The 115,343-nt window shown below is 38.2% G+C and carries 98 protein-coding genes, 1 tRNA gene and 3 pseudogenes (1 of these 102 running past the window's edge); 45 read left to right on the top strand and 57 right to left on the bottom strand.

The annotated features are described in order from the left end of the window. The 3 genes in view from trpD to F985_RS09070 are tightly spaced (at most 9 nt apart) and all read left to right on the top strand, a layout consistent with a single transcriptional unit that may run on beyond the window. Window positions 1–104: the end of an anthranilate phosphoribosyltransferase gene (trpD, locus tag F985_RS09080; RefSeq protein WP_077164829.1), read on the top strand. It extends 946 nt beyond the left edge of the window; 104 of the gene's 1,050 nt are visible here — the last part of the coding sequence; its start codon lies beyond the left edge, outside the window; it ends in the stop codon at window positions 102–104. A 9-nt stretch (window positions 105–113) separates the two neighbouring features. Beyond that, a complete protein-coding gene (trpC, locus tag F985_RS09075) occupies window positions 114–920 on the top strand; it encodes an indole-3-glycerol phosphate synthase TrpC (RefSeq protein ID WP_004700219.1) in 807 nt (268 codons plus the stop codon). A 9-nt stretch (window positions 921–929) separates the two neighbouring features. Continuing rightward, window positions 930–1,625: a Smr/MutS family protein gene (locus F985_RS09070; protein WP_004700216.1), complete on the top strand. Its 696-nt coding sequence runs from the start codon at window positions 930–932 to the stop codon at window positions 1,623–1,625. Between the two features lie 10 nt (window positions 1,626–1,635). Here F985_RS09070 and xdhC read toward each other — a convergent pair whose 3' ends face one another. The 5 genes and pseudogenes from xdhC to xdhA form a co-directional block, all read right to left on the bottom strand. Further along, window positions 1,636–2,619, bottom strand: coding sequence for a xanthine dehydrogenase accessory protein XdhC (gene xdhC / locus F985_RS09065; RefSeq protein ID WP_004700215.1), 984 nt, complete (start codon window positions 2,617–2,619; stop codon window positions 1,636–1,638). A gap of 6 nt (window positions 2,620–2,625) precedes the next feature. Continuing rightward, window positions 2,626–3,210, bottom strand: a pseudogene (locus F985_RS09060) (molybdopterin cofactor-binding domain-containing protein); the annotation flags it as partial. 54 nt (window positions 3,211–3,264) lie between these two features. Then, window positions 3,265–4,599 carry an ISNCY family transposase gene (locus F985_RS09055; protein WP_004699130.1) on the bottom strand — a complete coding sequence of 445 codons (1,335 nt, stop codon included), beginning with the start codon at window positions 4,597–4,599 and terminating at the stop codon, window positions 3,265–3,267. Window positions 4,600–4,690: 91 nt separating this feature from the next. Further along, window positions 4,691–6,487: pseudogene (locus F985_RS09050) on the bottom strand (xanthine dehydrogenase molybdopterin binding subunit); the annotation flags it as partial. 1 nt (window position 6,488) lies between these two features. Further along, window positions 6,489–7,988 (bottom strand): xanthine dehydrogenase small subunit, encoded by a 1,500-nt coding sequence (xdhA, locus tag F985_RS09045; protein ID WP_004700209.1) that lies wholly within the window; start codon window positions 7,986–7,988, stop codon window positions 6,489–6,491. Window positions 7,989–8,248: 260 nt separating this feature from the next. Between xdhA and folE the strand changes: the two genes are divergently transcribed. Together folE and F985_RS09035 are read left to right on the top strand one after the other, a co-directional pair. Then, entirely contained in the window at window positions 8,249–8,797 is a 549-nt protein-coding gene (folE, locus tag F985_RS09040) for a GTP cyclohydrolase I FolE (RefSeq protein ID WP_001187844.1), read from the top strand. A 147-nt stretch (window positions 8,798–8,944) separates the two neighbouring features. Further along, complete coding sequence (locus tag F985_RS09035) at window positions 8,945–10,096, top strand: extended-spectrum class C beta-lactamase ADC-133 (protein WP_004700205.1); 1,152 nt, start codon at window positions 8,945–8,947, stop codon at window positions 10,094–10,096. Between the two features lie 68 nt (window positions 10,097–10,164). On the opposite strand, the gene F985_RS09030 is transcribed toward F985_RS09035, so the two are convergent. The 4 genes from F985_RS09030 to hemE form a co-directional block, all read right to left on the bottom strand. Next, window positions 10,165–12,048, bottom strand: a complete 1,884-nt coding sequence (locus F985_RS09030; protein ID WP_004700204.1) for an Lnb N-terminal periplasmic domain-containing protein — start codon at window positions 12,046–12,048, stop codon at window positions 10,165–10,167. A gap of 70 nt (window positions 12,049–12,118) precedes the next feature. Beyond that, on the bottom strand, window positions 12,119–12,589 hold the full coding sequence (locus F985_RS09025; protein WP_004700201.1) for a DUF3015 family protein: 471 nt from the start codon (window positions 12,587–12,589) through the stop codon (window positions 12,119–12,121). A 145-nt stretch (window positions 12,590–12,734) separates the two neighbouring features. Next, a complete protein-coding gene (locus tag F985_RS09020) occupies window positions 12,735–13,529 on the bottom strand; it encodes a DUF817 family protein (RefSeq protein WP_004700200.1) in 795 nt (264 codons plus the stop codon). Between the two features lie 6 nt (window positions 13,530–13,535). Further along, entirely contained in the window at window positions 13,536–14,609 is a 1,074-nt protein-coding gene (hemE, locus tag F985_RS09015; protein ID WP_004700197.1) for a uroporphyrinogen decarboxylase, read from the bottom strand. 302 nt (window positions 14,610–14,911) lie between these two features. Between hemE and F985_RS09010 the strand changes: the two genes are divergently transcribed. From F985_RS09010 to F985_RS25750, 3 genes are all read left to right on the top strand, one after another. Next, entirely contained in the window at window positions 14,912–16,156 is a 1,245-nt protein-coding gene (locus F985_RS09010) for a L,D-transpeptidase family protein (protein ID WP_004700194.1), read from the top strand. A 186-nt stretch (window positions 16,157–16,342) separates the two neighbouring features. Next, window positions 16,343–17,029, top strand: a complete 687-nt coding sequence (locus tag F985_RS09005; RefSeq protein ID WP_004700191.1) for a pirin family protein — start codon at window positions 16,343–16,345, stop codon at window positions 17,027–17,029. Between the two features lie 77 nt (window positions 17,030–17,106). Beyond that, complete coding sequence (locus F985_RS25750) at window positions 17,107–17,268, top strand: hypothetical protein (RefSeq protein ID WP_157668061.1); 162 nt, start codon at window positions 17,107–17,109, stop codon at window positions 17,266–17,268. 244 nt (window positions 17,269–17,512) lie between these two features. On the opposite strand, the gene F985_RS09000 is transcribed toward F985_RS25750, so the two are convergent. Next, window positions 17,513–18,136: a helix-turn-helix transcriptional regulator gene (locus tag F985_RS09000; RefSeq protein ID WP_019457749.1), complete on the bottom strand. Its 624-nt coding sequence runs from the start codon at window positions 18,134–18,136 to the stop codon at window positions 17,513–17,515. A gap of 255 nt (window positions 18,137–18,391) precedes the next feature. Between F985_RS09000 and F985_RS08995 the strand changes: the two genes are divergently transcribed. Beyond that, window positions 18,392–19,360, top strand: a complete 969-nt coding sequence (locus tag F985_RS08995; protein WP_004700188.1) for a threo-3-hydroxy-L-aspartate ammonia-lyase — start codon at window positions 18,392–18,394, stop codon at window positions 19,358–19,360. Window positions 19,361–19,472: 112 nt separating this feature from the next. Next, entirely contained in the window at window positions 19,473–20,384 is a 912-nt protein-coding gene (locus F985_RS08990; RefSeq protein WP_004700186.1) for an ornithine cyclodeaminase family protein, read from the top strand. Window positions 20,385–20,476: 92 nt separating this feature from the next. Here the strand turns inward: F985_RS08990 and F985_RS08985 are convergent, their stop codons facing one another. From F985_RS08985 to F985_RS08970, 4 genes are all read right to left on the bottom strand, one after another. Beyond that, on the bottom strand, window positions 20,477–21,097 hold the full coding sequence (locus F985_RS08985) for a M17 family peptidase N-terminal domain-containing protein (RefSeq protein ID WP_004700183.1): 621 nt from the start codon (window positions 21,095–21,097) through the stop codon (window positions 20,477–20,479). Between the two features lie 18 nt (window positions 21,098–21,115). After that, window positions 21,116–22,576 (bottom strand): alginate export family protein, encoded by a 1,461-nt coding sequence (locus F985_RS08980; RefSeq protein WP_004700181.1) that lies wholly within the window; start codon window positions 22,574–22,576, stop codon window positions 21,116–21,118. 111 nt (window positions 22,577–22,687) lie between these two features. Next, window positions 22,688–23,602, bottom strand: coding sequence for a hypothetical protein (locus F985_RS08975; RefSeq protein WP_004700180.1), 915 nt, complete (start codon window positions 23,600–23,602; stop codon window positions 22,688–22,690). Between the two features lie 32 nt (window positions 23,603–23,634). Continuing rightward, a complete protein-coding gene (locus tag F985_RS08970; protein ID WP_004700177.1) occupies window positions 23,635–24,066 on the bottom strand; it encodes a DoxX family protein in 432 nt (143 codons plus the stop codon). A 319-nt stretch (window positions 24,067–24,385) separates the two neighbouring features. Between F985_RS08970 and F985_RS08965 the strand changes: the two genes are divergently transcribed. Next, the gene (locus F985_RS08965) at window positions 24,386–25,243 is read left to right on the top strand and encodes a LysR family transcriptional regulator (RefSeq protein ID WP_004700175.1); all 858 of its coding nucleotides are present in this window, start codon (window positions 24,386–24,388) and stop codon (window positions 25,241–25,243) included. Between the two features lie 134 nt (window positions 25,244–25,377). On the opposite strand, the gene F985_RS08960 is transcribed toward F985_RS08965, so the two are convergent. From F985_RS08960 to efp, 6 genes are all read right to left on the bottom strand, one after another. Further along, a complete protein-coding gene (locus F985_RS08960; protein ID WP_004700174.1) occupies window positions 25,378–25,941 on the bottom strand; it encodes a TetR/AcrR family transcriptional regulator in 564 nt (187 codons plus the stop codon). A 799-nt stretch (window positions 25,942–26,740) separates the two neighbouring features. After that, a complete protein-coding gene (locus tag F985_RS08955) occupies window positions 26,741–28,327 on the bottom strand; it encodes an SIR2 family protein (protein ID WP_004700173.1) in 1,587 nt (528 codons plus the stop codon). Window positions 28,328–28,671: 344 nt separating this feature from the next. Beyond that, window positions 28,672–28,748 (bottom strand) — tRNA-Val (locus F985_RS08950). 167 nt (window positions 28,749–28,915) lie between these two features. After that, window positions 28,916–29,218, bottom strand: a complete 303-nt coding sequence (locus F985_RS08945) for a YbdD/YjiX family protein (RefSeq protein WP_002052430.1) — start codon at window positions 29,216–29,218, stop codon at window positions 28,916–28,918. A 2-nt stretch (window positions 29,219–29,220) separates the two neighbouring features. Beyond that, the gene (locus F985_RS08940) at window positions 29,221–31,317 is read right to left on the bottom strand and encodes a carbon starvation CstA family protein (protein ID WP_004700172.1); all 2,097 of its coding nucleotides are present in this window, start codon (window positions 31,315–31,317) and stop codon (window positions 29,221–29,223) included. A 164-nt stretch (window positions 31,318–31,481) separates the two neighbouring features. After that, window positions 31,482–32,051, bottom strand: a complete 570-nt coding sequence (gene efp, locus F985_RS08935; RefSeq protein WP_004700171.1) for an elongation factor P — start codon at window positions 32,049–32,051, stop codon at window positions 31,482–31,484. 73 nt (window positions 32,052–32,124) lie between these two features. Between efp and epmB the strand changes: the two genes are divergently transcribed. Genes epmB through F985_RS08920 form a run of 3 tightly spaced genes read left to right on the top strand, consistent with a single transcriptional unit; the run spans window position 32,125 to window position 37,007 of the window. Further along, complete coding sequence (epmB, locus tag F985_RS08930; protein ID WP_004700170.1) at window positions 32,125–33,141, top strand: EF-P beta-lysylation protein EpmB; 1,017 nt, start codon at window positions 32,125–32,127, stop codon at window positions 33,139–33,141. Window positions 33,142–33,156: 15 nt separating this feature from the next. Continuing rightward, window positions 33,157–34,902, top strand: a complete 1,746-nt coding sequence (locus F985_RS08925; protein WP_004700169.1) for a hypothetical protein — start codon at window positions 33,157–33,159, stop codon at window positions 34,900–34,902. Beyond that, the gene (locus F985_RS08920; protein ID WP_077164827.1) at window positions 34,899–37,007 is read left to right on the top strand and encodes an EAL domain-containing protein; all 2,109 of its coding nucleotides are present in this window, start codon (window positions 34,899–34,901) and stop codon (window positions 37,005–37,007) included. Before F985_RS08925 ends, F985_RS08920 begins: the two co-directional genes overlap by 4 nt. 63 nt (window positions 37,008–37,070) lie before the next feature. On the opposite strand, the gene rpmE is transcribed toward F985_RS08920, so the two are convergent. From rpmE to F985_RS08900, 4 genes are all read right to left on the bottom strand, one after another. After that, on the bottom strand, window positions 37,071–37,295 hold the full coding sequence (gene rpmE / locus F985_RS08915; protein ID WP_004652835.1) for a 50S ribosomal protein L31: 225 nt from the start codon (window positions 37,293–37,295) through the stop codon (window positions 37,071–37,073). 193 nt (window positions 37,296–37,488) lie between these two features. After that, complete coding sequence (locus F985_RS08910; RefSeq protein WP_085945699.1) at window positions 37,489–38,460, bottom strand: bile acid:sodium symporter family protein; 972 nt, start codon at window positions 38,458–38,460, stop codon at window positions 37,489–37,491. 133 nt (window positions 38,461–38,593) lie between these two features. After that, window positions 38,594–38,995 carry a lactoylglutathione lyase gene (gene gloA, locus F985_RS08905; protein ID WP_004700166.1) on the bottom strand — a complete coding sequence of 134 codons (402 nt, stop codon included), beginning with the start codon at window positions 38,993–38,995 and terminating at the stop codon, window positions 38,594–38,596. Between the two features lie 21 nt (window positions 38,996–39,016). Next, window positions 39,017–41,188 carry an AmpG family muropeptide MFS transporter gene (locus tag F985_RS08900; protein WP_004700164.1) on the bottom strand — a complete coding sequence of 724 codons (2,172 nt, stop codon included), beginning with the start codon at window positions 41,186–41,188 and terminating at the stop codon, window positions 39,017–39,019. A 166-nt stretch (window positions 41,189–41,354) separates the two neighbouring features. Here F985_RS08900 and F985_RS08895 point away from each other — a divergent pair, with 166 nt between their 5' ends. Further along, the gene (locus tag F985_RS08895) at window positions 41,355–43,973 is read left to right on the top strand and encodes a Lon protease family protein (protein ID WP_004700162.1); all 2,619 of its coding nucleotides are present in this window, start codon (window positions 41,355–41,357) and stop codon (window positions 43,971–43,973) included. A gap of 55 nt (window positions 43,974–44,028) precedes the next feature. Here F985_RS08895 and F985_RS08890 read toward each other — a convergent pair whose 3' ends face one another. The 3 genes from F985_RS08890 to surE all read right to left on the bottom strand — a co-directional run bounded on the left by F985_RS08890 (window position 44,029) and on the right by surE (window position 46,772). Next, on the bottom strand, window positions 44,029–44,958 hold the full coding sequence (locus F985_RS08890; protein WP_004700160.1) for a LysR family transcriptional regulator: 930 nt from the start codon (window positions 44,956–44,958) through the stop codon (window positions 44,029–44,031). 101 nt (window positions 44,959–45,059) lie between these two features. Then, window positions 45,060–45,890 (bottom strand): peptidoglycan DD-metalloendopeptidase family protein, encoded by an 831-nt coding sequence (locus F985_RS08885; protein WP_004700158.1) that lies wholly within the window; start codon window positions 45,888–45,890, stop codon window positions 45,060–45,062. Between the two features lie 111 nt (window positions 45,891–46,001). After that, window positions 46,002–46,772, bottom strand: coding sequence for a 5'/3'-nucleotidase SurE (surE, locus tag F985_RS08880; protein WP_004700156.1), 771 nt, complete (start codon window positions 46,770–46,772; stop codon window positions 46,002–46,004). 102 nt (window positions 46,773–46,874) lie between these two features. Between surE and F985_RS08875 the strand changes: the two genes are divergently transcribed. The 9 genes from F985_RS08875 to F985_RS08835 all read left to right on the top strand — a co-directional run bounded on the left by F985_RS08875 (window position 46,875) and on the right by F985_RS08835 (window position 54,366). Then, window positions 46,875–47,246 (top strand): MCR_0457 family protein, encoded by a 372-nt coding sequence (locus F985_RS08875; protein ID WP_004700154.1) that lies wholly within the window; start codon window positions 46,875–46,877, stop codon window positions 47,244–47,246. Between the two features lie 147 nt (window positions 47,247–47,393). Beyond that, entirely contained in the window at window positions 47,394–47,804 is a 411-nt protein-coding gene (locus F985_RS08870) for an MCR_0457 family protein (RefSeq protein WP_004700152.1), read from the top strand. A gap of 126 nt (window positions 47,805–47,930) precedes the next feature. After that, on the top strand, window positions 47,931–49,079 hold the full coding sequence (dacC, locus tag F985_RS08865) for a D-alanyl-D-alanine carboxypeptidase PBP5/6 (RefSeq protein WP_004700150.1): 1,149 nt from the start codon (window positions 47,931–47,933) through the stop codon (window positions 49,077–49,079). An 89-nt stretch (window positions 49,080–49,168) separates the two neighbouring features. After that, a complete protein-coding gene (locus F985_RS08860; protein ID WP_004700148.1) occupies window positions 49,169–49,714 on the top strand; it encodes a gamma carbonic anhydrase family protein in 546 nt (181 codons plus the stop codon). Between the two features lie 118 nt (window positions 49,715–49,832). Beyond that, window positions 49,833–50,321 carry an NUDIX hydrolase gene (locus F985_RS08855; protein ID WP_004700146.1) on the top strand — a complete coding sequence of 163 codons (489 nt, stop codon included), beginning with the start codon at window positions 49,833–49,835 and terminating at the stop codon, window positions 50,319–50,321. A gap of 4 nt (window positions 50,322–50,325) precedes the next feature. Continuing rightward, on the top strand, window positions 50,326–51,459 hold the full coding sequence (gene mnmA / locus F985_RS08850) for a tRNA 2-thiouridine(34) synthase MnmA (protein WP_004700144.1): 1,134 nt from the start codon (window positions 50,326–50,328) through the stop codon (window positions 51,457–51,459). A gap of 13 nt (window positions 51,460–51,472) precedes the next feature. Then, complete coding sequence (gene hflD, locus F985_RS08845; RefSeq protein WP_004700142.1) at window positions 51,473–52,207, top strand: high frequency lysogenization protein HflD; 735 nt, start codon at window positions 51,473–51,475, stop codon at window positions 52,205–52,207. Window positions 52,208–52,261: 54 nt separating this feature from the next. Continuing rightward, window positions 52,262–53,650: an adenylosuccinate lyase gene (gene purB / locus F985_RS08840; RefSeq protein ID WP_004700140.1), complete on the top strand. Its 1,389-nt coding sequence runs from the start codon at window positions 52,262–52,264 to the stop codon at window positions 53,648–53,650. An 80-nt stretch (window positions 53,651–53,730) separates the two neighbouring features. After that, complete coding sequence (locus tag F985_RS08835; protein WP_004700138.1) at window positions 53,731–54,366, top strand: DUF2238 domain-containing protein; 636 nt, start codon at window positions 53,731–53,733, stop codon at window positions 54,364–54,366. A gap of 51 nt (window positions 54,367–54,417) precedes the next feature. Here the strand turns inward: F985_RS08835 and blp2 are convergent, their stop codons facing one another. The 10 genes from blp2 to F985_RS08785 form a co-directional block, all read right to left on the bottom strand. After that, window positions 54,418–56,601 carry an Ig-like repeat protein Blp2 gene (gene blp2 / locus F985_RS08830; protein ID WP_004700136.1) on the bottom strand — a complete coding sequence of 728 codons (2,184 nt, stop codon included), beginning with the start codon at window positions 56,599–56,601 and terminating at the stop codon, window positions 54,418–54,420. Window positions 56,602–56,791: 190 nt separating this feature from the next. After that, complete coding sequence (locus F985_RS08825; RefSeq protein WP_001223318.1) at window positions 56,792–57,493, bottom strand: IS1-like element ISPa14 family transposase; 702 nt, start codon at window positions 57,491–57,493, stop codon at window positions 56,792–56,794. Window positions 57,494–57,591: 98 nt separating this feature from the next. Next, a complete protein-coding gene (locus tag F985_RS08820) occupies window positions 57,592–58,209 on the bottom strand; it encodes a cytochrome b/b6 domain-containing protein (protein ID WP_004700134.1) in 618 nt (205 codons plus the stop codon). Between the two features lie 133 nt (window positions 58,210–58,342). Next, on the bottom strand, window positions 58,343–59,305 hold the full coding sequence (gene sohB, locus F985_RS08815) for a protease SohB (RefSeq protein ID WP_004700132.1): 963 nt from the start codon (window positions 59,303–59,305) through the stop codon (window positions 58,343–58,345). A 147-nt stretch (window positions 59,306–59,452) separates the two neighbouring features. Continuing rightward, window positions 59,453–60,355 carry a phosphate ABC transporter ATP-binding protein PstB gene (pstB, locus tag F985_RS08810; RefSeq protein ID WP_004700130.1) on the bottom strand — a complete coding sequence of 301 codons (903 nt, stop codon included), beginning with the start codon at window positions 60,353–60,355 and terminating at the stop codon, window positions 59,453–59,455. 13 nt (window positions 60,356–60,368) lie between these two features. Continuing rightward, a complete protein-coding gene (pstA, locus tag F985_RS08805) occupies window positions 60,369–61,766 on the bottom strand; it encodes a phosphate ABC transporter permease PstA (protein WP_004700128.1) in 1,398 nt (465 codons plus the stop codon). Next, the gene (pstC, locus tag F985_RS08800; RefSeq protein ID WP_004700126.1) at window positions 61,763–63,142 is read right to left on the bottom strand and encodes a phosphate ABC transporter permease subunit PstC; all 1,380 of its coding nucleotides are present in this window, start codon (window positions 63,140–63,142) and stop codon (window positions 61,763–61,765) included. The genes pstA and pstC overlap by 4 nt, the downstream gene beginning before the upstream one ends. 100 nt (window positions 63,143–63,242) lie before the next feature. Beyond that, a complete protein-coding gene (locus F985_RS08795; protein WP_004700123.1) occupies window positions 63,243–64,274 on the bottom strand; it encodes a substrate-binding domain-containing protein in 1,032 nt (343 codons plus the stop codon). Window positions 64,275–64,721: 447 nt separating this feature from the next. After that, window positions 64,722–66,101, bottom strand: coding sequence for an amino acid permease (locus F985_RS08790; RefSeq protein WP_004700121.1), 1,380 nt, complete (start codon window positions 66,099–66,101; stop codon window positions 64,722–64,724). A 139-nt stretch (window positions 66,102–66,240) separates the two neighbouring features. Further along, a complete protein-coding gene (locus F985_RS08785) occupies window positions 66,241–67,962 on the bottom strand; it encodes an alpha-keto acid decarboxylase family protein (RefSeq protein ID WP_004700119.1) in 1,722 nt (573 codons plus the stop codon). A gap of 134 nt (window positions 67,963–68,096) precedes the next feature. On the opposite strand from F985_RS08785, the gene F985_RS08780 reads away from it, so the two are divergent. Continuing rightward, window positions 68,097–68,582 (top strand): Lrp/AsnC family transcriptional regulator, encoded by a 486-nt coding sequence (locus F985_RS08780; RefSeq protein ID WP_004700117.1) that lies wholly within the window; start codon window positions 68,097–68,099, stop codon window positions 68,580–68,582. Between the two features lie 70 nt (window positions 68,583–68,652). On the opposite strand, the gene F985_RS08775 is transcribed toward F985_RS08780, so the two are convergent. The 3 genes from F985_RS08775 to F985_RS08765 all read right to left on the bottom strand — a co-directional run bounded on the left by F985_RS08775 (window position 68,653) and on the right by F985_RS08765 (window position 73,278). Further along, on the bottom strand, window positions 68,653–70,083 hold the full coding sequence (locus F985_RS08775) for an aldehyde dehydrogenase family protein (RefSeq protein ID WP_004700116.1): 1,431 nt from the start codon (window positions 70,081–70,083) through the stop codon (window positions 68,653–68,655). A 286-nt stretch (window positions 70,084–70,369) separates the two neighbouring features. Continuing rightward, window positions 70,370–71,902: a pyridoxal phosphate-dependent decarboxylase family protein gene (locus F985_RS08770; protein ID WP_004700113.1), complete on the bottom strand. Its 1,533-nt coding sequence runs from the start codon at window positions 71,900–71,902 to the stop codon at window positions 70,370–70,372. A gap of 2 nt (window positions 71,903–71,904) precedes the next feature. Then, a complete protein-coding gene (locus F985_RS08765; RefSeq protein WP_004700112.1) occupies window positions 71,905–73,278 on the bottom strand; it encodes a diaminobutyrate--2-oxoglutarate transaminase in 1,374 nt (457 codons plus the stop codon). A 466-nt stretch (window positions 73,279–73,744) separates the two neighbouring features. Between F985_RS08765 and F985_RS08760 the strand changes: the two genes are divergently transcribed. Then, window positions 73,745–74,446: an SIMPL domain-containing protein gene (locus F985_RS08760; RefSeq protein WP_004700109.1), complete on the top strand. Its 702-nt coding sequence runs from the start codon at window positions 73,745–73,747 to the stop codon at window positions 74,444–74,446. A 55-nt stretch (window positions 74,447–74,501) separates the two neighbouring features. Here F985_RS08760 and F985_RS08755 read toward each other — a convergent pair whose 3' ends face one another. After that, on the bottom strand, window positions 74,502–75,134 hold the full coding sequence (locus tag F985_RS08755; RefSeq protein ID WP_004700108.1) for a TetR/AcrR family transcriptional regulator: 633 nt from the start codon (window positions 75,132–75,134) through the stop codon (window positions 74,502–74,504). A 119-nt stretch (window positions 75,135–75,253) separates the two neighbouring features. On the opposite strand from F985_RS08755, the gene F985_RS08750 reads away from it, so the two are divergent. Next, entirely contained in the window at window positions 75,254–75,718 is a 465-nt protein-coding gene (locus F985_RS08750) for a hotdog fold domain-containing protein (RefSeq protein WP_004700105.1), read from the top strand. A 32-nt stretch (window positions 75,719–75,750) separates the two neighbouring features. Here F985_RS08750 and F985_RS08745 read toward each other — a convergent pair whose 3' ends face one another. Then, entirely contained in the window at window positions 75,751–76,845 is a 1,095-nt protein-coding gene (locus F985_RS08745) for a fatty acid desaturase family protein (RefSeq protein WP_004700103.1), read from the bottom strand. 12 nt (window positions 76,846–76,857) lie between these two features. Further along, on the bottom strand, window positions 76,858–77,928 hold the full coding sequence (locus tag F985_RS08740) for a ferredoxin reductase (protein ID WP_004700099.1): 1,071 nt from the start codon (window positions 77,926–77,928) through the stop codon (window positions 76,858–76,860). Between the two features lie 140 nt (window positions 77,929–78,068). Here F985_RS08740 and fabR point away from each other — a divergent pair, with 140 nt between their 5' ends. Together fabR and F985_RS08730 are read left to right on the top strand one after the other, a co-directional pair. Continuing rightward, window positions 78,069–78,764, top strand: a complete 696-nt coding sequence (fabR, locus tag F985_RS08735) for an HTH-type transcriptional repressor FabR (protein WP_004700096.1) — start codon at window positions 78,069–78,071, stop codon at window positions 78,762–78,764. A gap of 168 nt (window positions 78,765–78,932) precedes the next feature. Continuing rightward, on the top strand, window positions 78,933–79,949 hold the full coding sequence (locus F985_RS08730) for an AI-2E family transporter (RefSeq protein WP_004700095.1): 1,017 nt from the start codon (window positions 78,933–78,935) through the stop codon (window positions 79,947–79,949). Window positions 79,950–80,011: 62 nt separating this feature from the next. Here F985_RS08730 and rapA read toward each other — a convergent pair whose 3' ends face one another. The 6 genes from rapA to F985_RS08700 all read right to left on the bottom strand — a co-directional run bounded on the left by rapA (window position 80,012) and on the right by F985_RS08700 (window position 86,983). Then, window positions 80,012–82,849: an RNA polymerase-associated protein RapA gene (gene rapA / locus F985_RS08725; protein WP_004700092.1), complete on the bottom strand. Its 2,838-nt coding sequence runs from the start codon at window positions 82,847–82,849 to the stop codon at window positions 80,012–80,014. 144 nt (window positions 82,850–82,993) lie between these two features. Next, window positions 82,994–83,632, bottom strand: coding sequence for an RluA family pseudouridine synthase (locus F985_RS08720; RefSeq protein WP_004700090.1), 639 nt, complete (start codon window positions 83,630–83,632; stop codon window positions 82,994–82,996). 132 nt (window positions 83,633–83,764) lie between these two features. After that, on the bottom strand, window positions 83,765–84,469 hold the full coding sequence (locus F985_RS08715) for a hypothetical protein (RefSeq protein ID WP_004700088.1): 705 nt from the start codon (window positions 84,467–84,469) through the stop codon (window positions 83,765–83,767). Between the two features lie 62 nt (window positions 84,470–84,531). Beyond that, window positions 84,532–85,830: a glutamate-1-semialdehyde 2,1-aminomutase gene (hemL, locus tag F985_RS08710; RefSeq protein ID WP_004700086.1), complete on the bottom strand. Its 1,299-nt coding sequence runs from the start codon at window positions 85,828–85,830 to the stop codon at window positions 84,532–84,534. A 42-nt stretch (window positions 85,831–85,872) separates the two neighbouring features. Further along, the gene (thiE, locus tag F985_RS08705) at window positions 85,873–86,484 is read right to left on the bottom strand and encodes a thiamine phosphate synthase (protein WP_004700085.1); all 612 of its coding nucleotides are present in this window, start codon (window positions 86,482–86,484) and stop codon (window positions 85,873–85,875) included. Between the two features lie 115 nt (window positions 86,485–86,599). Further along, window positions 86,600–86,983, bottom strand: coding sequence for an Mpo1-like protein (locus F985_RS08700; protein WP_077164814.1), 384 nt, complete (start codon window positions 86,981–86,983; stop codon window positions 86,600–86,602). Between the two features lie 165 nt (window positions 86,984–87,148). Between F985_RS08700 and F985_RS08695 the strand changes: the two genes are divergently transcribed. Next, a complete protein-coding gene (locus F985_RS08695; protein ID WP_004700080.1) occupies window positions 87,149–88,612 on the top strand; it encodes a CYTH and CHAD domain-containing protein in 1,464 nt (487 codons plus the stop codon). Window positions 88,613–88,652: 40 nt separating this feature from the next. Here the strand turns inward: F985_RS08695 and F985_RS08690 are convergent, their stop codons facing one another. After that, the gene (locus F985_RS08690; RefSeq protein ID WP_004700077.1) at window positions 88,653–89,285 is read right to left on the bottom strand and encodes a hypothetical protein; all 633 of its coding nucleotides are present in this window, start codon (window positions 89,283–89,285) and stop codon (window positions 88,653–88,655) included. 104 nt (window positions 89,286–89,389) lie between these two features. Here F985_RS08690 and F985_RS08685 point away from each other — a divergent pair, with 104 nt between their 5' ends. After that, the gene (locus F985_RS08685) at window positions 89,390–89,779 is read left to right on the top strand and encodes a DUF3144 domain-containing protein (protein ID WP_004700075.1); all 390 of its coding nucleotides are present in this window, start codon (window positions 89,390–89,392) and stop codon (window positions 89,777–89,779) included. Window positions 89,780–89,838: 59 nt separating this feature from the next. Here the strand turns inward: F985_RS08685 and F985_RS08680 are convergent, their stop codons facing one another. The 4 genes from F985_RS08680 to F985_RS08665 all read right to left on the bottom strand — a co-directional run bounded on the left by F985_RS08680 (window position 89,839) and on the right by F985_RS08665 (window position 96,162). Further along, window positions 89,839–92,601, bottom strand: coding sequence for a M16 family metallopeptidase (locus tag F985_RS08680; RefSeq protein ID WP_025469085.1), 2,763 nt, complete (start codon window positions 92,599–92,601; stop codon window positions 89,839–89,841). 122 nt (window positions 92,602–92,723) lie between these two features. Then, window positions 92,724–93,539, bottom strand: coding sequence for a PhzF family phenazine biosynthesis protein (locus F985_RS08675; protein ID WP_004700072.1), 816 nt, complete (start codon window positions 93,537–93,539; stop codon window positions 92,724–92,726). Window positions 93,540–93,688: 149 nt separating this feature from the next. Further along, window positions 93,689–95,083 (bottom strand): L-cystine transporter, encoded by a 1,395-nt coding sequence (locus tag F985_RS08670; protein WP_004700069.1) that lies wholly within the window; start codon window positions 95,081–95,083, stop codon window positions 93,689–93,691. 197 nt (window positions 95,084–95,280) lie between these two features. Continuing rightward, window positions 95,281–96,162, bottom strand: coding sequence for a LysR family transcriptional regulator (locus F985_RS08665; RefSeq protein ID WP_004700067.1), 882 nt, complete (start codon window positions 96,160–96,162; stop codon window positions 95,281–95,283). A 96-nt stretch (window positions 96,163–96,258) separates the two neighbouring features. Here F985_RS08665 and F985_RS08660 point away from each other — a divergent pair, with 96 nt between their 5' ends. From F985_RS08660 to F985_RS08650, 5 genes are all read left to right on the top strand, one after another. After that, window positions 96,259–97,437, top strand: coding sequence for a YbfB/YjiJ family MFS transporter (locus F985_RS08660; RefSeq protein WP_004700065.1), 1,179 nt, complete (start codon window positions 96,259–96,261; stop codon window positions 97,435–97,437). Next, window positions 97,434–97,559: a hypothetical protein gene (locus tag F985_RS25095; RefSeq protein WP_077164811.1), complete on the top strand. Its 126-nt coding sequence runs from the start codon at window positions 97,434–97,436 to the stop codon at window positions 97,557–97,559. The genes F985_RS08660 and F985_RS25095 overlap by 4 nt, the downstream gene beginning before the upstream one ends. 213 nt (window positions 97,560–97,772) lie before the next feature. Continuing rightward, complete coding sequence (locus tag F985_RS08655; RefSeq protein WP_004700063.1) at window positions 97,773–98,168, top strand: hypothetical protein; 396 nt, start codon at window positions 97,773–97,775, stop codon at window positions 98,166–98,168. Window positions 98,169–98,544: 376 nt separating this feature from the next. Continuing rightward, window positions 98,545–98,673 carry a hypothetical protein gene (locus F985_RS26250; RefSeq protein WP_263440612.1) on the top strand — a complete coding sequence of 43 codons (129 nt, stop codon included), beginning with the start codon at window positions 98,545–98,547 and terminating at the stop codon, window positions 98,671–98,673. Between the two features lie 156 nt (window positions 98,674–98,829). Next, a complete protein-coding gene (locus F985_RS08650; RefSeq protein WP_000343018.1) occupies window positions 98,830–100,038 on the top strand; it encodes an IS256-like element ISAba26 family transposase in 1,209 nt (402 codons plus the stop codon). Between the two features lie 70 nt (window positions 100,039–100,108). Here the strand turns inward: F985_RS08650 and icd are convergent, their stop codons facing one another. After that, window positions 100,109–101,365, bottom strand: coding sequence for an NADP-dependent isocitrate dehydrogenase (gene icd / locus F985_RS08645; RefSeq protein ID WP_004700059.1), 1,257 nt, complete (start codon window positions 101,363–101,365; stop codon window positions 100,109–100,111). A 200-nt stretch (window positions 101,366–101,565) separates the two neighbouring features. Here icd and F985_RS08640 point away from each other — a divergent pair, with 200 nt between their 5' ends. Next, window positions 101,566–102,354 (top strand): rRNA large subunit pseudouridine synthase E, encoded by a 789-nt coding sequence (locus tag F985_RS08640; protein ID WP_004700057.1) that lies wholly within the window; start codon window positions 101,566–101,568, stop codon window positions 102,352–102,354. Window positions 102,355–102,471: 117 nt separating this feature from the next. On the opposite strand, the gene F985_RS08635 is transcribed toward F985_RS08640, so the two are convergent. Then, entirely contained in the window at window positions 102,472–104,709 is a 2,238-nt protein-coding gene (locus F985_RS08635) for an NADP-dependent isocitrate dehydrogenase (protein ID WP_004700056.1), read from the bottom strand. A gap of 400 nt (window positions 104,710–105,109) precedes the next feature. Beyond that, a complete protein-coding gene (locus F985_RS08630; protein ID WP_004700053.1) occupies window positions 105,110–106,813 on the bottom strand; it encodes a M61 family metallopeptidase in 1,704 nt (567 codons plus the stop codon). A gap of 171 nt (window positions 106,814–106,984) precedes the next feature. Between F985_RS08630 and F985_RS08625 the strand changes: the two genes are divergently transcribed. From F985_RS08625 to F985_RS08590, 8 genes and pseudogenes are all read left to right on the top strand, one after another. Continuing rightward, window positions 106,985–108,304 (top strand): D-alanyl-D-alanine carboxypeptidase PBP6B, encoded by a 1,320-nt coding sequence (locus F985_RS08625; protein ID WP_004700051.1) that lies wholly within the window; start codon window positions 106,985–106,987, stop codon window positions 108,302–108,304. A gap of 98 nt (window positions 108,305–108,402) precedes the next feature. Next, window positions 108,403–109,689 (top strand): NAD(P)/FAD-dependent oxidoreductase, encoded by a 1,287-nt coding sequence (locus tag F985_RS08620; protein WP_004700041.1) that lies wholly within the window; start codon window positions 108,403–108,405, stop codon window positions 109,687–109,689. A 135-nt stretch (window positions 109,690–109,824) separates the two neighbouring features. Beyond that, window positions 109,825–110,307, top strand: a complete 483-nt coding sequence (locus F985_RS08615) for an FKBP-type peptidyl-prolyl cis-trans isomerase (RefSeq protein ID WP_004700040.1) — start codon at window positions 109,825–109,827, stop codon at window positions 110,305–110,307. Between the two features lie 102 nt (window positions 110,308–110,409). Further along, window positions 110,410–111,852 (top strand): cryptochrome/photolyase family protein, encoded by a 1,443-nt coding sequence (locus tag F985_RS08610; RefSeq protein ID WP_004700038.1) that lies wholly within the window; start codon window positions 110,410–110,412, stop codon window positions 111,850–111,852. A gap of 194 nt (window positions 111,853–112,046) precedes the next feature. Then, window positions 112,047–112,787: a hypothetical protein gene (locus F985_RS08605; protein ID WP_004700036.1), complete on the top strand. Its 741-nt coding sequence runs from the start codon at window positions 112,047–112,049 to the stop codon at window positions 112,785–112,787. Then, the gene (locus F985_RS08600; protein ID WP_004700034.1) at window positions 112,787–113,683 is read left to right on the top strand and encodes a hypothetical protein; all 897 of its coding nucleotides are present in this window, start codon (window positions 112,787–112,789) and stop codon (window positions 113,681–113,683) included. The genes F985_RS08605 and F985_RS08600 overlap by 1 nt, the downstream gene beginning before the upstream one ends. Next, window positions 113,670–114,920, top strand: coding sequence for a glycosyltransferase family 2 protein (locus F985_RS08595; protein WP_004700031.1), 1,251 nt, complete (start codon window positions 113,670–113,672; stop codon window positions 114,918–114,920). The genes F985_RS08600 and F985_RS08595 overlap by 14 nt, the downstream gene beginning before the upstream one ends. Further along, window positions 114,921–115,277: pseudogene (locus F985_RS08590) on the top strand (hypothetical protein); the annotation flags it as partial. Window positions 115,278–115,343 lie beyond the last annotated feature (66 nt).

Raw genomic sequence — 115,343 nt, 5'->3', positions numbered from 1 at the left:
CTGTTACCTTCGCTCAAGATATTATTTACGGCGGACAAGCTTTAGAAAAAATGAGTGTTTTGGCTGAATTTACCAAAACATTAAAACAATGTCAGGCAGATTAAGGATTTCTCATGATTAATATTCAAAATACCATTTTAGGTAAAATTGTTGACCGTAAACATGAGGAACTTGCTGCGCGATTAAAACAACGTAATTTGCAAGACGTTGAAGAATTAGCAAAAGCTGCGACTCCAGTACGTGGCTTTGCAAATGCTTTACAACATAAACGTCCGGGTGTAATTGCTGAAATTAAAAAAGCATCTCCATCAAAAGGAGTTATTCGCGCAGACTTTAATCCTGCTGAAATTGCCCAGCAATATGAACAAGCTGGTGCAGCCTGTTTATCGGTACTAACTGATGTTGATTTCTTTCAGGGTGCAGATGAAAATATTGCGATTGCTCGCAATCATTGTGCTTTGCCTGCTTTACGTAAAGACTTCTTGGTTGACCCATACAATGTAGTTGAAGCACGTGCTTTGCATGCTGACTGTATTTTATTAATCGTTGCTTGTTTATCTGACCAGCAACTCGAAGAAATGTCAAAAACTGCGTTTGAACATCAACTAGATGTATTGGTTGAAGTTCATGACGAAGAAGAAATGGAACGCGCGTTAAAGCTTTCTGAACAATGTTTATTAGGTGTGAATAACCGTAATTTAAAAACGTTTGATGTAGATTTAAATACGTCTATCCGATTGAAAAAATTACTTCCAGCCTCACGTTTATTAATTACTGAAAGCGGTATTGCGACGCCAGACGATGTGCATATGATGCAAGAGCATGATATTCACAGCTTCTTGGTCGGCGAAAGTTTTATGAAACAACCACGTCCAGATCAAGCTTTTACTGCTCTTTTTGGACAACCTCAAACGGTTTAATGAAGATATATGAGTAATAAAGATTCATCGCTTTCTAAAGAGCAACAAAAATTATTGAAGCAATTTAAAAAGCAAATCTCCAATCCTCATTCAAGCAAAATCGCAAATCAGTCTGAGACTAAAAAATCTCAGGCTGAGCCTGAAGAATTGGAAGATACACATTTGTTTCAACAAGCTGTTGCAGGTGTTAAACGCATCAACAATAGTAATGTGGCTAATGTCAAACCACCTCGTGCCAAAAAAGTCGATGCACAAACACTAGCTAAACGTGCAGCTGCCGAAGGTGGCCGTGATACCGAACATGCTGAATTGTCAGACACTCAAGCTGCTTTAAATCCGGTCGCAAGCCAAGCTTCATTAAGCTATCGCATTGCAACACTTCAACATAAGGTGTTTGAAGACTTAAAAGCAGGCAAGATGCGTTGGTTTGAAGCTGTAGATCTACACGGCTGTACCATTGAACAAGCGCGTGACGCAGTTTTACAAATTATCCAGATGGCAAAAGATGAAAATCAAAATGTCATTAAAATTGTACATGGTAAAGGCCCCGAAGCGGTCTTAAAAACCTATGTCAACGGATGGTTACGCCAACATCGTGATGTTTTAGCTTTTGTAAGTGCTCCAGAAAATCAAGGTGGCACAGGTGCAGTTCTCGTGCTGCTTAAACGCGCAGAAAAAAATCCAAAGTTCGAACAAAAAAAATGATCCTTTGGGATCATTTTTTTACATCAAACACCTGCAATAATTGAGCAACTACTGCAATGGCAATCATTGCAGGTTGTTTCGATGAAATTCCTTCTACCCCGATCGGGCAAACCAAACGTTGTAATGTTTCTGGGGTATAACCACGTACTTGCATACGCTTTTCAAAAATAGCTCTTTTACTTTTTGAACCAATCATTCCGACATAAGCAAATGGTTCCGCCGTAGGTTTTAAGGCTGTAAAACACAATTGCAAATCTAGTTGATGATCGTGCGTTAAAATTAAAATTGCCCCCGAACGATCAAATTGCTCGATCTCGGCGTCTAAGGTATCAGTCGTTATACATTGCACCTGTTGCAGTAAATCGGATGGAAAAATATCATCACGCTGATCAATCCATTTCACCCGAACTCCAATAGGCAATAAACAACGAACAATTGCTTCACCCACATGCCCGGCGCCACAAATCAGCACTTGCATGGCATAAGGTTTTATCTGCTGGCTAAATTGCCATTCTTCACTGCTGCCAGAATGAAACTCGAAACTTGGTTGTTGTTCTATATCCATACTCTGCCAAGTGGACACATATTGATGTGAGACCTTACGCCCTATACGCTGACCAGCTCGCCATGCTTGTAAAATCGCAGATAAATCCGATGTGATCGCATTGGGTAATATTTTTTCAAACAATAACCACATCACCCCGCCACAACACTGTCCCAGCCGAGCACTGAGGTTAAAGCGTTCAATACGCCTCACACAAGTTTCCGTTTCTTTTAACATTTCTTTAGCAATATCAATGGCCTGAAACTCTAGATGCCCGCCACCGATCGTATCGGACTGCTGCCATTGCTGTTGCAAATTAAACCGCAATAACATAGTTGCACCAACTTCTCGTGGTGTTGAACCATTTGCACGTACCACTGTGACCAATACCATAGGCAGAGCATCGACTTGCCACGCCACAAAATCAGTCCACCATTGTAAATGTTGCATAATCTTCTACATTTTAGCTTGTGGTCGGTCAGCCAAAGCTTGTCCGCGTCCAATCGCAATTGCGCGTAAAATTTCTTCGGCAGTTGCTGGAGCATTGAGTACGAGCGGTGCATTTTCTGGAATAGCCGCCTGTACTGCCTGACGAATTGCAGAGAACACTGATAATGCCAACATGAATGGAGGTTCGCCTACCGCTTTAGAGCGATAGATGGTGTCTGCCTGATTTTGGTTATCAAACAGTTTGACATTAAAAATATGAGGAATGTCTACACTGGTCGGGATTTTATAAGTTGAAGGCGCATGGGTAAACAAACGGCCAGCGTGTGGTCCTTGTGGCTGCCAATATAACTCTTCTGTCGTGAGCCATCCCATCCCTTGTACAAAACCACCTTCAATTTGCCCTATATCAATTGCAGGGTTAATTGACTGCCCGACATCATGCAAAATATCGGCACGTAACACTTTCATTTCCCCAGTTAGCGTATCTATTGCGACCTCGCTGACCGCTGCGCCATAAGCATAGTAGAAAAATGGACGCCCTAAATGGTTGACCTGATCATAGTGAATTTCTGGTGTTTTATAAAAACCGCTTGTTATTCACCAATTAAAATGTCTATGCGATAAACCATTTAAAATGTCCTGTTTTTAACCACAAGAGTCAAGCACAGGATTTAACTTTCTTTGTTCAATAACAGCTTTCTGAGCTTTACGACTCGGCATACTTTTCTTGAGACGGGAACGTTTATTCTGTTTTTCCAACTCTTCATGCTGTTGCTGAATATGTGCCAGAACTGTACCTAACCGTTTATTCTCAACGATCTCATTCTGCTGTAGCCCAGCTAATTTATTGAAAATGCTGTAGTTGAGCTTTCGTCCCTCGTACATGAGGGCCACAGTGCCATCTGGGTACTCCAGAAATGAAATATATTGCCCAACAAGCTTATGATTCAGCTCTGTCGGTTCAAGCAGATAAATACATTTGTCATAGGTCAGGGTCAGATTCTTGGTGACCTTACGCGGTTCCTGCCAGGTAAAAATATCATCCAGTTCAAGATGAGATTCGGTTAATGGCCGATGTAAATTCTTTGAGTTTCGCGCACACTTGGCAAACTTCTGATTGAAATGCTCAATAAAGCAGGGCAGCCAGGCATTTGCCTCGGCAATTGAACAGATACCTTCTAGGCGCATTTCCTTGATCAGGCGATCCTGGAGTGTTCTATTGGCACGTTCCACACGGCCTTTGGCCTGGGGTGAGTTGGCGAAGATAATATCAATATTTAACTCATTCAGAATCCGCCCAAATTGCGTGATCTGGCTGTCCTGGCTCGATTTCTGGTTCACTCGGAAGACCGAATGTTTATCGCTATAAAAGGCCAGAGGCTTACCGTATTGTTCAATGTAGGCTCGGGTTGAAAGCATATAGTCGAAGGTCGTTTCCGCCTCACAGAAGCGCAGATGCAACAGCTTTCCAGTGGCATCATCGATATAAACCAGCAAGCAGCACTTAGCAGCGCGTCCTTCGAACCAGTCATGATATGAGCCATCAATCTGGATTAGCTCACCGAAGCAATCCCGGTTATAACGTGGCTGATATGGACGTTTAAGGCGCTTGGATCGTGGAATCCAGAGGTCATTTGCAGTCATCCAGCGCCGAAGCGTTTCTACCGGGATATTCAGGTCAAACATGCTGCTGAGCTTCTCATGGGCCAAGGTAGGTCCAAATCCCAGCAGATGTTCAGAAATAATGGAAAGACATTTTGATTTTAATAAATCATCATGGCGACGATGGCCAGGTTGACCACGACTGGCATGCGCCATACCTGAAACACCATCTTGATTGAGCTTCTGTAATAACCGGGTAATTTGACGGGTTGAAAGATTAAGGATTTCAGCAGCACGGACTTGTGTAATACGATGATCTCGAACGTCTTGCAGAACAGCAAGACGTTGAATTTCTTTGTCAGACATAGTGATCAGCATCTATATTTCATATCCAGTCCATGATGTTTAAGCCATCATAAACTAGACATTTTTATTGGTGAGAATATAGACACTTTAAATGGGTTCTAACACCGCTGTCCCATAGTTGTACACGTGCCATATATGCCCGTTGAACCAAGTCAGGAAATGTCCATGAGTGACCATTCGCTGTTGTGACTATACTATTTTCAAACTGGACTTGTTCAGCTTCACTTTGACTTATTTCTGCTGCAAGTTTTGCCAGACGCTCACGAATTTTAATACAGGCATTTTGAACAGCTTTACCGTTTAGATCTGCGCCACTCGATGCAGCAGTTGCCGAAGTATTTGGCACCCGAGAAGTATCAGTTGCAATTAAGCGAATGCTATCGATTGGTAAACCCAACTCATGAGCGGCAACCTGCCGTACTTTGGTATATAGCCCCTGTCCCATTTCTGTACCGCCATGGGTGATAGAAACAGTACTATCCATATACACGTAGACCAGTGCACCCGCCTGATTGTAATGCACGGCGTTAAACGAAATACCAAACATTAAGGGTGTTAACGCAATACCACGCTTAATGATGTCATTGTTCTCGTTAAAGGTATGAATGCTCTGTTTGCGTTTCGCATAATCGCTACTTTGCAATAATTCGGCTACCAATTTTGGCGCAACATTATCACGGACTTCTGCTCCATAGTGCATACGGTCACGTCCAGCACCGGGCTGTTCGGCAAAGAAATTGCGCTGACGAATTTCAACTGGGTCACAACCTAAATAACGAGCAATATCATCAATAATATTTTCAATGACAAACATACCTTGTGGCCCACCAAAACCACGATATGCCGTATTGGAAACAGTATTGGTTTTACAACGTAAGTTACGTAACTCAACTGCATTTAAATAATAGGCATTGCCAATATGGCAAATCGCACGTTCATTTACTGGCCCAGATAAATCAGCCGAAAAACCGCAGTTTGAAGCCAGTTGTACTTTTAAACCTTGTAAAATACCACTGTCATCAAAGGCTACAGACCACTCATAAGCAAAACCGTGACGTTTGCCTGTAGCGCTCATATCATCATCACGATCTAAGCGTAATTTACACGGACGGCCTGTTTTTTGTGCTGCCAAAGATGCAATGCATGCCCACTGCGCCGACTGCGACTCTTTACCACCAAAACCACCACCCATACGACGGCTTTCCACACTCACCTGATGCATATTCATGCCTAATGCATGACAAATCAGTAGCTGCATTTCGGTTGGATGTTGTGTCGAACAATAGACTTTTAAGCTCTGATTTTCTTGGGGAATCGCATAGGAAATTTGTCCTTCGAGATAAAAATGCTCTTGCCCACCCAGCTCAATAGCACCTGAAAGATGATGTGCTGCATTGTGAAATGCTTGTTCAACTTCACCATGGCTGAATTCAACAGGCGGTAACACCCACGATTCTTTTTCAATCGCATCTTGAATGGTTAAAATCGGAGTTTCGGGCAGATATTCAATTTTTGCTAAGCGAACTGCCTGACGGGCTTGCTGATAACTGTCAGCAACAACCACAAACAGGGCTTGTCCATAAAATTCGACCTGATCTTCGGCAAAAATTGGGTCATCTTTTACAATGGGTCCCCAATTATTTTCAACATCAATATCCTTTGCCGAAAAAACTGCATGCACACCATCGGCCTGACGTACTGCATCTAAATCAAGCTTACTAATTTTGCCTTTTGCACAACTTGAAAATCCGACAGCTAGGTGCATGGTATTTTCAAGCTCAGGTAAATCATCAATATATGTTGCCTGCCCCGTTACATGTAAATGGGCACTCTCGTGTGGAATCGAGTCGCCAGCTTTAGCTGATTTTTTAGAAATGCTTAAGTTAATGGTTTGATTCATGTCAGATCTCCACCATAGCAATCAAGTCATTCACACGAGTTAGTGTTTGAGACAGGACTTTTTCTACATAAAAACGCTGTAAACAGTTTTTCGCGACGTGTAAACGATATGCTGAGCTAGCACGTCCATCATCTAAAGGCTGATAGTCTTGCGACAATACTTCTTGTGCCTGAACGATCAATTCTGATGTAAGTTGTTGGCCTTCCAATATGGCTTCTGCATACTTTGCACGTTTGGGAATAGCAGCCATGCCACCAAAAGCAATTTTCACATTGTGAGCGACACAATGATTATCTAGCTCACATGAAATAGCCGCACATACCGCAGAAATATCTTGCTCAAAACGTTTAGCAATTTTATAGCTGGCAAATTTAAAACGTGGCTGCCCTTCACGAAGTGGAATAACAATCGACTCTACAAACTCACCAAGTTGTAATGCTGTTTTTTGATAATCTAAATAAAAGTCTTCCAAGGCAATTTCACGAGCCTGTTCACCTAAGCGCAAAATTAAGCGTGTACCTAGCGTAATTAATGTTGGCATTGAGTCGCCAATAGGCGAACCATTGGCAATATTTCCACCTAAAGTTCCAGCATTTTTAATAGGCATGGAAGCAAAACGGCGCTGTAATTCTTGAAAGTCAGGATAAAACTCTGAAATTTTGATGAGTGCATCACTCAAACTGACATTTGCCCCAATCGTTAAAGTATGGTCTGTGACTACAATCTTTTTCAGCTCTTCCACCTGACCGATATAAAGCATATCTCCTAAATTACGGCCCTGCTTTGTGACCCACAAACCGACATCTGTACTACCTGCAACAATACGGGCTTGCGGCAACTGTGAACGTATAGCAGCAAAATCCCGCAAAGTTTTGGGTGCAAAAAATTGCTGAACATGATGATTTAAATGCAATGCTGGTAATGCTTGAATGTCTTTTAATACATTAAGTACTTTTTTACGTTCTAATTGAACACGCGGATAGTCATATGCTTTTTTTGCTGCATCTAAAATAGGTCGATAGCCCGTACAGCGGCATAAATTTCCAGAAAGATAATCACTGATTTTATCTTTGCTTGGTGGCTGTTGTTCATTTTCATACATTGCCCATAACGACATAATAAAACCGGGCGTGCAAAAACCACATTGTGAGCCATGCATATCCACCATTGCCTGTTGTACAGGATGCAATGTCCCAGCTTGTGTAGGTAATAAATTATGAAGATCTTCTACTGTAAATAAAGCTTTACCATCTAAAGTCACTAAAAACTGAATACAAGCATTCACGCTCCGTAATTGCAAGCTGTCATTGACTAACTCACCAATCACTACTGTACATGCACCACAATCGCCCTCAGCACAGCCCTCTTTTGTACCAGTCTGCCGAGTCTTATCGGCTTGCGTATATTCTCGGAGAAATTGTAAGACCGTCATGGTGGGTAATACATTTTCTACTTGTTGCTGACTGCCACGAAAAAAAAAGGTAATTGGACGTTCTGACATTTTTTATCCTTATGCTCTATAGTACGGCATATTTGCAAATATGATGCCATGAGGCGATCATTTATAACTTAACTGTATTAGTCGCACATTTCATGTTCAAATACTTGACTATTAACGATAAAAAACATGAAATTTATTCACCATTTATCCAACGCATACCGAACAGGATAAATATAGTGCGACGAGTTATGAACATCAGGTCATGTTTCTGATACAATGCCGAGCTTGTCTAATAGAGTAAATTTATACGCCTTATGTCAATGCAGCAATCGTACGCAAACATTCTGACTGCCGTCGGTGAAGACCTTAATCGTCCCGGCCTTAAAGATACGCCTGTGCGTGCGGCTAAAGCTTTTTCATATTTAACTTCTGGCTATAGTAAAACTTTAGAAGAAGTCACCAATAATGCTGTTTTCCCATCAGATAACCATGAAATGGTATTGGTGAAAAATATTGAATTTTATTCGCTTTGCGAACATCACCTCCTTCCATTCTATGGCCGTGTTCATGTTGCCTATTTACCAGAAGGCAAAGTTCTTGGCTTATCTAAATTTGCACGTATTACCGAGATGTTTGCTCGTCGTTTGCAAATTCAGGAAAATCTAACTCAGCAAATCGCTGAAGCTGTGGCTGAAGTGACTGGTGCTCGCGGTGTTGCTGTCGTAATTGACTCTGCACATATGTGTATGATGATGCGTGGTGTAGGTAAACAAGAGTCTACCACCCGTACAGTTTCTTTTGTCGGAGATTTTAAAACTGACAAAGAAGCACGCCGTGAATTCTTAAGTGCAGTACCAGAAAGCTACTAATCTGGTAGCTACTGCAAAAAAGCCCGACTCAGTTGGGCTTTTTTATATTTAGATAAAGCACTTACTCTATAAAACATAACAATCAAATTATGTGATTTTTGTTATAAAAGTACACATCTTTAATTTTAAATAATTTATGAGTTAATCATGCGATTTAACAAAATTTCTTGCTTACTTTTATTCCCTCTTTTTATTTTTAATACCTCAATTTATGCAGGGAATACACCAAAAGAGCAAGAAATTAAGAAACTGGTTGATCAAAATTTTAAACCGTTATTAGAAAAATATAATGTGCCGGGTATGGCGGTAGGTGTTATTCAAAACAATAAAAAATATGAAATGTATTATGGCCTTCAATCTGTTCAAGATAAAAAAGCTGTAAATAGCAGTACCATTTTTGAGCTAGGTTCTGTCAGTAAACTATTTACCGCTACAGCAGGTGCTTATGCTAAGAATAAGGGAAAAATCTCTTTTGAAGATAAACCAAGTAAATACTGGAAAGAGCTAAAAAACACCCCGATTGATCAGGTCAATTTACTTCAACTTGCTACTTATACCAGTGGTAATCTTGCGCTACAGTTTCCAGATGAAGTACAAACAGACCAACAAGTTTTAACTTTTTTCAAAGACTGGAAGCCTAAAAATCCAATTGGTGAATATAGACAATATTCCAACCCAAGTATTGGCCTATTTGGAAAAGTTGTAAGCTTGTCAATGAATCAGCCTTTTAGTCAGGTTTTAGAAAAAACCATTTTTCCAGACCTTGGCTTAAAACATAGTTATGTCAATGTACCTAAAACTCAAATGCAACATTATGCATTTGGCTATAACCAACAAAATCAGCCGATTCGAGTCAACCCTGGTCCCTTAGATGGTCCAGCTTACGGCGTTAAATCGACTCTTCCAGACATGTTGGGGTTTGTTCATGCCAACCTGAACCCGCAGCAATATCCTGCTGATATTCAACGTGCAATTAATGAGACACATCAAGGTTTCTATCAAGTAGATACCATGTATCAGGCGCTTGGTTGGGAAGAGTTTTCTTACCCTGCAACCTTACAAACTTTATTAGACAGTAATTCTGACCAGATTGTGATGAAGCCTAATAAAGTCACTGCTATTTCTAAAGAACCTTCAATTAAAATGTTTCACAAAACTGGTTCAACCAATGGCTTTGGAACATACGTCGTATTTATTCCTAAAGAAAATATTGGTTTAGTCATGTTAACCAATAAACGTATTCCAAACGAAGAACGCATTAAGGCGGCTTATGCTGTGCTAAATGCGATAAAGAAATAATCATCTTTAGCTAAAACAAAAAAGAGAAATAGATGAAATCTATTTCTCTTTTTTTATGAATATACGATTTAAAAGAACCAAACATATCCAAGACTTGATTTCATCCAGTCCAGATGATTTTGTTTTTCATAATCCCAATTCAGGCGAATAGCATTATTGCTATTAATGGCATATTGCCACTGGGTATTTAAGCGTAAGTTCCATTGGTTTTGGTCTTCCCAATAGGGTAGTTCAACTTGTATCACTGAGTTAAACTTTTCAAACCACTGATTCATACAGCCTAGAGTTGGCCCCATTCCTACACGCCAACCTTTATCTAAATTTGAACCTGCTTGAACATAAGCTTGGACTTGTCCATAGCACACATGTTTACGGTCATAGTCCGCAACACTATAGCCAACTTGGGTATTAAAACTCGCTACACCATGCTGTTTTTCATCACTATAAACACCGTCATGAACTGCTTCTTGACGCCAGCCTAGGTTAAATCCCCAAGTAAGAGGTGTTTTGAATGGTTGGATCGGGTTATAGGAGTTCACTTCTAGTAGATCAAGACGTTCTAGCTTTAAATGATCATCTCTCCACTGGGCATTACCATTTAAAAAAAGCAATTGAGTACCAGCACGATACCCTCCTTGAGGGTCAATCAAGTCATGGTAAGCTTGTCTATGCCCAATCTCGATAAACTTATCACCTTGTACTTCACCCAGTTTTAGCGAAACATTGCGTGCATTATGACCTTGTGTAGGTTCAGTAGAAGGTCGTTTAGGTTCTTGGCGTTGTTTATCTAAATCAATCTGACTTCTCAAAGCCAAAAGTTGCCTTAGCTGTGGTTGAGCAAAACTTTCTTCAACTTTTCGACTAATGAATTGTAGATATAAATCATCGTAAGCCATCTCAAGAATTTTGGCCTGATCTGGCTGACTATACGACTTAAGTATTTCGGAGGACTCTTTAGTTGGCATCATGGCTACCTGATGAGCAACTTTTGCCAAAGACGCGCCATGCTGATGAGCTTGAGCTAATAATTGAGTCTCTAAAGCTGGTCGATATACAGGAGGATTCGTAAGCCCTTGCTGCTGCATCGCTTTAATCGTTTCCATTGGAATAGAAGCGTAATTAAACTTTTCTTGTAAGTTAGACTCAGGTTTAACCAAATCAACCAATCCCAATAAACGATAGGCGCAGTTGTCACTCACAAAGTAATAAGGGAAGCTCACATGTTGCATTTCCCAAATATGAGACACTAAAAAGTGTGTTTCCTCAGGAGATAGATTTAACTCATATTCCCATAAATCACGGCTTTCAAAATCACCATACTCTTTTACCTTACGATAATAAGGCATTAGTGAATATTCACCCGGATACTGCCCTGTTAAGCCTTTCCAAGCATATGACCAGTTGTCATTGCCTGCGACAGTGGCTGCATAATTTACAGCGTAAGAAACGAGGTTTAACTGTTTTTGATCTTTAGGGTCTAAGCGTAATAAGGTATGTCCAAACATTGAGCTTGGATTGCCCATAAAGTCTGTCGCGTAAATTAGCGTCGCTTTATAAGGTTTAATCTGGCCAATCCAGTTTTCAAACTCTGAACATTTTACTTGCGGTAATTCATTTTCTTGAATGCCTAATTGCTTTATAAGCCATTGACTGCGCGCAGGAAACTTACAACGAATTGATTGATTGTCTGGAGCTGGTGCAAATAATGCTGTGATATCTGCTTTCTGTTCTTCTTTTAAATTATTTTTCCCATTTGGTGCCATAAAGTAACCAGCGTAACTCACTTCACTCTTCTGGTTTTTATTGGCATACATCAGACGTTGCCATGTGATGTCTTGATCTAACTTTTTTTGTTCTGCAATAGACCAGTAGTTTTGAATAGATGGATTTATTTCTGCTGAATACGCAATATTAACTGCCAATGAGGCAAAAATTAAAACAACCGATTTCATTAAGCTCATCAATTTTTATCATTAAATATAAGAAAAACCCTGCCAAATGACAGGGTTTTCAATTTCAAACTTATACGTAAGCTTTTAAAACGTCGTCTTTAGCCATTACGTTTTGTAATGATGCTAATACTTGAAGTGTGTTTTGGTTGTCTGCTGAATAGATTTCACCAAAGTTTGCTTTTGAAACTTTGAAGAAACGATCTTTATCTTGTGGTTTAATTTGCATTAACTCAGCAAGTACGTTCAGGCTTTCACCTTGGCCTACAGCCATATCACGCGCTAAAGTTTCTGCATTTTCATTTGTGAAAGTAACAACTTGAGCTGTTACTGTTCCGCCTTGACGGCAGCCTAAAGTACCAAAAGTAATACCTAATAATTGGTTAGTAAAAATACCGTTTGTTGTTGCAGCAAGAATTTTAGGCACCACTCCTTTTTGGCCAGCCCATACTTGCGTACCCACACCACAACCTACATCGTTATCAGCCATAGCAACACTTGAACCAGCTGCTAACAAAGCAGCTAAAGCTAATTTTTTTAACATAGATGTATATCTCCAAAAATCATTATTGATTTGTTTCTTATGTATTGTTATGTGTAACTATTATTACACCCTTCAAAGATAGCGATAAGCCAGTCATTTAGCAATTAAAAATTAAATAATATGATAAAAAGTGAAAATGAAATTTTTACTTTAAATTCCAATTACCTTGATTATCTCGATGACCTAATATTTTAAGAACTAATACTAAACTTAGCAGTAATAATAAATACCACGAACCAAGTTTACCCCATCCCACCATATGCCAAGCATTAATCTGACTTGGGTAAACCCAAATTTTGTAAAATGTACTAATATTTTCAGCAACCCAAATTATGAATGCGAGTGTCACCAAAACAGGGAGCATCGGCGTTTTAAACTTACGTTCATTTATTTGAAAATAAAGTGTAGTTTTCCAGAATATATAAACACTAAATGCAAATAAAATATAGCGAATATCAGGAATAAAAAATTTACTCATAAAGTTAATATATGAGAAAAATGCGAGAAAAAGCATGCTTCCAAAGCTTGGCAGTTTCTCAAAGGAAACTTGAAATAGTCGTATTGAGCGAGCAAAGAAACTACCTACAGCCGAGTACATAAAGCCTGCAAATAAAGGCACAGTAATAATTTTAAATACCGCAGGCTGCGGGTATTGCCATGAAGCAATGCCGGGGTGTGTCAAAAAGATTTCCATGACCATTGCCATGATATGAAATAAAGCAATGACTTTGGCTTCTTGCCATGACTCCAGCTTTAAATATAACAAGCAAATTTGAATAATGAGTGCATAGATGAGTAAATAATCATAACGATAAAAACCCATATATTCATGGCTACCCATCGGTGCTGTCAGGGCAAAAGCTATTAAAAGCAGAATACCAAACAAGGCTGCCGAAACAGCCTTGCCGATAAAATGAATTGGTAAAGTTAGGTGGCGCACAAAGAACTATCCTAGATATTTAGCACTATACTCATGCACTGTATCTACAAAGATTTTTGGTTGCGCAGGATCTACCCACTGGGTAATGCCATGACCCAAGTTTGCAACATAACCAGTCTTCTCACCATTTGCGTAAGCGTCATCTAACATCGCTTTTACGGCTTTTTCAATCGTAGCTGCTGAACCATATAAAACAGCCGGATCAAGGTTCCCTTGTAGAGCAACACGACCTGCTACAGTTGTACGGGCTGTATTTAATGGTGTCGTCCAATCTAAACCTAATGCATCTGCACCTGTTGTGATCATTGGTTCTAACCACTGACCACCACCTTTGGTGAATACAATGACAGGAATACGGCGCCCATCTTTTTCACGTTGCAGACCCGCAATAATCTTTTTCATATAGTTCAAAGAGAACTCTACATATTCACGGTGTGCTAAAGCACCGCCCCAACTGTCAAAGATTTGAATTGCTTGAGCGCCCGCATCAATCTGAGCATTTAGATAGTCAATCACTGAATCTGCTAAATGGTCGAGTAGAGCATGCAAAACTTCCGGCTGTGCATACATCATTTGCTTGGTAAAACGGAACTCTTTGCTTGAACCACCTTCAACCATGTAAGTTGCTAGCGTCCAAGGACTACCCGAAAAACCAATGAGTGGAACCTGACCACCCAAAGCAGAACGAATTGTACTTACTGCGTTCATCACATAATCAAGATCAGATTTAGCATTTAACTTTGGTAAATTTGCTACATCTTGTTCAGTACGAACCGTTTTATGAAACTTAGGGCCTTCGCCTGTTTCAAAGTAAAGACCTAAACCGAGTGCATCTGGAATAGTTAAAATATCTGAAAATAAAATTGCTGCGTCTAAATCATAACGACGTAAAGGCTGTAAAGTTACTTCACAAGCAAACTCTGTATTTTTGCATAAAGATAGAAAGTCACCCGCTTTTGAGCGTGTTTCGCGATATTCAGGCAAATAACGTCCTGCTTGGCGCATCATCCATATCGGTGTGGTGTCTACAGGCTCACGTAATAAAGCACGTAAGAAACGATCATTTTTAAGTGTCGTCATTGCCGATCTCTATCTTTTTCATGTGGCAGCATCATATCAAAACGTAGATGTTTTTATAATTTCAATTTCATACAAAAACTTGTCAATCCACTAAAAAATGCATATTTACACAAAAGTCTACTGCAAGAAGCTCGGTTTTCTGCAATACTTGCAACATGTTACATCGGGTTTATTGATATTCCTTTAATGCTTAAATTCACCAATATTGAATGCGCAAAAATTGCGTTGTTGGTGATTTTATAAACGTTAGGATCAGTCTCCTTGCCCTATTGCTTATATGAAAATTCTTAAGGTTGAATTACATGTTTGTTCGCTCATTACTCGCTATGAGTTTAAGTTGTATTATTGCTAATGTTGCTTTGGCTGCGTCAACAACTGAGCAACCACTGAACCCTAAAAAAGTATCTGCTCCTGTAGAGGATCCAATTGATCCGCTTGCTGTAGATGCTGCTTCAACTGCAAAAGCCCAAGCGCAGACACAGATTACTGCTCAAGAACAAAATGATTTAAATCGAGCGTCTACAACATTACAAAATTTGCAAAAAGCTGAAGACCCAAATGCTGATTCAGGCATTGCTGCTTCAGAACCAACTGCACCAGCTAAAACAGCGACAGCTACTAAGACTTCTGCTCCTGCTCCAGCTGTTTCATGGACATTAGATAGCTTAAACAATGCTGACTGGTACGAAAACATTGGCAAAGGCCAATTTCCAGTTTATGCACGTGCTCACGTTATGTTGAACAATGCACATGCTTCGCCGGGTGCGATTGATGGCATGAGCGGTAAAAATACCCTAAAAGCAATTGCATCTTTCCAACAAATGAATGGTTTATCTCCTACTGGCGAGTTAACTAAAGAAACTTGGGATGCACTTGTTGCAAAACAAACAAAACCAGCATTTATTGAATACACAATTACCGATGCAGACTTAAAAGGTCCATATGCTGAGTCAATTCCTTCTGACTACGCATTACAAGCCAAAATGAAAGGTTTGTACTACACGCGTGTGACTGAAATGTTGGGCGAGAAGTTCCATATTGATGAAGGTTTCTTAAAGAAATTAAACCCGAAAGCAACCTTCAAAAAAGTTGGTGAGAAAGTTATTGTTCCAAACGTACGCAATGACTTACCAGAAGATATTCATTTGATTATTGCGCATAAAGGTGCAAAACAGTTGTATCTGTTTAACAGCCGCAATCAAATGGTAGGTTCCTTTCCTGCAACAATTGGCAGTACTGATACGCCTTCTCCGACCGGTACTTATAAGGTAGTTGGTGTTGCGCGTAACCCTTGGTATAGCTATTCACCTTCAAACTTCGTACAAGGTAAAAACTTAAAACCGCTTTCTTTACCACCAGGCCCTAACGCTCCTGTAGGTAATATCTGGATTGGTTTAAGTAAAAAATCATTTGGTATTCACGGCACACCAAACCCGTCTTTAATTTCTAAAACTGCATCACACGGTTGTATCCGTTTAACCAACTGGGATGCTAACGATTTAGGTAATAAAGTACGTGCAGGTGTAACTGTTAAATTCTTAGAATAATCCTTTAAAGAAGAAAGCCTGCTTTATGCAGGCTTTTTTTATACTTAAAATTTAAAACGAATATTTATTGATATATCGATCATATTAAAAACGCAACAATATGTTGCATCTACTCTATTTTTAGCTTCATTCTACAGGTTTAACATAGTCCTCAAGAGATCAATAATAATTTGAGGAGATCGAGTCATGAATGCTTTTTTGCATCGTAGTGAAGATCGTGGTCATGTTAAAGCGGGTTGGTTAGAGTCTTATCATAGCTTTTCATTTGGTAACTGGTATAACCCGAAATATATGGGTGTCAGTGCATTACGCGTTATTAATGACGACAGAATTGATGCCCATAACGGTTTCGGCACACACTCTCATGACAACATGGAAATTTTAACCTGTGTGCTCGATGGTGCAATTTCACACCGTGATACGATGGGAAATGAAGGCCAAATTAAAGCTGGTGAATGGCAACTCATGAGTGCTGGTACAGGCGTGGCGCACAGTGAAATCAATAACACTGATACACCTGTCCATCTATTACAAATCTGGATTATTCCAGATGTAAAAGAAGCTGAGCCAAACTACCAACAAATTAATTTGGACCCACGTAAAGATCCAAATAAATGGCATTTAATTGCAGGCCCAGATGCAAATGCACCTATGCACATTCGCCAAAACGCAGAAGTAAAATCTGCAGTATTGAAAAAAGGAAATGAACTTCCTGTTGAAACATCAAAACGGGTAAATTACGTTCATGTGATTTCAGGTGTAATTCGTATTGGTGATCAAGAAGTTAAAGCTGGTGATGCTTTAGTGTTTGAAGATAACGCCGTGATTCATGCACTTGAAGACAGTCAATTTATTTGGTTTGATTTACCTTAAACAGCTAAAAGCCCTTTTATATAAAAGGGCTTTTTAGTCACTACTACCGCCACTATCGCAGCTGCCTGAATCCGAAGATGACGAACAATCATTTGAGTGGCTTGAGCTATGATGATGGCTATTGTCATGAACATGATGGTTTGATGAAGATGAATAATCAGGTTCACCCGATGATGAATAATTCTTTCGATAGCGAAGAGCTGCAATTAACAGAAACAGTCCGATGCTGGAAAAAATAGTAATAAATACAATAAAAAACACCTTCAAATAATGACCTCCTAAATAAATCTATGTAGATGATTACTGTATCACCTAGTTCATTATTTAAATGAGGTATGTTGATTAAACAAGTTATTTTTTGATAAATACCATAAAACCTTTAAAGCAAAAAACTGAATGGGTAACCTTTCAAAAAGCACAAAGGTTATGCAACACCAAGTACAACACACACTATGTCTAATTTTATAAATGATGAAAAAGCTTTTAAGTTTCCTTCACATATAAATAGGCACTTGCTCTAGATATACCTAAATGCTGAGCAACCGTTTCCACGGCCTTTTTAATGTCTAATAAGCCATTATTCTTGAGTTCATGTATTAACTGTTTTCGCTCATTGAGTTTTAGCATACGCGGTGTCGTAGCGTGTTTTGAAGCAAATTGATCAATATATCTTCGAATTGCTTCTGTACCATTCGGTTCCAGATTTTCAATAATGTTGTCAGTTTCAATTTTAGTGAACTGGTCTAGAGCACTTTGCATTCCCCTAAATAGGGTTAAATCTATATTCATACATAAAGCGGCCACATATTGCCCTTCTTCATCTTTAATTCCAATAGACGTACTTTTGGCAGGACGACCATCTGCAAATTGGTTTGCGTAATTTGAAATGAGGTTTGGAAACTCTGGAGACATGATTCTAGCCAAGCCCAGCTCAGTGGCAGGATCTCCAATTTTTCGACCAGATAAATTGTTATGTATAGAGAGTATGGCATGCTCAGGATTTGTTAAGTCATGGACAACAACTTCGCAAAAAGGAAATAGCGTTTCACTTAGCCCTTTCGCGATAGTATCTAGTTGAGTGAGTAAATGTTTATCACGATTGCCCAAGGTATTTCCTCCAAATGACTTAGTTGCTATTTCAAGCCCTAGCATAAAGCATGCAATAGTATTTTAGACTTTTTATCCAATTTTAAACTTAATGTAAATCAAAATCTTATATCTCATTGTTATCAAATTAGAAAATAAAATTAGACATTTTATCTAAATCTATATATTTTATCTAAACAAGGTCCATATATTGTATGTCACTTGAGCAATAGCAAATCTTGCATCCGAAAACATTGAATAGCATTAGGTTTAATTATGAAAAATTTAACCCTTCCCACTTATGAAGATGTCGCAGCCGCTGCTGAACGTATAAAAGGTTTCGCAAATAAGACTCCTGTTTTAACTTCACGTACTGTGAACAATGAATTTGAAGCAGAAGTATTTTTTAAATGTGAGAATTTTCAGCGTGTTGGTGCTTTCAAATTTCGTGGTGCAATGAATGCACTTTTGCAATTTAGTGGAGCTCAGAAAAAAGCGGGTGTGGTTGCTTTCTCTTCAGGAAACCATGCGCAAGCAATTGCACTATCAGCAAAAACGCTTGGTATTCCAGCCATAATCGTTATGCCGCAAGATGCACCTGCCGCAAAAATGGCAGCAACACGAGAATACGGCGCCGATATTGTTGAATTTGACCGCTATAGAGAAGATCGGGAAAAAATTGGAAAAGAAATAGCTGAAAAAAATGGCCTGACACTCATTCCATCTTATGACCACCCACATGTAATTGCAGGTCAAGGAACGGCTGCAAAAGAGTTATTTGAAGAAGTCGGCGAATTAGATTACCTGTTTGTATGTTTAGGGGGCGGTGGTTTATTGGCAGGTTCTGCCCTGTCTGCTCGCCATCTCTCTCCAAACTGTAAAATATATGGTGTTGAACCTGCTCTAGGAAATGATGGGCAAATGTCTTTTAGAAAAGGAGAAATTGTTCATATTGATACGCCACAAACCATTGCCGATGGCGCTCAAACTCAATATTTAGGCAAATTAACATTCCCTATTATTCAAAAGAATGTGGATGACATTTTGACAGTAGAAGACGAAGAACTTATTAGCTGTATGAAGTTCTTTGCTGAAAGAATGAAAATGGTAGTTGAACCGACAGGATGTCTCGGATTTGCTGCTGCACGTAATTTAAAGCATGAGTTAAAAGGCAAACGTATAGGCATCATCATTAGTGGTGGCAACGTCGATATTTCTAAATATGTAGAGTTTTTATCTGCTTAATAAAAGTTAGTGCCTATCTATGAGTTCAGTTAATACGTCATAGATAGGCATTACATGCTACTCGTCTCTCGGCTTGCTCGTGTCTTAATTTAAATAAACTTTTGGAGATATGATGAGATTTATTTCTGAGTCTGAATCTGCTGCTCTCATCAATCATGAACTGGCTTATGACGCCATTTACCAAGCTTTAATTGCTGCAACTCAACCAGAAACCAAAAGTTTTGCTGTGGTTCACGGTCAAGGGTCCGATAGCAAAAATACCTTTAGCGTTAAGTCATCGGCGACCGAGCATTTGGCTGGCCTTAAAGTTGGTTCTTTTTGGGAAGATAACCCTAAACATGGTTTGCCTCGCCATAACGCGCTCATTTTATTATTCAATCAAGCTAATGGAAAAATGGCAGCAGCCATCGAAGCAGGCAAAGTCAATGCGTTTCGTACAGCTGCATCTAATGCTGTCGCAACCCAGGTACTTGCAAGAAAAGATTCAAAAGTATTGGCTATATTTGGTACAGGAAATCAGGCCAAATATGAGTGTGAGGCTTTAGCGAGAATTAGAAATTTCGAACAGATTTTTATAGTCGGGCGCGACCCACATAAAGCTGAAAAAATGGCAGAAGACCTCAAACCATTAGGTATTCAGCTTCAAATTACGGGTGCAAAAGAAGCCTGTGAACAAGCCGATATTATTGTGACCGCAACTTCTTCTCATACTCCTCTTTTTAAAGCTGAATGGGTCAAAGCTGGCACTCATATTTCATCGATGGGTTCTGATAAACAAGGCAAACAAGAACTTCCGCCAGAGCTATTTTCACATAGTGGTTTATTTTGCGATCTTAATGTCCAGTCTAAACTCATTGGTGAATTTCAACATGCGCCTGAGTCTGCAACCTTAATCAATATAGGTGATGTGCTTTTAGCAAATGCCCAAGGTAGGCAGTTACCAGAACAAATCACAATTTATGACAGTTCAGGCTTATCTATACAAGATTTATATATCGCTCAGAAAATTTTAGAAATTTCTTAATATTGATCATTTAACTGCATCGTTCAGGCTGATGCAGTTAAATTAAAATCATGTTCCTTTTCACAATGCTTTACTGAATTTTGTTTTTAAAATCAGAATGAATCTTCAATAAAAACTTTAGCAAAAGACGCGATATATTGCTCAGCCTTAGCATCATAATTTTGAAAACCTGCATCAAATACCCATTTTTCAATTTCAGATTTTTTGACTAATTTTTGCAAATAAAGCTGATGATGTTTGTCTAATTCTTCTTTTAAACTTCTTAGCATCAGTTCATTTAAACCAGTAGGAGGATTCAGGCCTGTATCTAAAAGACTAGGCGCAAATGCCACACTTTTGAGTTCCAGTTGATGCACTATTCTTACAACAGTTTTTATCGCAGTCTCGATTCGCTCTAACGTGAAATCTTCTGGTGCTCCCATGCCTATAAGTAAAACTTTAGAGGCATGTATCGTGGATGGGGTTTGATTTATTAAAAGAACATCATTCAATTTTGCGCTAAACCAGTTATTTTTCCGTATTTCATATAGTCTGCCGTTTAGAGCTTCATCTAAATGTGCCAAACCACCCGAAAAAGAACGGTTATTCATTTCATGTTCAAAAACACAAGCACAGGAAAGCTCAACCTCGGCCGTGGTACAGTCCCAAGTCACGAGTTCAATGTTTAAATTTTGGTAACGCCCAATTTTAGTTTGCTTTATACCTGTGCTCATATTTTTACTCTTCTCGTTTTACCAACCATATTTAAGCTCAAGGCCTAAATAGTTTGCGTCTTTACCACCCGCTTTCTTAATGGTATCTCCAACCTCAAAGTGCACGCCTTCGGCAGCCACAGATAGATTAGAATTAATTTTTCGATCTGCTCTGAGTTGAAGATATGCCCCAGTCCAGCTCGAACCTTGCCCCGCGGTATTTGCCATGCTGTTATTACCTTGGAAATAAATCGCATCTTGGGTAGTTTCACGCCACTGAAAACCTAAGGCACTTAACAAAGTAAGTTTTTCGGAAGGCTTGAGCGTCAGAGACGGTTTTAGGTGAATAATATTGCTATAACCACTATAACCCGCCAAAGTAAAATATGAGCCATTTGCAAAAAGCTGGTTAAAGGTATTAAGTTGATTATCGTTGGTACTTTTGTCGCCTGTGGCAATATCAAATTGCACTCCTAAACGCGGTGACCACGCTTGGTCAGCAAAAGTGTATCCCGTAATACTACTCAGTGCCCAAGCTTGAATTGTTTGTCCACCGATTTTTCCATGCTGAAGCATGCCTTCAACATCCCAATCGACATTATTCTTTTTACCCATATGGCGAAGGTCATATAAGTCTCGAACCTCATTGCCCTTAATACTTGGAAAAGAGGCATTATCTCGTTTATAACGCGAGTAATAACCCGATAACTCGCCATCCCCTACATTTTGTTTATCTACACGAAAGCCGCTAAAACTTAAATTGCTTTTTGAGTGGTCATTAAACGTGGAATCTTTTTCTATCTGAACAGGTCTGGTGAGATAACCTAAAACTCTCCAGTCGCCATATTCATACCCCGACCATACACCATCAAAGGCTTGCCGAACGTTTGGGCCTTCTCTATTCGAGATAAAGCGCTGTAAGTCAAAAGCCATTTCTTGACGGCCTACTCTAAATTTAAAAGTTCCGTTATTTAAAGGGCTCACCCATGCAATAAAGGCTTGTTCTATATCAAGTCTATTTTGATCGGTACTACTAATATTTTTTTTATCAAACGCACGGGCATCGCTTAGCTGAGTAAATAATTGTAAATGATCGCCTATTCTTACATCTGCATGCGCTTGTAATCTTTGAATTAAATAGCTGTCGGCCTGATTATTTCCAGTACCAAACTTTGCATTATTATTGACTTCAAAACGTTCACGAATATTTGCCCCAAGTGATAAATAATTATTATCGCCAAAAGGTATATATTTGAAGTCGTCTCCTATTTTCTTTGGCACACACGGATTTTTTAAAACATCCCAATTTTCTTGCCAACGATTCGTTGAGATTTTTGGACGAGTTGGACATGCATTTGTGTTTGAGGCTTCATTTTCTGCATAAGCAGATTCATAGAAAAATAAACTGCTGGTTAATAACAGACTCATTTTTATTATTTTCAGGTAAGTCTCTGAGTGCTTAGTTCGATATGTTCTATCTTTAAAAACATGCGAGGCCATCAAGTGTTATCCATAGTAATAAATAGGTCGTTGCAGAGACTTGGTGTTTTGCACTCATACTGCTCTTAGGCAACATAAGTGCAAATTTCAATCCATCATTTAGGCTATAAATTATTTGATAGACGCATGAATTTCAGCGATATAACCGCCTGGGAACTGCACCATTGCTGACTCACGACCATCCGACTTATAAGCATTCACCAAAACAGATGCACCTGCTTTTGTGGCTTTATCTAAAGTTTCAGATAAGTTTTTAACTTCATAACCCGTCATATCACGCCCATACGGATAAGGAAGATGACCATTGGTCACGAATACTGTCATTTTGCCGAAGTCAGACTCAACGCGAATACGTCTATACGTTTCATTTGGGCGACCAATTTCTATACCTGCGGCTTTAGGGTTATCGGAAACGACTTTACCGTGCGAGAAACTCACGAACTTCTTAACAAACGAGTCAGCACTTTGTTTTGAAACATAAATACGGTTTTCTGGAACAGTCTCTAACTGGTTATAGTTAGGCTTAGTCGTGTGCCAATAGAGCTGCATATTTACGCCACCCGGCCATTGGACAATCGCATCACGCCCAATTGGGTCTGGGAAAGCATCTACAATGACATCTGCCCCATTTGCTTTGGCAGCCTGCACTGCTGCGTCCATGTCTTTGACTAAATAGCCAGTTCTTTCTAAACCAAACGGATATGGAATTGGAGTTTTAAAACCAAATACAGACAATGTACCTACTGGGGTCAATACAAGCTGAGACATCGTCTGGCTCGGTGTTGGTGTGACTTGGAAAACACCTTGTTTCGACTTGGTACCACCGAATGTTGCGACCAAGCTATCGGTAAATTTGTCAAAGTCTTCAGGGTTTACATAAACATGCGTTGTATCGTATTGGGGGGCTACACCGGGTGCCTCACTTTTTATACTTGTTGTTGTTTTGGCAAAAACCTGAGGAACTAGGGCAACATTTGTGCCCACTAGCATGGTGCTTAAAAGCAATGCTGATAATGATTTACGCATAAAATGCTCCTGTTTAAATGAGATGCTTAAACTTATTGTGATTTTGAAGATTGATTAGAAAGAATGGTGACCATCACCAAAGCAGCGATGAGCCCAAGATGTTCGAAGAAACTATTAAACGTACTAAAAAATGCTGAGCCTGTATGATTCCAAAAGTCGTTTGCAACGAGCATTGCTATGGCAGTTAGACAGCCTAAAGCCCCTGCTCCTAACCAGACAAAACGATTAAAAATAACTAAGACCGAACCAACAATTTCAATAAAAATAGCGGTAGCTGCCCAAAGCCAAGCAGGCTGTAAACCAAAACTCGCCTGCTCTTCAATAGCCGCATGAAATCCGATGAATTTATTAATTCCCCCCACTAAATACGCTGAAACGAGTGCAAGTCGAAGTAGCGGAAGCAATCCATGAATTGATAAGATCTTTTTTACCCATACTGGGTTATTATTAATCAAGTCACTCATCTATTTACCTTTTTGAAATCTCATAGTTTTAATATTTAAAAAATATAAGTTTCATGCATTAATAAAAGTTTATAAAATATGCAATATTCATGATCTAATTTATAAAATTATCTTTATAAAAATAAGACAATTTAAATAATTTTAAATATTTTATTAACCTTTAAAAAACCAAATAACTTACGATATATAAAATCAAAAATCCGTGTAAACTACTAGATATTTATTTAAATACAAACTGTATTCTAAAAAGATACAATGATTGATATACAGATATTCCTCATATAATTTAGCGGCAAGATCATTTAGCCTTTAAAATTTGATGGATAAAATAGACTGTATTAATACTTTTATAAGTGTGGTAGAGAATGGAAATTTTAGTCATGCTTCTAGAAATCTAGGCATTACGAGAGATCAAGTTTCAAAAAGAATTTTTTATTTAGAAAGTCTATTTAATACATCATTATTTATACGCAACACCCGAAAGATGGACCTGACTCGCTCTGGAGAAAAGTTCTATGAGCGATGCAAAGTGATTGTGAAAGAGTTAGATTTAGCAGCCCATGACTTTGTATACGACCAGAAGTACCCTGAAGGCTTACTCAAAATTAGTGCTCCACATGCCTTTATCCAAACGTGCTTTTCAGATGTCATTTCTAATTTTCTAATCAAATATCCTCATATTGAAATTGATCTTATGTTTTCAGACCACTCCACTCATATCAATCCTCATAAGTTTGATGTGATTTTAAAAGTTGAAGAAAATATTGAAGAGCAAAATACTTTCATTTTAAACACATATAAAAGAAGCTTTTATGCAACAGACGCATATTTAAATAAATATGGAAAACCGAAAAATATAGAAGAGCTTAGAGAGCATAGCATTTTACTATATTCTAAAGATGACTTAAAAAATAATATTATTAACTCAATACCAAAATTGACATGTAATAATATAGAAATTCTTTTAGAACTTTGTAAGAGAAATCAGGGTATTTTATTTGCACCTGACTTTTTAGCAAAAAAATATGAAGATGAGGGAATTATTATTAATTATTCAAAAACCCTTTTAAACTCTGATCTTTATTTTTATGCAACCACACCTTATGGATCGAGAGTTCCAAAGAAGGTTGAACTTTTTTTAAATTCTTTAAAGCAGCATTTTTCAAATTATCATTAAATGAATAAAACTTTAGCCGCTAAATTACTCTTTTTCTTTATCTACATTTACCAAGTATTCTATTTTAGCTCTGCCCTAGAAAGCCTTAAATTACTTTAATTTAGGGCTTTTTCAGTCATACAAAGCTATCAAGTTTATTTCTTATAAGTTAGAGCCCGCAGAAAATATTCAAGCATCTGCTCTTTGTCGTCTGCTCTATCCGAGCCTAAAAGTTGAATAATTCCGCCTTCAATCATATATAAAAAGAGTTTGGCATCGGTAAATGAAACATCAGTTTTAACTAATCGAAGCTGGCTATAAATTTCATTGGTGAGCCATGTTCTGTACCTCACGGCGGTTAGGTACGCGTTTGGATAGCTATTTTTAGTTTCAAAAATGGCTTTAAATAATAGGTAATATGGCCCATCTATATCACTATGTAGATAATATAGTTTCTTAAGTTTATCTAACGCGCTTGTGGCATGGTCATATTCGACCATTTCAATGACTTGGTCTTGGAGGCGTTCTTTTTGTACAACTAAACAAATGTCAATAAATCGCTCTTTAGAGTGAAAGTAATTATAAAACGTCATTCTCGTTATTTCAGTTTCTCTCACGATTTTGTCGACACCGACTGTGTGAAACCCACCGTGATGAAATACCTGAATCCCGTTATTTATAACTTTTACAGCACGTGCTGGGAGAGTTAAATTTGGCATAGTTTTACCGTTATAAATTAAATTTTTGTTGTATATAAATGAGATATAAAAAGCCTTTCACTTTTTTAAAGCTGAAAAAAAGGCATAGCAAAGCCATAAAGACTGTGCTTGGCACATCTCAAGTTTTATTGTTGATGCAAGTTTTTTGAGCCGTAATGACTGAAAGCCTGAAAACCCTATAGGTGATCAAGCTGCTTTAAATTTTTAAGTGGTGTCGTTATAGCTTTTGGCAAAGGTTGCCAAGAAATAATGGATGTGCAAAGCCAACTCCTTTTTATTGGGAGTTCTGCCAGACATTTATAGAATTATGGTGGCAGAACGGAAGAAGGTTGACAGACTAGTATTATCTCAAACTAGCACACCCGAGGGTGTCCCTCTCCCGTCCTACCGCTACGGGAAAGAGACGAGTGGCACACCACACACAAAACTATTCCTCAGAAGGAAAAGCTCTGATGCGGGAGATAATATTCAGCCTGTCAAAGCCGGCTGGCAATGTGGCCAGCAGGCAAAGAATAGTGCCCAACCCTGTTGCAGTCAAGCACACAAAATGACATTTGTTTTAAATTAGATCATTAAAAAGTAAGGATAAATAATGAGATAGTTATTGTTAAATGGGAGTTTATAAAGGGAAGTAAAAGGAATCAGGTATCAGCACTTATGCTTTTGATCCATAATGTACAAATATTGGCTCATAAAAATATTACATGACTTAAAAAATAGAAATTATTTAACTTCAAATAATAAAAAAAGGATATTAAAATAATATCCCTTCAAAAACATAAATTAATTTACCTATATATCAACTAATTAATTCCTTATTTTCAATTTGATCTAAAATACAAATTAAACGTCTAAATGTTGAAGGGTCAGCAAACTCTTTCAAATTATCAAATTCAGGCTGTAAAAACTCTGCTTTTAAACGCATACAATTATTCACATCTTGATTATTAATCAACCACAAAGCCAAAAAGTCTAATTTCTTATTAATACTACAATCTGAATCAGCTCTATCCTTAATATCCTCTAATACCCAACTTGTATCAAATTTTCTCTTCACATAAGAATTTATTTTGTCTTCATAATATGTCAAATCATTTAAGCACAAACTTTTCAATGCAGGATAATTATCTAGCTCCGATAAAAATGAAGGATCTGCTTTAAAGTATTTCTGTACAGGAAGATAAGTTCTATTCTGTTTTGAAAGTTGAGGTAATGATTCTTTCAAAACATCAATATCTTGAAATGGTAAGTCATCAAATACAATATCTTTACAGATATCAATACTGCCAATACCGCTTAGTCCTCTACTACCATTTGACTCATTTTGCGCTACGCCAACACCTACTACAAATTCTATTTCAGAATTATCAGCTGTGGCTTCATCAAAATCTTTAACTGCGATACGTCTATCGGCTTCCTCTGTAGTTTTTACAATATTATAAATCTGCTCTTTAAATATACGTAATAAATGTACTGGTATTTTCCGTTCTGAATATTGAAGAGCCTTATAAACTTTAGAAAAATCATTCGTTCGAATATGAGTAAAGTATAGTTTTCTCTCTCCTACCGTCATTAAAACAGATTCTATAGCCTCTTTATCATTCGATGGACGAGTCAAGAATATAAGGTTTTTACCTAGACGCTCTAACTGTTCAGATGATTCCATCATATCTGCTATTAATTCGAGAAGATCTGTTATATTTTTATCAGTAATTGAATAACCAATAAAAATTACAGGATTTTCTAAAAAAATTGATAGTAATTTTGCAGCAAGATAGGCATTTTTTTTATTAAAGTTTTCATAATCATTTTTACTTAAAATTAAGCTAGGAAATTTTGAAATACATCCATGTATTTTAAATATTTCACCTATAGATTGAGGATGCTTAAAAAATAAATCAGATTGACCAATATATACTTTTAACGTTGGGAAAAGATTTTCAAGCAATTTATCCCAATTAGTCGTTATAATTCCATCAATTACTACCTTTTCATTAAGCAATTCTTTTAATTCATCATTATTGTGTATTTTACTTTGTATATCTACTTGGCTTAAATATTGTGCAATTTCATATTTTAAAGGCGTTTCTACAGCTGGTGCCCAGTTAGCTGACTGATAAATATCAGTACGATCTTTATTTAAACTCCACCATTCCTTAGAAAAATCTTGTGCTAACGCTAATGCTGCTTTAGGAAAATCATTGTCTGCCGTCCCTAAATAACTGTCAAAAGGCATTGAAGTAGAAAAATGGCTTAATAGGCCTTTCCAATCAGGTAGGTCAAGGTATCGTCTAGAGAAGCCAGAACCTATAAATAAGAATGGAGCCGATAGAGACTCACTCAACAATTCAGCCAATTCTTTTTCAATATCAATTTCTTGTGACATTCTTTAAATCCAAAATTATGTTTGTATATTTATTAAAATACTATACTCAAAAATAAAAAATTTAAATGCAAAAATCAATCTATATTATTAAAATATTATTTTAAATCAAGTAATAGCATTATCATAAGACATGTAAAATAAGAATTAATGATAATTGATTATTAGAATATATATCCGTGCAAGTACAAAATATCAAGACAGAGAACGAGCATTAAATGATTTAAAAACACTTCTTAATTTTTTAAAAATAACTTTATTCAAAGCAATAAAAAAGCCCTAAACCATTACAGTTTAGGGCTTTTCAAGTCATGTAAAGCTATTCGAGTTTATATGACTTTAAATCTTGGTAGGTATATCCAGACTCGAACTGGAGACCTCTACGATGTCAACGTAGCGCTCTAACCAACTGAGCTATACACCTAGAATGGAAAGCATAATATTCATTTTTCAAAAGCAAAACAAGAGATTTGCCATTGAAAAAAATACAAGTGAGCAGACTTTGAGCAAACTTTTTTCATTTTCCAAAAAAATAAAACGGCACATGGTTCAACCACATACCGTTTTGTTTAGCTGAATTTAACTCTCAATTTAACAAGGGCATTTCTTTAAAGTACCGCCTGCCGATGGATAACGCACATCAACACAATGTCGATAGAAAGTCTTCGCATCCATAGGTGTTAAATCTGGATGATGAGCTTTCATGTGCTCCAAATACGTTTGATAGTCTGGCACTCCGACCATGAGTCGGAAGCTTTGCTGTAAACGCTGCCACAAGGTTGCTATACGCGACCAGTTCTTTGGAGAAAGTAATAGCTCTTTTTGCGAGAGCACTGTCATTTTGATGATTTTCGCAATAATGACAGTTCCATTTTTTGCAAATTTAAAATTCATCTTTATTCTCCTCGAGTGGTAACCACTTCAGGATCGGCATATACCGCAGGTGCTTCATTTACAGTCGGAGTACGACTCGCTAAAGCACGGCGAACAATACCAATTGAGGCAATAATCATGACAATCGAAACAATCATAAAGAAGCCACAAAGCGCAGCATTAATCTGATTCGACATCACAATGTTTTGCATCTCAGCAATAGTTTTGGCTGGTTTAATAATTTCACCGCGAGCAATCGCATCAGAGAACTTATGCGCTTGCGCCAAGAAACCAATTTTTGGGTTTTCGTGGAAAATCTTTTGCCAACCAGCAGTCATACAGGTTACGAACAAGAAAATAGTTGGGATAATCGTTACCCATACATATTTTTCTTTTTTCATTTTAAACAGAATGACTGTACCTAAAATAAGTGCCATAGAAGCCAGCATTTGGTTACCAACACCAAACAGAGGCCATAATGAATTAACGCCACCAAGTGGGTCAATCACACCTTGATAGACGAAGAAGCCCCATCCACCAACTGCAACGGCTGTACCAACCAAATTACCAAAGAATGAACCTGATGCTTTAACCGCAGGAATAACAATACCTACCGTGTCTTGCACCATAAAACGACAAGCACGAGTACCGGCATCGACAGCAGTTAAAATAAACAATGCTTCAAATAAAATGGCAAAGTGATACCAAAATGCCATCATTTGGCGGCTATTAAAAATTTCAGAAATGATATGAGCCATACCAATAGCGAAGGTAGGCGCACCACCTGTACGTGAAAGAATCGAGCTTTCACCTACTTCTTGAGCCAATACGGTTAACATTTCTGGGGTAACAATAAAGCCTAAATTACGTACAGCTTCTGCCGCAGACTCTACAGTTGTGCCGAGTACTGCCGCAGGCGCATTAATCGCAAAATATACACCTGGGTCTAAAACTGTCGCACAGATCATGGCCATGATCCCGACAAAAGACTCCATAAGCATACCGCCGTAGCCAATCACACGAATATCAGCTTCGTTATCGACGAGTTTTGGTGTTGTACCACTTGATACAAGCGCATGGAAACCAGAAATAGCACCACAGGCAATGGTAATAAATAGGAATGGGAATAAACTACCTGAGAAAACTGGACCTGTACCATCAATGAAGTGAGTTACAGCAGGCATTTTCAATTCAGGTAATGCAATGATAATACCCACCGCCAAACCAAGAATCACCCCAATTTTAAGGAAGGTAGATAAATAATCACGCGGTGCTAACAACAACCAAACTGGTAATACCGATGCGATAAAACCATAAATGATGAGACACCAAGTGAGTTGTGTACCCGTTAAAGTGAAGAACTCACCCCAGTACGGGTCTGCTGCAACATGTCCACCATAGACAATTGCCAGCATCATTAAAACAAAGCCAATAATTGAAACTTCTGCAATACGTCCTGGACGGATAAAGCGCATATAAACGCCCATGAACAATGCAATTGGAATGGTTGCTGCAATACTAAAGACACCCCACGGACTGTGTGCAAGTGCTTTAACAACCACCAACGCCAGTACTGCAAGGATAATAATCATTACCCCGAGCGCACCGAGCATTACCACAACACCAGCAAAAGAGCCAAGCTCCTGCTTTGCCATTTCACCAAGTGAACGACCATCACGGCGTGTCGATATAAATAAAACTAAAAAGTCTTGTACCGCACCTGCCAGAACCACACCAACCAGTAGCCAAATGGTTCCCGGTAAAAAGCCCATTTGTGCTGCCAAAATTGGTCCGACTAGCGGCCCTGCTCCAGCAATTGCAGCAAAGTGGTGCCCAAAAAGCACATATTTATTGGTGGGAACATAATCCAGACCATCGGCCAAGCGATGTGCTGGGGTTAAACGTCTTGGGTTTAATTCAAATACTTTAGTTGCAATAAATAGACTATAAAATCGGTATGCGATGCTATATACACATGCTGCAGCTAGTACAAGCCAAACCGCGTTAACATGTTCACCACGACTAAGTGCCAGCATCCCAAAAGAAATTGCACCTATAATTGCCACTAGGCTCCAGACCAGCTTGGAGGGAAGCGTAGATTTCGCTTGCATTGTGTCCATTCTTAACCTCTCAATAAATAACTACAGCATTTTTATATTGTTATGTACTGTTTCTCTTAATCCCTGTGACTCTACTCCTCCTTTTTCTTTTTTCCTCTTATACTTTCGCATAAAAAAAGGGATGATTTACATCATCCCTTCGATAATAGTGTATTTTTTAACTATTATGCACGCTCTAAATAATCGCCAGTACGAGTATCTACACGAACGCTTTCTTCTTGCTGAACAAATAACGGAACACGAACAACCGCACCTGTTTCAAGCTTAGCTGGTTTACCGCCACCGCCAGATGTATCACCACGTACGCCCGGATCAGTTTCAACGATTTTTAATACAACGAAGTTCGGTGGGCTTACTGTTAAAGGTACGCCGTTGAACAACATAATTGTACATTTTTCATTTGAATCGTCTTTTAACCATTTAGCAGCATCGCCCATTGCAACTTTGTCTGCAGCGATTTGCTCAAAAGATACAGGATCCATGAAGTTCCACATTTCACCATCGTTGTATAGGTATTCCATTTCAACTTCAACGATGTCAGCTGCTTCTAAAGAGTCACCTGATTTGAAAGTTTTTTCTAATACTTTACCGGTTTTAAGGTTACGTAATTTTACACGGTTGAACGCTTGACCTTTACCTGGTTTTACATATTCGTTTTCCATGATAGAACATGGGTTACCATCAAGCATAACCTTAAGGCCAGCTTTGAAATCATTTGTAGAATAATAGGCCATGAAAGGCACACTCCAAACTTAACAAGTCAACTATGCGATATAATGCGTTGTTGCATTATCTTAATCGTGTCAAATGATAAACTATTTATACCAAGAGCAAAACTGGCAATCACAACTCAGTGACCTTATTACTGATCCTTCTGAACTGCTAAGCCTACTCGAGTTATCCTCAGATCAGCTATTATCGGGTGCGATTCTAGCTTCTGAAAAGTTTAAATTACGTGTGCCTCGTGCGTTCGTCGGAAAAATGAACGCTAAAAACCCACTTGACCCGCTTTTGCTACAGGTATTGCCTCATCATTTAGAACTTGAAGAACATCCTGAGTTTGTAACCGACCCTTTAGGTGAAGAAGCAGCTAACCAGTTACCGGGTGTATTACACAAATATAAATCACGTTTTTTACTGACTTTGACAGGTGCTTGCGCAGTTCATTGTCGTTATTGTTTCCGTCGTCACTTTCCCTATCAGGAAAATTTGCCAAAAAATGACGATTGGCTAAACATTAAAAACTATATTGAAGCGAATCCTGACATTAATGAAGTGATTTTAAGTGGCGGTGACCCACTTACATTGTCTAACCGAAAATTAGCACTTTGGTTGGAACGTTTATCATCTCTCAAACAAGTGAAGATTCTGAGAATTCATTCACGCGTTCCAATTGTTATTCCAAACCGTATCGATGAACAGCTTATTTCTTTATTAAAAAACAGTAGGCTGCGTATTGTTCTGGTGGTACACTCGAACCATGCTTCTGAACTCGATGACTTTACTTGTTCAAAATTGTTGCAGTTATCTGACGAGCACATTACTGTACTTAATCAGGCGGTGTTGCTTAAAGGTGTTAATGATTCTGCCGAGACACTCGTTGATTTAAGTTATCGTTTATTTGAAGCTCGCGTTATGCCTTATTACTTACATGTTTTAGATAAAGTAAAAGGTGCACAACATTTTGATTTAATACCATCTGAAATAGATGCAATATATCAAGACGTGTTAGCGAGCCTACCGGGGTATTTGGTTCCTAAACTCGTCAGGGAAATTGCGGGCGAAAAGAATAAAACACCGCTTTTTGGGGCTACAACTTTTTGAGTTATATAATAAGTGATGATGAATAATGCACTTTCGGACATTTTTCACAATCAAACCGCACTTACTCGTGAACGGTTAAGCTTTTGTGAAGCCAATATTAAAGACCTTAATGAATGGGTTACTACCCTTTCTATTATGCAATTGGGTGATACCTCAAAGGCGTTATTTACAGCACTTTTGGAATTGAATGAATTAAATTGCAGTGAAACGCTTTGCTTCGATTTAATTCAAACACTTCACCCAACCATTAATAATGTTTTAGCGAGTCTAGAAAAAAACTTTTTTAACCAAGGTGTGATTAGTACAGACCGTAACGAGCACATTATTGAACTGGCAATGCTTCTACGTTGTTATTTTGCGAGTATTTATTTAAATATCGCAAGGACAAGCCACGGACAACTACAAAGACAGAAGTTTTCTCTATTTTCATTTAAACAAAAGAAAAATTTACAAACTGCGCGTATTTTGGCGACTTTCCATGCATTGCAGCAACTCACCAACCTTTTATATCAGCAGCACATGCTCTATAGCGAACCTGTCAAAGGCCAATGGTTAATTGCTCATGAACTTTATGAAACCGCAGTCCAATATAAATATCATTTAACCAATATTAATCATATTCAAGGCGTACAGCATCCTTTAGCCAATATTACACAGGCATACGCTCAGCTTATTTTATTAGATATTTTTAATACCAATCAGATTCGTCAATCGGAAATTCAAGCGCTATTCCAGTGTAGTTTTGACTGGGCACGTATGATTCAAATTTTACCTAAAGATAGTGCTTTAACTAAGTATGTGGTCGACCCGACTAAAGACCATCCACCGGTATATAACAAAAAACAAAGCTCAAATTTCAATCCAAGCATTTTTATTAGCACTCAAGCGTTGCTTGAGCATGTCACTGCCACCATGCATAAAAATGCTCAGTACATGTCTAAAAATGAAAAGATTTATTTAAGCCCTGCGTTAAAGTTTCACGTTCAAACCATTTTAGGCACGACCGCACAGCGCCGTCATGAACGTTATGAATATAATGCTGCTCTCCAAATTTGCTTCGGATTAACTACCGCACATTTTTATCTATCTAAAGCAAAGAACTTTGAAGAAACACTACAACTGAACAATAACTATAATTTACAAAGTGAATCGAAAGTTTTATCAAACCTAGAGAAAAAAGAGCAACAAACTTCGTCTTACCAACGCTTAAGCCGTGAAAGTAAAACCATTTATCAAACCACAGTGCTTGATATCAGTGTTAATGGCTATCGTATTAAATGGTCTGGTGAAGCGCCTAAAAACTTACGAACTGGCGAATATATTTTAGTTAAAGAAACATTGCATGGTCAGTGGCGTGGCGGTGTGATTCGCTGGATTAAACAATCAACAGAAAAAAGTTTGGAACTGGGCTTAGAAATTCTTTCACAAGCCATGTTCCCTTGTGCTGTACATATTCAGGCTGAGCGCCATACTCGTAATTATCACCCTGCACTATTACTACAAACTCAAAACTTAGAAGAAATACAAAACACGCTTATTTTACCGGGGTCTCAAATTTTTAGAGAGCAACAAACAATTCATTTACGATTGGGGACAGAAGAAATCAAAGTGTATCTACTCAAAGCACAACTCATTACTCAGAGTTTTATTCAATTTCAATTTGAACTTTTAAATGATCAGCAACAACATTTGCTTGATCAGTTCATGTTGAAAAAGAATAGTAACGCGAATAGTCAAGATTTATGGGAAGCATTAAAGTGAGAAACTCTTTACTATCTAAAAAGTTAAGACGTACTGAAATACGTTTACTCATTATTGATGATAACCAGTTACGTTATAACCAAATTTTAAATCTTTTATCGGGGAATCAATATCAAGTTAATGCTTTATTACTTGATGATTTAAAAAGTTTTGAAAAGCAGCTCAATACATCATGGGATGTGATTATTTTTGGCCGCGCGTACGATTTGAAAATTGAACAAACTCTCTCCCTCGTTCAAGCGTCAGAACAGCCGCAGCTTCCAATTTTACTTTTACAACCAGATGATTATCAAACACAGCAATACCAAAGCTATGTTCAAAAAGGTATTTACGATGTAGTCCCATTAGAACCATTGGATTATTTCTACATCACCCTTGTTCGAACCTTATCGTATAGCCGCCTTTTACAAACGGAACAACGTTTGTTAGCAGAGCTTGATACCATTCATAGTCATACGCAAACTCTAGTCGACAACAGCCATAAAGCAGTCGCTATTTTTCAAGAAGGCATACATATTAAGGCAAATCCTGAATACCTTAATCTTTTTGGCTTTAAGCAAGAAGAAGATATTATTGGTTTGCCAATTTTGGATGTCTTACAGCCGAACGATTTAAATATTTTCAAACAACGATTTAAGAAAATTTCTTTAGGTCAGTTTGATCAAGCTCGTTTTGAAATTCAAAGTCAGCATCAGGCTATTTCTGGTAATAATGCTTTGAAATTGGAATTTATTCCAAGCCAAGAAGAAGATGCTGTACAACTGACCATCGATTATCAAGTTGATTTAAGCATTCCAGCAAACACGTCTCCATCCGAAAAAAGTGTCGGATTAAGTACGGCTTGGCAACAAATCAATCGACATTTATCAACCCATCCTGCGCAAGCCAATGCTGTAGTGTTATTTAAGCTCGCGCAATGCCCAGAACGCCTCTTTCAACAAGGTTGGCAGACGTTAGGACTATATTTCAATCAGCTTCATGGTTTTTTAAAAGACCATGCGCAAATGCCAATTTTCCAAGTCGATTTGGGAACTTATGCTGGGATTTTACAAGCTGAAAATAGTTCAGTTTTAAATTCGCAGTTAACAAGTCTACAAACTTTGCAAAAAGAACACTTGTTAAAAGTGAATGAACAAAACTTCTCGGTACAGTTAAAGCTTGGCTATGCTCCGCTTAACCAACCACTCACTGAGATTTCTTTTAGCTCATTACTCAATGAAGCTGAAAAGCAGAATCTACCTCAAGTTACACCTCAACTTGAAATAGCACCAATTGAAGAAAAAATCGTTTCAACGACTGTTGAAACTGTTCCTCTAGATTTAACGATTGAACATTTCGAGGTGAGTTCTCAGTCATCTTTGCTACAGCAGTTAAAACAAAAACTTGCTAAAGGTGAGATACATTTGAAGTATCAGCAAGTGTATGACAAACATGATGAAGAAACTCATAACTATGAAGTGACGAGTGGCTTTATTGCTGATGAACAATGGCATGATTTAAATGACTTAGCTGACTTAAAAGAAGATGCTGAGCTTTCAATTCAAGTAGATCGCTGGATATTAGTTGAAGCATGTAAACAGCTTCACAATTTTATTGCTCAGTATCCTAAAGCAAGACTCATTATTAACCTGAATATTGATATTTTGCTGAAAGATAAATCATTCCCAGAGCTAATTTCAAAGCTGCTTACCATCATTGGTAGCAAACTTGAAAGTCCATTGATTTTGCAATTTTCAGAACAAGCACTTCAGCACTACCTTCCAACAGTTCAGCCATTGATTGGTCGTTTACGTCAACACGGTGCAGAAGTTTCAATTCGAGATTTTGCTTCTTCTATGCATAGTGATTCAATTTTACAGCAGCTTGATATTCAGCTTGTAAAATTACAGTCTAGCAAAACGGATTTGTTAAGTTCAGATCAGGGTCTGAATAACTTGCAAGAAAAGGTATTGAACTATCTGACTGTAAAACCAATTGGAATTTTATTGGCTAACTTAAATGATATGAACCTATTTGCAAATGCATGGAATGTGGAAGCACGTTTCTTACAAGGTGATTATTTCCAGAAAAAACTTGATCGCTTAACTGATGTACAAGACCAGTAATGGTCTTGTTATTTAAAAAATAAAAAACGGGCATAAGCCCGTTTTTTATTTCGTTCTGAAGTATTAACGCTTGATAGAGCGAGACATACCAGAGAAACGTTGTTTGAATTTGTCGATACGACCACCAGTATCTACATTCTTTTGTTTACCAGTGTAGAATGGGTGGCAAGCTGAACATACGTCAAGGTAAATAGTTTCTTTACCTAAAGCAGAACGAGTTTCGATTACGTTACCGCATGAGCAAGTTGCAACTAATTTTTCATATTTTGGGTGAATATCGGCGCGCATCGTCGATTACTCCTAATTGAAGAAAGGCTTAAGCTGTCATCGCAATTGATCACTCTCAATTAAATTGAGGAAAGCTTTTTCAAGCAGATCAACACCACAACAGACCATTCTTTTGGCCCACCGAAACCTCTAGGGTTAGAGCTAAGCACAACAAGTGGACAGTATTATACGCCATATAAATCTTTTTTGCGAATTAATCTTGGGATTTAGCCCAGTAATTTGCGATTACTCCACACACCATTAGCTGTATTTGGTGAAATATCATAATTGGCAAAACAATCATTCCTAACGGCTGACCAATAAATAAGATTTGTGCCATAGGTACACCGCTTGCCAAGGTCTTTTTTGAGCCACAAAAGAAAACAGTAATCTGATCGGCACGGCTAAAACCAAAAGCACGCGGTAAATACAGCGCAAGCAACATAATAATGGTGAGTAACACAGAACAAGCGAGTGCCAAAAGCAGTAAAGTTTTCCAGTTTACCTGATGCCAAAGTCCGGCAACTACTGCCCCGCTAAAAGCGCCGTAAACCACCATCAAGATTGAACCTTGATCGAATGCTTTTACAATGCTTGGTACTTTTGCCATATATGGAAAAACGTAGGGACGAAGCAATTGGCCTAAAACAAATGGCACTAATAGCAACAGCGTAATTTCAATAATAGACGATGTAGGATCAAACCCGTGCTGACTTTGCCCTAAAATAAAAAAGCTGACTAAAACTGGCGTGATAAACATACCCACCAAGTTTGAGAAAGATGCACTACATACCGCCCCTGCCACATTTCCTTTTGCAACTGAAGTAAATGCAATAGAAGACTGAACAGTAGATGGCAAGAAGCACATAAATAGAAAGCCCCAATAGAGCTGCTGTCCTAATAAGGGTAAAAGAATAGGTTTAGCCAATAACCCCAAGGCAGGAAAAATAAAGAACGTAATTGCAAATACAAGTAAATGCATTTTCCAATGCAAAATACCTTCAATTACAGCCTCACGAGACAATTTAGCACCGTGTAGAAAAAATAAAATTGCAATCGCGACTGTAGTTAATGTATTGAAATACTGCGCAGCTTGACCACTGACTGGAAAAAACGTTGCTAGTAGTACCATGCCAACCAACAAAACTGTAAATCGATCAAGTGCCAAGAACTTCAGCATATTCACATCCTATGATTATTTTAGACAAATAAAAGCCCAGTTGATAAATTGACCATTTGGTCAGGTCTTCATCATACTGGGCTATAAAAATAAAGCTAGACTTTTAAGAGCTAAATCTTAAAGCACTTAAGTCATTTACTTAATTATTTCTGGCATCTGCATCTTGCTGAATGAGCTCGATTTTGTAGCCATCTGGATCTTCAACAAAGGCAATAACCGTAACACCACCCTTCATTGGGCCAGCTTCACGCACAACTTTACCGCCACGTGCTTTAATTTCTTCACATGCTTTGTAAGCGTCTTCGACACCAATCGCAATGTGACCATAGCCATTTCCTAAATCATAACTTGAGGTATCCCAGTTATGAGTAAGTTCAAGCACGGTATTATTTTCTTCATCGCCATAACCAACAAATGCCAGTGTAAAGCGACCTTCTTCATAATCACGCTTACGAAGTAACTTCATCCCTAATACTTCGGTATAGAACTTTAAAGATTGTTCTAAATTGCCTACTCGCAACATTGTATGAAGCATTCGCATATATTTATCTCCAGAAAACCCTCATTCTGATGCTTGTTTAGCCAATAACTTACTTACCCAAATTACAAGTAGTAAAATTGGTAATCCCATCAAGAACGTAACCGTAAAAAAGCCAGAATAGCCTATATGATTTACTATTGTACCTGAGTATCCGCCAATAGTTTTAGGCAGTAATAACATTAATGAACTAAAAATAGCGTATTGCATAGCTGTAAAAGATACACTTGTTAGACTTGAAAGAAATGCAATAAAAACCGCTCCTGCCAGACCCGAAGCTAGATTATCAAATATGATTCCCATAACAAGCCATGTCTTACTGTAAGGTACAACTACTTTTCCTTTCAATTCGATATCAATATTTTTATCAATCGGAATCGCTGGGATATCGGATAAACTCATACGATATCTAGGTTGGCTTTCTGATAAATTTTTTTGATAGGTATGAATCTGAACTAAAGTCTTTGTTTGCCCATTAACCTCATAATTTGCCTGCACTCTTATTGCATCAAGCTTAGCAAGTTCTGTCCCTGAAATAACTGCATTCCAGTCACTATTTTTAATTTTACCATCTACTTTAACTTGTGGATTTAAGAAAATATTTACAGATTTTATTTGACTATTTTTCGGCAAATTTAGCAAAGTGCCATGAAGGATTATATCTTTTGCTAACTCATCTTTATATACAAGATTATCGCCCCCTATAGCTTGGATATAAATCTCCGGTTTTGGCTCATTTTTGTATAGTTTTAGTGGAATAGTTATTTTTAAAGGTTCAATATACCCTTTAGGTTGCGAGGCAATAGAAACTTCTGCTTGGGTTGTTAAAGTATTACTTGGAAATTTTAAAGACCAGTTTCCTACCTCATCAGGGTTTGCGGTATATACTTGATCGCCAATATTAACCCGGACCTCTTGCATAGAAGCACCAGATTTGACTAAACCAACAAAAATTAAATTAGTTGTGCTAGCTAAAATTGCTCCTAACAACATCATTTTCATGACGTTATAACGCTGAGCTAACATCCCTCCGAGAAATCCACCTAATATTACAAAGAAAATCGCAAAAAACTTATTAAACCAAGCAATTTCTTCTTTATCAAAATTTAAATCTAAATAAAACAGATTAGCCATTACCCCAGCAACGACATCTGAAATACGATAGAAACCTATTAATAATAAAATTGCTAAAGCTACTTTTAATCCATATCGCTTAAAAAAGTCTAGTAAAGGTGATAACCATGTTTCTACAACAATTTTTTTATTAATTAAACCAAATTTAATTAAACCCAGAATAACAATAACAGCAATTGATATACTAATTAAAAACTTAATAACTAAAAGTATAAAATTTAAAAAAGCATCTTCGATAGAAAATGAATCAAAAATTAAACCGATTTGATAAAAACTAATTCCAAAAACTATGGTTGAAATAACAAAAACTGCAAATAACTGGACATAATCTTTTGCATGATAATGATGTTGTAGGCGCTTAACTACAGGTTCATGGATGAGTAAAGTTGTAATAATTCCTACAATCATCAAACCAGCCATTAATAAATAGGTGGTTCGCCATGCTTCATAAATATAATTACCAACTGCTGTTCCCAAAGATGCAGCAAATAATAGTGCACCTAATTGAGTAATAATTGTAGCAGTGCGATACCCTGCATTATAAGTTGAAGCTAAAACAGTTTGTATATTTGGGTCTTCAGTTAATTCGATACGGTAAGCATCCACAATAATATCTTGTGTTGCTGATGAGAACCCAAGAAAAATAGCAGCCCCTGCCATAATCGTTAAATTTGACAATGAACCGAAATCAGATGTGTTGGGTAATGGATTTGTAAATGCCATCATACAAATTGCACAAATTACCAAAAGTTGTGATACCAACAACCAACTACGTCTTAGGCCCATTCTTCTGGTTAGATATGGCAAGGGTAACTTGTCTATTAGCGGCGCCCAAATAAACTTAAATGAATAAGCCAAAGCTGCCCAAGAGAACATTGTAATAGTACTTCGGTTAATTCCAGCCTCAGTCAACCAAAATGATAGAGTTGAAAAAATTAGAAAAATTGGAATTCCCGATGAAAAACCCAAAAACAACATAATGATTGCACGGCGATCCAAGAAAGCTTTAAAAGAACTTTTCCACCCTTTCGATTCAGAAATCATTCGTTTTTTATTTTCCATAAATTATAAATGTGCCTATTCAATCGCTTCTTACCATTCCTTTCAAGATTCTTTATGCAATCAAGTTTGGTTTTGATGATAAAAACGGCAAGTTTGCTTGATATTTTATGCTAAACCTGTATACCTTTAACCCTCAACCTTCGTTTTCTTTTGCTGGATACCAACAGTGACACAAAAACTTGATCAAGTGACAACTTCAACTTTATCACTCGCTAAAACAAACACCACAAACGTCACAATAAATGCATTTCCTTCAGCTCTTGAGCAACCTGATATAAAAATGACTTTAGATAAAACAGCCTTAAAACCGGAACAACTTACCCATATTCCAGATTTTGAAAATATTCCAGCTTCAACAAAACGTATCAAACCACTCAATAATTTTTTAGGTCAAGACCGCGCTAAAGCATCGGTAGAAGCGGGCATTTCTTTACCCTACTCAGGTTATAACATTTTTGCAGTAGGAACGGCAGGCTTAGGCAAACGCACCATGATTAAGCGTTTACTACAGCAACATGCCAAAACAATGCCAACCCCTGACGACTGGGTATATGTCTATAATTTTAAACACGCGCGTCAACCAATTGCCTTACGCTTCCCTGCTGGTCAAGGCACCAAGTTCCAACAAGCTCTTCATCAAGCTTGGCAAATTATTTTAAAACAGCTTGAACGTCGTTTTAGTGCCGAAACTTATCATAACCGTATTGAACGTATCCGTGAGGAAACCGGAGATGAACAACAACAAGCGCTGGTTGAGTTAACCAAAGAAGGCGAAGAGCTCGACTTAAAATTGATTTCTCGAAATGAGAAACATGGTTTTGTACCTGTACAAGTAAAAGACGATCAGGTGCAAGAGCTCACTCAAACAGAAATTGATGCTTTAAATACGAAACAACGCGCTGAAATCGCGGCTAATGTTCGCTACATGGATAAAAAACTTGAGCGTCTTGGTTTGCATTTAGGCGATTTAGAAGATGATGCACGCGACAAAGTTTCTGTATTAAATCGAGATATTGCGACTCAAGTGGTTATGCCTCGAATAGATCTGATTTTAAATAAATATAGCCAAGTGAAAGGCCTTGAAGATTATTTAAAACAATATGCTCAAGATATAATTGAGAATGTTGAACTCATTTTAGAGCAAGAAGAAGACGACTTTGCTCCTGCTATGTTCAATCGCGTACCAGCACGTTACCAAGCAAATGTGATTGTCTCAAATAAACCAAACAGTGGTGCTCCGGTTATTTTTGAAGATTTCCCAACGCACTACAACTTACTTGGTCACGTTGAGCAACTTACACATAACGGCACAATTACCACAGATTTTACTCTCATTCGTCCTGGTGCTCTTCATCAAGCGAATGGTGGTTTTCTAATGCTTGAGGCAGAGCAATTACTTGAGCAACCTTATGCATGGCAAGGTTTAAAACGTGCCTTAAAATCAGGCCAACTCAAGCTCTCTTCTCTTGAGCATATGTTGACGTTAACAGGTTCTATCTCGATTGAGCCTGCTGCGGTTCCACTGGATATTAAAGTGGTACTTATGGCAGAACCTGAAATTTATTATGAAATTTTAGAAGTAGAACCAGAGCTTGGCAGCGTATTTAAAATACGCGCAGATTTTACCGATACATTACAACGTAATGACGAAAATGAACAAGCTTACATGCAGCTAATTGCTGACTATGTCCAAACCGACAAACTACTTCCATTTGACCGTAGTGCTTTAGCTGCTTTACTTACCGACTCAAGCCGTCAAGCAGAAGATCAAAGCTCACTGTCGTTACATGCTTCAACTTTGGGTGACCTGATTCGTGAAGCACATCATCATGCGTTTAAAGCCAATGAAAAGCTTGTAACTGATCAGCACATTAACCTTGCGCTACAACATAGACAGTATCGCTTAGGCTATTTAAGAGAGCTTTACTGGCAGGATTTATCACGCGGAACTCAGCTAATTGAGACTTCTGGTCATCGTTTAGGTCAAATTAATGCCCTCTCTGTTATTCACTATGCAGATGTCGAGTTCGGTTTACCTTCACGGTTGACTGCATCAGTCTATCAAGGTGGCGGCGATATTCTTGATATTGAGCGTAGTGTAGAGCTTGGTGGTTCACTGCATGCTAAAGGCGTCTTACTTATGTCGAGCTTTTTGAAAGCTCACTTTGGTCGTGAACAGATTTTACATTTTTCTGCTGCGCTTGCATTTGAACAAAGCTATGGCCAAGTAGATGGAGATAGCGCCACGGTTGCCGAACTTTCTGCGTTAATTTCTGCAATTAGCCAAATTCCAATTGATCAATCATGGGCGATTACAGGTTCTATGAACCAGTTAGGTCAGGTTCAACCCATTGGCGGTGTAAATGCAAAAATTGAAGGCTTCTATGATGCTTGTAAATTACAAGGTTTAACGGGTAAACAAGGTGTCATTATTCCACGTCAAAACATGCAGCATTTAATGCTACGCCAAGATGTAATTGATGCGGTACAAAGTGGTCAATTCCATATCCATGCGATTGATACCATTGATCAAGCACTTGAAATTTTAATGGCTCGCCCTGTTGGTACATTGGATAAAAAAGGTAGATACAGCAAACATTCAATTTACGCTGCCGTAATGGAACAGCTTGAATATTGGCAAGCGATTGAAGATGGCGAAGAAATTGAAGAGGAGCCAAAGAAGAAAAAGAAAAATAAGAAAAAAATTAAGAAGCACGAAGAGCTCACAGCAAATGATCTTCCACAGGAAACTCAGGAAGAAGTTGCGACTCTCAAGCAAAAATAATACTCATATAAAAAGGGCTTGTAATCACAAGCCCTTTTTATGCATCAATTGAAAGTTAGCGAACGATCTGCATCGCTCGTCCACCAGCCAACTGACTAAAATATTGTTTAAGTGCTTCAACACAGCGTTGAATTTTCATTGGCTGTTGATCGTGTTTGGCAATCTCTGCATACAAAGTAAAAGCCGGCAGTTTCCAATCTGGTAAGATTTCAATTAAAGAACCAGCTTTCAATTCTTTTTGAGCATCTAAATATAAAATTCTAGCAATACCATGTCCTTGCTGACATAAGGCTTTAGCAACTTGCAAATTATTGCTTTGCAAACGGCTTGCCATTTCAATATGCAATTTTTCACCAGTTTTAGCATGTTGAAAATGAAAACTGCGTGATTCATTCATTGCATTGATTGAAAGCAACTCATGGTTGTTTAAATCGTTTGGATGCAAAATCGGGCTCGATTGATTGAGATAGCTGGGAGAAGCTACCAAAATCTGATCTACAAAAGCCATAGGAACGACAGAACTACTCTCTTCTACTGGTGTAGAACTCATACGCACTGCAACATCAATTCGTTCTTCAATGAGGTCAATATAACGATGACCTACTTCGAAATGAACAGATAAACCGCGATGAGCTGACATCCAATGAGATAGAGCAGGAATAATGTGCTGAACCGCTAAGTCTGGTGTGCTTGCAATCCGCAAATCTCCAATCAAATCATCTCGCAATTCATTGATTCTGATTTTGCCTCTTTCTGCAGCTGCCAACATTTCTTGACAACTTGAAAAAAAAGCCTGTCCGGCCTCTGTCAAACTAAGTTTCCGAGTAGAACGGTGTAATAAAATTACATCCATTTCATGCTCAAGAGAACGTATTTGCTGACTTACAGCACTTGTTGTAATGCCTAATTCACGTGCCGCACCACTAAATGAACTTTTTTCAACCACACAAGCAAAAACACCCATCGCACGAAGCTGATCTAACATAGGTTTCCTCAAATCTAATTTTAAATTTATAAAAAATGCTTATTGTTGTAATGAAAGCAACCAATTACATTATACGAGGAAACCTATATTTATTGCATTAGCTAATTAGGTAAAAGATTTGCTGGGTTGATTGGTTTACCATCAAGGCGAATTTGGAACTCAAGCATAACTCTCGACGCACCTGAAGAGCCCATTTCTGCAATCTTTTGACCTGCGGTTACATTATCTCCACTCTTCACCATCATCTTGCTATTGTGGGCATACGCACTGATATAGCCATCAATATGTTTAATTAAAACTAAATTACCATATTCTTTTAAGCCATCGGCTGCGTATACGACTTGACCATCTGCTGCCGCATAAATTGGATCACCTTGATTACCACCATAACGAATTCCTTTGACATTATTCGCCAAATTAAATCCTTGAATCACTGGTCCGTTATTTGGTTTGATCCAACGTAAGCTTGAACTTGGAATAGCAGTTCCCACTGTTGTATTGGTGGTTGGTGCAACTGTTCGTGGTGGGGTTGTTGTTGGTGCCGTTGTTGTCGTAGTCGGTAATGCTATTGTTTGGCGCTTAATTGGTTCAGGTTGCGCCATGACTTGTGTCGACACGGTTCTTGGTGAAGAAGATTTCTTTAATCGTAATGATTGATTAACATAAATACGATACGGTGGAGCAATACCATTCATTTCAGCAATACTGACATAATCCAGACCGTAGCGCATTGCAATACCACTTAAAGTATCACCCGAACGAACTGTATAATAGTTAGGAGCCGTCGCATAGCGAGAACTATTATTAATTTGTGGTCTAGAAGCACATCCTGCCATTGCAACAGTAAAACCCACAGCTAAAGACAACATCATAATTTTCATTATTTTGTCTCTTTGAATATGCAATCTGCTTTGTTGCTCAGTTAAATGCATCGATCTCCCTCACTAAATGCTACAAATCATTTCGGCTAAGAGTACCAAAAAAGTAAGAGGAAACATGTTCCTCTTTTTCTTTATTCACAAAGTTATAACATTCGACCTAGATTATTCGCCCAAACTGGCCTGTAAATCCTCTAAAACCGCATAGTTTGTTGCATCCATCTGAATTGGAGTTACACTCACAAAACCATTTGCAACTGCAAAAAAGTCAGATTGAATCTGGCTAGCAATACGCTGTGGGTCAGTAACAGCTTCACCTGCCAGACCAATCCAATAAACCTGTCTTCCTCTTGGGTCGACATGACTGGTGATTGGTTTAGATTGAGCACGGCGGCCTTGATAGGTAATTTGAGTCCCTTTAAGCTGTGGCACATCCGGAATATTAATATTAAAAATATGTCGCGGTGGTAGCGCAGGTAAACCTTTGGCAATAAAGTCATGCACCCACTTGGCTGCTTGCGCATAATCATCTTTATGATTGTATGAACGTACATCCGACCCAGCTAAAGAAACTGCAATTGCAGGTTGTTTCATTAAGCGGCCTTCAAACGCAGCACCGACTGTTCCCGAGTACAGAACATCGTCACCTAGGTTTGCGCCACTATTGATTCCACTCACAACCAAGTCAAATTCGAAATCGAATAGACCATTCATAGATAAATAAACGCAATCCGCTGGTGTTCCATTCACAGCCCACACATCTTCGGCAATTTGAATAGGACGTAAAGGACGATCAAGTGTTAATGCACTTGAAAAACCACTTCTCTCACTTTCTGGAGCAACCACGACAACACGGCCTAATGGTTTTAACGCTTCAGCTAAAGCTTGTATACCTGGTGCAAAGACACCGTCATCATTCGCAATTAAAATATTCACTAAAAATCTTTCTCGACAAATAAACCCGAAGGTTTTCTCAATTGAATTATTTGTTGAATTATATATATTTATGCCTCCATAGCATTATAAAATTGTGAAAAAATGAAAACTTTCGCTCCTTTTTTTCAAGTATTGGGGATCAGTATCACACTGTGTACACAGACGGTTTTTGCTGATGAGGGTATCTCGACACAAGAAGCTGATAGCTTAATTAAAGATGACATTGCATCTACTCAAGTTTTACAAGAAATTTGCCCGACTTTTGTTGGTGCAAATAAAAATCTTGAAACCAATACTAAAAAGATTATTGCAATGTACCTTGGCGGTTATTCCAATAAATCAATCACCTTCTCTGCGCTGCAAAATGATTCAGAATATAAAACCCTGCTAAATGAAGCTCGTCAGGCTGCAAAAGAAATGGATCACCATGAACAACATGAGCTTTGTGAAGAAGTGGTAAATTACAAAGACTAAGCCTATTTCACTTGATATGCTTTTCTTTAAAAGGTTTTCTGTTGATGTAAAGCAGAAAACCTACATAACAATACATTTTTTCCATTTTTTTAGCCCTTAAATTGTTTAAGCTATCGGCATATTTCAAATTTTTGTTTCAGGTTATCCATGTTTATGAAAAAAAGCTTAGTTCAATCTCTTTCTGTTGTTTTACTTATGACAATGGCAACAGTGGGTTATGCTGCTGACAAGAAAAAACCAACTGAAAATGAAAATGTTGTTGAAGTTACCCCAAATAAAGGCACTACGCCGGAAGAGTTAGCAGCAATTCAGGTACTTTCTGAAATTTGCCCAAGTTTGATTGGCAAAAAAGATGCAGAATTTGCTCAAGGTTATGAACGTCTTGTAAAAGACTATTTGCCAAATGAAGCAGACCCAGTTGCAGCTTTAGAAAAACGTACAAAAGACAAAAGTTTCAAGAAAGTCTTAAAAGAAGCGCGTAATGATGCAAAAGCTGCTGGTAACGAGCAAAATACGTTAGTTTGTCAAGACGTAAAAGCTTATCAATCGCAAAACTAAATTAGTTAAAAACTCTCTAGTTACAATACTGTTCGAAAAAGCCGACTTCCCCCATAGAAGTCGGCTTTGCTTTGTCCTAAAATGCTAGGTTCTTCTGCTTCATACAAGATATTGGAATTACCTAGAATGACTCGAAAAAGCGCTATTGCTGCACTCCTCCTCTTACCAAGTTTTTCTTATGCAGCAACTGTCTTATCAGCTCCGCCAGAATTAAATAATAAGTCTTATGTATTAATGGATTACGAGACAGGACAAATTCTTGCTTCTAAAAATGAAAATGAAAAGCTTGCACCTGCTTCTATGACTAAAATGATGACAAGCTACATCATTGAACAAAAACTATTAAAAGGTGAACTTACCGAGAATGAAAAGGTTCGTATGAACGAATCTGCTTGGTGTAAAGGCAGTAGTTCCGAATCATGTATGTATGTTCCATTAAATGGTACAGCAACTGTTTTAGAGATGCTTCGAGGTATTATCATCCAGTCTGGTAATGACGCATCAAAAGCAATGGCTGAGCATATTGCTGGAAATGAAGGTACTTTTGCTCACCTGATGAATCAGGAAGCAAAACGTATTGGCATGACCAATACACAATTTATGAACTCTACGGGTTTACCTGCAGAAGGCCATTATTCAACTGCAAAAGATATGGCAGTTTTAGCTCAACATATTATTAAAGATAGCTCAAGATACTATCCAATTTACTCTGAGAAAGAGTTTACATTTAACGGTATCAAACAAGGTAACCGTAATGCTTTACTTTACACAGACCCAAGTGTTGATGGCCTAAAAACAGGTCATACCGATGAAGCTGGTTACTGCTTAACAACTTCAAGTAAGCGCGGTCCAATGCGTTTAATCTCAGTGATTTTTGGTACCAATAGCGTTAATGAACGTGCAAACCAAACACGTGCATTGTTGTCTTGGGGTTTTGCAAACTTTGAAACTGCAAATGTTCAACCTGCAAATCAAGTTCTTGCAAAAGCTAAAGTATGGTTTGGTAAAGAAAATGAAGTTCAAATTGGTTTAGCAGAGAACTTTAACGTTACTATGCCTAAAGGCAAAGCAGGCGGCATTAAAACTCAATTGGTTGTTCAACCAAATTTAAATGCGCCTCTTCAAAAAGGCCAAGTGGTTGGTAAACTTGTTGCAAGTTTAGATGGCAAGGTCATTGCTGAAAAACCTTTAGTTGCATTAAAACCTGTTGAAGAAGCAGGCTTCTTTGCACGTATGATCGACCATATTAAACAATTCTTTAGCAACTTATTCTAATTTTAGAGTAGTTGGATTAAGCACTCATGCTATTAGCTTGAGTGCTTTTTTATTTTATAATTTGATTAAATTTTATTTTGATACTTCTTATGACAAAAAACATCCGTCCCTATTTAGATCATCATCCACAAATTGATCCAAGCTGTTACATTGATGATATGTCAGTGGTTGTTGGTGATGTGAAATTGGCCGAAAATGTTTCAGTTTGGCCTTTTGCAGTCATTCGCGGAGATGTAAATAGCATTCAAATTGGTAAAAATAGTAATGTACAAGACCATTGTATGTTACATGTCAGCCATAAAAATGATGCAAAACCTAATGGTTCCCCGCTTATTATTGGTGAAGATGTGACTGTAGGTCATCATGTGACTTTACATGGCTGTACAATTGGTAACCGCGTACTAGTAGGTATCAATACCGTTATTTTAGATGATGTTGTTATTGAAGATGACGTGATGATTGGTGCAGGCAGTTTAGTTCCACCTCGTAAAGTCTTAAAAAGTGGTTATTTATATGTTGGAAGCCCTGTACAGCAAGTACGTCCTCTAACTGAAAAAGAATTGGCATTTTTACCTTATTCAGCAAGACATTATGTAAAAGTGCAAAACAACCATAAAGATACCCAAACAAATTAAATGTACTGAGTTTTTTCAAACGATAGCGTTTTACAATCCTCTATCGTTTGTAAGATCACCGTAGCCAAAAACCCCTAAATTTCGTATCATACGACTTTTAAATTCATGGTGCTTTTTTATGGCCGCATGGACTCCTCATGTCACTGTCGCTACAGTCGTAGAAAAAGATGGACGCTATCTTTTTGTTGAAGAACATAGCGAAGGTTTTGTACACACAGTGTTTAATCAACCTGCTGGTCATGTGGAATGTGGTGAAACGCTAATAGAAGCTGCCATTCGTGAAACTCTTGAAGAAACGGGTCATCATGTTGAGATAGATGCTTTACTTGGCATTTATACATATACTCCACCCATGTTTCCGGATCGGACTTACTATCGCTTCTGCTTTTTAGCGCACGTCACTCATGTCGAAAGCGACCCTAAACTTGATACAGGTATTGTTTCTGCTGTTTGGATGACTCTAGATGAGCTTCAAGAATCTGCCCGTGCTCGTAGCCCTTTGGTGATTAAAGCCCTTGAAGATGCTATAAAAGGTCACCATTATCCTTTAGCTCTTATTTATGAGCACCCTTTCTCTCCCTCATTAACTTCACATTTGGATGCCTAGTCCTATGCAACAACGTGTCATCGTCGGTATGTCTGGTGGCGTAGATTCATCTGTTTCTGCGGCGCTTTTACTTCAACAGGGTTATCAAGTTGAAGGTCTTTTCATGAAAAACTGGGAGGAAGATGACGGCACGGAATACTGTACAGCAATGGAAGATTTAGCCGATGCTCAAGCAGTAGCTGACAAAATAGGTATTAAACTCCATACCGCAAACTTTGCTATGGAATATTGGGATCGTGTGTTTGAACTTTTCCTAGCTGAATATGCAGCGGGCCGCACCCCAAACCCAGATATCTTATGTAATAAAGAAATTAAGTTCCGTGCATTTTTAGACCATGCCATGACTTTAGGCGCAGATTTTATTGCAACAGGTCATTATGCTCGTCGTGCTGAAACTGCTTATAACTCTAAAGGTGAAGCATATGCACCTTTATTACGTGGTTTAGATAACAACAAAGACCAAACCTATTTCTTGCATGCAGTGCATGGCCGTGAAATTAATAAAACCCTATTCCCCGTTGGTGAAATTGAAAAGCCAGAAGTGCGTAGAATTGCCGAAGAACTGGACTTAGCAACGGCGAAGAAAAAAGATTCAACTGGTATATGCTTTATCGGCGAACGCCGCTTTAATGACTTCCTTAAACAATATTTACCCGCTCAACCAGGTAAAATCGTGTTGGATAACGGTAAAGAAGTTGGTGAACATCACGGTCTGATGTACTATACGCTCGGTCAGCGTGGCGGTATTGGTCTTGGTGGACTAAAAGGTGCAGCAGAAGGTGCATGGTTTGTACTTCATAAAGACCTTGCCAACAATCGTTTAGTTGTAGGCCAAGGACATGAACACCCACTTATGCAAAGTACACAGCTTTGGAGTGAGTCAATTGACTGGGTAGCTGGAGAACAACATATTCCGACTGAAGGATTACGTTGTACTGCCAAAACACGCTATCGCCAACCTGATCAGGCTTGCACAGTGTTTATTGATGAAAATAGTGAACACGGTATTCGTGTTGAGTTTGATGAACCTCAGCGCGCAGTCACACCTGGCCAAAGTGTTGTATTTTATTCGGATGAAGTTTGCTTAGGCGGGGGTGTGATTCACCATACAAATGCCCCTACACCAGATTTTATTTAAGGGAATGGATGGCATGGTGGAGTTACCCTTTCAACAATCACAAGCCTTGAATGTTCGCCAAAACCGTGCCCTTGCTTTGGCTGGGGTATTCCAAGCGACCCAGCTTACGCATATGACTGCCATGACTGGACAACAAAGTATTGGTGAAAGCGGTAATTTCTATTTTGAGTTATTAATAAAGGCGAGTTTAAATATTCGCCCTACAATAAATAATAATAATGTTCAGACTTTAGATTTTTTTAATCAACTGGCTGATATTTCATTAGGTCTTAAGACACTCGAAAATTGTATTACGCAGCCTTTTACCAATGCGCCTAAATCTCGTTTGCCTAAAATGCGTAGTGCAAAACTTCCCATGTCTTATGCGATGTCACTTTTGCAATTAGAAAAAAAGGTCTATAGCAATCCTGAATATGTAGCGATTATTGAAAAAGCACAGCAGAAAATTTTAAAACAGCTTTCTTTTTTCGATAATAACTATTTACACCCAAGTATTTTAGCCAATTTGGCGCAAACCTATGTAGATACCGCTGGGCAAATTAATCCACGTATTCTTGTTCGTGGTAATGCTGAGGCATTTAAAGATACCAACCATACTAACCGTATTCGTGCTTGTCTGTTTACAGGGCTACAAATGGCTCATTTATGGCGACAACTCGGCGGTAGTTCATGGAACATGATTTTTAGCAAACGTAAATTGCTACAGGATATTCAAGCACTTGCTCGTTTACAGTACCAAGTTATCTAACGCTGTAACGAGATTATTTTTGTTTTATGTTTATTCCAGCATTAAGGAATCGTTATGAACGCTTTAACCGCACTATCACCATTAGATGGACGTTATGCCAGCAAATGTGATGCGCTACGCCCTTTTCTTTCTGAGTTTGGTTTAATTCATGCTCGTGTCACTGTAGAAGTGCGTTGGTTACAAGCGCTTTCTAACCGTCCAGAAATTATTGAAGTTGCTTCTTTCTCAGCTGAAACAAATGCAGCTTTAGATGCAATCGTAAGCAACTTCTCTGAAGAAGATGCGAATCGCATTAAAGAAATTGAACGTACAACTAACCATGACGTAAAAGCAGTTGAATATTTCTTGAAAGAGAAAATTGCTGGTATTGCTGAATTACAAAATGCGGGCGAGTTCATTCACTTTGCTTGTACATCAGAAGACATCAACAACTTGTCTCATGCGCTCATGCTTAAAAACGGTCGTGAAGTTTTAGTATCAAGCATGAAGCAAATTTTAAATGCAATTTCTGCTTTAGCAACGACTCATGCTGAACAACCTATGTTGTCTCGTACACATGGTCAAACTGCTAGCCCAACAACTTTGGGTAAAGAAATGGCAAACGTTGCATATCGTTTAGCTCGTCAAATCAAACAGTTTGAAAATGTTGAGTTATTAGGCAAAATCAATGGTGCGGTAGGTAACTACAATGCTCACCTTTCTGCTTATCCAGATGTTGACTGGGCTGCTCACGCACAAGCTTTTGTTGAATCTTTAGGTTTAACATTTAACCCATACACAACTCAAATCGAGCCACACGACTACATGGCTGAGTTGTTTGATGCATTACGTCGTTACAATACAATTTTGATCGACTTTAACCGCGACGTATGGGGTTATATCTCTTTAGGTTACTTCAAACAAAAACTTAAAGAAGGCGAAGTTGGTTCTTCAACTATGCCACACAAAGTTAACCCAATTGACTTTGAAAACTCTGAAGGTAACTTAGGCATTGCAAATGCAGTGTTGGCTCACTTAGGCGAAAAATTACCAATTTCTCGCTGGCAGCGTGACTTAACTGACTCAACTGTACTTCGCAACATGGGTGTTGGTTTTGCTCAAAGCTTAATTGCTTTTGATGCTTGCTTAAAAGGTGTTGGTAAACTTGAGCTTAACGCAAATCGTTTAAATGAAGATCTTGACCAAGCTCAAGAAGTTCTTGCAGAGCCAATTCAAACAGTTATGCGTCGTTACAACATTGAAAAACCATATGAGAAGTTAAAAGCTTTAACTCGTGGTCAAGCAATGACTCGCGACATGATGGTTGATTTCGTAAATGGTAACGAACTTGCTCAAGTACCAAGCGAAGAGCGTGCTCGTTTAGCTGAGCTTACTCCTGCAACTTATACGGGTAACGCAGCTGAACAAGCAAAACAAATTAATGAATTAATTAGTAAAATCTAATTAAAAAGTTAATCAAAAGCGAAGCCTAGGCTTCGCTTTTTTATTACACTTATACTCATCAAAATAAAGTTTTCCATAAAATGATCGAAAAAAAATTTCAACTTAAACACTATATTGCAATCAGCCTGCTTTTGATTGCCATTATTGTTTCAGGTATCAATCCTCTGGAGTTTGAAGCTTACTTACTTCATCAATCCGGCACTATTTTAATGCTGATTTTACTTTTTATTATTTTCAAAAAAATTGGTCTCGATTTTTTAAGTTTTTGTTTTTATTTACTGTTTCTTTTAATCCACGTAATTGGTGCTCATTATCTGTATTCATACGTTCCGTATAACGACTGGATTCAGCACATCTTTCATTTTAATTTAGATGAATACATGGGTTGGTCTCGCAATATGTATGATCGACTTGTGCACTTTTCATATGGTGCTTTGCTCTACCCTCTTATTTATCGCGTTTTTCAAGTTTGGTTGCCGACTGCACGTCCGTTTTCCCTATTTTTACTTGTAGTTCAATTCGTGATGGCATCTAGTGTTTTTTATGAACTGATCGAATGGCTCATTGCTATTGGCTTATCACCTGAACAAGCTGAAAATTATAATGGGCAACAAGGCGACATGTGGGATGCTCATAAAGACATGTTACTCGCCACAATTGGATCAATTGTTTATGGAGTTATTACTCTTATAACAACACCGAAAATCAAAAATTAGCCATAAGTAAAAAGCGCTCATTGAGCGCTTTTATATTTTACATAGAGTCTTTTAAACAACCGGATAAGTCTGTTCTAAAATATTTTGCAAAGGTGAAGAAGTCGTATTTGGTAAAATTTGATCAAGATTTATTGTCTGGTCAACTGAAGTATTTACATCAGTTTGTTCAGGTGCTTGTGTAGGCTTTAATGCAGTCGATGCTAAAAGCTTTGCCACTGGATCTGAGTCACTCGCAGAAGAACTTTTCAATAAATCATCTATAGGAACAGTTTTCTGCTGAGTATTGGTCTCAGGTGTTGTATTTTGTGCGACTTTTAAAGTACTCAGTCCAACACTATCTGCTAAAGCTGGTTCATGTGTACCCAACATATCTACTGAGGCATCAGCTAAACTTGCAGTTTTCGGTGCAACTACATAAAAGATAAATGGAGAGCTTGCTTCACTCGTAAGCCCTGCCGCATCAGTTTGAGTCAAAGTAATGCTATGCTTACCCAAAGCTAAGTCTTTATCAAATGTAAATGTCCATGATTTACCAGTTGATACAGTCACTACTCCAATTGCAATACCATTATCATAAATCGTAAGCGTCGCATTTGCCTCGCCTGAACCTGTAAGTTTTGGTCTAGCATCATCCGTTTCTGAGCCAGATCCAATAGTGCCTTTTACATCACCGACATCATCTTCTGCGCTATTTAATATAGGTTTTGTTGGAGGAATAGTATCTTTCGTACCCACAATATCGAAGCTTTCAGACCGGTTTCCAGCGTTATCGATGGCTGAAACAGAACCATGACTGTTATCAGTTAATGCTGGTGAAATGCTAATAGTAAATTTTCCATTCGCATCTGCTGTTCCACTACCAATAACCTTACCTGTCACATCTTTTATTTCAATTTTGGCATTTGCTTCGGCTGTACCAGTTACCGAATTACCCTCTGCATTAATTTGAGCAGTTGGTTTATCAGGAGCAATCGAATCAAAACCTGGTTTAATCTCGACAGGCTTAGACGTATTACCAGCTGCATCTTCAACAACTACTGTACCTTTTTGAGACTCTTTTAAAGCAGGTGAAAGCGTAATTTGAAAGTCACCTTGGGCATCCGCCATGCCAGTTCCAATGACTTTGCCATCTGCATCTTTAATTTGAACTTTTGCATTTGCTTCGGTTTTACCATGTATTACCGACCCTTCTTTGTTAACTTCAACAAAAGGGGAAGCTGGTGGTACAGTGTCTTTACCCGCAATAATTTTAACTTCTTCAGATTTATTACCAGCAGCATCTTCGGCAACTACTTTGCCTCCGGCTTCACTAGTTAATGGTGGAGTAATTTTTAAAGAATAGATACCATCTTTATTTGCAAAAACAGTTCCTAATACTTTGCCAGTGGCATCATAAACTGTGATTTTTGCATTTGCTTCAGCCTTACCAGTTACCAATGATCCATCATCGTTCAATTGAGCCTGTGGAGCATCTGGGGCAATTGTATCTTTTGTTCCTGTTACAACAGTCGCTTTTGAATTATTTCCAGCTCCATCCTGAGCAATAACATTTAATTTATCACCATTCACGAGTGGCTTATCTAATTTAATCGTGTAGTTACCACTTGCATCTGCAACACCTGATGCAACCGTATTGCCTGCGGCATCTTTAAGATAGATTTTTGCATTCGCTTCAGTTTTACCAGTCACTGTCACGGTATCATCAGCAAGCGTAGCTGTAGGAGCAGCAGGTGCGATTAAATCAGGCGCACTTGATGAATCCTCCTTATCATCTTTCTTAAAAGCCCAAAGATATAGTCCTTCCGCAGCTAAAACTGCTAGACCTGCTTTAAGTACGCTTCCCATTGAAAAACTTGGATCACTATCAACCGCGATGTTTGCAGCGGCTGGACTAGTACTGCCGTAACCTAAGTCTGTAACGTGATTTAAGCCTTTATAGTCGATTACTTTACCTTGGGCATCGAATTGTGCTTCAACAAATTTTCCATGTTCAGTCGGAAAAACAAGGGAATGCTCTGTTGTATTTGTTGCTTCATTAAAGAAATTTTCTAAGACAATTGTCTCGCCATTCTTTAAGTGGATGACTAGCCGCCCACCCTGTTTTTCCATCGATGCAATATCTTTTTGACTGATACCAATTTGGATGATCGTAGGTTGATTCAAAATTACTTTATTGAGCTGACCATCTTGCAGAACGTCCAAACCCTTTTTGGATGCCACAATTATTCTTGTCATTATTTCCTATCCTGAATTTCAGTTATATTTTTAAATGTTTAACTTTTTAAATGAGTCATCTAAAAGCTATTTTATTGTTGCCTAAAATATCAAAATCACTTACTCATCACAATTCAATAAGTATATTTATCAATAATATTTTTTTACTTTCCATTCAAAATATGGTGGTGTTTCAAAAAGTATGCTGACATTAAATGAAGCCATTATTGATGTAAAAAAAGGTTAAGTCGAAAGCTTTAAAATGGTTTTCAATCTTTTTTGAAAAATTACAACTCCTTCTAAAACCACGCCTAATTCGATGCCTTATTTTGCAATTATTACCTTCAATACCTACAGTAAAAAATTTACCAATACTTTGCTTGCAGTTTTTAAAAGCAGTTATGAAACTGTCCCAATGATCACTTGCAATTCGGGTGTAGTGAATACCTAATTGTTTAAGCTTTGTTTTCAATCGTTGAACTGTAGCTAAGTCTCTTTTACCCCAAACATAAGCAACAATCTCACCTGTTTCTCGATGGTAGGCGTAAATAAGCCATTGTTTATTATTTTTATTTCCCACAAAAGTCCAAAACTCATCAACTTCAAGAGACTCATAATGACTTTGTTTAGGCTGAATTTGGTAGGTCGATTCGGTTAAAGTACGTAAAACTTTACCGATACTGATTCGCTCAACTTCAGCGATATCTCGTATACCACTACCTCTGACCATCAACTGTAATATTTTTCGAGTAATGCCTGAATTACATCCTAGATAGCTCAGAGCATGGTCACCAATAAACTGACGTTTACAGTCTTTGCACTGATAGTTTTGTTTCCCATCTACTTTGATGCCATTTTTCTTTATACTGTCACTGAGGCAGGTTGGACATTTGATTTCTAGAGTTATTCGCATTTCTCTATTTTATCAAAATTCAACCTGCTTTGTTTCAGCATACTTTTTGAAACACCACCCAAAATATAACTAAACAGGACAGACATAAAACGTATATATTACATTCCTAAGTAAAAGTAGCTAAATGCACCTATAAGGACTAAAACAAATAAAGCCATATAATTCGTTATTTTCTTATCAGCAAGTGTCATCTTAAGCATAGTCCAACCCTGAAAGCGTTTCGCAAGTATGCTATTTAAAACAAGTGTCGAAAGATGCACGATAACTAAGGCTAAAAATAAGTTTGCGAAAAATGAATGTAAGTCTCTCAAAGAATAAGTAAAGTGCTCTGTTCCGTATCCAAGTGCTACAACAACAGGAATGAGTATGAAAATAAATACAATCGAAGCTTGAAATAGTCCAATGCTGAACAGTTGAATTGAATTTTTCGAAAAAATACTTGCTGAATTTGCATGACTAAATGATTTTTTAATTGCATTGAATGCCATACTGCTGCGCTTTTTTATGCCAAATGGTGCGCTATTTGAAACACGGGGACTTAAAAAATGCCAAATAACTCGTATGGTAATACTGATGAGAAGTATATAACCAAACATCATATGCACTTGATGTAGGTCTTCATTATCGCCTGTAAAGTAAGCTCCAGTAAAAGCAATCATAATAATGATGTGTAAAATTCTTATGAGAATATCAATATGCGACAAAGTCTTTGACATCACAAAACTCAAAACTTAGGAATTAGCTCCTACTTTGGCAATTGAAACTTAAACAAATATTAAGCAAATTCTTTTAATCATCGATATAAAAAGAGCACCCATTAAGGTGCTCTTTCTTTTATAAATATCTTAATTAAAATTTTGTATCACGCATCTGAACTAGCGTTGAATTCGCTTTTGCCAAAGTGTCTGCAACTTTATTCATTACCGCCGGAATCAGGCTATCCGCCATTTGAGCAGCTTGTAAACCCAACTTTTCACCCAAAGTTGCCTTTTTACGTGTGTTGATCACATAGACATCATGCTGAGGTAATAAAGCTAATAAATACTCATCAGATGTTTCTAGTTTATCTACAAGGTTTAAATCAAGCGCATCTTGTCCATACCAATGCTCGCCTGTAGCAACTTTATCTACATTCAGCTGTGGACGATACTTCTCTACAAAGTGCTTAAACAAGATATGTGTTTGTTGTAGCTCTTCTTCAAACTTCGCTTTACCTTCAGGCGTATTTTCACCAAACATGGTCACAGTACGCTTATATTGCCCTGCTGTATAAAGTTCGAAGTCAACGTTATGCTGTTTTAAAAGACGATTGAAATTTGGAACCTGAGCAACGACACCAATCGAACCAACAACAGCAAATGGCGCAGAAATAATTTCATTCGCAATACAAGCCATCATATAGCCGCCACTTGCAGCAACCTTGTCGACACAAATTGTTAAATGAAAACCTGCGTCACGCAAACGAACCAACTGAGCTGCTGCCAGTCCATAACCATGAACCATACCACCTGGACTTTCAAGGCGTACCACAACACGGTCGCGTCCGGCTTTAGCCGTTGCTAAAATAAGTGTGATTTCTTCACGAAGATTTTCAACCGCAGATGCCTGAATATCACCTTTAAAATCTAAAACAAAAATTTTCTGATTGTTCTTACGGCGGATTTTAGCTTCTTTCGCAAGTTGTTGAGCTAATTGTAAAAGCTCTAAACGACTTGCTGTGGTTTGTGCAATTTTTTTTCTCTGTTCATTTACACGTGCATTTAAATGACTAACACGTATTTCCGCAGGGAGTTTAGGCAAATGGAATAACATAAAATTCTATGCTCATAAGTTTGTCTTTATAGCCTTAAGATGTGGTTCTTTTGATTAAAATTCAATAGCGATTTTGCAAAATAGATTCATTTTCATTTATTGAATAAAAAAAAGAGCACAAGGCTCTTTTTCTTTTACAGCTATAAATTAACCGAAACGGCCAGTAATGTACGCTTCTGTTAATTGATGATCAGGTTGCGTAAATACTTTTTCTGTAGAGTTTACTTCGATCAGATCACCTAAATGGAAGTAAGCTGTACGGTCTGAAACACGTGCTGCTTGTTGCATTGAGTGCGTTACAATCACAATCGTATATTGATCAGAAAGTTCTGAAATAAGCTCTTCCACTTTTGCTGTTGCAATTGGATCAAGTGCAGAACATGGTTCATCCATCAGAATAACTTCAGGACTTACTGCAATCGTACGTGCAATACATAAACGTTGCTGCTGACCACCAGATAAACCTGTACCCGGCTGATTCAAACGGTCTTTCACTTCTTCCCATAAGCCCGCTTTACGCAAGCTATTTTCAACGATTTCTTCTAGGTCGTATTTATCACGTGCTAGACCGTGTAGCTTTGGTCCATAAGCAACGTTATCAAAAATAGATTTAGGAAATGGGTTTGGCTTTTGGAATACCATGCCCACCTGAGCACGTAGCAATACAACGTCCAGATTTGGATCATAGATATTTTTATTATCTAAAGTGATCTTACCTGTTACACGGCAACCATCAATCGTGTCATTCATACGGTTTAGAGTACGTAGGAAAGTCGATTTACCACAACCTGATGGTCCAATGAATGCAATCACTTCATTTTGATAGATATCTAAATCGATGCCTTTAATTGCTTCAAAGTCGCCATAGTAAACATGGGCATCTTGTGCACTAATTTTGATTTCAGTTGAGTTCTGCTTTTTTGAAGTTTGCGGTTCAAAATGCGAAACATATGAAGTGCCATGGTTCAGCGGCTTATCTGTAAATTGAGACTGTTCAGTATTCACCAACTTATCCTTTTCTAAGGAATTCGTAATATCAATAGTATTCATTATTTATCCTCTATTACCAACGCACTTCGAACTTTTTACGTAACCAAATTGCAAGGCTGTTTAAACCAATCATTAATGCAAGAAGTACGATAATCGCAGCAGCAGTACGGCCTTCGAAGAAGTTACGCAACTCATTGCCCTGCCATAAGTAAACTTGAACAGGTAAAGCAGTTGCTTGATCAAATGGAGTTGTTGGAATACTTGCAACGAATGCACTCATTCCGATTAAAAGTAACGGCGCAGTTTCACCAAGGGCGTGTGCAACACCAATAATTGAACCTGTCATGATCCCTGGCATCGCCAAAGGTAAAACATGATGGAAAACGGTTTGTACTTTTGAAGCCCCCAAACCAAGTGCAGCTTGACGAATTGATGGTGGCACAGCTTTTAAAGAAGCACGGGTTGTAATAATGACTGTTGGTAATGTCATTAAACTTAGTACCAAACCACCAACAAACGGAGCCGACAATGGTAAGTGCATCCAGCCAATGAAAATGGCTGCACCAAGCAAACCGAACACAATTGAAGGAACAGCCGCAAGGTTATTAATGTTGACTTCAATAATGTCTGTAAGAAAGTTCTTTGGTGCAAACTCTTCCAGATAAATAGCACTCGCTACCCCAATTGGGATCGAAATAATGATCACAATCAGCATCATAAATAACGAGCCCATGAATGCACCTGCAAGACCACTAATTGCTGGTGAACTACGAGAGTCCGGATTTGTAAATAAATTGGTATTAAATGTATTTTCGAGAATACCTTTTGCTTTCAAATCATCTGCAAGCTTACGAGTTTCCGGGTCAAGCTGTTGCTGGTCATCTGGTAATGAGCGGTCAATGTTACCTTTTAACCATACGTCTACGTTAGCATCGCCCAAGAAAGTAAGGTTCTCTTTTTTACCAATCAGCGATGGGTCAGCAAATACCATGTCACGTAAACGATAAGCTTCAGAACTTGCATATAGACTACGTAAGGAATCGCGCTGTGACTCAAGTGAAGGGTCTTTAGCAACCATACCATTTACGATCAGGCTATCCCAATCCACCATACCCATTTTTGTTTGCCAATCGACATAACGTTCTTGGTAATGCGCCGGTGTTTCACCCTGAGTACGAACAGGCACAGGACCCGCATCAATCACTTTAGGGTCAAAGTAAACTGGAACATTCATGCTGGTTTGCCAAAATGCTGGTAAACCTTTTGCCAAAATACTACCGAACAATAGCGCAACGAATGCAAGACCAATAACAACTGCCGATAAACCAGCAATACGGAAAGCTTTTTCTTTGCGGTGACGCTTCGCCAATGATTTTTCAATCACTTTTTTACGGCGATCACGTGCCTGAGCAGCAGCTTGTGGATCAAATACGTTCTGATCCATAGGAGACGATGTATTTGATGTACTCATTCGTATTGCTCACGGTATTTACGCACAATGTACAGTGCAACAATGTTTAATCCCAAGGTAATCACAAAGAGTGTTAAACCCAGTGCAAATGCCACCAAGGCTTGCGGGCTTGCAAAATCGGTATCGCCAGTTAACTGTTTTACGATGGTTACAGTCACTGTCGAAACAGCTTCAAACGGATTTGCATGTAGAAGTGGACTGTTCCCTGCTGCCAAAACCACAATCATGGTTTCCCCTACGGCACGCGATACAGCCAATAAAAATGCCCCAGTAATACCCGGTAAAGCTGCTGGTAAAACCACTTGGCGGATTGTTTCTGATTTGGTTGCCCCAAGCCCGAGTGAACCATCACGAAGTGCACGTGGAACTTGAGTAATAATGTCATCTGACAAAGATGAAACAAATGGGATAATCATGATTCCCATTACGAAACCTGCAGTCAAAGCACTGGTTGCGTTAATTTCGATACCAATATGAGCACCAACAGCTTTAAAGAATGGACCAATAACCATCATGGCAAAAACACCATAAACAATCGTTGGAATACCCGCTAAAACTTCAATGGTTGGTTTTGCCCATGAGCGTAACCATGGAGATGCGTATTCAGCTAGATAAATAGCAATCATTAAGCCAACTGGTACGGCAACCAATAAGGCAATACCACTGACCATGAGCGTACCCCATAGTAATGGTAATAAACCATAGCTACCTTCTGCATTACCTGAAGTACTAAAACCTGGGTTCCATTCAGTTCCAAAGAAAAAGTCAATTGGACTTACAAAATGGAAGAAGTGCATTGCTTCACCAAACATCGACATTACAATGCCGATAGTGGTTAAAATTGCAACACCAGAACACAGGATTAAAGCAACATTAATGGCACGTTCAACTTGGTTACGAGCGCGATATTCTTGATTGATTTTGTTCTTTGCCCAGACCAAGCCTAGTAAGGCAGTACAAACAACAACGGCAAATTTGGCAAAAGAGGCAATAGTTTGAAATTTTGCATATTGCTGAGCCGCAGCCAATTCATAAGCTTCCGGATGATCACTTACCCCAAAACCTGAAGCAATCGATTGAACTCGATCAACAAGAACACTTCTTGCTGCTTCATCTAGAGATGCAGCGACAGAAGCAGGAACATTATTAAAGATAATATGATTTAAAATACTTGGCTCAACCAAGTTCCAAATGATCAAAATTAAAAAAGCAGGGATACCGCACCAAAGCCCAACCAGTGCGCCATAATAACCAGGACGAGAATGTAGTGTCGCCGAGTTGCTTCCCTTACCTGCTAGGTGGCGGCTCTTTCTTAGCCCAAGTTGATATGCAATTGCCACAAGGGCTAACAACACACCGATAAGTAGCAGATTCATGTATTCTCCACTGTTTTCTCAATTGTCATAATTTGGGAAAAACGTGTTAGACAAAAAGGCTGATGATCACTTGGGATCACCAGCCCCTATTCAAAACAAATTATTTAACAGTTTTACCTGCTTTAAAGTCAGCCAAGACTTTAGCGCGTTCTGCATCAGACATTGCGATTAAACCGTCACGCTCAGCTTTAGAACCTTTACCAGTCGCTTTTTTGCTTAGGAAGTATTCTACATACTGTGGTAAACCTTTAACTGATTTTAAGTGTTCGCCTTTCACATAGAAGAACAATGGGCGAGATACAGGGTATGTACCGTTTAACACAGTTTTCTCAGAAGGAAGTACGTTGTTTACTGATGCTACACGTAACTTGTCACGGTTCATGTCATAGAAGCTTAAACCGAACACACCTACCGCACTTGGAGAAGTTTTTAAGCGAGCTAAAGTTTCTGTATAGTCGCCAGCAATTTCAATTACACGACCGTCTTTACGGAAAGTCGAACATGCTTTCTTCTGAGCGTCTTTATCTAAGTTTTTGAAGTATTCGTATGATTCACAACCAGCATCAATCATTTTCTCTTGGAAAACTTCACGCGTACCATGGTTAGACGCAGGAATTACAAGCGTAATAGGTTCGTTAGGAAGTGATTTATCGATTTGGTTCCAGTTTGTATATGGGTTTGGAACCAATTTACCTTTTGAAGGTAACTGCGCAGCTAAAGCAGCAAACACATGGTAAGGCTTTAATTTATAAGCTGCTTTGTGTGAGCTAGACGCGAATACGATACCGTCATAACCAATTTTGATTTCTTGAATTTGTTTTACACCAGCTTTGTTACAAGCTTCAATTTCAGTGCTTTTAATTTTACGAGAAGCGTTTGCAACGTCGATTGTGTTGTCACCAACACCTTGACAGAACTGCTTTAAACCAGCAGAAGAACCACCAGAACCCACAACAGGAGTTTTAAATTGAGGGAATGTATTACCAAACTCTTCAGCTACAACGCTGGCAAACGGTAATACAGTTGAAGAACCAGCAATTTGAATCGTATCACGAGCTGCATTTGCAGTCGTAGTTACAGCGGCCCCAGTTACTGCTAACGCAATTGCGATTTGACGTGGATTTAAGCGCATTCTGTTCTCTCTCATTAATGCAATAGGTTGTACGTCACTTTTTGTTTAGTGCTTGTACGCTCTTCGATAGCTGCATTGTGAATAGAAAATATGACAAATAAGTTACAGTATTATGACGCTTTAATGATTTTTAAAATTGGGACTGTCATATTTCTAATTCTATTTTATATCAATTATTTAATCTTATTTTACAAGGTAGCTCGCACTCAAGTTTAATCTTGAATATGACAAACTCTCAAATCAACAAATTGATAATTTTGCTTAAATTATAAAAACTTAATGAATTGAGATTACAAAATTATTTTACTAACCCATTTTTTATTTTTTTACATGTCATATTTATTTTGAAAAATTATTTCGCTCAAACATGAAAATATTATGACAAAAAGATAAACGGTTATCTGCCCTTTGTCAGATAACCGCAATATCACTGTAAATTTAAGCTTATTAGTTTGATTGCACTTCTGGCATTGCGACCATTTTTTTACGGTACTTCAAGAAATACATGATAGCTAAAGCCGCCAACCAAATAGGCCCTAAAATAACAGCCAATCTCATATCTGGCGTCATCGCCATAATAATAAGAATAAAGCATACAAAGCTAATGGTTAAATAATTACTCCATGGACTCATAATGCTTTGGAACTTAGTTTGGCGACGTTGTAATTTCATTGCTTTGGTAAATTTCAAATGTGTGACTGAAATCATAAGCCAGTTAATGACAAGTGCTGCCACAACCAACATCATAAAGATCTGAAACGCTTGACCAGGAATTAAGTAGTTCACTACCACACATACAGCTGTGATTGATGCAGAAACAACCGCTGCCGGAACTGGAATACCACGACTGTTCACTTTCTTCAAAATTGCAGGAGCATTACCCTGCTCTGCTAAACCATGCAACATGCGGCTATTACAATAGATACAGCTGTTATAAACCGAAATAGCAGCAATTAAGACCACAAAGTTAAGAACATTTGCCACGCCATTACTATTGAGTGACTGGAAAATTAAAACAAACGGGCTACCACCTTCTGCAACCATATTCCAAGGGTAAAGACATAAAAGAATACCAATTGCACCGATATAAAAAATCAGGATGCGGTACACAATTTGATTTGCTGCTTTTGGAATTGTTGTTTCTGGTTTCTTGGTTTCTGCAGCCGCAATACCAATAAGCTCTAAGCCACCAAATGCGAACATAATGACAGCCAAAGCCATAATAAAGCCATGAATACCATGCGGGAAAAAACCACCGTGTTGCCATAAATTTGCAACACCTGCTTGCGGACCTGCTGAACCGGAAAATAATAAATAAGCACCAAAGCCAATCATGCTTAAAATGGCAACAATTTTAATGCAGGAAAATAAGAACTCGGATTCCCCAAAAAAGCGGACATTTACCAAGTTAATGCCGTTAATTAAAATAAAGAAAAATAATGCAGTCATCCATGTCGGAATTTCGGGCCACCAAAATTGGATAAACGTACCAATAGCACTCAGTTCGGCCATACTAACTAGTACATACAATACCCAATAGTTCCAACCAGACATAAAACCAGCCATTTTGCCCCAATACTTGTTCGCAAAATAACTAAAAGAACCACTCACTGGTTCTTCAACAACCATTTCACCTAAATGGCGCATAATTAAAAAGGCAATAATTCCTGCAATTGCATATCCTAATAAAATTGAAGGACCAGCCAATTTAATTGTTTGTGAAAGACCTAAGAATAACCCTGTTCCGATCGCTCCTCCGAGTGCGATGAGTTGAATATGCCGATTGGATAAGCCTTGTTTTAACTCGTGCTTACTGTTTGCATCCATAACATTATCTCCAATGTTGGTGTCACTTCCTGTACACCTTTATTCAGCACTACATCCGAAGATCAGAAACCGACCTTCGGACATAAGTTGCTTTAATATGAGTCCATTTAATTTTAAGAAGACTTGTCCTATCTTCTATTTAAAACGAGCTTGCATCCTTACATTTAACTGGCTGGGAACGCTCCTTTAAAATTTCGTAGCCACGATCGCCGTAGTCAAAACGCGCAATCACAGAAGCAAATTTTTTCAAACTTACAGGTGCATCCATTGCAGGTAGTTTTAATTCAATAAAAGTTAACTGGTCATTTAAATGAACATTGTCTAAAACGCTCTTTAGCTGCCCTGCTGTTTCAACCACATAAGTGGTATGGCCTTTTTTACCGTTAAATACCGCTGGAATTTCAGTGTATTTCCAGTTTTGCACGTCGTTATAGGCAGCATTTTCACCCATAATTAAGCGCTCAATGGTGTAGCCGCCATTGTTCAACAAGAAAATAATTGGTTTTAAACCGTGACGGATAATGGTAGAAAGCTCTTGTACCGTAAGCTGGAAAGAACCATCGCCAATAAACAAAATTTGACGGCGTTCAGGGGCAGCCAACAAACTACCAAGCAAAGCTGGTAATGTGTAACCAATAGAACCCCAAAGCGGCTGTGCAATATATTTAGCTGTAGCAGGCAGCTTTATACCCGACAAAGCAGAGTTTGATGTCCCGACTTCACCAATAATCACATCATCTTCTTTTAAGAATCCTGAAATATAATTCCAAAGCACATCTTGGCTTAGTTTTTGTTGAGCTGGAGCTTCAACTACTTTCTGAGGATGTTTTTCGAGAAGAGGTGTTGATGATTTACGTGGCGCAACTTTTTTATTTAGCTCAACAAGTAATTGTCCAATCTCAATACCTGGAAAATCCTGACCAAAAATATTTAGGCCATAAGATTTAATTTCGATGTAGTTCTTGGTTTCAATTTGATGAGTAAATACAGCTGACCCCACATCGGTAAAACGTGCACCAATACCAATCAAACAGTCAGATTGCTCAATGATATTTTTCACATGCGGTTGGCTTGCCCCACCCACATAAGTCCCGATATAACGAGGTGAGCCTTCATCCATAATATTTTTTGCAGTATTCATACCTGCAAATGGAATCGAGCATTTTTGAGATAAATCATTTAAAAGCGACGTTACACCAAAAACTGAAGCTTCATTATCAATAAGAAGTGCTGGGCTTTGAGCATTCTCAATAATGTCACAGAGTTTTTTTACCACAGTTTGTAATAATTCAGGTTCAACAGCTGGGTAGCTTAAGTCGAGCGGACGCTCAGATACTTCAATTTTAACGTGGGTAATATCGCCTGGTAGTTGAATGTGTACAGGACGGCGTTCAAGGAAACACTGACGTAATACACGGTCAATTTCAAAGGCTGCATTTGCTGGAGTTAAACGAGTTTGGGCAACTGTAAACTCTTTCATACAGTTCATAATATTGTCATAGTTACCATCGACAAGCGTATGGTGTATGAGAGTACCCCTTTGAACTGCATGTAACGGTGGAATTCCTGAGATATGAATAAGAGGTACATTTTCTGCGTAGGCACCTGCAATACCATTAATCGCACTTAAGTCACCTACACCATAAGTGGTTGCCAAGGCAGAAAAACCGTTAATTCGTGCATAACCGTCTGCTGCATAGGCAGCATTTAATTCATTACAATTTCCAATAAATTCGAGTTGTGGGTCTGCTTCAACTTGTTCTAGATATGAGAGGTTAAAATCACCAGGTACACCAAAGAGATGTTGGATACCCATTTGTTTTAAACGAAGATTTAAAAAGTCACCGATTTCTATGAACATTGCTCTATATCCTTTGAGACCAATTTTTATTCCATAGAAAAATAATATTTCATCTACCTTTTAGATTTCGTGCATAATGAAAACGCATTTTAATAAAAATACATGATTTGTGTATCATAAAAGGATTTTATGCAATGGATAAGTTCGACTGGCAAATCATTCAAGCACTACAAAAGAATGGACGGCTCACCAATCAGGAAATAGGAGATTTAATCGGTTTATCTGCTTCACAATGTTCTAGAAGAAGACAGTTACTCGAGCAAAAAGGCATAATCTTAGGTTATACCGCGCGCATCCAGCAGCAGGCGCTAGGCCTGGAAGTGACGGCAATGATTCATATTAATTTAAGAACACACGAGGCAAAGTCACAACAAGCTTTTCAAGAATTGATTGAAGCCGAAGATAATATTCAAGATGCGTTTTCAATTAGTGGTGATGCAGATTTTATTTTAAAAGTTGTTGCTGAAAACTTAGAACAGCTTTCTCAATTTGTGACTGAAAGGTTACTTTCTTATAATTTTATAGGTCACATAAAGTCTTACATTGTTCTTAAAAAAATTAAAGAACAGAATCATTTTTTAATCAAACCTAAAAGTATGAGCTATCATCACTCCCAATAAGCAAGCCAAGCTTTCCTACCTTATCAGTGAAAATAAAAGGCGGATACTAGATCCGCCTTAAAATTAATATTTAGACTTTACTGATATGAACCGTTTGCCCAATCGTATTTTCAAGCAAACCTTCCAAACCAAACTCGGCACCTATACCAGACATTTTCCAGCCACCAAAAGGTGCATGAGGCAGGACTTCTGCATGGGTATTAATCCAAACAGTACCGCATTGAAGTTGAGTAGCATAAGTTTGAGCAGCTTTAATATCGGAAGACCAAATTGAGCCACCTAAACCAAACTCACTGTCATTGGCACGAGCAATTGCATCATTGATATCTGTATATTTTAAGATAGGCAATACTGGACCAAACTGCTCCTCTTGCACCACGCGACAAGAGTCAGAAACTTCAGTCAAAATAGTTGGCGCAATAAAGTAGCCTTGCTCTGGTAGCTGTTGTTGTCCAGAAAGTGCTTTTGCACCTTGTTCAATCGCTTCAGCAATAAGCGCTTTCACTTTGTTATATTGCATTTGGTTTTGTACTGGGCCAAATGTGGTAGAAGACGCCATACCATCACCTACAACTTGAGCATTGGCAATGTCAGCTAACTTTTGAGATAAAGCCTCATATTCGCTTTCATGCACGTATAGACGCTTTAAGGCTGCACATGTTTGACCAGCGTTTAAGAACGCCATGTTAAAAATCTTGGCTGCAATTTCATCGATATTTGCATCTGACAATACAATACCAGCATCATTACCACCCAACTCTAAAGTTAAGTGTTTTAACTGCTGAGCTGCACCAGCCATAATGTGCTGGCCTGTTCGAGTTGAACCCGTAAACACGACTTTTTGTACATCTGGATGAGAAGATAGCGCTTCGCCAATCTCACCAGCACCAACCACAATTGAAATAACACCAGCAGGAACTTCTTGCTGAATGATTTCACATAAACGTAAAGTCGATAGTGGTGTGTATTCAGAAGGTTTGCTAATAACAACGTTACCCGCGCGTAAAGCAGGCATGATATGCCAAACCGCAATCATGAGTGGCCAGTTCCATGGTGTAATTGAAGCCACTACACCTAATGGTTGGCGATGGCGCTCAATACGCTTAGTTTCACTGTCTTCAATGACTTCTACAGGTAAATCCATAGCAGCCGCATACCGCGTCCAACCAATTGCACCCTGCACTTCCATTTGCGCAAGTGCGAGTGGCTTACCTTGTTCAAGTACAACCAACTCTGCAAGCATTTCAGCGTGCTTTTCAATGCCATCTGCAATCTTGTTTAAGATTGACTTACGCTCTTCGTGGGAGACTTGTTGCCAAGCTTTAGATGCCTGTTTAGCTGCACTCACTGCCTGATTGACCTGTGCAACTGATGCTTTTGCACAACGTGCAGCAGTTAAGCCAGTAGCAGGGTTTAGAATTTCTAGTTCACCTTGCTCACCTGAACAAAGTTGACCGCCAATAATGAGTTTAAATTCATTGAGCATATTCGCTTGTTGCATTTCTTCTTCCTTGTCTTAATTGTAATTACAGCCACTTACTTTTTTCAGTTAAAGCGGGATTATTTAAAGTAAGTACGATATTGATATATCAATGCGACCCAAAATATCGGTAACATACCAATACAATAAGAAATTTGCTCCCCATAAATCATGCATAATTATTTTTGTTTTTTGAAAATATGCATGTTTTGTGCATATCAATCTCTTGTGATGCACACTTTAAATAAAAATAATATGTAATAAAAAAGCCCGGCAATAAACCGAGCTTTTTTTGTTATCAACTCAATTAGTCGATTGGTGGTACATAGTTACCAGAAGCAATTGCATCTTTAATGCGGTCAGCTTCAGCCAATACTTGACCTAAAAGGTTTTTAACATTTTCAAATGTCACAACAGGGCTTAATGTTGTCATTTTCAATGACTGTACATCACCCACTTTTGTTACACCGATATTTGCTTCGCCACGTGCAAACAATTCGTCTGCTACGTTTTGGTTCAAGCTATCGATAAACTCAACTGGGTAGCCTTGTGGCACAACACGGAACAATACCGAAGCAAATTGTGGTTCAACTAAAAGTTCTAAACCTTCAGTTGCCTTGATGTAATCTGCAACTTCACGAGTCAGTTTTACACCATGGTCAATCATTGAACCATATAGGTCTTCACCTAGTGATTCAATTGTCATCCACAATTTTAATGCATCAAAACGACGAGTCGTTTGTAATGACTTAGATACAAGGTTTGGTACACCATGTTCTTCGTCATAAGCAGAGTTCAAGTATTCAGCTTCATAATGCATGAAACGATAGTTCGCTTCGTCTTTCAACAAGAACGCGCCACAGCTAATGCTTTGGAAGTAATGCTTATGGAAGTCGAGGGTAATCGAGTCAGACAACTCAATACCATCAAGCATTGCACGATAGTCATTTGACAAAATCAGTGCACCGCCCCACGCAGCATCGATGTGCATCCATGAACCATATTTCGTTGTGATTTCACGAATTTTCTTCAATGGATCAATTGCACCAGCATCAGTTGTACCGGCTGTCGCAACAACACAAGCAACAACTTTGCCTTCAGCTTGAAGATGCGCCATCGTTTTTTCGAGAGCATCAACATCCATCTGAGCATTTTCATTCACAGGAACAGTCACAACTGACTGGAAGCCCATGCCCATCATTGCCATGTTCTTTTGCACAGAGAAATGCGCATTTTCAGAACAAATAACTTTGACGTTTTTCATTGCTTCAGCTGGAATACCATCACGCTGTACAGACCATGGATTACCATTTTCGTCTTTCCAGTTTTTCGAGATGCACCAGTCACGAGCAAGCAAAACACCCATCAAGTTAGATTGAGTACCGCCAGAAGTGAATACACCTGCCTGACCAGAACCATAACCTACTTTTTGACGCAACCAATCAATCAACTGAACTTCCATTAATGAACCTGCCGGGCTTTGATCCCATGAGTCCATAGACTGGTTAGTTGCATTGATTAACACTTCCGCAATCTGGCTCATCACCATAGTTGGGCAGTGTAAATGCGCTAATGAATGTGGATGGTGTACTTTCAAGCTTTTATTTAAGAAAAGCTCAATCATACGTTGAAGTGATTCTTGTACACCCATACCTTCTTTTGAAGGCTGGAAAGAAATTGCTGAACGCAATTCTTTGATGCTACCGCCTGTGTACATTTTTTCATTTTGCAACCATGCTGAAACGGCTTTTACCGCTTCGCCCATTGCTGACTCATAGTCAGCAATGGATTGTGCATCATTGCAGAGTAACGCTTTACGATGTTCTGCAAAATCCACCATTCTTACGCGCCTCGTACTGCAACCAATGCTTCTGCAATTGCTTTCTTAAAGCGGGCAATTACTTCCACACACTCTTCTTGAGTAATGATAAGTGGGCAAAGTAAACGAATTACTGTACCGTTACGACCACCTTTTTCAAGCAATAACTTGTTGTTAAAGCAAGCAGTCTGGATCGCAGCCGCTAACTGAGAGTCAGCAGGATGAGAACCGATACGGTCAGCAGGTTTACGCTCGTCAACGATTTCAACACCAATCATTAAACCGCGGCCACGTACATTACCGATACATGGGAATTCAGTAGCTAATTTTTTCAATTCAGCTTGTAGGAAGTCACCACGTTCTTGCGCATTTTGAGCAAGATTTTGTTCGCTAATCGTTTTTAGTACGACAAGGCCTGTACCCATAGCAAGTTGGTTACCACGGAAAGTACCGGTGTGACCAGCAGGCTGCCAAGCATCAAATTTACGTTTAATACCTAATACTGCAAGTGGTAAACCACCACCTACTGCTTTAGACATTACAACAACATCAGGTTCAATACCTGCATGTTCAAACGCAAACATTTTGCCTGAACGTGCAAAGCCAGCTTGAACTTCGTCTAAAATTAAAACGATGTTGTGCTTTTCAGTCACTTCACGGATTTTTTGCAACCATTTTACTGGAGCAGTAACAACACCGCCTTCACCTTGAATTGCTTCAAGAATTACAGCAGCAGGTTTTGTTACACCGCTTTCAACATCTTCAATAAAGTTTTCAAAATAGTAAGTTAAAGCATCAACACCAGCTTCACCACCCAAACCAAGTGGGCAGCGATATTCATGCGGATATGGCATGAATTGTACGCCTGGCATTAAACCGTTAACCGAGTTTTTCGCACTTAAGTTACCAGTCATTGCCAGTGAACCATGGGTCATACCATGATAACCACCAGAAAAACTGATTACTGAACTACGACCAGTGTAAGTCTTAGCAAGTTTAACCGCTGCTTCAGTCGCGTCTGCACCAGCAGGACCACAGAACTGTAAGCAGTACTCTTCTTTACCGCCTGGTAAATATGCTAACAACGCTTCAGTAAACGCATCTTTTAAAGGTGTGGTTAAGTCTAAAGTATGCAATGGCAAACCACTTGCCAATGTGTCTTGAATACTTTGAATCACCGCAGGATGATTATGACCTAAAGCCAATGTACCTGCCCCAGCTAAACAATCAAGGTACTGTGTACCTTCAACATCAGTAACCCAGCAGCCTTGTGCTTTCGCTATCGCTAACGGTAATTTACGTGGATAGCTACGAACATTCGATTCCATCTGACTTTGGCGAGTCAAATAATATTCGTTGGTAGCATTGTCGGCAGGGTTGACAGAAGTAACGCTCATATCGGATTACCATCTCTGATAAGGGTAGAAAGAAATAAGTCTGGTGACTTTTGGTCCTTTGACTCGGTGCTTTATAGAACTAGCGAAGACACATATTTTATATCTTGTAACTAGGAGCGCGATGATACCTAATTTTGCAAGAAAAAAAACGTCTTTTGTGTACTTTACTCATCTAATCTTATTGAAAATATGTATTATCCCAATAGTTATGATGAATTATCATCATACTATGTGACAACCTAAAGAAAATATTCTTTTTTTATATTAGTTTGATTCTTTAAGTTACATTGAAACACTTTAATTTTAAGCTTTTATTTTTTATAGTTTTTATTCTTACCAAAAATTAAAAAAATTGATTTAAATATTACAAATACCCCACAAAATCTGCCAAAGTTATGCATAACTTATGTTTAACATTTCTTAATGAAAAAAATTAAATTTATATTAATTTTTAAAGGATAAATTTATGCGTACTTTAGCAATATCTACTCTTCTACTTGGTACGGTACTCAGCCCTATGGTTTTTGCCCAAGATGATAATGCCCTTCACTACAATATTGTAAATGTACAAGCTGAAGCTTCTCGTCAGGTATCTAACGATGAAATGCATGCCACTTTGTATATTGAAAAAAGTAACAAGCAGCCTGCTGAACTTTCAAATCAGATTAACCAGTTAATGAATCAAGCGCTTGCAACTTCCCGTAAATACCCGCAAGTAAAAGTGGAAACTGGTGCTCAAAGCACTTATCCAATTTACGATAACGATAGCAATAAGTTAAAAGAATGGCGTGGTCGTGCAGAAATTCGTCTTGAAAGTAAAGATTTTAAAGCCGCTAGCCAGTTAGTGAACGAATTGCAGCAAAACTTCCAAACTCAATCGATTAATTTTACGGTTTCTGACGAACAACGTAAAAAAGTTGAAAATGAGTTGATGGTTGAAGCATCTAAAAACTTCCAACAACGTGCTCAAATGTTGACTCAAGCATGGAATAAAAACCAATATACATTGGTCAATTTAAACTTGAACACTAACAACTATTTCCCTCAACCCGTAATGCGTGCCAGCATGGCTAAGTTTGCTATGGCAGAAGCTGCACCGGCTCAAGACATGGCTGCTGGTGAGTCTAAAATTACCGTAAATGCAAACGGTTCAATCCAGTTTAAATAATTTATCTTTCAAACTAAAAAACCGCATAAAGAATGCGGTTTTTTATTGCTAAATATTAAGGTTTTAAACGCAAATCCTGCAATGAACTCCACGCTGCTTTAGCTAACACATCTTTGTAAACTTTAGGGTTGGATTTTACACGTTGTGATAACCACGCACGACAATAGCTCTCTGTAGAACCAATCACCAATGAAAGCAAAAGCTCATTTGGAATTAAACTTAATGCTTTAAATTCTTCAAAATTTGCAATCTGGCTAAATATATTTTGGTTTCTGTTCTTATTTCTTTGGACGAGCTGCTGGTGTTCTTCACCTTTCATCATGTTAAAACGTGCTGAATTTAAAAATCTTGCAAATTCAGGCTGCTCACTTACCCAGTCCACATAACTATGAATTAAAGAAAATACCACGTCTTGTAGCGTTTTGGCCTGTTTTAAGTATTCATCTCTTAGAACCGTTTGGTCATCTAAAGCTGAAAAAAATAATGCCGCGACGATACCCTCTTTATTTTTAAAATGATGATAAATCGCTCCAACACTCGTTTCTGATTTGGCACGAATCATTTCGATACTGGTCGTTTCTATGCCATGCTCTAAAAAACATATTAAAGCATCTAACAATATTTGTCGTTTTAAAGCAGCCCTTCTTCCGGGATACAAACGTTCTAATAAGTTTTGAGCAGATACCATTTTGTATTCTCTAACCAGTCATCGGAGATATTTTGAATGACTTGACGTCTATTTGTAAACAGAACTATATTCTTTAACAGAAGAATATTCTGTATTTAAAATTATAGGAAGTGAAAATCATGGCAACCACCTTAGAACTTTGGAAAAAAGTGACTGCTTTTCCTAAAGGAAAGTGGACATTCTCTCGTATGCTATGTCTAAAAGCGCCTTATTTCGGTAGCATTTCCCCTCTTTTTATTGAGTTAAAACCGAACTATTGCGAAATTTCTATTAAGAAGAAGCGCTCTGTCCTTAACCACATTGGGACAGTCCACGCAATTGCCATGTGCAATATGGCAGAACTCGCAGGTGGGACTATGACAGAAGTTACCGTCCCTTCCACACACCGCTGGATTCCCAAAGGTATGACTGTTGAATATTTAAAAAAGGCAGAAACAGATCTCATCGCTATTGCGACGCCTGTACAAGCTGATTATGACTGGGAAAAAGCAGGAGAATATTTAGTAAGTGTAGATGTTTACGATACTCATAAAGACAAAGTATTTCATGCGGTCATTACAATGTGGATTTCTAAAAAGAAATAAAAAAAGCCCTGAAATTTCAGGGCTTTTTTGACTTATTTTTTAAAAGGTAAAGCATATTTAAAGATACGACCTACAACCTGTCCAAACTGTTTCACCAGACTCGCATTGTTATAATTAATACCATATTTTTCACATACAGCCTCAACTTTTGGAGCCATTTGACGATAACGGCGTGCTGGAACATCAGGAAATAAATGATGTTCAATCTGATGGCTCAAATGTCCACTTAAAATATGTAATGCTTCTGAACCTTTTAGGTTTGAAGAACCACGAATTTGGCGCATATACCAGTGTCCACGGCTTTCTTCTTGTAAAACAGACTTTGGAAATACCTCTGCATCTTTTGTAAAGTGACCACAGAAAATAATCGTAAATGTCCACATATTACGCAGACCATTTGCAACTAGGTTTCCAGTAAATACAGGCAACGCTGCGGGCCCTGCAATTAATGGGAAGAACACATAGTCTTTAAAAAGTTGTTTACCAATTTTTTTATTAACTGGTTTTAACTCTTCTAAAAATTTGGCTTTAGTCTTACGTTTGTAAAGAACACGACCAATTTCAAGATTCTGAATTGCTACGCCCCACTGGAACAATAAACAAAACGGAATGCTATAAACAGGTTGGAGTAAAAAACCTGGTTTCCAACGTTGCTCTGGGAATAAACGGAGCAAGCCATACCCAATGTCATCATCAACACCTTTAATATTGGTATAGGTATGATGCTTATAGTTATGCGTTTGGCGCCAGTTATCAGATGTACCTACTGTGTCCCACTCATAAGTTTGACCATTAAACTTAGGGTCGTTCATCCAGTCATATTGACCGTGCATCACGTTATGACCAAGTTCCATGTTCTCCATAATTTTAGAGAAACCTAATAGACCTGTACCTAAAACCCATGCTGGCGGAAACCATCCAGCAAATAGACAAGCACGACCTAAAAGACCACTGTAACGAACTGCGGCATAGACACGGCGAATATATTTAGCGTCTTTTTCACCCAAATCATCCAATACTTCTTGTTTGATCTGATCAAGCTCTTTTGCAAATGCTTCAAGCTCTGCTGGAGTCAAATCGCGATTTTTAGGATTTTTAAAATATTCGACTTTCACTGGCATATTCATCAGAGTTCTCTCTTAAAGATCAATAACTAGATCGGATTGTGCTGAGTTGACACAAATCTTAAGTAACTGGCTTGGTTCAGTATTTTGACTACCGTTTAGCAAATTACGGGTAGAACCTTGCGCTTTACTACAAACACATTTATTGCAAATTCCCATACGACAACCATGTGTTGGCTTAAGCCCTTCATGCTCAAGGCTCACCAAAATCGATTGTCCCTTAGGAATTGCAATCACTTTATTAGACTGGGTTAATGTGACATTTACATAACCAACATCATCTGCAGAACTTTCATTAGTTAAACTAAAAGCTTCAGTCAGTACGGCTGGTGCTTGTTCAAAAAGCTCTTCAACAGTGGCAACAAAACCCGATGGACCACACGCATAGATTGTGCTGTTTTCAATATCATCAACTAACGCAATATGTTCAGCATTTAAACGCTCATCATTTGGTGTTTCTTGTGTATAGAACACCTGATAGCTAAAGTTTGGGTTTTGTTCAGCCACTTGCTCAAAATATTCTGTAAAAGCAGCATCAGAGCGCTGTTTTACCCAATATAAAAGCTGAACCTGTACTTTTTCTAACTGCTGGCTTTGCTTAATTGCTGTAATTAAACTCAACATTGGTGTAATACCACTGCCTGCAGCCAACATAATTAATTTCGGTGTCTGAATATTTTGTTGCATGTCACCATAAGGTTGACCAAGCTCAAAAATATCTCCAATTTTACTTTCAGCAATAAACCAGTTACTGACAATACCGTCAGCAACTTTTTTAACTGTTAAACGTAAGTGCTCAGCATCGATTTGCGTCAAGCTATAAGTACGTTCGTAACGGCGGCCAGCAATTTCAACAATAAGAGGATGATGCTGACCTGCTGCGCCCGTTTTGACCAAACGGTTGCATTTTAGAGTAAGGCTCACAGTGTCATGAGCCACGAATTCTTTTTTTACAATTTGAACTAGTCCGTGCTGTACAGACCATAAAGGATTTATTTTTTGTAGCCAGAAACTCGCTATATTTTTATCAAATACAGCTTGTGTTAATGAATTGAATAGAGAATTTCTCTTTTCGATTGCTTGCATAACTGAGGGCTCTGTCGCTCTTTTTTAATTATTATACACATGTATATATATTTGTATATACACCCGTACTTTTAATTACAATTTCACAAGTTACCTGTCTAACGCTATAATCCAGACAGTTTAAGAACATATTGAAAAGCATGACCCAAACCTCACTTTCTCAGAGCCAAAATGACACAGCCTCTTCACAAGATGTCATTGAAATAAAAACAGCAACGCGTTCTGTTGGAAGAAAAGCGACGATTACGAAAGACGAACTTTTTCAGGCCGCTCTTAACCTGATCGGTCCTCAAAAAAGTATCGCCTCATTAAGTTTACGTGAAGTCGCACGGGAAGCTGGTATTGCACCAAATAGCTTTTATCGTCACTTTAAAGATATTGATGAATTAGCCATTTCACTGATTGACCGCGCAGGTATCGTATTACGTAAAATTATTCGTCAGGCTCGTTTACGTGCCTCTTTCCAAGACAGCATTATTCGTAGTTCTGTAGAAATTTTTCTTCAACAGCTTGATGCAGACGAAGGTAATTTAAGTCTATTGTTACGCGAAGGCTTTACAGGTTCAGCTTCTTATAAAGCTGCGGTAGACCGCCAACTCAATTTCTTCCAACAAGAACTACAAGAAGATTTAATCCGTCTAGAGCGTTTAAATAACAATCACCTATATCATCCTGAGCTTGTTGCAAAAGCAATTACGCAACTTGTATTTCATATGGGTGCTAAGGTGATTGATCTTCCAGTTCATCAACGTGCGGAAGTCGCTGAACAAACCATGATCATGATCAGAATGATTTTAGAAGGTGCTCGTCATCTAGACGAAGCAAAGATACGATAAGATCAGCACAAAATGGTTTGTAATTGTACAAGCCATTTTTTATACAGACATACTTATTTCTTGATAAAAATATAATTCACAGATTGAAGCAACCAACATGCAAGAGTATAAGTAATTATTATTCTAGCAATATATACCCATATTTCCCCACGATATTTAGGGATTCACATGCAAAGTTTGAGTAATCGTCAAAGCCTGATTGCAAGCTATATTCTGATGGGCATTTTTTTGCTTTCGGTTATCCCCTTGCATCTCTTAGCAAGCTTTTTTGCTGGCTTTCTCATTTATGAAATTATTATTAGTTTAAGCTCTATTGTTGAACGTTATATTGATGGTCAAAGAGCCCGCATTTTTATTAGTATTTTACTGAGTATTATCACGGTTTCACTCATCGCCTTTTTCATTACAAGTTTAATTAGCTTTGTCGTTTATGACTTAAAAGGTGTAGGTATCCATAATATCAACAATAAAGTTGATCAAACGCTATTACACTTACAAACTGAAATTGGCAAATATCTTCCAGGTTATATTCCAGATAGTGTTACAGAACTAAAAGATGAAATTTTTGCGTTTATGAAAGATAACGTGACGACATTAAAAAATGCCAGTTCCGATATCTTACATAACTTTGTAACGATGATTATGGGCCTCATTATTGGTATTTTGGTGGCGATTCATGGCTTTCACCGTCGTACACCACAGCCTGTATTTAAGTCTTTACTCATTCAACGTATTCAAAAGTTATCAATTTCTTTTAGAAATGTCGTTTTTGCCCAAATTAAAATTTCGGCAATTAATACGCTGCTCTTTATATTATTTGCGTTTGTAATATTGCCGATTTGGGGTGTTCATCTGCCTTTTGCTAAAACATTAACTATTCTTACTTTCTTGTTTGGTTTAATTCCGATTTTAGGCAACTTAATTTCAAATACGCTTACCTTTATTGCTGCGCTTACGGTTTCACTGGGTTTAGCAGGTGTTGCTCTGCTCTATCTCGTATTAGTACATAAGTTAGAATATTTTATTAATGCCAAAATTATTGGACATAAAATTAATGCCAATGCATGGGAAATTTTATTGGCAATGTTAATTTTTGAGTCAATTTTTGGTTTAGGTGGCCTGATTGCAGCCCCAATCTTTTATGCCTATTTAAAATTAGAATTGAAAGATGCCAGAATGATTTAATTAAAATTTATTCAATAAAAAAGCGCCTTAAAGGCGCTTTTTTATGACTTATGATTTATGGTTTATGGTTTAACAACAACAAGTACCTGAATTGCTTCCGGAGTTACTGTTAAGCCATCGAGTAAGCTCAAGCCTTCTTTTTGCAACTTCTGTAAGCGCTCAATTTCGTCTTGACGAATACTTGGGTTGAACTGTTTCAAATACGTTAAACGGTCAATCTCGTATTGCCATTTATTACCATAATGCTCTTTTGCCTGCTGTTGAAGCTGTGGCAAGCCGACTTTAGCAATATCAAGCGCTTGTCTATAGCGCTCTTCAATCACTTCACGGCGAGCTTTAACGACTTGGCGACAGCTATTGCCATCTAAATGATGCAAATATGGTTTTAAAATGGTTGGATCAATCTTTTCAGATAAGTCCTGACCATTTTCACTTAACAACACGCGAATGAGCTGTTTCGGTAAGCTTGATGGCAAGTTCAAAGATTTTGGTGCAACTACATCAACTTTAAACCAAACTTCAAGTAATACAGAACCTTGCTTTAATGCGTTTGACTTAAGAACAGCAACATTAGTACTGCCAAATGATTGTGTACGGATCATTTCCATGACACTTTCAATGAACGGATGTTCTAAAGTCAGATATTGAGCATCTTCACGCATTTGCGCCTGATCACGATAGAACGTCGCAGTCATGCCTTCTTCGTCTAATGCCAAACCTTGCACTTGCATTTGGTCTGTCGGACGAATAATAACAGTACCGTTACTTTGCTCATCAAAATCAATATTAGTTGAAGACATAAAACGCTTCACAAACATAGGTAATGTTGTGTTGTCATCGTAGTCTTCTAAAGCTTGAACAATTTCTTGTGCAACGATAGGACGACATGAGTTGTATTCAAGCAAGCGGTCTCGACCAGCTTGTAACTCTGTTTCTAAAGCTTGACGTTGAACATTTACTTCTTCGAGTAAATCTTCAAAGGTTTGACCTTGGTCTGAAAGTAAGCAGTCTTTTAATTCAACAATAAAGTTTTCTTGCAGCGTTTGAGCTGTCGGAGAAATATTGCTGAAAATATTCAACGCTTCGTTGTACCAACGGAACATACGCTCTTGAGCAGTGCCCATTAAGTAAGGTACATGAATTTGGATACGGTTTTCTTGACCAATACGGTCTAAACGACCGATACGTTGTTCTAAAACATCAGGGTTTGCAGGCAAATCAAATAAAATCAGATCACTTGCAAACTGGAAGTTACGGCCTTCTGAACCAATTTCAGAACATAGTAGAATTTGAGCACCATAGCTTTCTTCTGCAAAGTAAGCAGCCGCTTGGTCACGCTCAAGTAGACTCATGCCTTCATGGAACATTGCAGTACGAATACCAGCATGCAAACGAAGTACACTTTCTAAAGATTCAACAACAGGACCACTACGAGCAATTAAAAGAACTTTTTTGTGCTTAAGTTCTTTACGCAAGATTTCCATTAACCATGGCACACGTGGGTCATTTTGCATCCATGAACCATCAAGTTGTGCTTCTTCTGGCCACATTTGCTCACGTAATTTACCGTCTTTTGACCAATCTTCTGGCGCTGGTAAAGGTGCTGGTTGACAATCACGGCCTGGGAAGCCTTGAATCGCTTCACGCGTATTACGGAATAAAATACGACCTGTACCGTGACGATCTAACAACTCATGAATCGCTCTGAAACGTTGCTCAGGCTGATCTTCAATTGAATGACCCAACAAACCTTCTAAAGCAGTTAAATGCTCTTGAGTTAAAGGTTCATCCGACATAAGTACTTCTGCAACTTGAGCAGTTTGCTGATATTGCGCTTCTTCATCTAAGAAACGTTCTAAACTGCTAAAACGCTGAGGGTCTAACAAACGTAAGCGTGCAAAGTGACTTTCTACACCAAGCTGTTCAGGTGTTGCTGTAAGCAACAATACACCAGCCGTGTTTTCAGCAAGCTCTTCAACCAAGTCGTAACGATCGTTGCCGCCTTCTTCTTCACTCCACATTAAGTGATGCGCTTCATCGACTACAAGCAAATCGAAACCAGCTTCTAATGCTTGCTCACGCAAGTCGTCATGGTCAACCATCAAGTCTACGCTGGCAATAATGCATTGCTCAGTCAAGAACGGGTTAAGCTCTGGATCATGTTCTTTAATAGACGCAGTACGGGTTAAATCGAACAGAGAAAATTGCAAGTTGAAACGGCGACGCATTTCAATCATCCACTGATATTGTAATGAATCAGGGACTAAAATGAGGATACGTTCAGAGCGGCCAGTTTTAAGCTGTTGGTGGATAATTAAACCAGCTTCAATTGTTTTACCTAAACCTACTTCATCGGCAAGTAAAACACGTGGTGCGAAACGTTTACCGACTTCATGTGCAATATAGAGTTGATGTGGGATTAAACCTACACGCGCACCAACCAAGCCACGTAAAGGACTGGTTTGCATTTGCGATTGCATGAGCATGGCTTCAATGCGTAGGTCATACCATTCTTTATAATCGATCTGGCTTGCCAGTAAACGATCTAAGGGTTTTGATAACTGAATTTGTGCACCAATACGAGTTTCATTGAGCGCTTTACGTTCTTGTTCGCCATTTTCTAAAGTACGAACAACGTTATAACGCAAAACACCATGGCGGTCTTCAACAGTCTCAACAATCCACTTCTGGCCTTCTTGATCTTGAACTTCATCATTTTTGTTGAAGATGATGCGAGACAACGGCGCATTGTTACGTGCATAGACACGCGTTTCATCACTTTTGGGGAATAAAATGCTGACAGATCTTTCATCTACATCAATAAGAACGCCTAAACCGAGCTCAGTCTCTGTATCTGATAGCCAACGTTGACCAATAGCATACTGCTGCAATTTTTCCACCTTTTTCTCAAGTTCGCACTACATATTGTACGATGCAAATTAGCTTATTTTTGCATCTTTTTATGTAGTCTTTAAAGCAAAATTTTGCAGCAGAAACCAATTAAATTGTTTCGCTACAAAAATTACTCATTGAAAGTTTTTACATTAAAACGGTACAGGACAGTTAAACGTTAATGATTCCCCTGTCACAGGGTGATTAAAGCTTAACTGTTTAGCATGCAAGCACAGACGAGGAACAAGTAATTGTTCCGGTGTTGCATACAATGTATCACCTACAATCGGATGTCCCAGATATTGCATGTGTACACGGAGTTGATGAGAACGCCCGGTAATCGGTGTTAATTTGACACGCGTAACCGGTTGTCCCTGAATCTGGAAATGTTCAATCGCCTGCCAGTGTGTTAAAGCAGGTTTGTTATGAGAAGCATCGACAATATGCAACGGTGGTCGACTCGGGTCATAGACTACTGGAATATCGACTGTCCCTTCACCGTCTAGGTGGCCTGCGACTAACGCTTCATATATTTTCGAGGTTTGACGGTCTTGAAATTGGCGTGCAATCGCACTTTGTCCACGCTTAGATAACCCAAAAACCAAAATACCCGAGGTATCGCGGTCAAGGCGATGGATGAGCAAAGTTCGTGGTTCAATTGCCACCAGTCTTGTCAAAACGCTGTCATGTAAATCACCTTTCCCTGGCACACTCAAAATGTCCGAAGGTTTATGAATCACCATAAAATCATCATCACGATAGATCAGATGTTCACTTAGAAAATCACTCAAAGTTGTATTCCCAAGGCAAGATGAAAAACAAGCGGGCAATAATAAAAAGCTTACGTCCGAATTACAATGCCGTTCGGGTAAATTAACGACAGAATTTGCAAATATTATGATTCAGTTTATGGCTAAAGCCGATTAGTGCTTCAATAACTGCATAATATGTTGCAAGCTAGGTGTTTGCATCAGCTCTTCAGCACTTAGACTCGCACCGTTCGCACGCCATAACTCCACCAGATAATTGACTCCTACAGCATCTAAACCATAGTTTCTTAAATCTATTTCAGGATGAATTTCCATTGGATGCCGCCCCACCTGCTCAGCAACTGCCAATAAAATTCCTTTATCGGACAACACCTGTGACGATGGCGCACTTAAAGACCATAAGCGCACTAAAGCCTGTGTGTTTATATGTTGAATGGAGTCAAAACTGATTTTTTCAATCCATTGTATATGCTGCTCTAAACTACCTGCCAAGATCGCATCATTTACAACAGCTACATAATCTGTAATGGATAAAACAAGCTGCATCACTTGCTTAAACAACGGGGATAAATTTCCAGCTATTATCACTTGTGCTTGAGTGTTTGATGACAATTGTTGCCCAAGCTGTAACATGACCTGTTGAAGTTGAGATGACTGAATCATCATGACTGGAATTTCGAGTGCCTGTGCTCTTTTGCTTAGTAATTCTAAATGATCGGCTAAAGGCTGATTTATCCAGTCAGGGGCATTTTCAAGTTCATTTAATCCAACCATGAGCAAGATGCTATGCTTAGATTCAATAGGCCAATTTGAAGTACTTGGGGCTAACTGGATTTTTCGAGGTAAGGGATAAAACATTGTTCTCTACAAATATAAAAATAGCTCAAATTAAAAAGCCCGTTTAACACGGGCTTTTTTGCTTACTTCATTTCGGCAAATGTTTCTTTTGCAGCCTGAATCGTATATTCGATATCTTCATCAGAATGAGCAGATGAAATAAAGCCTGCTTCAAATGCTGACGGTGCCAAGTTTACACCGCGCTTTAACATACCATGGAAGAACTTTTTGAAAGCTTCTATATCACATGCCAACATTGAGTCAAAGCTTGTAATATCTTCTTGATCGGTAAAGTAAAGACCAAACATTGCGCCCGCTTGCTGAGTTTTAAATGGAATACCTGCTTCATCAGCCGCGGCTTGTAAACCCGCAAGTAACTTTTCAAGTTGAGCAGATAACTTGCTGTAAAAGTCAGGTTGACGTAAATGTTTAAACATCTCGATACCCGCACGCATAGCAAGTGGGTTACCAGATAAAGTTCCCGCTTGGTATACACCACCTAAAGGTGCGATGCATTCCATGATTTCACGCTTACCGCCAAACGCACCTACAGGTAAGCCCGCACCAATAATTTTACCCAAAGTCGTTAAGTCAGGTTTAACGTTATAAACTGACTGAGCACCACCTAAAGCAACGCGGAAACCTGTCATTACTTCATCAATAATAAATACAGATTTATATTCATCACACACATCACGAATGGCTTGTAAGAAACCGTCAATTGGTTTCACCATGTTCATGTTACCCGCAACAGGTTCAATAATGACGCCCGCAATTTCATGACCGAATTTGGCAAAACACTCTTTTAATGCAGCAATATCATTATAAGGCAGCGTTAAAGTATGTTTAGCAAAATCGACTGGAACACCTTTTGAAGTTGGCTCACCCTCGCCTAAAGTAAGTAAACCCGAACCCGCTTTTACTAAAAGTGAGTCAGAGTGACCGTGGTAACAACCCTCAAACTTCACGATTTTGTCACGGCCAGTATAACCACGCGCTAAACGAATAGCGGTCATGGTCGCTTCTGTACCAGAGTTGGTCATACGTACCAATTCAATGGATGGCATGATTTCACAGATAATATCTGCCAAAGTCGTTTCATGTACGGTTGGTGCACCAAAACTTAAACCATCTTCTGCTGCTGTTTGTACCGCTTTAATAATTTCTGGATGAGCATGGCCCAAAATCATTGGTCCCCAAGAACCAACATAGTCAACATAGCGCTTACCATCGACATCCCACAAATAAGCACCTTTAGCTTTCTCGATGAAAACTGGTGTTCCTCCAACGCCATTAAAGGCACGTACCGGAGAGTTCACACCACCAGGAATGTGTTTGCTGGCTTGTTTAAATAACTGTTCTTGCTTTGGAGATAAACTCATGGAAATGCTCGTCTTAAATATCTAAAAAATAATTTTGAAAGCTTAAGAAAATAATTGTGCCCACGCTTTTACACGGGCAGGAATTTCAGCAGTTGATCGACCTAATATATCACTAATGACTGCGCAGAGGTCAGCTCCAGCCTCAATCACAGGTTTTGAGTTTTCAACAGTTAAACCACCAATCGCACAAATTGGTAAATCATATTGAGCTGCTGCTTGCTTAATGACTTCAATACCTACATTACCTGCTTCTGGTTTTGTGGCAGTTGCATACACAGCACCAAAGGCAACATAGGTTGCGCCATCGGCAATTGCTTTTCGAGCAAGATCTAAAGAGTTGAGGCAAGTACGGCCAATAATGACGCCTTCAGGAAGTTTCGATTTTGCATCTGTGATTTCACCGTCACTTTGCCCTAAATGCACACCTAAACCAAACTGAGCGGCCAGTTGTAAGTCATCATTAATGACAAAAGGAACCTGATATTTTTCACACAATATCTTAATCTGTTCAACTTCAGCAGGCTGGTCAGTTTTTTCTATTTTTTTACGGCGGTACTGTAAAATTGCGATCTGACGAGTTGCGAGCGCGACCTCTAGTTTTTCTAATAATAATTGGATTGGGTCATCATTGGTAATGAGATATAAACCGCGCATACTCTACTCTCGCTTTTAAAAACTACGCTAGTATAACGGATTTATAGGACATCATAAGTACCGATTGATATAGGCTTAACAGTACCAATCGGTATATTAAAATAGGAATAAAAAATTAACTCGGAATTTTATCGTGCTTCCGGTCAATCAAACTTAATCGACCAGTCGCCACATCAGACAGCATTCGCCAATCAGAAATAAAGCTATAAAGAGGCTGTTTAAAACTGGCAGGCTTATTTTTTTCAAATACAAAATGTCCAACCCATGCACATGCATAGCCAGACACTAAACCATAAAGTGCGTATTTGGCCTGTTTCTTACGAATGGCTTTTGAAAAAAAGTATATCCCAATGCTACTACCCACCACATGTAGGCGTCTGCTCATAATGTTACGGTGTTCAGTTAAATAAAAGCGATAAAATTCCTGATAGTTTTTAATCGGTAATTCAAACTCTAGCTGAGCTTCATGGTTGAAGTTTACTGGTGCATTCACGATCATCTTCCTGATTTTTATTTGATCAAAACGTCACCTGATTGTACACCTAAAACAAAGTGTAGCGTCATAGGTTTGATTGTAACTTTCTCTATCAAAAACATTATTTTTAGCACTAAGCTATTATACTTATTCAAGATAGTTTAAATACCTGATTCAGGGAGATCCGTTATGGTTGAAGTTGAGCTTAAGTTTCAGTTACCTGAATCGAAGAAAAAAACTGTTCAGCAGTATTTGAAAAAGCATAAAGCACAGCATATTCACTTGCAGGCCAAATATTACGATACACCAGACCGTCTACTCGCAAAAAATGGTATGGCCCTACGTTTACGTAAAGAAAATGATTTGTGGGTACAAACCTTTAAAGCCGCTGGTCAAAGTCATTTACACCGTGTTGAAGAAGAAGTTTTTCTAGGTAAATGCGAGCAAGAACCCGAACTAAACCTTAATCTATATAAAGATAATAAAGCAGTCACAGATTTAATTACTGAAGCTTTAGGCACTGAAGTCGAAAAGCTAAGCTTACAGTTTGAGACAGATGTACAACGTACTTATCATGTATTTGAAGCCGATGACACTGCTATTGAAGTCTGTCTTGATGACGGTGTAGTAAAAACGGCAACCACCCAAAGTAAAATTTGTGAAGTTGAGTTTGAGCTTAAACAAGGTGCTGTTAAAACACTGATTCAATTTGCACAGCAATGGATTAATCGTTATGAGTTATGGCTCGATGTTAGAAGTAAAGCCGAACGCGGTAATTTACTCGCATTAGGAAAAGCCGTTTCACCTGCTGTTCACGCAAAAAGCTTGAGTTTAGATAAGAATATTTCAGCAGAACAAGCTCTCAAAAAAATTGTTGAAAACTGTTTAGCACAATTCTTACCGAATATGGCTGCAATTGCCGATAACGTCGCCGAAGCTGAGCATATCCATCAGGCACGTGTAAGCTTACGTCGTTTACGCAGTGCACTTCATCATTTTTCAGGATGGTCAGACGATTTAAACCCTGCTTGGGAAGAGCAAATTGCAGCACTTTTCCGCAAGCTTGGAAACACGCGTGACGTAGATGCTATTCGTACTGAAATTTTACCTATGATTGTGCAACATGGTTCACCTGAGCTTTTACTTCCAATCTCAGAGGAGCCATTAAAAGATCTTGCTACACTGTTCAAATCGGCAGAAACCGTCAAGCTTGTACTCGCATTACTGGCATTTGCTTATTCAGAAGAAGATAGCCAAAGTACCAAAGGAAAATTTAAAAAGGAGATAGAAAAAAGCTTAGATAAGTTACATTACCAAGTTGTGAGTCATGCTAAAGATTTCAATGAACTCGAAGTAACTGAACAGCACAAGATACGTAAAAAAGCTAAACAGCTACGTTACTGCATTGAATTTATATCAAGCTTATATCCATCTAAAAATGTTCAACAGTTTTTAAAGAAATTGCAACCCGTGCAAAATACCTTAGGACTATATAACGATTTGTTTATAGCTGAAGATCTCTTTAATAAAGCAATTGAACACGACCCGCACTTTTGGTTTGCTCTAGGATGGATTAAGGCCAAACAACCTTATTTACAAAATCAGTCTGCCGAAGCTTTGCAAAAATTTAATAAAGTAAAAACTTTTTGGTAAATATCTTAAAGTCGCGACATAGATGTCGCGACTTTTTATATTATCGGTATTTACCAAATACTTTCCATACACCGTTATCTGCTAACGGGTCATTATAGCTATCGCTACGCTGCTTTCTTGGTTTATCTCGGGCATCGACGAGTTCAAAGTGAGGCTCTACCCCTAGTACTATACCATTGGTATAAAAACGTGAACGTGTATATTCACTTTGACCATGCTGGAACACATAAGTTCTCAAGTCGATAAATTCACGGTGAGCAACCAGTGCTGCCGTATCATCACTCTGCAACCATTCTTGCATGGTAAAAATCTGATCTGTTTCAAACTGACCGCATTTTTCAATAAGACTTGCCACACCACGAAAAGTTTTCGACTCTTTAGCACGTGTTTTATTAATACGAATCCGATCTACATGAAAAAAGAATAATGGTAAGTTCAGATGGCTTGGTAAATGAATTGCATCTGGTAATTCATCTTCCATAAAAGGTTGAAAAAGCTCTTGTGCCCTTTCGATTAAATCTTTCCATTGTTGGTAATAGGCTAAAACTTCTTCTTGCAAACCATAATAAATTGGTAGCCCTTCGACATGCTCTAAATATTGGGGTGGAAAAATATGCTGACGTAATAGAGCAATGTCTGTTTTTAAACTTTGAACGGCTATCGCATCTTGCATAATTAGAACTTCCAACACTTAGGCTATTTACAGACTAAGGCAAAGGTTTTGTTTCCGCAAGGCTTTGCCTATAATAAGCAGCTCTATTTTTGCGGGAATATGTCATGTCTCAAAAGATTAATGCAACAGATATTACTGAAGAAGAAGCGTTAAATGCTGTTTTCTTTGAGCGTGCGGATGAATTCATTAAACAAGCGAATGATTTTTGTCGCCCGCCTAAAGGCCAAAAGCCTGACCCTGCTGAACTTCGCGGCCAAGTGAGTGCAGCCATGTTATTTGCCACTGCCCGTTTTAACACGTGGGTGGCTGCAAACAATTTTAAAGATGGCAATGAAATGCGCGATGCAAAAGAGCAAGTGATGTCTTATTTGCTTCAGCAATTTCAAATGATGCTCGAAGATAACTTTGATGAGTATTGTGAACAGTTCGAAAACTACTTACGTTTCCGTAAGAATGAAGATTTCCATGCTCACAAACATGACCATGACCATTAATAAGCTTTAAATACTCAAATAAAAAGCCACTTCATGTGGCTTTTTATTTGATAAGTTAGTTATTGCTTTTGCGCTTGGCCATATTGGTCAGCCATCACTTCCACAAGGTTTGAAGGTTTATTATATTTTTTAACAACTGCGTTCACATCGGCAACGGTCAACTTAGTTAAGTCTTGATCATGCTTAACGCGGTCAAGTAATGTTTTACCCGACTCAAGCTCAATATTTAACATACCGTGAATGTTGCGCTCATCTTCTAATGCAGTAACACGCTTCTTCATGAGATCTGCTTTAGCTGCTGCAAGCTCTTGCTCAGTGATACCCTTCGTTAACAAGTCATTTAGTACTTTATGAACTGAATCAGAGACTTGTGCTGAACGCCCAGCCGTATAGTTTGCACTAATACTTAACGCACCAACATTCGTGTCCTGATCAAGCTGTAGACCTGTTCCAAAACCATATACCAATGCATTTTTTTCACGAAGCTCTTGAGCCAAACGCGATGAGATTTGAGAATCACCTAAAATATAATTCATTAAAATTAATGCAGGTGCGTCAGGATGATTTTTCCCAACTGGTAGTGTGATTATACTTTGATAACTACCAAACTCGCGTTGTTCAGATAAAGCATGCACTTTCTGAGCAGGAAAATCGACATGTTTAATTAAGATTTTTTCGTATGGTTGCTCACTATTCCAGCTCCCAAACTCTTGATTCAAGAGATTTTTCATTTTCTTTGCATCAAATGCACCCGTAATCGCAATTTGCGCATGGTTCATTGCAAAGAAATGCTGATATAGCTCTTTCACTTGTTCTTGAGTCACATTCTTCAATTGTTTTTTAGCCAACTCAGGTTCGAAGTGATAACGCAAATCACCCGGTTGGTATTCTTCAATTAAACGTGATAATGTTAAACCTGCCACGACATCTGGTTCAGTATAAGGACGATCAAGGCTCGACAAGCTTTGAGACTTAATTAAATCAAATTGAGATTGTTCGAACTTCGGATTTTTCATGACCTCTAAAACAAACTTGAAAAATTCATCAAATTTTTCAGTTTTAGATTGAATGTTAATAGTCATGCCATTGCCGTCGGCACTTGCATAAGCTGCACCACCTGCATCAATCGATTTATCTGCAATATCTTGCAAACTATATTTGTCAGAGCCACGCAGTAATAAATATGAAGTTAAATCAACAACTGTGCCTTTATCAAATAAAGATTTTTCCGTACCAAAATCCATCGTAATGGTGGCATAGGTACGATCATCACGAGTTTCTACGGGGAACAAAGCATACTTCATTCCGTTTTTAAGTTTCCCGCGGCTAATCTTTTTCTCATTAGTTTCGGCATATTGCTTTGAGGTTTTTAAAAACTCATTAACTTCTTGTTGATAAACTTTCGGGTCTTTTAAAGGCTCTGGTTTAACATCGGTTTGATCTAAAGTTTTAGGCTTATCTTTAGGGTCAAGTTGCAATGCTTTCTTTTGATCTTCAGGTGTCGGCAAAATATCGCCATCAATACGATGGCCAGCAACAAGAAACTGCTTTAAGGTTTGATTGACTTCATTGAGTTTCACTTTCTCAACTGCATCTAAATCTTTAAAATATTGGTCCCATTGCCCACCAGCTACACTGTAATCACTTAAACGAGAACCCAAAGCAACAGCATCTTTATTGACTAACTCGCCTTGCGTTTTCATTAAGCTTTTTACGCGATTTAGCTCAGTCTCTGTAAAAGGCTTACCCTTTTCTATTCCAGAGAGTAGAGCACTTTCAACTTTATTAGGGTCATTTTTTGGTGAGTAAACCGCCCCTAAAAATACGACATTAAAATCTTGATCTAACCATGTTGATGCCTGAACGTCTGTAGAAATACCCGTTTCAACCATGTTTTGGTATAAATGACCACTTGGTTGCATGGTATATAACATTGGTGCTAAAGCGAGTGTTGGCTGAATTTTCGTGTTTTTTCCATTCATATAGATATGGAATTTGGCCAAATCACTGCCCTTTTTCACTAAAAACTCACGATCCTTCATTTTTGTAGAATCTAAGACAGGTACCTGAACAGGCTTCGGCACAGCTCGCGCAGGAATCGGACTAAAATATTGGTCAATTGTTTTTAAAACATCAGTTTTATCAAACTTACCTGAAACAACCATAACCGCATTGTTAGGTGCGTACCAACTGCGGTAGAACTGGTTCAATTCAGGCATTTTAATAGACTTAAGCTCAGGTAAATCACCAATTGGTAATCGCCCTAAATACTTGTTTCCATAAGCCGATTTCCACATTTGATCCATTAAGACAGCAAAAGGCTGATCCATACGGACTTCACGTTCACGCTTTACGATTTCAATTTCAGAAGGTACAAATTTTTCTTGTAGAACCAATTTATCCATACGCTCTGATTCAAGGTACAACACTTGATCTAGCGCATTTTTCTCTGGACGAACAATATTGGTATATTTGGTTGAATAGTAATCCGTGCTCGCATTTGTCATTAATGTATATTGATCTAAACGGCGCTGAAATTCTTCACCCTTTACGTTTTGCGTGCCTTTAAATGCCAAATGCTCAAGTAAATGGGCTAAGCCACTTTTACCTTGTGGGTCATTTAAAGAACCTGTCAAATAGATAGTATTAATAAAGATTTTATTTTCTTTGTCATTCGGTGCAAGCACTACCCGAAAGCCATTATCTAATTTATATTCCTCAATATTTTGCTTACTTTTTACTAATGTCGTTTGTGCAAAAGACGCAGCACTTAAACCAAGAATACATAGGGAGAGAGTCAGTTGTTTAAACTGCATGAACATAGAAATACCAATTAATTTGAATAATAAAAAATCAATAGTTGTAAGAGTATAGTAGGTAATTTAAGCTGACATTAATAGTAAAGTTTTGAAAAGAAAGCCGTTTATTTAAACGGCTTTTTATTTTAAAGAAAAATTTCTGCTTGCATATAAAGTTTGCCATATCCTGCAATTTCAATACGTTCCTGATTCAGTATATTGCAATATAAAACGCCTCCACGGCTAGAAGCTTGATAAGCCACAATATTATTTTTGCTCAGCTTTTCTGCCCATAACGGCGCTATTGCAGTATGAATTGAACCTGTAACAGGGTCTTCTTCAATGCCTGCAACAGGTGCAAAATAACGAGACACACAGTCATAATGCTCGTCTGCTTTTGTAGTGATTACGATATCCATATCTGTAGTCGTAATAGCTGTCCGTTTACCTAAGGCTTTAAGTAAGTTCATGTCAGGCTGCTCATCTAACACGTCTTGCACTGATTCATACTCAACAATATAAGCTTGAACATTTTGATAAACAGCCTTAAATGGTTTGCTTAAAGCTTGTCGTAAAATAGCTGGATAATCTTCCACTTGTTCAGCCTTACGAATTGGAAAATTCATTCTGATTTTGCCATCTTCATCTTGGTGAACAATAAAAAGCCCTAAGTTCCGGACATGAAAATTAATGGTCTTTTTATCCGTAAAATCTTTAAAGAGTACAAAAGCACTCGCAAGAGTCGCATGACCACAAAAATCGACTTCAACCATTGGTGTAAACCAACGAATTTCATAGTTTTCAGAATCTATAATTTTTACAAAAGCAGTTTCAGATAAGTTATTTTCAAGCGCTATCTTTTGCATTAAATCTGCATCTAGCCACTCTTTTTCAACAATCACAGCAGCTGGATTTCCACGAAATAACTCTTTTGTAAAAGCATCGACTTGATACATTTTCATGATAGTGCTCTCTTTTGTAATAAGCTCATTTTCTAAAACTATTTAAAATAAAAACAGATACAGTTTTTTTAAAATTAACATCACAGTGGCAATTTAAGCATATAAAAAACGGCTCATTCAGATATGAATGAGCCGTTTTATACTAACTATTAATGATGTTGAGTTAACTCAATTTCATCTTCACTATTTAATATGTCTTTATCTGTTTGGCCCATCAGTTGACTCGTCACTACACCTGCAGTCATTGAACCATTTACATTTAATGCAGTACGGCCCATATCAATTAACGGTTCGATTGAAATAAGCAGCGCAACCAAAGTTACAGGTAAACCCATTGCAGGAAGCACAATCAGTGCAGCAAAAGTTGCACCACCACCAACACCAGCCACACCAATTGAACTTAAAGTCACAATACCCACTAAAGAAGCAATCCACATTGGGTCGAGTGTATTAATACCCATGGTTGGCGCAACCATGACTGCCAACATTGCTGGGTATAAACCCGCACAACCATTTTGACCAATGGTTGCACCAAACGAAGCAGAAAAACTCGCAATAGATTCGGGAATACCCAAACGACGAGTTTGCGCTTCAATACTCAGTGGAATACTTGCTGCACTTGAACGGCTTGTAAATGCGAATGTTAAAACAGGCGCAACTTTCTTAAAGAACTTAAGCGGAGAAACACCTGTTAGAGTCAAAATAATGGCATGAACGCCAAACATAATCGCCAAACCTAAATATGACGCAACTAAAAAACCACCTAGGTTTAAAATGTCAGCCACATTTGAACTTGCCACAACCTTAGTCATAAGCGCAAAAACACCATACGGTGTAAGCGTCATGACTAAACGTACAAGCTTCATGACCCAAGACTGTAACGTCTGAATAGCAGTCAAAATACGCTGACCTTTTTCTGCATCATCTTTCATTAAATTAAGCGCAGCTATCCCTAAAAAGACAGCAAAAATAACTACACTAATAATTGAAGTCGGATTTGCACCCGTTAACTCAGCAAAAGGGTTACTTGGAATAAAGGAAAGAATAAATTGCGGTACGCTTAAATCTGTTACTTTGCTTACATAATCAGTATTAATTGCAGTTAAACGCGCAGTTTCAGCAGCACCTTGCACCAAACCTTTGGCAGTTAAACCAAATAAGTTCGTCACAAATACACCAACCAGCGCAGCAATTAACGTTGTGAATAGTAGAGTTCCGATGGTATAGACGCTGATTTTTCCTAAAGAGGAAGCCTGATGCAACTTGGCTACTGCGCCTAAAATCGATACAAATACCAAAGGCATCACGACCATTTGTAAAAGTTTTACATAGCCGTTACCAACAATATTAAACCAGCTAATAGATTCAGCAAGAATCGGATGGCCACCGCCATAAATCAAATGTAGTCCTAAACCAAACACTACACCTAGAACTAAGCCAGCAAGAACTTTTTTAGATAAGCTCCAGTCCGTTTTACGTGTTTGGGCGAGTAAAAATATTAACCCGACAAAAACCACAATATTGATGATTAAGGGTATATTCATTCCCAAACTCCAAATTATTGCTTGTGTCATCTTTTAAGGGGGCATATTTGACCATAGCCGGCCTATATAAACTACCCTTTTCCACAATTTTCTAGCATGCAGATCATTGCCGATCTGGATGAGAATATAAAATGACATTTAAATACATATATATCACTTTTAGGGCATAAGCTAAGTAGGACATTTATGTATTAAAATTAAGCACATTTCTGTATAAACTGTTGCTCAATAAAACCAATAAATTGCTTTAGATTGCTCCCCCATGTCTCAGGAGGCTGAGCAACGACATAAGTGGTAAAGTGTGCAGATTCAGTATTAATTTCAAAACAGCTTAACGACAATTTATCAGCCACTTTAGTCAAATATGACTTTGGCAATAGCGCAAAGCCGACACCTAGCTCCACACAACTGACAATACCGTCCAGACTGCCCATTTCCATGATTTGCGAAGGCGGCACACTATGGTCATTTAAAAACAGCTCAATTGCATGGCGATAGGAACACCCTTGTCGAAATGAAATAAATCTGGTCTTTGCAAGCGTGGCAATATCAGGAAACTCGGTTTGCTGTTTCGGACAAACTAAAACCAATTGTTCTTGCCATATTGGATAGCTATATAACTCAGGAATCACATATTTCGAGGCTACAAAAGCGCAATCAAGCTCACCTTGCTGCACAGCGTTAATCAAATATCCTGTTGGGTGAGTTTGAAGCTCAATCGGCAAATTAGGATATTGCTGCATACATTCATTCAGTAATTGAGGAAGTCGTATGGCCGCTGTAGTTTCCATACTGCCTAAACGAATGGTTTCGTTCGGATCAATATCACTGTATTGAAAGATTTTTTTCGCTTTATTGTGCAGCGCGATCATTTGAACAGCATAACTATGCAACTGCTGCCCTGCATTGGTTAATGTCACGGGATTATGGCGATTTAATAAAACCACTCCTAACTCTTCTTCAAGCTTTTTCACATGACTGGTGATATTCGATTGAACCGTATACATTTTTTGTGCAGCCAGTGAAAAACTTCCACTCTCTGCCACTGCTAAAAAAAACTCTAGAGACTTAAGCAACATACCACTATCTCAAAATAAGATAATTAGTATCATATTAAATCATTTTTAAAGATTGCAAAACTCGCTTTTAATAATAAAAAAATTGAGTGATTTCTCATGACTACGCTTTATCGAATGAGTCTGCTTGTATTTTTAGCAACTTGCTTGGGTATTGGTGTTTTTAGATTTTCCTACACTGCCCTCATGCCAATCATGATTGTGCAATACGGATGGACACACGACTTCGCAAGCTTCTTAGGCAGTGCAAATTTGCTGGGCTATTTGCTAGGTGCATTATTGGCGTTATTTAGTATTAAAGAAAAATCTATTCCCATACTCATTGTAAGTTCGGCAGTTGTAGGCAGTTTAAGCCTACTCTGCTGTGCTTTGATACACATGCCATTGGTTTGGTTCGTGTTCTGGCGCACAATTTCAGGAATTGCAGGCGGCCTACTCATGATTTTGGCACCGAGCTTTGCCATGAAAAATATTGCAATAAGTCAAAGACTCAAAGTCAATTTTTTAGGGTTTAGCGGCATTGGTGTAGGCGTGTTATCTGCGACTATTATTATTCCCTTACTTAAAAATATGCCCGTTCAATATGTCTGGAGCATTTTTGCAGCGCTCTCTATTTTTGGCAGTTTGGTACTTTTCCAATTACTCAACCATCAACCACAGCAGTCTGTTCAAACAACCAGCCAAGTTCCTCAAAGCATCAAACATTCACGCTTGGGACTGGTCATTATTATTGCCTATATGTGCAGTGCTTTTGCCTATATTCCGCACTCTTTGTTTTGGATGGATTACTTATCGGGAACCTTGCATTTTCCATTGCAACAGCGAAATTTGTTTTGGGTGCTGTATGGCATCGGAAGCTGTATAGGCGCTTTCGTGGCGTACTGTTTAAGCCGCCTCACCGGATATTTACAAGCAATTAAATGGCTTTATGGCATTTACTCCATAGCCGTTGCATTACCGTTCTTTTCACATGCCATATCTTTACTTGCATTGTCTTCATTTCTTACAGGTTTGCTCACGCCTGCCACCGTGTTTATTAGCTCTTATAGCCTTTTACAAATTTATGAGCAGCGTTATCAAAAACTTTGGAGCCTTGCCACGATTGGCTTTGCCAGTACCCAGCTTTTAGGTGGCGTGGTTATAAGTACCTTACATCACTTGCACTGGTCGTATGCCCATCTCTTTTTAATGGGTGGCATTGTTTTGCTATTTGCGTTGAGCCTTTTAGTTCGCACCCGTCCTTCCCTACCTACCACTCTCGGAGCAACCGAAACGTGAAAACTATATTGTTTCCTGTATTTTTAATTGCATTTGTACTGGTGATACAGGTCTTAGACCAAAGCTACCAAAAGAAAATCGGTGCACCCAAAACGACAAAACACCCTGAGTTTATGCAATAAAAAAAGCCCCGACTAATAAGGGGCTTGTCAATTTTTTCAAAGTGAACATTAACGATTAAATCTGTGTCGTAAAAAGGTATCGTTTGCATTTCTTGATTATTTACAAAGCAGCTGTATTGACAAAAAATGTCATATTTTGTCAATGTAGAGTGTTTTCGTCTCATCTATATTTATTCAAAATTTATAATTTTAATACTTAAAATAGAGTAAGACATGAGCAATAACAATTATATTGATGAGCTTTTAAAGCTCTTAGCGATGTTCGCTTTTATCTGCGTTTCATTATTAGCATTTAAATGTCGAACTATATTTGCACTGGACATCACAACATCCTATGAAGTCTCTGTAAAGATTATTATCTATATTGCCACAGCGGCTACCCTTGGCTTTTTAACACGCGATCATATTGAGTTTACAACACAATTTTTAATTGCTATTCCATTTGCATACTTTTGGCTATCGCCTGTTCTTGACTATAAAGCCATTCAAACCATCCCAGAGGTTCCATTTTACCTCTCTGGTCATGGTCAAATTTTAGGATTATTCCTCGTCATTATCTTCTGCTTTGCGCTATGGGTATTTAAAGAAACAAGCTCAAATTCGCATTAGTCTTAAAAAGTCTGAATAGCGATTTTTCGTGATTTTTATAAAGTTAAAAATGGTCACTGAAATATATATTTTTATAATATATATTTTAAATAAATTACTTTATATCAATTAAAACTTAAAAATGTTAAATGTATCAAGCCCAGCAAATGCTGTTGTAGTAACTATTATTTCAATAATTGCTACATTTAGCCTTCTTATATGGAAGTTTAATATTTATGTTGGTATAGATGTCTATACCAGTGGAGAAGTACTTTTCAAAACTCTGTTATATGTAATGGTAATAGGGCTATTTAGTTACTATTTCCGCTTTACCATTAAAATGAGTAACACGGTAATCTTTTCATTACCGCTGTTTTTCTTTTGCATTAGACCTATTTTGAACTATAAACTTACGCACAGTATTGGACAAGTTCCCCTCTATGCAACTCATTATGGTCAGGGTGGAATATTGTTAAGTTTAACTGTACTGACTTGTATGCTTTGGGCTTATACCGCGAACTCATAGCTTGTTATTTGTATTAACTTCAATACTATAAAAAACTATAAATAAAAAACTATAAATAATAATCACAAAGTAATAAAAAAGGGGACTGTTCTAAATTTTGTGTAAGTACTTAATTTTCATTTATCCTTCAGAGGATAATTACAAAAGGTACTTCACATGGATGAAGCAACAATCAAAAGTATGGCTGCCGAATTGGCTAAAGGTCTAAAAACACCAGAAGACTTAAACCAAATGACAGCAGTCTTTAAAAAATTCATGATTGAAACTGCACTCAATACTGAACTTTCAGACCATCTCGGTTATGAAAAGCATCAGCCCAAGAAAGGCTCAAATAGCCGTAATGGGTTTAGTTCTAAAACCATTACAACTCAAGATGGACAACTGGCTTTAGATATTCCCCGTGATCGAGAAGGTTCATTTGAGCCACAAATTATAAAAAAGCACCAAACACGCATCACCAGTATGGATGACCAAATCCTCTCACTGTATGCAAAAGGAATGACTAATAGGGAAATTGTAGCCTTCTTCAAAGAAATGTACGATGCCGATGTGTCAGCATCTCTCATCAGCAAAGTTACCGATGCTGTGATTGAGCAAGTGACTGAGTGGCAAAATAGAGCCTTAGATAGCCTTTATCCTGTTGTCTATCTTGACTGTATTGTTGTCAAAGTCCGTCAGCACTCCAATGTGATTAACAAGTCCGTATACCTTGCTTTAGGCATCAATATGGATGGGCAAAAAGAATTACTGGGTATGTGGATTGCTCAGACAGAAGGTGCCAAATTCTGGCTGTCAGTCATGACAGAGCTAAAAAATCGAGGAGTACAGGACATTCTTGTTGCCTGTGTAGATGGATTAAAAGGCTTCCCTGACGCGATAGCCTCTGTTTACCCTCATACTGATATTCAACTGTGTATCGTGCATGTTGTACGCAATAGCCTGAGATTTGTAAGCTGGAAAGACTACAAAGCTGTTACGTCGGGTCTGAAAGCGATTTATCAGGCAAGTACAGAGGAAAATGCTTTAAAATCCCTAGACATCTTCTGTGATCAATGGAATCACCAGTATCCCAAAATTGGAGAATCCTGGCGGGCCAATTGGGAAAATATCCGAACGATCTTTAGCTATCCAGCCGAAATACGTCATGCAATTTATACAACAAATGCGATTGAGTCGTTGAATAGCGTAATACGCCATTCAACGAAGAAAAGGAAAATCTTTTCATCTGATGACTCAGTAAAGAAGGTCATTTACTTAGCAACATCAAATGCTGCGAAGAAATGGACGATGCCAATTCAAAATTGGCGTTTAGCAATGAATTGGTTTACGATTCAGTTCGATGATCGATTAAAAGATCATTTATAAAAAATGGAACTTACACAAAATAATTTACAGGCTCTAAAAAAGCCCTCATTAAGGGCTTCTTTATGACAGTCTAATCTTCCATATGACGAATAATTGCCTCACCAAATTCAGAGCAACGCAATAAGGTTGCTCCTGGCATTAAACGTTCAAAATCGTAAGTCACCGTTTTGGCTGCAATCGCTCCTGAAATACCTTTAATAATCAGGTCTGCCGCTTCCGTCCAGCCCATATCACGTAGCATCATTTCAGCAGAAAGAATAATTGAACCAGGGTTTACTTTATCTTGCCCAGCATATTTAGGTGCTGTGCCATGTGTTGCCTCATATACGGCAATTGCCCCCCCGATATTTGCTCCCGGAGCAATTCCTATACCTCCTACTTCTGCTGCTAATGCATCAGAAATATAGTCACCATTTAAATTAAGGGTTGCTATCACTGAGTAATCTGCAGGACGCATCAAAATTTGCTGTAAGAAAGCGTCCGCAATCACGTCTTTAATTATGATGTCTTTACCATTTTTAGGGTTCTTAATTTTAACCCATGGCACACCATCTATGAGTTCACCACCAAAACGATCTAAAGCTAACTCATAACCCCATTCTTTAAAGGCACCTTCGGTATATTTCATAATATTACCTTTATGAACAAGGGTTACCGATGGTTTGTCATTATCTATTGCAAATTGAATGGCTTTACGAACTAAACGTTGCGATCCTTCTTTAGATACTGGCTTGATTCCAATGCCGCATCCTTCTGGAAAGCGAATTTTTGTGACGCCCATTTCATCTTGAAGGAACTTAATCACTTTTTTGGCTTCTTCAGAATCAGCTTTCCATTCAATACCAGCATAAATATCTTCCGAGTTTTCACGGAAAATCACCATGTCGGTTAGTTCAGGATGCTGAACAGGTGATGGAACACCCTCAAACCAACGTACAGGGCGTACACACACGTACAAGTCTAATTCTTGGCGTAATGCCACATTAAGTGAGCGAATACCACCACCAACTGGAGTAGTTAAGGGACCTTTAATTGAAACGACAAATTCACGCAGAGCTTCAAAAGTTTCTTCTGGCATATAACTGCTATAAATTTTATTAGCCTTTTCACCGCAATAGACTTCCATCCACTCAATGGAACGTTTACCGCCATAGGCTTTTAAAACAGCCGCATCAACAACTGTTTTCATGGTCGGTGTAATATCTACACCAATACCATCACCCTCAATGAAAGGAATAATTGGATGATTTGGTACATTCAGTGATAGGTCTGCTTTTACTTTAATTTTATCACCATCGGCAGGAACCACGATCTTCTGATAACCCATTGTGTAGATTCTCCCTTTTATAATATTTAACTAAACAAACAAAAATAATTATCGATAAACAATACTTTCAACTTTTATTAACGCATAATAGCTTAATCGAATTTAATCCTTTTTGAGATTTATGTGGGAAATAAGCAAATTTCACACTTAAATATAGCTCAATGTTTTTACCGCTTATTTGAAAGAAGAAGTCATTTTTTATGAAAATCGTCATTCTTAACAAACCTTATGACGTACTCTCCCAGTTTCGTAAAGACGAAGCGCATATGACGGTCTCTGATTTTATAGATGACCCGACTTTACGCATAGCAGGTCGTCTTGATATGGACTCTGAGGGTTTAGTTTTTTTAACCGATCATGGTGGTTTGAATCAGTTCATTACCAACCCTGCGAATAAAAAATACAAAACGTATTTAGTTCAAGTTGATGGCGATGTTACCGAAGAAGCGCTTGAGCAACTTCGTAAAGGTGTAGAGCTTAATGATGGTATGACTTTACCAGCAAAAGCAATTAAGGTAAGTGAACCTGAATGGGTATGGGACCGTGATCCTCCTGTACGTTACCGTGCCAACATTCCAACCTCTTGGATTGAAATTTCTATTTGTGAAGGTCGTAACCGTCAAGTTCGCCGTATGACCTCTGCGGTAGGTTTCCCAACTTTACGTCTCATTCGTACTAAAATTGGTTCAATTGATTTAGTCCAATTAGGATTACAGCCGGGCGAGACCAAAGAAATTGAACCTCTACTCTACCCTGACTTTAAAGATGTGCCAGCAGAACAACCTTATCGTTCACGTTCATATGTGAAAAAACCGGGTGGTACAGGTGGTAAACCAATGGTTCGTAAGAACAAAGATGGTTCTGTTAAAAAGTCTGGTACAAAACGTATCTGGCAAATGGATGAAAGTGAAAAACCACGTCGCAAGACCAATGGTACAACTCGTCCAAATACCAAGGCACCACGTGGTCGTGGCCGTAATGGTCGATAAAAACATTTAAGTTTTAAAGCTCACGTCAGTGGGCTTTTTTAATAGCTATTATTTATAAAAATAAAAAAGCCGGCGCATATGCACCGGCTTTTCAGCTATTTACTAACGAATTAGTTATTAAGCTTGAACAGTTGAAAGCGCTGCATTAAATGTAGCACTTGGACGCATTACAGCGCTTACTTTCGCAGGATCAACTGCATAGTAACCACCGATGTCAGCTGCTTTACCTTGTACTTGAGCAAGCTCAGCAACGATCTTCTGTTCGTTTTCAGCTAATGCTTTTGCAAGTGGAGCAAATTTAGCTTTCAACTCAGCATCTTCGTCTTGAGCTGCAAGTGCTTCTGCCCAGTAAAGTGATAAGTAGAAATGGCTACCACGGTTATCAAGCTCGCCTGTACGGCGTGATGGAGACTTGTCATTGTCGAGCAATTTACCAGTCGCTTCATCAAGTGTTTTCGCAAGTAACTTGGCACGAGCATTATTTTCTTTAATGCCCATTTCTTCTAAAGAAACTGCAAGCGCAAGGAACTCACCAAGCGAATCCCAACGTAAGTGGTTTTCTTCAACAAGTTGTTGTACGTGTTTAGGTGCTGAACCACCGGCACCAGTCTCGTACATGCCACCACCTGCCATAAGCGGAACGATTGACAACATCTTCGCAGAAGTACCAAGTTCCATAATTGGGAACAAATCTGTTAAGTAGTCACGTAAAATGTTACCAGTCACAGAAATTGTATCTAAGCCACGAACTACGCGCTCAAGTGTGTAACGCATAGCACGTACTTGAGACATGATTTGGATATCAAGACCAGTCGTATCATGATCTTTTAAGTACTTTTGTACTTTCTTGATCAATTCGTTTTCGTGTGGACGGTATGGGTCAAGCCAGAAGATCGCAGGCATGCCTGAGTTACGAGCACGAGTTACTGCAAGTTTTACCCAGTCACGAATCGGAGCATCTTTCACCTGACACATACGCCAGATATCGCCTTCTTCAACATTTTGAGTCAATAACACTTCACCAGTGTCAAGATCGGTAATGTTTGCGATACCAGCTTCAGCAATTTCAAAAGTCTTGTCGTGAGAACCGTATTCTTCAGCTTTTTGAGCCATCAAACCAACGTTTGGTACTGTACCCATAGTCTTCGGATCGAAGTTACCATGCCATTTACAGAAATTGATCATTTCTTGGTAAATACGCGCAAATGTTGATTCTGGCATTACCGCTTTAGCATCGTATTGCTTACCATCAGCACCCCACATTTTACCACCAGCACGGATCATTGCAGGCATAGAAGCATCTACAATGATGTCGTTAGGTGAATGGAAGTTTGTGATGCCTTTTGCTGAGTCAACCATTGCAAGTGCAGGACGGTGTTCTTGGCAAGCATGTAAGTCTTCGATGATTTCTTCACGTAATGACGTTGGAAGCGTTTCGATTTTCTCGTATAACCCAGCCATACCGTTATTAACGTTGATACCTAACTCGTCAAATAACTTACCGTGTTTTTCAAAAGCTTCTTTGTAGTAGATTTTCACACAGTGACCGAACACGATCGGGTGTGAAACTTTCATCATTGTCGCTTTTACGTGTAAAGAGAATAAAATTCCTGCTTCTTTACAATCATCAAGTTCTTTTTCGTAGAAATCACAAAGTGCTTTCTTGCTCATGAACATTGAGTCGATGATTTCGCCTTCTTGAAGCGCAACTTTTGGCTTAAGAACAATGCTCTTACCACTGTTTGTGATAAGTTCCATTTTTACATTGCGTGCACGGTCAAGTGTCATTGACTTTTCACCGTGGTAGAAGTCACCTTCTTCCATGTGTGAAACGTGAGTTTGTGACCACTGTTTCCACTCGCTCATTGAGTGAGGGTGTTTCTTAGCGTAATTTTTAACGGCAGCAGGAGCACGACGGTCAGAGTTACCCTCACGAAGAACTGGGTTTACTGCTGAACCTAGGCATTTGCCATAACGAGCTTTAATAGTTTTTTCTTCTTCAGTCGCTGGGTTTTCCGGATAGTCAGGAATTGCAAAACCTTTAGATTGAAGTTCTTTAATACATGCTGTCAATTGCGCAACAGAGGCACTAATATTTGGGAGTTTAATAATGTTAGTATCTGGATCTTGTGTAAGACGACCTAGCTCAGCAAGGTTGTCGGATACCTTTTGCTCTTCACTTAGGTAGTCAGCGAATTCTGCGAGCACACGTGCAGCTACAGAGATGTCACTTTTAACAATCTCGATACCTGCTGGCTTAGTAAAGGTCTCAATGATCGGCAGTAGCGAATAAGTCGCCAATAATGGCGCCTCGTCAGTCAGTGTGTAAATGATAGTTGACTTTTCACCAGCCATATATAGCCCCTTCCGTTGAATTGAGTTTTGAGGACCGAGCTTTTGGCCCAGTGCCTACGAACCGATATGCTTAAATAAAACCCTGAGAGTATCGACTCTCATTGGCTTCCAGTCAACGAAATATCCAGTGATAACGACATTTCGCAGCGAAATAATACATAATTTAAATCTATTGATAATAATCTTATACCTAACTTATGGTAATACATCTAGGTTTACCAACTTTTAAGGTATAGATCAGTCTTAAATTACATGAGATATCTTTCAGAGTTCTGACAAATATTATACTTTTCATTCAAAATAAACTCAAAGATAACACCTATTTCAATTTTTAAAATCTACTAAAAAGTAAAAACCGATGTACGAAACATCGGTTTTTTATAAACTATTTAACTGTTATTCAGGCTTTTAACCATTTATCAGCTTTTGTTTGATCTTCAATAATAAGTTCAACTTCAGTTAAGTTTATGCTTTCACCTGTAACTTCAAACGACAACAACTCATCACGGCGGAAAGCCAAGACTTGGTAATTACCCTTTTGCTTAGCGTATTTCTCAATAAGTTTTGTGGTCGCTTTTAATCCATCAATTGCGATAATGACATCATTGGCAGAAATACCTGCTTTTGCCCCAGCTCCTTCACGTTGAGCATTTTGTACCAATACACCTTCAGGTTTATCGGTTAGCTTTAAACCATAAGCCAAAGTCTTATCGTTTTTAAGCGTATAACTTAAACCAAACTCAGGGAATAACTGATCCAGCGGCAACTCATCTGTTGTGTTAATCAAATGATTGATTTGCTCAACCCAACTATCACCCGTTAACTCTTCACATAAATCGAAAACGGTACGCTCATTAACCTGAATACCGTTTTGGGTGTTTTCATACAAACGACGCATTAGGGCATCAAGACTAGAACCACGTAAACGTAAGCCTAAATCTAAACATAAGGCAACTAATGCGCCTTTATTGTAATAACTAGTTCCAGCATTATTGGTGTTTTCATCTGGACGATAAAACTTAATCCATGCGTCAAAACTTGACTCTGCGACTGTCTGAACAAAACGACCCGGATTTTGTAAATAACGATCAAGCTGTGACTTCAACAAATCTAGATAAGACTTCTGAGAGATCACACCGCTACGTAATAAAATGAGATCATCATAATATGAAGTAAACCCTTCAAAGATCCACAGTAGCGAGGTATAACCTTCTTGATGTAAATTATAGTTTGCAAAGTTTTCTGGACGGATAAACTTCACTAACCAAGAATGAAAATACTCGTGGCTACATAAACCTAAGAAACGTTGATAGTCTTTCGAAGGTTCAGTTGGTTCATTCGATTTTGGTAAATCATCACGTGGTGTAATCAGACTAGTACTGTTGCAATGCTCTAAGCCACCATAACTATTGCCTGTTGCCATCGTCATAAAGGTATAGTTTTTAAATGGCGCTGAACCAAACATTTCAATTTCAGCTGCACAGATCTTTTCAATATCCGCTTTTAAACGTTCTATATTGGTATTGTGCTGTCCAGAAATTGCAAATTCATGTTCGATTCCATGAGCTTCGAAGCTAAAACGTGTTTGCTCCGCAAGTTCAAATGGACTATCAATCAGTTGATCATAATGATCAGCTTTTAAGGTAAAACGTCCCTTAACTAAGCTTTTTGAAGCTAAGCCAGTTGCTAATTGAAAGTGTTTTAACTCATCAGGCAAAAAGATTTCTAACTCACAAGCAGATTGCTCTTGTCCATCTAAACCTAAGCATACACAGGCTGGGTTAATATATAGACGAGTTTGATCTACATAAGCACCACGTACCGACAAATCATAAGCATAGACATCGTATTCAACAGTAATTAATTCATGATCGGTGTTAAATAAACGCCAGCGATTTTTTTCAGTTTTTTTAATATTGAGCATGCGCCCAGCTTCATCGTAAGCTTTTACAGCTTCAATATGCTTAGAAAACTCACGAATTAAATAACTACCCGGAATCCACGTTGGTAACCATAGTTCCTGATTTGGATTCGCTAAAAAACGAATTGTGACGTGAACAAGATGCTGTTTGTAATCATCGAACTCTATTTGATAATGCAACATAAATTCTTCAATTTAAAATAAGAACGGTTTCACCTTAGATTATCACTTTTTTGTATCGACTTGCGTAGATGTATTTTTTGGCAACAATTCAGACTAGCCTTCTACAAAAAAAAGGCATAGCATGCTGTGCATCTGTGTTCCGTATTTGCCAGTAAACGTCAAGGTCACCTAGTGAAATTCTTCCTATCTCTTTTTACACTGTTTAGTATTTTCTGTACTACTCTTACCAATGCTGCCCTTCTTAATATTGCTCCTGAGAGCGTCGAGGCCGCTGCTTGGACAATAGTAGATACTCAATCTGGTCAAGTCATTGCTGAACATAATAGTCATGTGCAACGTGCACCAGCATCTTTAACCAAAATGATGGTTGCTTATATTGCATTAAAAGAGATTAAGGCTGGAAAATTAAAGCTAGATCAAGTTATTACTGCGACACCAGTAGTTAGCGTGGTTCAGTGGGATGAATCACAAATGTACCTTAAAGCAGGTGAGCAAATTTCAGTTGATCAGCTTTTGGCAGGTTTAATTGTAATGTCAGCAAATGATGCTGCGGTGACTTTGGCAGAAAAAATTTCTGGTGATGTGCCTCATTTTGTACAACGCATGAACCAAGAAGCTCAAGCTTTAGGCATGAAAGACACGCATTTTAGTAACCCTGCCGGTATTACAATGCCTGATCATTACACGACAGCACACGATTTAAGCTTATTAAGTCAGGCAGTAATTCACCAAACACCTGAATATTTACATTATTCAAAAATGCCAAGCTTTAGCTACAATCAACGTTTTCATCATGCTACTAACTTTGCTTTGAAATATGATCCATCTGTAGATGGTTTAAAAACTGGCTATACCAAAGCAGCAGGTTATAACTTAGCGCTTACAGCTTCACGTCCTTCGTTTTCACCGAACCTACCACAAAGACGTTTACTGGTTATTGTTTTAGGTACAGCAAGTGCAGTGAAGCGTGCTGAAATTGCCGATAAGTTAATGAATCTTGCTTATGCATATACACGTGATGAAGTGGTTATTCCACAGCAAAAACTTATTGCTGAGCTACCAGTTATTAAATCAACTTTAAAAATGTTTAAGGTTGAAACTAAGCAGCCAACTATTGTCACGACTTCTTTATATGCCGAACCAGCAGCAATTGATTTAAATACGTTTGATTACGCAACACAACGCATTCAAGTTCTTGATAGCAATAAACAACTAAAAACTATTGCTCCACTAGAAACGACTCAAACTCGTGTAAATATTGCATTAAACGAGCAAAAATTAACAGCACCGTTAATGAAAGCCATGAACTTGGCAACAGTTTCAATTTATCAAAACAATCAACTGATTCGCAGTCTGCAAATTGAAAATGATGTGCATATTGAAGAAGCCAATATTTTCCAAAAAATCATGATGTGGTTCTCAAATTTGTTCTCTATTTTTTCATCGAGTAATCATAGTGTAGCAAAACTCTACCCTGTAGATTCGCACTAAAAAAATCAAATTGTGCACAGAGGCACAATAAATTTTATAAATAAAAGATGGCATAATTTAGCCATCTTTTTTTATAGAAAAATAATTAGGTGATAAAAATGGCCCAAAGTTTACATCATATTGTTATTGTCGGTGGTGGTGCGGGTGGTTTGGAACTTGCCACACAACTCGGTGAAACTTTTGGGAAAAGTGGTAAAGCTAAAATTACATTAGTCGACCAAAATTTGACTCATATCTGGAAGCCTCTACTTCATGAAATTGCGGCGGGTTCCTTAAACCCTCACGAAGAACAAACCAATTATTTTGCGCATGCAGAAAAACATTATTACGAATTTATATTGGGAACACTTGTTGCAATTGATAAAGAGAAAAAAATAATAGATTTAGTCCCTCCTCAAGTGTCTAAAGAACAGAACACTCAAGTTCAAAAACTCAGTTATGACACGCTTATTTTAGCGCTTGGTTCAGTATCCAATGACTTTAACACAACGGGTGTACGTGAAAACTGTCATTTTCTAGACAGTAGAAATCAAGCAGATATTTTCCAACAAGATCTTTTGCATTTGTACATTGAAGCACAGAATCAACCAGATCAACGTACACTCAATATTGGAATTGTTGGTGCAGGTGCAACGGGTGTAGAACTTGCTGCCGAGCTTATAGAAACCACTAAAAACTTTTACCGATATGGTTTGAAAAAAATCCATCCGAATCAAGTCAAAATCACACTGATTGAAGCTTCCGAACGTATTTTACCTGCTTTAAGTGAGAAAACAGCTGAGCATAGTGCAAAACAGCTCCAAAAAATGGGTATCGAAATTTTAACTCGACATCGCGTTGAAAAAATTGATAAACATTGCATCTATTTCAGTAACGGTAATGAACTCAAAAGTGATATTACGGTATGGGCAGCTGGCGTAAAAGCACCGAAAGTTCTTGAAAGTTTTACCGATTTTGAACGTGACAACATTAACCGTTTAATGGTCTATGCTACGCTGCAAACTTATTCTGACCCAAATGTATTCGCTTTTGGTGATTGTGCACACTGCCAACTTGATGCACGAAACCCTCCTCTTGGACCACGCGCTCAAGTTGCCAGTCAACAAGCAAGCTTTTTAGTTGGTGCTATGGCTGCCAGACTGAATGGCCGTTCGCAGCCAATGTTCACTTTTAATGACAAAGGTTCACTTGTGTCTTTAAGTCGTAATAAAGCCGTTGGAGAATTACTTGGGGATGTCAGTGTACAAGGATATATTGCTAAAACAATGTACGTATCTTTATACCGTTTACATCAAGCAACAATTCACGGATATACTCAAGCTGGACTACTTACAGTGAAAGATTTACTTACAAGACGAGTACGACCAAAAATTAAGCTGTATTGAGTTGAATTTTTTGAGTTCATCCCTATATAGGTAAAAACGCATTAGAAAAAGTGTTAAAGATTGAGATTTTGTAGTCTACAAAATTTATTTTTCACTTTATGATGTACGCTTTAATTGATTGAATGGATCAAAAACATGACTGCAATTGCAAATAACCACGTGGTTTCATTCCACTATAAATTAACAAACGCTGAGGGTGAAACACTTGATCAATCTCAAGGTGAACCACTTGCCTATTTGCACGGTGCAGGCAATATCATTCCTGGTTTAGAAAATGCATTAACTGGTAAAACTGTTGGTGATAAATTCACTGTAAACGTACCAGCTGCTGAAGGTTATGGCGAATACAACCCAGACCTAGTACAAGAAGTTCCAGCTCAAATGTTCCAAGGTGTTGATAATATTCAACCTGGTATGCAATTCCAAGCTCAAACTGATGACGGCGTTCAAATCGTTACAGTTAAAGCGGTTGAAGGCGACAACGTTGTTGTTGATGCTAACTTCCCACTTGCTGGCCAAGACTTAACTTTTGAAGTTGAAATCGTAGAAATCCGTGAAGCATCTGCTGAAGAGCTTGATCACGGTCATGTACACGGTGCTGGTGGTCACCACCACTAATTCATCTTTAACAAGATGATAAAAAGCAAAGCTTCGGCTTTGCTTTTTTTATGCATTTATTTTATATAATATTCAGTGAGTTAATTTATTATTGGACTATGCATGTCAAATGCTTATCAATTGATTTGGTTCCGACAAGATTTACGAGTGCGCGATCATGCAGCTTTATGGCATGCTTGCCAACAAGGTAATTCAATTGCATTAGTCATCTTATCGCCAGACCAGTGGAAACAGCACGACGATGCTCCAATAAAAATTAGTTTTTATTTAAGACAACTCAAAAAACTTCAAGAAGAATTGGCAGCTCTTCACATCCCTCTGGTTATTCAGGTCATCCCTTATTGGAAAGATATTGCCAAATCTATTTCTGACTTTAGTAAGAAATATAATATTGAAAATGTTTATGCCAATATTGAGGTAGGAGTAAATGAACTAAAAAGAGATAAAACTGTACAAGATATTTTGAATAAAGACAGTAAAGAACTTTTTTTATTTCATGATCGCACGATTTTTCCTCTACGTTCAATTCGCAATAAATCAGAACAACCTTATCAAGTTTTTAGTGCCTTTAAAAAAGTGTGCTACTCAAAACTAGATACTAGTGGTTTACCTCAATGTTATCCTTTACCCAATAAACAAACTAAAGTTCCAACCGATTTACTAGAAGTGGAAAATACAAACTTAGCTGAAATTGAAAAGCTATTCTGTTCATCCATTACAACAGAACAGCAAGATTTATGGCCTGTTGGCGAGTCATATGGATTAGAACAACTAGATCATTTTATTGAAGACTCGGTATCTCACTATAAAGTCGATCGAGATTTTCCCCACATAACAGGTACAAGTAAACTTTCGCCTTATTTAAATATTGGAATCTTATCTATACGCCAGTGTTTACAAGCATTATTCCGCAGTCAACATGGTAACTTTCATTTAACCAATGAAGGTCAGCAAACATGGTTAGATGAACTTATTTGGCGAGAGTTTTATCAACATATTTTATTTGACTTTCCATATGTGTCTAAACATATTCCATTTAAAAAGGACACTCAAAAAATTCAATGGAATCATAACCCAGAGCACTTAACTGCATGGCAAACTGGTCAAACGGGTATTCCTATTGTTGATGCCGGAATGCGCCAGCTTTTACAAACCGGCTGGATGCATAATCGAGTACGTATGATTACTGCTATGTTCTTATGTAAAAACTTACTGATCGATTGGCGTATTGGTGAGCAATGGTTTATGCAACATTTAATTGATGGAGACCTAGCTGCAAACAATGGTGGATGGCAATGGTGTGCTTCAACTGGAACAGATGCTGTACCCTATTTCCGAATCTTTAACCCGATTAGCCAATCGCAAAAATTTGATCCGAATGGTGATTATATTCGCACATGGGTAAAAGAATTAGCTCATCTAGACAACAAATCTATTCATGACCCTTATTCAGCCAATAAGTCTCTTCAGTTGAATTATCCAAAACCGATTGTAGATTTAAAAGAAACGCGCCTAAAAGCAATTGAAACATTCAAGCGTATTTAGTTAACAATTACGTCTTATATGTTTACTTTTGATTAAAAAATAATAACGGGATTTGACTATAAAGGGACTTTCAACTACAAATAAACAGTATAGATACTTAAAAAGGACATAAACAACAACAACTTCCAAAATCACGACCTTTCATTATAAAAGTATAAAAAAATTAACATTACAAAAAAGGTAGCATAAACCATATGCAACAAAAGAACCCAGGTAGAACACTCGTCTTATGGATTATTGCAGCTCATCTATTTATGGGAATGATTGCATACGAGTGGCTGCCTGTAAGCTTTAGAGGAAGCTGGATTTTTATTCTAATTCTTTTAGTTTCTGGTGCTTTTTTAGAAGTTGGTTTATCACTAATTGTGGGTTTACTCGCTTTTATTGGCGTATCTGTTTATTTTCTCCTTGACCTTGGAGCACAAACGCATATTGAACGTCAGCTTCTTTTACTTTTTATTATTCCTCTTATTCCAGTTTTTTTAAGTGCCGTACGCCATAATATTGAAACTAACGTTCAGAAATATCGCGATATTCAAAGCTATGACCGAAATTATCGTCGGGATATTTTTCCATTAAGCGCTTTAAAATATTTTCAACATAGTTTTTTTAGATTGCTTGATCATCATCATGTGCAAGATTATGAAGTCTTCGTGATTAGAATTCTTAATCGTAGTCTAATCAAAGAAATGCTAGGAGATGATGTTTGGAAAACCACTCAAAATGAAATGATTACGATTTTGAGCCAACATCAACCGAATGAAATTGTTTTCCAATTTGCTGATGATGATTTAGAGAACATATACAGCATTGTCATTCGTCAGCAAAAAACTGACGAAGAGCCTGACTTTATTAAAAAGTTAAGAGAAATTATGACACTGCGTCTTGAGGTTGAATATAAAGTTATTGTTATTCCACCTGAGGAGATGAACTAATGTCTACTCTTCTTAATATTTGTGGAATTGTGATCGCATCGAGCCAATATCCTGACGCCACTTTACAACAGTTTTATCGGCAATATTATCATTGTGAAATTAAAGCTGAACAAATAAAAACTGAAGTACAAACTCCAGAAGATCTTTCGATGTTCTTCCCTTATCAAGATACGTGGTGGCCTGTATTTACTCTTGACCAGATCAGTTCTGAAAGTTTTCAAAAGTTTATTCATAATGGAGTTCGACCCGGCATTATATTGCCAGATGAGGTTTTTGGTTTCCCCCACTATTTCTTGTTAAAAGAAGCAGTAAGCCAAGGTGCTATTCCTATAGTACTATTTAAAACTGAACAACCTCAGTATTTTGCTGCGAAGGCAACATTTTCAACAGCAATTGGTTTACGGCCAATGGCTGCGTTTGTGAGTACAGGATGGGATGAAAATTTAATTTCACAGCCAGCGGGTAGTTATATTATTCCATTAAATTCAGAAAATTTACCGATACCATCCAGAGAAATTAAACAAGGTAAACATTTATTTTATTCGGCCAAGAACTTTAACGGCCATGTTTCAGGTTACGAAATTATCATTAACCCTCCAGCCGACTTGCCTCTTTCCAATATTCGTTATCCGCAACTCGGTATTTCGTGGAAATTTAATAATATTAATTATGTAAGTACACCTGAACATGTCAGTACAAATCTTATCGGTTATATATTTATTGGTTTAAGTGTAGTCGTTGTTCCTCTAGATCTGATTTTAACAACAACTTATCCAGATCTTCTCGGTACATTTGGTAGTTATATTTCATGGATCTCCTTAGTAGTAGGATTAATTCTATTATTGCTACTCATCTCTTCTATTATTAGGAGGGTCCGTACAAATGGCTCCAATTGATATTCTGTTTTTATTTGGCTTTTTAGGTATTTGGATTCCACAAGCATTTTGGGCGTGGCTAAGCTATCAAGCGTGGAAATATTCAAAAACAGCTGAAAAAGAACTACAAAATCTACCTATCCCCGAGAGATGGCCGGTCTTAAGCGTTTTAATTCCCGCCTATAACGAAGGCGTAGTGATTGAAGATACTTTACATGCAATTGCTCAACAAGATTATCCAGCCGAAGCTTATGAAGTTCTACTGATTAATGATGGATCTAAAGATAACACGCTTGAAATCGCAGAAAGCCTCGCAAAAATTTATCCATGCATAAAAATTGTTAATGTTCCAAAAGGTATGGGGGGCAAAGGGAAATCAAGAACCCTCAATAACGGGCTTCCTCATGCTAAAGGTGAGTTAATTGTTGTTTATGATGCCGATAGTACTCCTGAACCCGATTGCGTTCGATTACTCGCACAAACACTACTTGCAGATAAAAAACTAGTCGCTGTAAATGGCAAAGTAAGAACCCGTAACTGGCAAGATAGTATTTTGACGCGCTTTATTGCGATTGAGTTCATCTTTTTCCAATGGATCTTTCAAGGTGGACGTTGGCAACGTTTTGAGTTATCAACATTGATGGGCACTAACTACGTCATCTGGCGCGATGCCTTAGAAACCTTAGGCGGTTTTGACGAAAAGTCGCTAGTGGATGACACAGAAATGAGTTTCCGAATTTTTATCGGACAAAAACGAATTAAATGGGTTCCTTATGCAATTGGTTGGCAGCAAGATCCACCTTCGTTAAGCGTATTCGTTAAACAGCGTTCACGTTGGACTCAAGGTAATTTTTATGTGACACGTAAATATTTACCAGTAGCGCTCAGAACACCATTCCCTATCGGAATTGAAATTCTGAATAACATCATGTGCTATATCCTTTTCGTACCAGCTCTGTTCTGGAGTCATATTACGTTAACGCTTGGTTTACTTGATATTGCAGGTATTTCAGTTCCAGGGCCATTTACGCTCTTGTGGGGCCTTTCATTTTGCCTATATGTAGCACAAATGTGGTTTACGCTTTCTCTAGAAAAGGTTAAACCAGAGCTCTATTTTTACTCAGTTTTATCTTATGTAAGTTATTCACAAATATTCTTATTTATTGTATTTAAAGCCGCATTCGACATGCTAAAAAATAAAATACAAGGTAATTCACTTCAGTGGTACAAAACAGAACGTAGCAAGGAGAAAAAATAAATGAAAAAGACTTTCAAACTTTATCCACTCATACAAGCACTCCTTGCTAGCAGTTGCCTTATGTTAGCTGTGCCAGCCCATACCACTACATGGACTTTAGACGATATTAGTACATCAACTAAATATACCGTTGAGCCTCACTTTTTCTATATTGGAAAAGGTGCAGAGTGGCAGAACATTCAATTTTCCAGTGACTATTCCACTGAAAGTGACACAACATTACTCGTAAAATATGACGATAAGCTCATCTATAACACCACCTTAAATGGGAGTGGACAATTTAAATTTGATATTCCAGCCAGCAAGACTGGTTTCCATCGTTTAGATTGGGACTGTTCTAAATTTTGTGTAAGTACTTAATTTTCATTTATCCTTCAGAGGATAATTACAAAAGGTACTTCACATGGATGAAGCAACAATCAA

It is taken from the genome of Acinetobacter seifertii (genome assembly GCF_000368065.1).
GTDB classification, from domain to species: domain Bacteria; phylum Pseudomonadota; class Gammaproteobacteria; order Pseudomonadales; family Moraxellaceae; genus Acinetobacter; species Acinetobacter seifertii.
Note: the sequence above shows the minus strand (reverse complement) of the source record. Positions and strands in the feature narration are given on the sequence as shown.

What these genes read in the sequence shown, in the direction of transcription:
- trpC (WP_004700219.1), top strand. Translation starts at nt 114, where the DNA reads ATGATTAATATTCAAAATACCATTTTAGGTAAAATTGTTGACCGTAAA.
- F985_RS09070 (WP_004700216.1), top strand. Translation starts at nt 930, where the DNA reads ATGAGTAATAAAGATTCATCGCTTTCTAAAGAGCAACAAAAATTATTG.
- xdhC (WP_004700215.1), bottom strand. Translation starts at nt 2,619, where the DNA reads ATGCAACATTTACAATGGTGGACTGATTTTGTGGCGTGGCAAGTCGAT.
- F985_RS09055 (WP_004699130.1), bottom strand. Translation starts at nt 4,599, where the DNA reads ATGCTGATCACTATGTCTGACAAAGAAATTCAACGTCTTGCTGTTCTG.
- xdhA (WP_004700209.1), bottom strand. Translation starts at nt 7,988, where the DNA reads ATGTCAGAACGTCCAATTACCTTTTTTTTTCGTGGCAGTCAGCAACAA.
- folE (WP_001187844.1), top strand. Translation starts at nt 8,249, where the DNA reads ATGCAGCAATCGTACGCAAACATTCTGACTGCCGTCGGTGAAGACCTT.
- F985_RS09035 (WP_004700205.1), top strand. Translation starts at nt 8,945, where the DNA reads ATGCGATTTAACAAAATTTCTTGCTTACTTTTATTCCCTCTTTTTATT.
- F985_RS09030 (WP_004700204.1), bottom strand. Translation starts at nt 12,048, where the DNA reads ATGAAATCGGTTGTTTTAATTTTTGCCTCATTGGCAGTTAATATTGCG.
- F985_RS09025 (WP_004700201.1), bottom strand. Translation starts at nt 12,589, where the DNA reads ATGTTAAAAAAATTAGCTTTAGCTGCTTTGTTAGCAGCTGGTTCAAGT.
- hemE (WP_004700197.1), bottom strand. Translation starts at nt 14,609, where the DNA reads ATGACGACACTTAAAAATGATCGTTTCTTACGTGCTTTATTACGTGAG.
- F985_RS09010 (WP_004700194.1), top strand. Translation starts at nt 14,912, where the DNA reads ATGTTTGTTCGCTCATTACTCGCTATGAGTTTAAGTTGTATTATTGCT.
- F985_RS09005 (WP_004700191.1), top strand. Translation starts at nt 16,343, where the DNA reads ATGAATGCTTTTTTGCATCGTAGTGAAGATCGTGGTCATGTTAAAGCG.
- F985_RS25750 (WP_157668061.1), top strand. Translation starts at nt 17,107, where the DNA reads ATGACGAACAATCATTTGAGTGGCTTGAGCTATGATGATGGCTATTGT.
- F985_RS08995 (WP_004700188.1), top strand. Translation starts at nt 18,392, where the DNA reads ATGAAAAATTTAACCCTTCCCACTTATGAAGATGTCGCAGCCGCTGCT.
- F985_RS08990 (WP_004700186.1), top strand. Translation starts at nt 19,473, where the DNA reads ATGAGATTTATTTCTGAGTCTGAATCTGCTGCTCTCATCAATCATGAA.
- F985_RS08985 (WP_004700183.1), bottom strand. Translation starts at nt 21,097, where the DNA reads ATGAGCACAGGTATAAAGCAAACTAAAATTGGGCGTTACCAAAATTTA.
- F985_RS08980 (WP_004700181.1), bottom strand. Translation starts at nt 22,576, where the DNA reads ATGGCCTCGCATGTTTTTAAAGATAGAACATATCGAACTAAGCACTCA.
- F985_RS08975 (WP_004700180.1), bottom strand. Translation starts at nt 23,602, where the DNA reads ATGCGTAAATCATTATCAGCATTGCTTTTAAGCACCATGCTAGTGGGC.
- F985_RS08970 (WP_004700177.1), bottom strand. Translation starts at nt 24,066, where the DNA reads ATGAGTGACTTGATTAATAATAACCCAGTATGGGTAAAAAAGATCTTA.
- F985_RS08965 (WP_004700175.1), top strand. Translation starts at nt 24,386, where the DNA reads ATGGATAAAATAGACTGTATTAATACTTTTATAAGTGTGGTAGAGAAT.
- F985_RS08960 (WP_004700174.1), bottom strand. Translation starts at nt 25,941, where the DNA reads ATGCCAAATTTAACTCTCCCAGCACGTGCTGTAAAAGTTATAAATAAC.
- F985_RS08955 (WP_004700173.1), bottom strand. Translation starts at nt 28,327, where the DNA reads ATGTCACAAGAAATTGATATTGAAAAAGAATTGGCTGAATTGTTGAGT.
- F985_RS08945 (WP_002052430.1), bottom strand. Translation starts at nt 29,218, where the DNA reads ATGAATTTTAAATTTGCAAAAAATGGAACTGTCATTATTGCGAAAATC.
- F985_RS08940 (WP_004700172.1), bottom strand. Translation starts at nt 31,317, where the DNA reads ATGGACACAATGCAAGCGAAATCTACGCTTCCCTCCAAGCTGGTCTGG.
- efp (WP_004700171.1), bottom strand. Translation starts at nt 32,051, where the DNA reads ATGGCCTATTATTCTACAAATGATTTCAAAGCTGGCCTTAAGGTTATG.
- epmB (WP_004700170.1), top strand. Translation starts at nt 32,125, where the DNA reads ATGATAAACTATTTATACCAAGAGCAAAACTGGCAATCACAACTCAGT.
- F985_RS08925 (WP_004700169.1), top strand. Translation starts at nt 33,157, where the DNA reads ATGATGAATAATGCACTTTCGGACATTTTTCACAATCAAACCGCACTT.
- rpmE (WP_004652835.1), bottom strand. Translation starts at nt 37,295, where the DNA reads ATGCGCGCCGATATTCACCCAAAATATGAAAAATTAGTTGCAACTTGC.
- gloA (WP_004700166.1), bottom strand. Translation starts at nt 38,995, where the DNA reads ATGCGAATGCTTCATACAATGTTGCGAGTAGGCAATTTAGAACAATCT.
- F985_RS08900 (WP_004700164.1), bottom strand. Translation starts at nt 41,188, where the DNA reads ATGGAAAATAAAAAACGAATGATTTCTGAATCGAAAGGGTGGAAAAGT.
- F985_RS08890 (WP_004700160.1), bottom strand. Translation starts at nt 44,958, where the DNA reads ATGTTAGATCAGCTTCGTGCGATGGGTGTTTTTGCTTGTGTGGTTGAA.
- F985_RS08885 (WP_004700158.1), bottom strand. Translation starts at nt 45,890, where the DNA reads ATGCATTTAACTGAGCAACAAAGCAGATTGCATATTCAAAGAGACAAA.
- F985_RS08875 (WP_004700154.1), top strand. Translation starts at nt 46,875, where the DNA reads ATGAAAACTTTCGCTCCTTTTTTTCAAGTATTGGGGATCAGTATCACA.
- F985_RS08870 (WP_004700152.1), top strand. Translation starts at nt 47,394, where the DNA reads ATGTTTATGAAAAAAAGCTTAGTTCAATCTCTTTCTGTTGTTTTACTT.
- dacC (WP_004700150.1), top strand. Translation starts at nt 47,931, where the DNA reads ATGACTCGAAAAAGCGCTATTGCTGCACTCCTCCTCTTACCAAGTTTT.
- F985_RS08860 (WP_004700148.1), top strand. Translation starts at nt 49,169, where the DNA reads ATGACAAAAAACATCCGTCCCTATTTAGATCATCATCCACAAATTGAT.
- F985_RS08855 (WP_004700146.1), top strand. Translation starts at nt 49,833, where the DNA reads ATGGCCGCATGGACTCCTCATGTCACTGTCGCTACAGTCGTAGAAAAA.
- mnmA (WP_004700144.1), top strand. Translation starts at nt 50,326, where the DNA reads ATGCAACAACGTGTCATCGTCGGTATGTCTGGTGGCGTAGATTCATCT.
- hflD (WP_004700142.1), top strand. Translation starts at nt 51,473, where the DNA reads ATGGTGGAGTTACCCTTTCAACAATCACAAGCCTTGAATGTTCGCCAA.
- purB (WP_004700140.1), top strand. Translation starts at nt 52,262, where the DNA reads ATGAACGCTTTAACCGCACTATCACCATTAGATGGACGTTATGCCAGC.
- F985_RS08835 (WP_004700138.1), top strand. Translation starts at nt 53,731, where the DNA reads ATGATCGAAAAAAAATTTCAACTTAAACACTATATTGCAATCAGCCTG.
- blp2 (WP_004700136.1), bottom strand. Translation starts at nt 56,601, where the DNA reads ATGACAAGAATAATTGTGGCATCCAAAAAGGGTTTGGACGTTCTGCAA.
- F985_RS08825 (WP_001223318.1), bottom strand. Translation starts at nt 57,493, where the DNA reads ATGCGAATAACTCTAGAAATCAAATGTCCAACCTGCCTCAGTGACAGT.
- F985_RS08820 (WP_004700134.1), bottom strand. Translation starts at nt 58,209, where the DNA reads ATGTCAAAGACTTTGTCGCATATTGATATTCTCATAAGAATTTTACAC.
- sohB (WP_004700132.1), bottom strand. Translation starts at nt 59,305, where the DNA reads ATGTTATTCCATTTGCCTAAACTCCCTGCGGAAATACGTGTTAGTCAT.
- pstB (WP_004700130.1), bottom strand. Translation starts at nt 60,355, where the DNA reads ATGAATACTATTGATATTACGAATTCCTTAGAAAAGGATAAGTTGGTG.
- pstA (WP_004700128.1), bottom strand. Translation starts at nt 61,766, where the DNA reads ATGAGTACATCAAATACATCGTCTCCTATGGATCAGAACGTATTTGAT.
- pstC (WP_004700126.1), bottom strand. Translation starts at nt 63,142, where the DNA reads ATGAATCTGCTACTTATCGGTGTGTTGTTAGCCCTTGTGGCAATTGCA.
- F985_RS08795 (WP_004700123.1), bottom strand. Translation starts at nt 64,274, where the DNA reads ATGCGCTTAAATCCACGTCAAATCGCAATTGCGTTAGCAGTAACTGGG.
- F985_RS08790 (WP_004700121.1), bottom strand. Translation starts at nt 66,101, where the DNA reads ATGGATGCAAACAGTAAGCACGAGTTAAAACAAGGCTTATCCAATCGG.
- F985_RS08785 (WP_004700119.1), bottom strand. Translation starts at nt 67,962, where the DNA reads ATGTTCATAGAAATCGGTGACTTTTTAAATCTTCGTTTAAAACAAATG.
- F985_RS08780 (WP_004700117.1), top strand. Translation starts at nt 68,097, where the DNA reads ATGGATAAGTTCGACTGGCAAATCATTCAAGCACTACAAAAGAATGGA.
- F985_RS08775 (WP_004700116.1), bottom strand. Translation starts at nt 70,083, where the DNA reads ATGCAACAAGCGAATATGCTCAATGAATTTAAACTCATTATTGGCGGT.
- F985_RS08770 (WP_004700113.1), bottom strand. Translation starts at nt 71,902, where the DNA reads ATGGTGGATTTTGCAGAACATCGTAAAGCGTTACTCTGCAATGATGCA.
- F985_RS08765 (WP_004700112.1), bottom strand. Translation starts at nt 73,278, where the DNA reads ATGAGCGTTACTTCTGTCAACCCTGCCGACAATGCTACCAACGAATAT.
- F985_RS08760 (WP_004700109.1), top strand. Translation starts at nt 73,745, where the DNA reads ATGCGTACTTTAGCAATATCTACTCTTCTACTTGGTACGGTACTCAGC.
- F985_RS08755 (WP_004700108.1), bottom strand. Translation starts at nt 75,134, where the DNA reads ATGGTATCTGCTCAAAACTTATTAGAACGTTTGTATCCCGGAAGAAGG.
- F985_RS08750 (WP_004700105.1), top strand. Translation starts at nt 75,254, where the DNA reads ATGGCAACCACCTTAGAACTTTGGAAAAAAGTGACTGCTTTTCCTAAA.
- F985_RS08745 (WP_004700103.1), bottom strand. Translation starts at nt 76,845, where the DNA reads ATGAATATGCCAGTGAAAGTCGAATATTTTAAAAATCCTAAAAATCGC.
- F985_RS08740 (WP_004700099.1), bottom strand. Translation starts at nt 77,928, where the DNA reads ATGCAAGCAATCGAAAAGAGAAATTCTCTATTCAATTCATTAACACAA.
- fabR (WP_004700096.1), top strand. Translation starts at nt 78,069, where the DNA reads ATGACCCAAACCTCACTTTCTCAGAGCCAAAATGACACAGCCTCTTCA.
- F985_RS08730 (WP_004700095.1), top strand. Translation starts at nt 78,933, where the DNA reads ATGCAAAGTTTGAGTAATCGTCAAAGCCTGATTGCAAGCTATATTCTG.
- F985_RS08715 (WP_004700088.1), bottom strand. Translation starts at nt 84,469, where the DNA reads ATGTTTTATCCCTTACCTCGAAAAATCCAGTTAGCCCCAAGTACTTCA.
- hemL (WP_004700086.1), bottom strand. Translation starts at nt 85,830, where the DNA reads ATGAGTTTATCTCCAAAGCAAGAACAGTTATTTAAACAAGCCAGCAAA.
- thiE (WP_004700085.1), bottom strand. Translation starts at nt 86,484, where the DNA reads ATGCGCGGTTTATATCTCATTACCAATGATGACCCAATCCAATTATTA.
- F985_RS08700 (WP_077164814.1), bottom strand. Translation starts at nt 86,983, where the DNA reads ATGATCGTGAATGCACCAGTAAACTTCAACCATGAAGCTCAGCTAGAG.
- F985_RS08695 (WP_004700080.1), top strand. Translation starts at nt 87,149, where the DNA reads ATGGTTGAAGTTGAGCTTAAGTTTCAGTTACCTGAATCGAAGAAAAAA.
- F985_RS08690 (WP_004700077.1), bottom strand. Translation starts at nt 89,285, where the DNA reads ATGCAAGATGCGATAGCCGTTCAAAGTTTAAAAACAGACATTGCTCTA.
- F985_RS08685 (WP_004700075.1), top strand. Translation starts at nt 89,390, where the DNA reads ATGTCTCAAAAGATTAATGCAACAGATATTACTGAAGAAGAAGCGTTA.
- F985_RS08680 (WP_025469085.1), bottom strand. Translation starts at nt 92,601, where the DNA reads ATGTTCATGCAGTTTAAACAACTGACTCTCTCCCTATGTATTCTTGGT.
- F985_RS08675 (WP_004700072.1), bottom strand. Translation starts at nt 93,539, where the DNA reads ATGAAAATGTATCAAGTCGATGCTTTTACAAAAGAGTTATTTCGTGGA.
- F985_RS08670 (WP_004700069.1), bottom strand. Translation starts at nt 95,083, where the DNA reads ATGAATATACCCTTAATCATCAATATTGTGGTTTTTGTCGGGTTAATA.
- F985_RS08665 (WP_004700067.1), bottom strand. Translation starts at nt 96,162, where the DNA reads ATGTTGCTTAAGTCTCTAGAGTTTTTTTTAGCAGTGGCAGAGAGTGGA.
- F985_RS08660 (WP_004700065.1), top strand. Translation starts at nt 96,259, where the DNA reads ATGACTACGCTTTATCGAATGAGTCTGCTTGTATTTTTAGCAACTTGC.
- F985_RS08655 (WP_004700063.1), top strand. Translation starts at nt 97,773, where the DNA reads ATGAGCAATAACAATTATATTGATGAGCTTTTAAAGCTCTTAGCGATG.
- F985_RS08650 (WP_000343018.1), top strand. Translation starts at nt 98,830, where the DNA reads ATGGATGAAGCAACAATCAAAAGTATGGCTGCCGAATTGGCTAAAGGT.
- icd (WP_004700059.1), bottom strand. Translation starts at nt 101,365, where the DNA reads ATGGGTTATCAGAAGATCGTGGTTCCTGCCGATGGTGATAAAATTAAA.
- F985_RS08640 (WP_004700057.1), top strand. Translation starts at nt 101,566, where the DNA reads ATGAAAATCGTCATTCTTAACAAACCTTATGACGTACTCTCCCAGTTT.
- F985_RS08635 (WP_004700056.1), bottom strand. Translation starts at nt 104,709, where the DNA reads ATGGCTGGTGAAAAGTCAACTATCATTTACACACTGACTGACGAGGCG.
- F985_RS08630 (WP_004700053.1), bottom strand. Translation starts at nt 106,813, where the DNA reads ATGTTGCATTATCAAATAGAGTTCGATGATTACAAACAGCATCTTGTT.
- F985_RS08620 (WP_004700041.1), top strand. Translation starts at nt 108,403, where the DNA reads ATGGCCCAAAGTTTACATCATATTGTTATTGTCGGTGGTGGTGCGGGT.
- F985_RS08615 (WP_004700040.1), top strand. Translation starts at nt 109,825, where the DNA reads ATGACTGCAATTGCAAATAACCACGTGGTTTCATTCCACTATAAATTA.
- F985_RS08610 (WP_004700038.1), top strand. Translation starts at nt 110,410, where the DNA reads ATGTCAAATGCTTATCAATTGATTTGGTTCCGACAAGATTTACGAGTG.
- F985_RS08605 (WP_004700036.1), top strand. Translation starts at nt 112,047, where the DNA reads ATGCAACAAAAGAACCCAGGTAGAACACTCGTCTTATGGATTATTGCA.
- F985_RS08600 (WP_004700034.1), top strand. Translation starts at nt 112,787, where the DNA reads ATGTCTACTCTTCTTAATATTTGTGGAATTGTGATCGCATCGAGCCAA.
- F985_RS08595 (WP_004700031.1), top strand. Translation starts at nt 113,670, where the DNA reads ATGGCTCCAATTGATATTCTGTTTTTATTTGGCTTTTTAGGTATTTGG.